At 57.9% G+C, this 115,343-nt stretch carries 111 protein-coding genes and 1 tRNA gene (1 of these 112 running past the window's edge); 81 read left to right on the top strand and 31 right to left on the bottom strand.

The window, feature by feature from the left end:
* A protein-coding gene (serC, locus tag NFR47_RS00560) for a 3-phosphoserine/phosphohydroxythreonine transaminase (RefSeq protein WP_251213632.1) crosses the window boundary here: on the bottom strand, positions 1–363 show its 5' end (the start). 711 nt of this gene lie to the left of the window's left edge; only the first 363 of its 1,074 coding nucleotides appear in the window; its start codon is at positions 361–363; its stop codon lies beyond the left edge, outside the window.
* A gap of 240 nt (positions 364–603) precedes the next feature.
* Here serC and NFR47_RS00555 point away from each other — a divergent pair, with 240 nt between their 5' ends.
* The 6 genes from NFR47_RS00555 (at position 604) to NFR47_RS00530 (ending at position 5,562) form a co-directional block, all read left to right on the top strand.
* Entirely contained in the window at positions 604–1,464 is an 861-nt protein-coding gene (locus NFR47_RS00555; protein WP_251213798.1) for a YicC/YloC family endoribonuclease, read from the top strand.
* Between the two features lie 124 nt (positions 1,465–1,588).
* Positions 1,589–2,152, top strand: a complete 564-nt coding sequence (gmk, locus tag NFR47_RS00550) for a guanylate kinase (protein ID WP_251213631.1) — start codon at positions 1,589–1,591, stop codon at positions 2,150–2,152.
* A gap of 2 nt (positions 2,153–2,154) precedes the next feature.
* Positions 2,155–2,964 carry a nicotinate-nicotinamide nucleotide adenylyltransferase gene (locus NFR47_RS00545; protein WP_251213630.1) on the top strand — a complete coding sequence of 270 codons (810 nt, stop codon included), beginning with the start codon at positions 2,155–2,157 and terminating at the stop codon, positions 2,962–2,964.
* The gene (locus NFR47_RS00540; protein WP_251213629.1) at positions 2,961–3,953 is read left to right on the top strand and encodes a D-alanine--D-alanine ligase; all 993 of its coding nucleotides are present in this window, start codon (positions 2,961–2,963) and stop codon (positions 3,951–3,953) included. The genes NFR47_RS00545 and NFR47_RS00540 overlap by 4 nt, the downstream gene beginning before the upstream one ends.
* Positions 3,950–4,522, top strand: coding sequence for a DUF3109 family protein (locus NFR47_RS00535; RefSeq protein WP_251213628.1), 573 nt, complete (start codon positions 3,950–3,952; stop codon positions 4,520–4,522). The genes NFR47_RS00540 and NFR47_RS00535 overlap by 4 nt, the downstream gene beginning before the upstream one ends.
* Positions 4,523–4,524: 2 nt before the next feature.
* Entirely contained in the window at positions 4,525–5,562 is a 1,038-nt protein-coding gene (locus tag NFR47_RS00530) for a peptidoglycan DD-metalloendopeptidase family protein (RefSeq protein ID WP_251213797.1), read from the top strand.
* Between the two features lie 164 nt (positions 5,563–5,726).
* Here NFR47_RS00530 and NFR47_RS00525 read toward each other — a convergent pair whose 3' ends face one another.
* Positions 5,727–6,398, bottom strand: a complete 672-nt coding sequence (locus NFR47_RS00525) for a YggS family pyridoxal phosphate-dependent enzyme (protein WP_251213627.1) — start codon at positions 6,396–6,398, stop codon at positions 5,727–5,729.
* 280 nt (positions 6,399–6,678) lie between these two features.
* On the opposite strand from NFR47_RS00525, the gene NFR47_RS00520 reads away from it, so the two are divergent.
* The 4 genes from NFR47_RS00520 to NFR47_RS00505 all read left to right on the top strand — a co-directional run bounded on the left by NFR47_RS00520 (position 6,679) and on the right by NFR47_RS00505 (position 13,278).
* Positions 6,679–8,373 carry a C69 family dipeptidase gene (locus NFR47_RS00520; protein WP_251213626.1) on the top strand — a complete coding sequence of 565 codons (1,695 nt, stop codon included), beginning with the start codon at positions 6,679–6,681 and terminating at the stop codon, positions 8,371–8,373.
* 7 nt (positions 8,374–8,380) lie between these two features.
* Positions 8,381–9,754, top strand: coding sequence for a dihydrolipoyl dehydrogenase (gene lpdA, locus NFR47_RS00515; protein ID WP_251213625.1), 1,374 nt, complete (start codon positions 8,381–8,383; stop codon positions 9,752–9,754).
* 272 nt (positions 9,755–10,026) lie between these two features.
* Entirely contained in the window at positions 10,027–12,096 is a 2,070-nt protein-coding gene (locus tag NFR47_RS00510; protein WP_251213624.1) for an NHL repeat-containing protein, read from the top strand.
* A gap of 15 nt (positions 12,097–12,111) precedes the next feature.
* Complete coding sequence (locus tag NFR47_RS00505; protein ID WP_251213623.1) at positions 12,112–13,278, top strand: NHL repeat-containing protein; 1,167 nt, start codon at positions 12,112–12,114, stop codon at positions 13,276–13,278.
* Positions 13,279–13,344: 66 nt separating this feature from the next.
* On the opposite strand, the gene truA is transcribed toward NFR47_RS00505, so the two are convergent.
* Positions 13,345–14,124, bottom strand: coding sequence for a tRNA pseudouridine(38-40) synthase TruA (gene truA, locus NFR47_RS00500; RefSeq protein ID WP_251213622.1), 780 nt, complete (start codon positions 14,122–14,124; stop codon positions 13,345–13,347).
* 104 nt (positions 14,125–14,228) lie between these two features.
* Here truA and dapB point away from each other — a divergent pair, with 104 nt between their 5' ends.
* The 8 genes from dapB (at position 14,229) to NFR47_RS00460 (ending at position 22,654) form a co-directional block, all read left to right on the top strand.
* On the top strand, positions 14,229–14,987 hold the full coding sequence (gene dapB, locus NFR47_RS00495; RefSeq protein WP_251213621.1) for a 4-hydroxy-tetrahydrodipicolinate reductase: 759 nt from the start codon (positions 14,229–14,231) through the stop codon (positions 14,985–14,987).
* A gap of 26 nt (positions 14,988–15,013) precedes the next feature.
* Positions 15,014–16,366, top strand: coding sequence for a signal peptidase I (lepB, locus tag NFR47_RS00490; RefSeq protein WP_251213620.1), 1,353 nt, complete (start codon positions 15,014–15,016; stop codon positions 16,364–16,366).
* 3 nt (positions 16,367–16,369) lie between these two features.
* A complete protein-coding gene (locus tag NFR47_RS00485; RefSeq protein WP_251213619.1) occupies positions 16,370–16,969 on the top strand; it encodes an IMPACT family protein in 600 nt (199 codons plus the stop codon).
* Positions 16,970–17,068: 99 nt separating this feature from the next.
* Positions 17,069–19,858, top strand: a complete 2,790-nt coding sequence (gene uvrA, locus NFR47_RS00480) for an excinuclease ABC subunit UvrA (protein ID WP_251213618.1) — start codon at positions 17,069–17,071, stop codon at positions 19,856–19,858.
* A 3-nt stretch (positions 19,859–19,861) separates the two neighbouring features.
* Positions 19,862–21,076 (top strand): M16 family metallopeptidase, encoded by a 1,215-nt coding sequence (locus NFR47_RS00475; RefSeq protein WP_251213617.1) that lies wholly within the window; start codon positions 19,862–19,864, stop codon positions 21,074–21,076.
* A gap of 1 nt (position 21,077) precedes the next feature.
* On the top strand, positions 21,078–21,671 hold the full coding sequence (locus NFR47_RS00470) for a type 1 glutamine amidotransferase family protein (protein ID WP_251213616.1): 594 nt from the start codon (positions 21,078–21,080) through the stop codon (positions 21,669–21,671).
* A 1-nt stretch (position 21,672) separates the two neighbouring features.
* Complete coding sequence (locus NFR47_RS00465) at positions 21,673–22,320, top strand: O-methyltransferase (RefSeq protein ID WP_251213615.1); 648 nt, start codon at positions 21,673–21,675, stop codon at positions 22,318–22,320.
* Between the two features lies 1 nt (position 22,321).
* Positions 22,322–22,654: a nucleotide pyrophosphohydrolase gene (locus tag NFR47_RS00460; protein WP_251213614.1), complete on the top strand. Its 333-nt coding sequence runs from the start codon at positions 22,322–22,324 to the stop codon at positions 22,652–22,654.
* Between the two features lie 82 nt (positions 22,655–22,736).
* Here NFR47_RS00460 and NFR47_RS00455 read toward each other — a convergent pair whose 3' ends face one another.
* The 3 genes from NFR47_RS00455 to NFR47_RS00445 all read right to left on the bottom strand — a co-directional run bounded on the left by NFR47_RS00455 (position 22,737) and on the right by NFR47_RS00445 (position 26,924).
* A complete protein-coding gene (locus tag NFR47_RS00455; RefSeq protein WP_251213613.1) occupies positions 22,737–24,518 on the bottom strand; it encodes a M56 family metallopeptidase in 1,782 nt (593 codons plus the stop codon).
* Between the two features lies 1 nt (position 24,519).
* Positions 24,520–24,909, bottom strand: a complete 390-nt coding sequence (locus tag NFR47_RS00450) for a BlaI/MecI/CopY family transcriptional regulator (protein ID WP_251213612.1) — start codon at positions 24,907–24,909, stop codon at positions 24,520–24,522.
* Between the two features lie 272 nt (positions 24,910–25,181).
* Entirely contained in the window at positions 25,182–26,924 is a 1,743-nt protein-coding gene (locus NFR47_RS00445) for a phospho-sugar mutase (protein ID WP_251213611.1), read from the bottom strand.
* 227 nt (positions 26,925–27,151) lie between these two features.
* Between NFR47_RS00445 and dnaA the strand changes: the two genes are divergently transcribed.
* The 10 genes from dnaA to NFR47_RS00395 all read left to right on the top strand — a co-directional run bounded on the left by dnaA (position 27,152) and on the right by NFR47_RS00395 (position 36,127).
* Positions 27,152–28,561, top strand: a complete 1,410-nt coding sequence (gene dnaA / locus NFR47_RS00440; RefSeq protein WP_251213610.1) for a chromosomal replication initiator protein DnaA — start codon at positions 27,152–27,154, stop codon at positions 28,559–28,561.
* A 65-nt stretch (positions 28,562–28,626) separates the two neighbouring features.
* Entirely contained in the window at positions 28,627–29,520 is an 894-nt protein-coding gene (locus tag NFR47_RS00435; protein WP_251213609.1) for a helix-turn-helix transcriptional regulator, read from the top strand.
* 145 nt (positions 29,521–29,665) lie between these two features.
* Complete coding sequence (locus NFR47_RS00430) at positions 29,666–29,878, top strand: hypothetical protein (protein ID WP_251213608.1); 213 nt, start codon at positions 29,666–29,668, stop codon at positions 29,876–29,878.
* Between the two features lie 151 nt (positions 29,879–30,029).
* Positions 30,030–30,506, top strand: coding sequence for a thioredoxin-dependent thiol peroxidase (gene bcp, locus NFR47_RS00425; protein WP_251213607.1), 477 nt, complete (start codon positions 30,030–30,032; stop codon positions 30,504–30,506).
* 32 nt (positions 30,507–30,538) lie between these two features.
* A complete protein-coding gene (recA, locus tag NFR47_RS00420) occupies positions 30,539–31,552 on the top strand; it encodes a recombinase RecA (protein WP_251213606.1) in 1,014 nt (337 codons plus the stop codon).
* Positions 31,553–31,555: 3 nt separating this feature from the next.
* Positions 31,556–33,766, top strand: a complete 2,211-nt coding sequence (locus NFR47_RS00415; protein WP_251213605.1) for a RelA/SpoT family protein — start codon at positions 31,556–31,558, stop codon at positions 33,764–33,766.
* 5 nt (positions 33,767–33,771) lie between these two features.
* On the top strand, positions 33,772–34,176 hold the full coding sequence (locus NFR47_RS00410) for a hypothetical protein (RefSeq protein WP_251213604.1): 405 nt from the start codon (positions 33,772–33,774) through the stop codon (positions 34,174–34,176).
* On the top strand, positions 34,176–34,445 hold the full coding sequence (locus tag NFR47_RS00405) for a hypothetical protein (RefSeq protein WP_251213603.1): 270 nt from the start codon (positions 34,176–34,178) through the stop codon (positions 34,443–34,445). Before NFR47_RS00410 ends, NFR47_RS00405 begins: the two co-directional genes overlap by 1 nt.
* Positions 34,446–34,609: 164 nt before the next feature.
* A complete protein-coding gene (locus NFR47_RS00400) occupies positions 34,610–34,996 on the top strand; it encodes an HIT family protein (protein ID WP_251213602.1) in 387 nt (128 codons plus the stop codon).
* 657 nt (positions 34,997–35,653) lie between these two features.
* Positions 35,654–36,127, top strand: a complete 474-nt coding sequence (locus NFR47_RS00395; RefSeq protein ID WP_251213601.1) for a helix-turn-helix domain-containing protein — start codon at positions 35,654–35,656, stop codon at positions 36,125–36,127.
* 1,635 nt (positions 36,128–37,762) lie between these two features.
* Here NFR47_RS00395 and NFR47_RS00390 read toward each other — a convergent pair.
* Positions 37,763–39,022 carry a fimbrillin family protein gene (locus NFR47_RS00390; RefSeq protein ID WP_251213600.1) on the bottom strand — a complete coding sequence of 420 codons (1,260 nt, stop codon included), beginning with the start codon at positions 39,020–39,022 and terminating at the stop codon, positions 37,763–37,765.
* Positions 39,023–39,309: 287 nt separating this feature from the next.
* Between NFR47_RS00390 and NFR47_RS00385 the strand changes: the two genes are divergently transcribed.
* Together NFR47_RS00385 and NFR47_RS00380 are read left to right on the top strand one after the other, a co-directional pair.
* Positions 39,310–40,155, top strand: a complete 846-nt coding sequence (locus tag NFR47_RS00385; protein WP_251213796.1) for a metal ABC transporter solute-binding protein, Zn/Mn family — start codon at positions 39,310–39,312, stop codon at positions 40,153–40,155.
* The gene (locus NFR47_RS00380) at positions 40,152–40,922 is read left to right on the top strand and encodes a metal ABC transporter ATP-binding protein (RefSeq protein WP_251213599.1); all 771 of its coding nucleotides are present in this window, start codon (positions 40,152–40,154) and stop codon (positions 40,920–40,922) included. Before NFR47_RS00385 ends, NFR47_RS00380 begins: the two co-directional genes overlap by 4 nt.
* Positions 40,923–40,971: 49 nt before the next feature.
* Here the strand turns inward: NFR47_RS00380 and NFR47_RS00375 are convergent, their stop codons facing one another.
* The 3 genes from NFR47_RS00375 to argS form a co-directional block, all read right to left on the bottom strand.
* The gene (locus NFR47_RS00375; protein ID WP_251213598.1) at positions 40,972–41,262 is read right to left on the bottom strand and encodes a hypothetical protein; all 291 of its coding nucleotides are present in this window, start codon (positions 41,260–41,262) and stop codon (positions 40,972–40,974) included.
* A 130-nt stretch (positions 41,263–41,392) separates the two neighbouring features.
* Entirely contained in the window at positions 41,393–42,427 is a 1,035-nt protein-coding gene (locus NFR47_RS00370; protein WP_251213597.1) for a hypothetical protein, read from the bottom strand.
* A gap of 124 nt (positions 42,428–42,551) precedes the next feature.
* Entirely contained in the window at positions 42,552–44,333 is a 1,782-nt protein-coding gene (gene argS, locus NFR47_RS00365; RefSeq protein ID WP_251213596.1) for an arginine--tRNA ligase, read from the bottom strand.
* Positions 44,334–44,414: 81 nt separating this feature from the next.
* Between argS and dusB the strand changes: the two genes are divergently transcribed.
* Both dusB and NFR47_RS00355 read left to right on the top strand, forming a co-directional pair.
* Positions 44,415–45,437 carry a tRNA dihydrouridine synthase DusB gene (gene dusB, locus NFR47_RS00360; RefSeq protein WP_251213795.1) on the top strand — a complete coding sequence of 341 codons (1,023 nt, stop codon included), beginning with the start codon at positions 44,415–44,417 and terminating at the stop codon, positions 45,435–45,437.
* A 99-nt stretch (positions 45,438–45,536) separates the two neighbouring features.
* Positions 45,537–46,970: a S41 family peptidase gene (locus NFR47_RS00355; protein WP_251213595.1), complete on the top strand. Its 1,434-nt coding sequence runs from the start codon at positions 45,537–45,539 to the stop codon at positions 46,968–46,970.
* Positions 46,971–47,001: 31 nt separating this feature from the next.
* On the opposite strand, the gene NFR47_RS00350 is transcribed toward NFR47_RS00355, so the two are convergent.
* From NFR47_RS00350 to NFR47_RS00340, 3 genes are all read right to left on the bottom strand, one after another.
* Complete coding sequence (locus NFR47_RS00350; protein ID WP_251213594.1) at positions 47,002–47,475, bottom strand: methylglyoxal synthase; 474 nt, start codon at positions 47,473–47,475, stop codon at positions 47,002–47,004.
* 333 nt (positions 47,476–47,808) lie between these two features.
* Positions 47,809–48,216, bottom strand: a complete 408-nt coding sequence (locus tag NFR47_RS00345; RefSeq protein WP_251213593.1) for a DUF5606 family protein — start codon at positions 48,214–48,216, stop codon at positions 47,809–47,811.
* A gap of 27 nt (positions 48,217–48,243) precedes the next feature.
* Positions 48,244–49,161 (bottom strand): mechanosensitive ion channel family protein, encoded by a 918-nt coding sequence (locus tag NFR47_RS00340; RefSeq protein ID WP_251213592.1) that lies wholly within the window; start codon positions 49,159–49,161, stop codon positions 48,244–48,246.
* A gap of 152 nt (positions 49,162–49,313) precedes the next feature.
* Between NFR47_RS00340 and serB the strand changes: the two genes are divergently transcribed.
* The 3 genes from serB to NFR47_RS00325 are packed head-to-tail and all read left to right on the top strand — an operon-like array spanning position 49,314 to position 52,068.
* Positions 49,314–50,537, top strand: coding sequence for a phosphoserine phosphatase SerB (gene serB / locus NFR47_RS00335; RefSeq protein ID WP_251213794.1), 1,224 nt, complete (start codon positions 49,314–49,316; stop codon positions 50,535–50,537).
* Between the two features lie 3 nt (positions 50,538–50,540).
* A complete protein-coding gene (locus NFR47_RS00330) occupies positions 50,541–51,293 on the top strand; it encodes a DUF5689 domain-containing protein (RefSeq protein WP_251213591.1) in 753 nt (250 codons plus the stop codon).
* On the top strand, positions 51,268–52,068 hold the full coding sequence (locus NFR47_RS00325; protein ID WP_251213590.1) for a DUF5689 domain-containing protein: 801 nt from the start codon (positions 51,268–51,270) through the stop codon (positions 52,066–52,068). The genes NFR47_RS00330 and NFR47_RS00325 overlap by 26 nt, the downstream gene beginning before the upstream one ends.
* Here the strand turns inward: NFR47_RS00325 and obgE are convergent.
* The 3 genes from obgE to NFR47_RS00310 form a co-directional block, all read right to left on the bottom strand.
* Positions 52,031–53,047 (bottom strand): GTPase ObgE, encoded by a 1,017-nt coding sequence (obgE, locus tag NFR47_RS00320; RefSeq protein WP_251213589.1) that lies wholly within the window; start codon positions 53,045–53,047, stop codon positions 52,031–52,033. The two genes, NFR47_RS00325 and obgE, sit on opposite strands and share 38 nt — an antisense overlap.
* A gap of 85 nt (positions 53,048–53,132) precedes the next feature.
* The gene (locus NFR47_RS00315) at positions 53,133–55,553 is read right to left on the bottom strand and encodes a TonB-dependent receptor (protein WP_251213588.1); all 2,421 of its coding nucleotides are present in this window, start codon (positions 55,551–55,553) and stop codon (positions 53,133–53,135) included.
* A gap of 86 nt (positions 55,554–55,639) precedes the next feature.
* Entirely contained in the window at positions 55,640–57,091 is a 1,452-nt protein-coding gene (locus tag NFR47_RS00310; RefSeq protein WP_251213587.1) for an aminoacyl-histidine dipeptidase, read from the bottom strand.
* Positions 57,092–57,518: 427 nt separating this feature from the next.
* Between NFR47_RS00310 and NFR47_RS00305 the strand changes: the two genes are divergently transcribed.
* The 19 genes from NFR47_RS00305 (at position 57,519) to ispF (ending at position 76,748) form a co-directional block, all read left to right on the top strand.
* The gene (locus NFR47_RS00305; protein ID WP_251213586.1) at positions 57,519–58,583 is read left to right on the top strand and encodes a hypothetical protein; all 1,065 of its coding nucleotides are present in this window, start codon (positions 57,519–57,521) and stop codon (positions 58,581–58,583) included.
* 15 nt (positions 58,584–58,598) lie between these two features.
* Positions 58,599–59,507, top strand: a complete 909-nt coding sequence (locus NFR47_RS00300; RefSeq protein WP_251213585.1) for a hypothetical protein — start codon at positions 58,599–58,601, stop codon at positions 59,505–59,507.
* Positions 59,508–60,986: a lipopolysaccharide biosynthesis protein gene (locus tag NFR47_RS00295; RefSeq protein ID WP_251213584.1), complete on the top strand. Its 1,479-nt coding sequence runs from the start codon at positions 59,508–59,510 to the stop codon at positions 60,984–60,986.
* A 1-nt stretch (position 60,987) separates the two neighbouring features.
* Complete coding sequence (locus tag NFR47_RS00290; protein ID WP_251213583.1) at positions 60,988–61,629, top strand: acyltransferase family protein; 642 nt, start codon at positions 60,988–60,990, stop codon at positions 61,627–61,629.
* Positions 61,611–62,039, top strand: coding sequence for a hypothetical protein (locus NFR47_RS00285; RefSeq protein ID WP_251213582.1), 429 nt, complete (start codon positions 61,611–61,613; stop codon positions 62,037–62,039). The genes NFR47_RS00290 and NFR47_RS00285 overlap by 19 nt, the downstream gene beginning before the upstream one ends.
* Before the next feature lie 19 nt (positions 62,040–62,058).
* A complete protein-coding gene (locus NFR47_RS00280; protein ID WP_251213581.1) occupies positions 62,059–63,375 on the top strand; it encodes a UDP-glucose dehydrogenase family protein in 1,317 nt (438 codons plus the stop codon).
* 105 nt (positions 63,376–63,480) lie between these two features.
* Positions 63,481–65,013, top strand: coding sequence for a lipopolysaccharide biosynthesis protein (locus NFR47_RS00275; protein WP_420838541.1), 1,533 nt, complete (start codon positions 63,481–63,483; stop codon positions 65,011–65,013).
* 10 nt (positions 65,014–65,023) lie between these two features.
* Complete coding sequence (locus NFR47_RS00270) at positions 65,024–65,986, top strand: glycosyltransferase family 8 protein (protein ID WP_251213579.1); 963 nt, start codon at positions 65,024–65,026, stop codon at positions 65,984–65,986.
* 322 nt (positions 65,987–66,308) lie between these two features.
* Positions 66,309–66,989, top strand: a complete 681-nt coding sequence (locus NFR47_RS00265; protein ID WP_251213578.1) for a glycosyltransferase — start codon at positions 66,309–66,311, stop codon at positions 66,987–66,989.
* Between the two features lie 8 nt (positions 66,990–66,997).
* Positions 66,998–68,083, top strand: coding sequence for a glycosyltransferase (locus NFR47_RS00260; protein ID WP_251213577.1), 1,086 nt, complete (start codon positions 66,998–67,000; stop codon positions 68,081–68,083).
* Between the two features lies 1 nt (position 68,084).
* Positions 68,085–69,188 (top strand): EpsG family protein, encoded by a 1,104-nt coding sequence (locus NFR47_RS00255; RefSeq protein WP_251213576.1) that lies wholly within the window; start codon positions 68,085–68,087, stop codon positions 69,186–69,188.
* Positions 69,189–69,200: 12 nt separating this feature from the next.
* Positions 69,201–70,304, top strand: coding sequence for a glycosyltransferase (locus tag NFR47_RS00250; protein ID WP_251213575.1), 1,104 nt, complete (start codon positions 69,201–69,203; stop codon positions 70,302–70,304).
* Positions 70,305–70,484: 180 nt separating this feature from the next.
* Positions 70,485–71,624: an NAD-dependent epimerase/dehydratase family protein gene (locus NFR47_RS00245; protein WP_251213574.1), complete on the top strand. Its 1,140-nt coding sequence runs from the start codon at positions 70,485–70,487 to the stop codon at positions 71,622–71,624.
* 6 nt (positions 71,625–71,630) lie between these two features.
* A complete protein-coding gene (locus NFR47_RS00240) occupies positions 71,631–72,629 on the top strand; it encodes a WaaS/CpsH family glycosyltransferase (RefSeq protein WP_251213573.1) in 999 nt (332 codons plus the stop codon).
* A gap of 58 nt (positions 72,630–72,687) precedes the next feature.
* Positions 72,688–73,593 carry a glucose-1-phosphate thymidylyltransferase RfbA gene (rfbA, locus tag NFR47_RS00235; RefSeq protein WP_251213572.1) on the top strand — a complete coding sequence of 302 codons (906 nt, stop codon included), beginning with the start codon at positions 72,688–72,690 and terminating at the stop codon, positions 73,591–73,593.
* Positions 73,594–73,595: 2 nt separating this feature from the next.
* Complete coding sequence (rfbC, locus tag NFR47_RS00230; RefSeq protein WP_251213571.1) at positions 73,596–74,168, top strand: dTDP-4-dehydrorhamnose 3,5-epimerase; 573 nt, start codon at positions 73,596–73,598, stop codon at positions 74,166–74,168.
* Positions 74,165–75,037 (top strand): dTDP-4-dehydrorhamnose reductase, encoded by an 873-nt coding sequence (rfbD, locus tag NFR47_RS00225; protein ID WP_251213570.1) that lies wholly within the window; start codon positions 74,165–74,167, stop codon positions 75,035–75,037. Before rfbC ends, rfbD begins: the two co-directional genes overlap by 4 nt.
* 2 nt (positions 75,038–75,039) lie before the next feature.
* Entirely contained in the window at positions 75,040–76,152 is a 1,113-nt protein-coding gene (gene rfbB, locus NFR47_RS00220; protein ID WP_251213569.1) for a dTDP-glucose 4,6-dehydratase, read from the top strand.
* Between the two features lie 116 nt (positions 76,153–76,268).
* Complete coding sequence (gene ispF / locus NFR47_RS00215; protein ID WP_251213568.1) at positions 76,269–76,748, top strand: 2-C-methyl-D-erythritol 2,4-cyclodiphosphate synthase; 480 nt, start codon at positions 76,269–76,271, stop codon at positions 76,746–76,748.
* Here the strand turns inward: ispF and NFR47_RS00210 are convergent.
* The 6 genes from NFR47_RS00210 to NFR47_RS00185 all read right to left on the bottom strand — a co-directional run bounded on the left by NFR47_RS00210 (position 76,745) and on the right by NFR47_RS00185 (position 84,000).
* A complete protein-coding gene (locus NFR47_RS00210; RefSeq protein ID WP_251213567.1) occupies positions 76,745–76,900 on the bottom strand; it encodes a hypothetical protein in 156 nt (51 codons plus the stop codon). The genes ispF and NFR47_RS00210 overlap by 4 nt on opposite strands.
* A 12-nt stretch (positions 76,901–76,912) precedes the next feature.
* Positions 76,913–77,455 (bottom strand): DUF4251 domain-containing protein, encoded by a 543-nt coding sequence (locus NFR47_RS00205; RefSeq protein ID WP_251213566.1) that lies wholly within the window; start codon positions 77,453–77,455, stop codon positions 76,913–76,915.
* Between the two features lie 118 nt (positions 77,456–77,573).
* Positions 77,574–78,377 (bottom strand): hypothetical protein, encoded by an 804-nt coding sequence (locus NFR47_RS00200; RefSeq protein ID WP_251213565.1) that lies wholly within the window; start codon positions 78,375–78,377, stop codon positions 77,574–77,576.
* A 43-nt stretch (positions 78,378–78,420) separates the two neighbouring features.
* Positions 78,421–80,001, bottom strand: coding sequence for a BACON domain-containing protein (locus NFR47_RS00195; protein ID WP_251213564.1), 1,581 nt, complete (start codon positions 79,999–80,001; stop codon positions 78,421–78,423).
* A gap of 329 nt (positions 80,002–80,330) precedes the next feature.
* Positions 80,331–83,153 (bottom strand): excinuclease ABC subunit UvrA, encoded by a 2,823-nt coding sequence (gene uvrA / locus NFR47_RS00190; RefSeq protein WP_251213563.1) that lies wholly within the window; start codon positions 83,151–83,153, stop codon positions 80,331–80,333.
* 82 nt (positions 83,154–83,235) lie between these two features.
* A complete protein-coding gene (locus NFR47_RS00185) occupies positions 83,236–84,000 on the bottom strand; it encodes a nitrilase-related carbon-nitrogen hydrolase (protein ID WP_251213562.1) in 765 nt (254 codons plus the stop codon).
* 128 nt (positions 84,001–84,128) lie between these two features.
* On the opposite strand from NFR47_RS00185, the gene NFR47_RS00180 reads away from it, so the two are divergent.
* Together NFR47_RS00180 and NFR47_RS00175 are read left to right on the top strand one after the other, a co-directional pair.
* A complete protein-coding gene (locus NFR47_RS00180) occupies positions 84,129–84,965 on the top strand; it encodes a CvfB family protein (RefSeq protein WP_251213561.1) in 837 nt (278 codons plus the stop codon).
* Entirely contained in the window at positions 84,965–85,726 is a 762-nt protein-coding gene (locus tag NFR47_RS00175; RefSeq protein WP_251213560.1) for a class I SAM-dependent methyltransferase, read from the top strand. The genes NFR47_RS00180 and NFR47_RS00175 overlap by 1 nt, the downstream gene beginning before the upstream one ends.
* A 70-nt stretch (positions 85,727–85,796) precedes the next feature.
* Here the strand turns inward: NFR47_RS00175 and crcB are convergent, their stop codons facing one another.
* Complete coding sequence (crcB, locus tag NFR47_RS00170) at positions 85,797–86,174, bottom strand: fluoride efflux transporter CrcB (protein ID WP_251213559.1); 378 nt, start codon at positions 86,172–86,174, stop codon at positions 85,797–85,799.
* A 157-nt stretch (positions 86,175–86,331) separates the two neighbouring features.
* On the opposite strand from crcB, the gene NFR47_RS00165 reads away from it, so the two are divergent.
* From NFR47_RS00165 to NFR47_RS00115, 11 genes are all read left to right on the top strand, one after another.
* Positions 86,332–86,634 (top strand): urease subunit gamma, encoded by a 303-nt coding sequence (locus NFR47_RS00165; RefSeq protein WP_251213558.1) that lies wholly within the window; start codon positions 86,332–86,334, stop codon positions 86,632–86,634.
* Positions 86,635–86,651: 17 nt separating this feature from the next.
* Positions 86,652–87,206 (top strand): urease subunit beta, encoded by a 555-nt coding sequence (locus tag NFR47_RS08545; protein WP_275556991.1) that lies wholly within the window; start codon positions 86,652–86,654, stop codon positions 87,204–87,206.
* 4 nt (positions 87,207–87,210) lie between these two features.
* Positions 87,211–88,929 carry an urease subunit alpha gene (locus tag NFR47_RS00155; protein WP_251213557.1) on the top strand — a complete coding sequence of 573 codons (1,719 nt, stop codon included), beginning with the start codon at positions 87,211–87,213 and terminating at the stop codon, positions 88,927–88,929.
* A gap of 76 nt (positions 88,930–89,005) precedes the next feature.
* Entirely contained in the window at positions 89,006–89,578 is a 573-nt protein-coding gene (locus tag NFR47_RS00150) for an urease accessory protein UreE (protein ID WP_251213556.1), read from the top strand.
* Positions 89,526–90,263 carry an urease accessory protein UreF gene (locus tag NFR47_RS00145; protein WP_251213555.1) on the top strand — a complete coding sequence of 246 codons (738 nt, stop codon included), beginning with the start codon at positions 89,526–89,528 and terminating at the stop codon, positions 90,261–90,263. The genes NFR47_RS00150 and NFR47_RS00145 overlap by 53 nt, the downstream gene beginning before the upstream one ends.
* A 16-nt stretch (positions 90,264–90,279) precedes the next feature.
* On the top strand, positions 90,280–90,936 hold the full coding sequence (ureG, locus tag NFR47_RS00140) for an urease accessory protein UreG (RefSeq protein ID WP_251213554.1): 657 nt from the start codon (positions 90,280–90,282) through the stop codon (positions 90,934–90,936).
* A gap of 4 nt (positions 90,937–90,940) precedes the next feature.
* Positions 90,941–91,855, top strand: a complete 915-nt coding sequence (locus tag NFR47_RS00135) for an urease accessory protein UreD (RefSeq protein ID WP_251213553.1) — start codon at positions 90,941–90,943, stop codon at positions 91,853–91,855.
* Between the two features lie 22 nt (positions 91,856–91,877).
* Positions 91,878–92,927: an urea transporter gene (gene yut, locus NFR47_RS00130; RefSeq protein WP_251213552.1), complete on the top strand. Its 1,050-nt coding sequence runs from the start codon at positions 91,878–91,880 to the stop codon at positions 92,925–92,927.
* A 6-nt stretch (positions 92,928–92,933) separates the two neighbouring features.
* Positions 92,934–93,926, top strand: coding sequence for an energy-coupling factor ABC transporter permease (locus NFR47_RS00125; protein ID WP_251213551.1), 993 nt, complete (start codon positions 92,934–92,936; stop codon positions 93,924–93,926).
* On the top strand, positions 93,923–94,732 hold the full coding sequence (gene cbiQ, locus NFR47_RS00120) for a cobalt ECF transporter T component CbiQ (protein ID WP_251213550.1): 810 nt from the start codon (positions 93,923–93,925) through the stop codon (positions 94,730–94,732). The genes NFR47_RS00125 and cbiQ overlap by 4 nt, the downstream gene beginning before the upstream one ends.
* The gene (locus NFR47_RS00115) at positions 94,729–95,457 is read left to right on the top strand and encodes an energy-coupling factor ABC transporter ATP-binding protein (RefSeq protein WP_251213549.1); all 729 of its coding nucleotides are present in this window, start codon (positions 94,729–94,731) and stop codon (positions 95,455–95,457) included. Before cbiQ ends, NFR47_RS00115 begins: the two co-directional genes overlap by 4 nt.
* Positions 95,458–95,501: 44 nt before the next feature.
* On the opposite strand, the gene NFR47_RS00110 is transcribed toward NFR47_RS00115, so the two are convergent.
* On the bottom strand, positions 95,502–96,689 hold the full coding sequence (locus tag NFR47_RS00110; RefSeq protein ID WP_251213548.1) for a glycosyltransferase family 4 protein: 1,188 nt from the start codon (positions 96,687–96,689) through the stop codon (positions 95,502–95,504).
* Between the two features lie 452 nt (positions 96,690–97,141).
* On the opposite strand from NFR47_RS00110, the gene yajC reads away from it, so the two are divergent.
* The 4 genes from yajC to NFR47_RS00090 all read left to right on the top strand — a co-directional run bounded on the left by yajC (position 97,142) and on the right by NFR47_RS00090 (position 98,467).
* The gene (gene yajC / locus NFR47_RS00105; RefSeq protein ID WP_251213547.1) at positions 97,142–97,459 is read left to right on the top strand and encodes a preprotein translocase subunit YajC; all 318 of its coding nucleotides are present in this window, start codon (positions 97,142–97,144) and stop codon (positions 97,457–97,459) included.
* 19 nt (positions 97,460–97,478) lie between these two features.
* Positions 97,479–97,736, top strand: coding sequence for a TIGR03905 family TSCPD domain-containing protein (locus NFR47_RS00100; protein WP_251213546.1), 258 nt, complete (start codon positions 97,479–97,481; stop codon positions 97,734–97,736).
* A gap of 191 nt (positions 97,737–97,927) precedes the next feature.
* Positions 97,928–98,188: a GlsB/YeaQ/YmgE family stress response membrane protein gene (locus NFR47_RS00095; protein ID WP_251213545.1), complete on the top strand. Its 261-nt coding sequence runs from the start codon at positions 97,928–97,930 to the stop codon at positions 98,186–98,188.
* 12 nt (positions 98,189–98,200) lie between these two features.
* Positions 98,201–98,467, top strand: a complete 267-nt coding sequence (locus tag NFR47_RS00090) for a hypothetical protein (protein ID WP_251213544.1) — start codon at positions 98,201–98,203, stop codon at positions 98,465–98,467.
* 62 nt (positions 98,468–98,529) lie between these two features.
* Here NFR47_RS00090 and NFR47_RS00085 read toward each other — a convergent pair.
* Positions 98,530–98,600, bottom strand: a tRNA-Gln gene (locus NFR47_RS00085).
* 92 nt (positions 98,601–98,692) lie between these two features.
* On the opposite strand from NFR47_RS00085, the gene nhaD reads away from it, so the two are divergent.
* Positions 98,693–100,024: a sodium:proton antiporter NhaD gene (nhaD, locus tag NFR47_RS00080; RefSeq protein WP_251213543.1), complete on the top strand. Its 1,332-nt coding sequence runs from the start codon at positions 98,693–98,695 to the stop codon at positions 100,022–100,024.
* A 1-nt stretch (position 100,025) separates the two neighbouring features.
* Here nhaD and NFR47_RS00075 read toward each other — a convergent pair whose 3' ends face one another.
* The gene (locus NFR47_RS00075; protein ID WP_251213542.1) at positions 100,026–100,400 is read right to left on the bottom strand and encodes a thioesterase family protein; all 375 of its coding nucleotides are present in this window, start codon (positions 100,398–100,400) and stop codon (positions 100,026–100,028) included.
* A 108-nt stretch (positions 100,401–100,508) separates the two neighbouring features.
* Between NFR47_RS00075 and NFR47_RS00070 the strand changes: the two genes are divergently transcribed.
* Positions 100,509–101,081 (top strand): DUF4294 domain-containing protein, encoded by a 573-nt coding sequence (locus NFR47_RS00070; RefSeq protein ID WP_251213541.1) that lies wholly within the window; start codon positions 100,509–100,511, stop codon positions 101,079–101,081.
* A gap of 64 nt (positions 101,082–101,145) precedes the next feature.
* Positions 101,146–102,477, top strand: coding sequence for a signal recognition particle protein (ffh, locus tag NFR47_RS00065; protein WP_251213540.1), 1,332 nt, complete (start codon positions 101,146–101,148; stop codon positions 102,475–102,477).
* A 95-nt stretch (positions 102,478–102,572) separates the two neighbouring features.
* Here the strand turns inward: ffh and NFR47_RS00060 are convergent, their stop codons facing one another.
* A complete protein-coding gene (locus tag NFR47_RS00060; RefSeq protein WP_251213539.1) occupies positions 102,573–102,818 on the bottom strand; it encodes a hypothetical protein in 246 nt (81 codons plus the stop codon).
* 3 nt (positions 102,819–102,821) lie between these two features.
* Positions 102,822–103,190: a hypothetical protein gene (locus NFR47_RS00055; protein WP_251213538.1), complete on the bottom strand. Its 369-nt coding sequence runs from the start codon at positions 103,188–103,190 to the stop codon at positions 102,822–102,824.
* Positions 103,191–103,588: 398 nt separating this feature from the next.
* Between NFR47_RS00055 and era the strand changes: the two genes are divergently transcribed.
* From era to NFR47_RS00040, 3 genes are all read left to right on the top strand, one after another.
* Positions 103,589–104,470, top strand: a complete 882-nt coding sequence (gene era / locus NFR47_RS00050; RefSeq protein ID WP_251213537.1) for a GTPase Era — start codon at positions 103,589–103,591, stop codon at positions 104,468–104,470.
* 70 nt (positions 104,471–104,540) lie between these two features.
* Complete coding sequence (locus NFR47_RS00045) at positions 104,541–106,532, top strand: tetratricopeptide repeat protein (RefSeq protein WP_251213536.1); 1,992 nt, start codon at positions 104,541–104,543, stop codon at positions 106,530–106,532.
* Positions 106,533–106,550: 18 nt separating this feature from the next.
* Positions 106,551–107,921: an MFS transporter gene (locus NFR47_RS00040; protein WP_251213535.1), complete on the top strand. Its 1,371-nt coding sequence runs from the start codon at positions 106,551–106,553 to the stop codon at positions 107,919–107,921.
* 73 nt (positions 107,922–107,994) lie between these two features.
* Here the strand turns inward: NFR47_RS00040 and NFR47_RS00035 are convergent, their stop codons facing one another.
* The 3 genes from NFR47_RS00035 to NFR47_RS00025 all read right to left on the bottom strand — a co-directional run bounded on the left by NFR47_RS00035 (position 107,995) and on the right by NFR47_RS00025 (position 110,595).
* A complete protein-coding gene (locus NFR47_RS00035) occupies positions 107,995–109,131 on the bottom strand; it encodes a glycosyltransferase (RefSeq protein ID WP_251213534.1) in 1,137 nt (378 codons plus the stop codon).
* Positions 109,132–109,265: 134 nt separating this feature from the next.
* A complete protein-coding gene (locus NFR47_RS00030; RefSeq protein ID WP_251213533.1) occupies positions 109,266–109,799 on the bottom strand; it encodes a ferritin-like domain-containing protein in 534 nt (177 codons plus the stop codon).
* A 64-nt stretch (positions 109,800–109,863) separates the two neighbouring features.
* The gene (locus NFR47_RS00025; protein ID WP_251213532.1) at positions 109,864–110,595 is read right to left on the bottom strand and encodes an acyl-[acyl-carrier-protein] thioesterase; all 732 of its coding nucleotides are present in this window, start codon (positions 110,593–110,595) and stop codon (positions 109,864–109,866) included.
* 82 nt (positions 110,596–110,677) lie between these two features.
* Here NFR47_RS00025 and NFR47_RS00020 point away from each other — a divergent pair, with 82 nt between their 5' ends.
* The 4 genes from NFR47_RS00020 (at position 110,678) to NFR47_RS00005 (ending at position 115,295) form a co-directional block, all read left to right on the top strand.
* A complete protein-coding gene (locus tag NFR47_RS00020; RefSeq protein ID WP_251213531.1) occupies positions 110,678–111,298 on the top strand; it encodes a hypothetical protein in 621 nt (206 codons plus the stop codon).
* A 168-nt stretch (positions 111,299–111,466) separates the two neighbouring features.
* Positions 111,467–112,180, top strand: coding sequence for a DUF2975 domain-containing protein (locus tag NFR47_RS00015; RefSeq protein ID WP_251213530.1), 714 nt, complete (start codon positions 111,467–111,469; stop codon positions 112,178–112,180).
* 41 nt (positions 112,181–112,221) lie between these two features.
* Entirely contained in the window at positions 112,222–112,452 is a 231-nt protein-coding gene (locus NFR47_RS00010; protein WP_251213529.1) for a helix-turn-helix domain-containing protein, read from the top strand.
* 14 nt (positions 112,453–112,466) lie between these two features.
* A complete protein-coding gene (locus tag NFR47_RS00005; RefSeq protein ID WP_251213528.1) occupies positions 112,467–115,295 on the top strand; it encodes a M16 family metallopeptidase in 2,829 nt (942 codons plus the stop codon).
* Positions 115,296–115,343 lie beyond the last annotated feature (48 nt).

The following is a 115,343-nucleotide window of genomic DNA, read 5'->3' as shown; positions in this document are numbered from 1 at the left end:
GTCCTCGGACGAAGCGACGACCTCGACCTCGCCGTAACGCTTGGCCTCCTTGATAGCCTTCTTGGCCCAGACGCCGGTATTGACGTAACCGGCCTTGCGGCCGAGGAAGTTGGCGGCGACCTCGTAGAAGAGGGTGCTGGCACCGCCGCCGAGGTAGAAAATCTTGTAGTTGTCGGGGATGGCAAGCAGCTCGCGGAAGAGCCTGTCGGCCTCGGCCATGACGTCGTCGAAATCCTTGGTGCGGTGCGAAATCGAGAGCACCGAAAGGCCCGAACCGTTGAAATCGAGGATGGCCCTGGCGGCGTTCCCGATGACCTCCTCCGGCAAAATGGAGGGTCCCGCGTTGAAATTGTGCTTTTTCATAGATGGGTTTGTGTGAGAGAATTCATGGCTGTTAGTAAGCTAACACAAAGATACGAAAAGCAGAATACAAAACAAATTAATTTCCGGGAAAACGAACCACCGCCCGAATAATTTTCAATCGACCTGCGGGGAATAGGGCTTTTTGAATAGTTTTTATTACTTTTGCGTCGGCCAAAGGGCCCTGCGGAACACCTCCGGCCCCCTGCGGCGACCAAAAGCAAGAAGATGATGACCAAATCCATGACGGGCTTCGGCAAAGGCGAAGCCACGCTGAAGAACAAGAAGATAACGGTGGAAATCCGCTCGCTGAACTCCAAACAGCTGGACCTGAACCTGCGGCTGCCGTCGCTCTACCGCCAATCGGAATACGAAATCCGCACGCTGGCGGCCCGCCGACTGGTACGCGGCAAGGTGGACATATTCGTGACGGTGGAAAACCAGAAGACCGAGACCCCGGCCCGGATAGACCGCGAACTGTACCGCGAATACATGCGGCAGGCGACCGAAGCAGTGGAATATGCGGGCATCGGCGTGAACTACGACGCGCTGGCGGCGGCGGTACTGCGGCTTCCGGAAGTAGTGGCGACGGAGACGGAAGCCATATCGGAAGAAGAACACGCGGCGCTGATGGCGGCGACGGAAGCGGCGGCGGCCCAACTGGACGAATTCCGCACGCAGGAAGGGGCGATACTGATTGCCGACCTGCTGCGCCGGGTAGAACTGATCGAACAATACAAGGAAGAAGTAATCCCCTACGAAAAAAACCGCACGGAAAACATCCGCAGCCGGATAGAGGAAAACCTGGCGAAACTCAACGCCGAAGTAGACCGCAACCGACTGGAACAAGAGATGATTTTCTACCTGGAGAAACTGGACATCACCGAAGAGAAAGTCCGGCTGACGAACCACTGCAACTACTTCCGCGAAGTGGCGCGCGGCGAAGAAGCCGCAGGCCGCAAATTAGGATTCATCGCCCAGGAAATGGGCCGCGAAATCAACACGCTGGGCTCGAAAGCCAACGAATCGAACATCCAGATACTGGTGGTCAAGATGAAAGACGAGCTGGAGAAAATCAAGGAACAGGTACTCAATATCTTGTGATTGTGCGAAATCACAAGATATTGCAATTAAAAATGAAAAATGAAGAATTAAAAATCGAACACAGGCGCCCCGAAACACCGAACCGATAATTTTTCATTTTTAATTCTTAATTTTTAATTCCCCAATGGGTAAGATCATCATATTCTCCGCCCCGAGCGGCTCGGGCAAGACGACCATCGTCCGGCAACTGCTGGCACGCTATCCGCAACTGGAATTCTCGGTGTCGGCGACGAGCCGTGCACCCCGGGGAACGGAACGCGACGGTGCAGACTACTACTTTCTGACGCACGAAGCGTTCATGCAGGCGGTGGCCGAAGACAAGTTCGTGGAATGGGAAGAAGTATATGCCGGGACGTGCTACGGCACGCTGCGGAGCGAAATGGACCGCATCTGGCAAAAAGGCCACACGATAGCGTTCGACGTAGATGTAATCGGCGGGCTGAACCTCAAACGCCTGTTCGGCGGCGACGCCTGCGCGATATTCGTCATGCCGCCCTCGGTCGAAGAACTGCGCCGCAGGCTGGAAGGACGCGGGACCGACGCTCCGGAAGTGATAGACCGCCGCGTGGCGAAAGCGGAGTTCGAGCTGACGAAAGCCCCGGAATTCGACCATGTGGTGGTGAACGACCGGCTGGAAGAAGCCGTGGCGGAAGTCTGCGCGCTGGTGGAGGAATTCATAAACTGCTGACGATGAAACGGATGATGCTCTACTTCGGGTCGTTCAACCCGGTACACAACGGCCACATCGCGCTGGCCGAATATGTGGCGGAGCATGATCTGGCCGACGAAACGGCGCTGGTCATCTCGCCGCAGAGCCCCTACAAACGACAAGCGGCGCTGGTGGCGGAAACCGACCGGCTGGAGATGGCGGAAATCGCCTGCGCGGCGTCGCGCTATCCGAAACGCATACGCCCCTCGGTAGTCGAATTCCTGCTGCCGCGACCCTCGTACACGATCGACACGCTGCGCTTTCTGGAGGAGACGTGCGGCCACGAAATGCGCTTCTCGATACTGATGGGCAGCGACCAGATAACGGGGCTCGACGGCTGGAAAGAATACGAAAGAATCCTCGAATACCCGATATACGTCTACCCGCGGCGGGGCGAACGGCCGGAGAAACACCTGGACCGCGTCACGCTGCTGGAAGATGCGCCGCTGCAAGACTACTCGTCGACCGAAGTGCGGGCGGCCATCGAACGGGGCGACGACACGTCGCGGATGCTGGCGCCGGGCGTAACGGAATACATCCGCCGCAAAGGACTGTGGAGCCCCGCGAACCGCATGACGGCGCTGCACACGGCCCTCGACGCCGACCCGGAAAACACGGCGCTGCTGCTCGAACGCGGCCAACTGCACTACCGGATGAACCAATGGGGCGCGGCCCTCAACGACTTCAACGCGATACTGCGACTGAACCCCGGGCACGAAGAAGCCCGGCAATTCGTCGAAATGGTGGAGGAAATACTGGCATTCAGATACAAAGACATCTACAACCCATGACCGAGAAACTCAGCATAGCGCTCCTGGCGGGCGGCGATTCGTCGGAACGGGAAATCGCACTGCAAAGCGCAGCCCAGATTGCGGCGGCGCTCGACCCGGAAAAATACGACGTGACGATGATAGACCTGCACGGCCGCGACTGGCACTACACGGCGCCGGACGGCCGGGAATGGCAGGTCGACAAGAACGACTTCTCGCTGACGGTGGCGGGCGAACGCAGGGAATTCGACTACGCCCTGATTCTGATACACGGCACGCCGGGCGAAGACGGACGTCTGCAAGGCTATTTAGACATGATGGGGATTCCGTACTCGTCGTGCGGGATGACCTCGTCGGTACTGACGTTCGACAAGGTAACGACGAAACGCACGCTGGCGGGCCGGGGAATCAACCTTGCGCGCGAACGCTTCCTGCGCCGCGGCGAAACGTGGGACGCGACGGAGATAGCGGACGACCTGGGACTGCCGCTTTTCGTGAAACCCAACGCGAGCGGCTCGTCGTTCGGAGTGACGAAAGTCCGCACGGCCGACGAACTGCCCGCAGCCGTCGAAAAAGCGTTCTCGGAAAGCGACGAAGTACTGATCGAAGAATGTATTGCGGGCCGCGAAATGGGCTGCGGAGTGATGATAGCGGGGGGCAGGGAATACCTGTTCCCGATTACGGAAATCGTATCGAAAAAGGAATTCTTCGACTACGAAGCCAAATACACGGCGGGATTCTCGGACGAAATAACCCCGGCCGACATCGCCCCGGAAGTGAAAGCCGAACTGAACCGCATGACGCTGGAAGCCTACCGCACGTGCCGCTGCCGGGGCGTGGTACGCGTAGACTTCATTGTGACGCCGGAGGGGAAACCCTACTTCATCGAACTGAACTCGATACCGGGAATGAGCGGCGGAAGCATTGTCCCGAAACAAGCGAAGGCCGCGGGGATGACCCTGGGCGAACTCTACGACATAGTGATAGCCGACACATGCACCTGCAAATGATCGAAATCGAAGACAAGATCGTGAGCGCCGACCTGCTGCGCGAATGCTTTGCCTGCGACCTGGAACGATGCAAGGGCCTCTGCTGTGTGGAAGGCAACGCGGGAGCGCCGCTGGAAGACGACGAACCGGACATTCTTGAACGGGAATACCCCGCCTACAAACCCTACATGACGGCGGCGGGGATAGCGGCGGTGGAACGGCAGGGCTTCATGGTAGTGGACAGCGACGGCGACTACACGACGCCGCTGGTGGACGATGCGGAATGCGCCTACGCCTACGAAGAAAACGGTGTGACGCTCTGCGCCATCGAAAAAGCGTGGGCCGAAGGCCGCACGGCCTACCGCAAACCCATCTCGTGCCACCTCTATCCGATCCGGCTGGTGCGGTTCTCAAACGGCACGGTAGGGCTGAACTACCACCGCTGGTCGGTCTGTGCGGGTGCGCGCGAATGCGGCCGAAAACTGGGACTGCCGGTCTACAAGGCGCTGCGCGAACCGATTGTACGCCGCTTCGGCGAAGAATTCTACGAAGCGCTCGAAGCGGCGGCGGAACTGCTGAAAAACCGATGACCATGAAGAAATACTGCCTTACACTGACGGCCGCGCTGGCGGTACTGACGACCGCGGCGCAGGAAGAACCGCCGCGGCTTGCGGCGCTGACCCCGGCCGAAGCCGCGGCCGCCGACTCGCTGGCGACCCTGCGCCTGCGCCTGGAACCCAAACAAATACAATCGACGTTCGACACGAACGAACTGATTGTGGTGGACACGCTTCCGTCGGAAAACGACGCGCTGCTGGTAGTGCTTTACAGCAACAACACGTGGAAATACATCCGCAACCGCGAAGTGGTGAAAGACAAGACCGTCTTCGAGAAATTCTGGGACGTGCGCGACCTGTTTCCCTACTCGGACGTAGACATGTCGGCGATGCCCAACTCGGTGGTCATCGACCTGGTGGACTCGACCAAGAGCTACCACTGCCCCTACAAAGGCGGAGTACACCCGCACGGCCGATACGGCCCGCGGGGAAGACGCCAACACCAAGGAGTGGACCTGCCGCTGAAGACGGGCGACCCGATTTATGCGACGTTCTGCGGGAGAGTGCGCATGTCGACCTACAACAACGGCGGCTACGGCAATCTGGTAATCATCCGCCACGACAACGGCCTGGAAACCTACTACGGCCACTTGGCGGAACGCTTGGTACAGGCGAACCAATGGGTCGAAGCGGGGCAGATCATCGGACTGGGCGGCTCGACGGGCCGCTCGTCGGGACCCCATCTGCATTTCGAGACCCGCTACTACGGCCAGGCATTCGACCCGGAACGCCTGATAGACTTCAAGAACGGAATGCTGTGCCGCGAAACGTTCCTGCTGAAGAAATCGTTCTTCAACATCCACTCGAACGCGGGGCAGGACTTCGATGACGAAGAAGACACGGGCACGCCGGTGCCGGACAAGAAAGAAGCCCAATACTACCGAATCCGTCCGGGCGACACGCTGAGCGCCATAGCGGCACGCCACGGAACGACCGTGAAGACGATATGCCGGCTGAACGGCATCGAATCGCCGAGCAACATCCGCTCGGGCAAGACGATTCGGGTGAAATAAAAGACAAGGACGGGACATGGTTCCGTCCTTGTTATATATAAGGGCAGATTCTTTGCTGACGTTCAGAATGACAGAACAATTCTGCGCGGAGCCCGGCTCGCGCTTACAGCGCGACCGCCCCAGCCGGGCCCGCGAATGGCTGCTTTGGACGAGTGAAAAGATTCTTACTGCCCGGAATAATCGCGCTCGCCGAAGATGGACGACCCGACACGGACCATGGTGGAACCGCACTCGACGGCCAAGAGATAATCGTGGGACATACCCATCGAAAGGGTATCGAAACGGGCGCCGAAATAAGGCTGCAACAACTCGAAACAACGCTTCAACTCCGAGAAATCGCGCCGGATGACCGACCGGTCGTCGGTATGGGTGGCGATACCCATAATGCCGCGGACCCGCACGTTGGGCATGGACGCGAAAGCGGCCGAATCGACGTAACGCTTCAACTCGCCCAACTCCCAACCGCTTTTGGTCTCCTCCTGCGCGACGTGGATTTCCAACAGGATGTCGATGATGCGGCCGCACTTGGCGGCTTCGCGCTGGATGGTCTCAGCGAGCCGGGCGCTGTCGACCGACTGAATCATACGCACGAACGGCGCGATGTACTTGACCTTGTTGGTCTGCAAATGACCTATCATGTGCCACTCGATCTGCTTGGGCAGCACCTCGTACTTGGCGCACAACTCCTGCGGACGGCTCTCGCCGAAGATACGGTGCCCGGCGTCGAACGCCTGGCGAATGGCCTCGGCGGGGTGGGTCTTGGAGACGGCGACGAGCGTCACCGATTCGGGCAATGACGCCCTGATACGCGAAAGATTGCAGGCGATTTCCAACATGGCGAACAGAATTTATCCGTGTAAAATTAGGCAAAAATCGGGCAAGTCGATATATACTTTACACAAAAATATTGAAACAAACCTCGGATAGGCAGCTCCTTCGCTACGCTCAGGATGACAACCGCACGGCAACGCTCAAAATTTTTGCGGTATTTCACGATTTGTTTTTTATATTTGCGTTAATGAAACAATGCGAAGACCGACAGCAACGAGAGGGCAAAAAGAAAACTGCGTCTGTACTTGCTGTGCGCTGTCTTTACAGGAAATCAATCTGCGAAACATGAAAAAACTCATCGTACTGCTGGCGGCAGCCATGCTTGTGCACGGAACGGCGGATGCCTGCACCAACTTTATTGTGACGAAAGGAGCGTCGAGCGACGGCTCGGTGATGGTGTCCTATGCGGCCGACTCGCACGGCCTGTATGGCGCCCTGTACCACACGCCGGGCGGAAAACACAAGGCGGGAGCGCTGCTTCCGGTCTACGAATGGGACACGGGCCGCTATCTGACCGACATACCGCAGGCGGCAGAGACGTGGTCGACGATAGGCAACATGAACGAACACTCGCTCGTCATAGCCGAAACGACCTACGGCGGACGCCCGGAACTGGCCGACCCGACGGGCCGCATGGACTACGGCTCGCTGATATACATTACGCTGCAACGGGCCAAGACGGCGCGCGAAGCGATAGGCGTCATCGCCGAACTGGCCGGCACCTACGGCTACGCGTCGTCGGGCGAATCGTTCTCGATAGCCGACCCGGACGAAGCGTGGATCATGGAACTGATAGGCAAGGGCTTCGAGGACGACGGCCGAGGAGGCAACGCCCGCAAAGGAATCGTGTGGGTGGCGCGCCGGATACCGGACGGCTATGTATCGGCCCACGCCAACCAAGCCCGCATCACGACCTTTCCGAAAGACGACCCGGAAAACTGTCTCTATGCCCCGGACGTGGTGGAGTTCGCCCGTGAAATGGGCTACTACGAGGGACCGGACGAGACGTTCAGCTTCTCGGATGCCTACGCCCCGGCCGACTTCGGAGCGCTGCGCGGCTGCGAAGCCCGCGTATGGGCCTTTTTCCGGACGGTAGCCGACGGGATGGACGCCTACACGGACTATGCGATGGGTCACAACCCGGCGAACAAGATGCCGCTGTGGGTGGAACCCCGCGCGAAAGTAACGCCCAAAACGATCTTCGACTGCATGCGCGACCACTACGAAGGCACGCCGATGGACATGACGGCCGACTTAGGAGCCGGAGGACACGGGTGTCCCTACCGCTGGCGCCCGATGTATTTCGAGGTGGACGGGGTAGAATACTGCAACGAACGCGCGACGGCGACGCAACAGACGGGATTTTGGTTCGTGGCGCAGGCCCGGCCGAACGTACCGCGCGACATGGGCATCCTGTGGTTCGGCGTGGACGATGCGGCGACCTCGTGTCTGACCCCGATATACTGCTCGGCGACGGAAGTGCCGGAGTGCTTCGACGAACAGAACGGCTCGATGCTGGACTACTCGCCGACCTCGGCGTTCTGGCTGTTCAACCGGGTGACGAACTTTGCGTACATGCGCTATGACATGATAGCGGCCGACATCCGCAAGGCGGTGGACGCGTGGGAAAACAACAAGGCGGAAGTGCAGATACCGCTCGCAGACATGGAAGCGGCGAAACTCCCGGCCAAGAAACGCGTGCGCTATCTGACCGACTACTCAGTGAAGACGGCGCAGGAGTTGTTCGACCGCTGGTCGAAGCTGGACAAATACCTGCTGATAAAGTACATGGACGGCAACGTGAAAAGCGAACACGCCGACGTACTGGAATATCTGGACGGCCCGGGCACGGCGGCACACTTTGTGGACAACGGCAACGGCCGCGAAATCCCGGACGACATCCGGTTCCCGGGCTACAACGAAAAGTGGAAACGCGCCGTGGCGGCCGACAACGGCGAGACGCTGAAAGTAATCAAGTGACGAAACGATGAAGTACGACATACTGGTGGTGGGCAGCGGCCCGGGCGGCTATGTGGCGGCGATACGCGCGGCGCAGCTGGGCAAAAGGGTAGGGCTCGTGGAACGGGCCGAAGCGGGCGGCGTATGCCTGAACTGGGGCTGCATACCGACCAAGGCGCTGCTCAAGAGCGCGCAGATATATGCCCACTGCAAGGCGGCGGGACAATACGGCGTAGAGATAGCGGGCGAAGTACGCCCGGCGCTGGACAAGATGGTGGCCCGCTCGCGCGGAGTGGCGGAGACGATGAACAAAGGGGTGCTGTTCCTGCTGAAGAAGAACAACATAGACCTGATAACGGGATTCGGCCGCCTGACGGCCCCGGGCCACATAGATGTGGACGGCACCGACTACGAAGCGGACCATATCGTCCTGGCGACGGGAGCCCGGCCGCGCGAAATGCCGTTCATGCCGGTGGACGGCAAACGGATAATCACGTCGCGCGAAGCGCTGACGCTGAACGAACTGCCTGAGACGATGATTGTAGTAGGCTCGGGCGCCATAGGCAGCGAATTCGCATGCTTCTATGCGACGCTCGGGGTGAAAGTCACCGTCGTCGAATACCTGCCGCGGATGATGCCGCTCGAAGACGAAGAAGTGTCGAAGACGATGGAACGCGCGTTCCGCAAACTGCGGGCGACGGTGCTGACCTCGACGACGGTCAAGGGAGTGAAAATCGCGGGCGACCGCTGCGAAGTGGAAATCGAAGGCAAGAAAGGCCCGGAGACGCTGACGGCGGACGTAGTGCTGTCGGCCGTGGGCGTACAAGCCAACATCGAAGGCATCGGGCTCGAAGAACTCGGAATAGCAGTCGAACGGGGCAAGGTAGCGGTGGACGAATACTACCGGACCAACGTGGCAGGCGTATATGCCATCGGCGACATAGTGAAAGGCCCGGCGCTGGCCCATGCGGCGTCGGCCGAAGCGGTCTGCTGCGTGGAAGCCATCTGCGGACTGAACCCCGCGCCGGTAGACTACGCGAACATCCCGTCGTGCATATTCACGACGCCGGAAGTGGCGTCGGTGGGGATGACGGAACAAGAAGCCGCGGAAAAGGGAATGGCGGTGAAAATCGGCCGCTTCCCGTTCACGGCCTCGGGCAAGGCGACGGCGGCGGGCGACCGCGACGGCTTTGTGAAACTGCTGTTCGACGCAGACGACAAACTCGTAGGCGCCCACATGGTAGGGGCGAACGTGACGGAGATGCTGGCGGAACCGACGCTGGCCCGGACCCTGGGCGCGACGGCCGAAGCCATTGTCCGCACGGTACACGCCCATCCGACGCTGAACGAAGGAGTGGCCGAAGCGGCGGAAGCGGCGCTGGGCCACGCGATACACCTATAAATAAAAAGAACAATACTCTTGTACCGCCGGGCTGACCTGTTTGCAGGCAGTCCGGCGGAATTGTATAGGCTATCGGGAGGAGGTACCCAGCGGGGGGCTCGGCAAAAGCAAGCTCGCTTGCTTTTGTGTTCGGCTTATTCGTATTTTGGCTGTGCCGAAGATACTCACGCTCGGCAAAAAGCAAGCGAGCTTGCTTTTGCCCTCGCTTATTCGTATCTTTGCGGCGTTTTGACCGAAAACCGTTTTTTGAACAATCGAAAACAACAAGAACGATGAAGAAATTTTTCGCCCTAAACCTCGGGGGGGGGCTGATTGTCAGTCTGTTACTGCTGTACGGATGTACGACTGAGACCATCGGAAGCGACCCGACGGAACAATTCCCCGACGGACTTCCGATCCGCCTGTCGACGGCCGACTACAACAATCTGAACACCTACTACATGCTGAACGACGATGAACCGTCGGAAGTATTCTTCAACACGAGCGAACGCTGGTTCTACACCGACCAACCGCTCCAAGTGACCGTCGACGACGATCTGCAATTCCAACTGAAATTTTACAGCCCGCGGGCGCTGCCGAACGTGACAATTTGGGCCACGATGGAAGGATACGACGAAGCGTTCAAGCTGTTCGTATTCGAGAAAGTCATGCCGTTCCACCTGTTCCAGATGCAGCTGCCCTTTGCGACGGAAGACATAACGGCGACGACGCGGAGCGGCAAACTGATTCAAATCATGGCCAATCCGCACCTCTCGAAAGAGAACATCGCGCTGGAAATCGAATGCGACGCCCCCTACTGGAAGACGCTTCAGGCAATCAACTGCCACTGGCACATCCGCTTCGGCCGCTACAACCCCAACCAGACCAGCTGGGCCTATCCGCTGCACGCGTGCCATGCCCGCGAAGGCGTGGCGATGGCGCTGAACATGACCTACATGTACTCCAGCCCTGAATTCGCCGCCGAACTCAACGCCTGGGGCCCGCTTCACTCGAACAACGACAAAAACCTTGTCAACAAAGAGACCGTACTCAAACAAGCAATCGGCCACCGGGGCCTGGTCTTCGGCTACACCACCGGAGTGATGGGGCTTGGCGGCGGCGAGACGTTCGGCATGCACGAATCGGTCTATTTCGAGCAATATCCGGACGATTCGAGCATCACGGAGACGATGTTCCACGAATACGCCCACTGCCTGGGCTACGGCCATGAAGGCAACATGACCTACGAACAAACGGGGCCGGGCTGGACGTCGCTGTGCGGCAAGGTGTACGAAGAACTGGCGCTGGCCAAGAAACTGCCCGTCTACTCGCGCCGCTTCCTGCACAGCCGCCGCTCCAAGACCGCCTATCTGCCCGGCGGCGGATACTACCGGCCGTCGAAATACGTAATCGAAGACCCCGAACTTGACGAAATGGACGGCGGTCTGGCCCGCGGCAACGACTTCCTGGATACGGACTGGGGCGAGACGGAGGACGCACCCGCACTCTCGTTCAGACTTGACTACAACGACGCAGGCGTAGGAGAACGGAACTACATGCCGCGCAGCGTCTATGTATACGGCGACAAGATGTACGTGACGAACGACATCCGTGCCGCCAACTTCACGTGGGACGTCTACGACCTCTCGACGGGAAAACCCGTACACGAGAAGCAGTTCACCAAATGGACGCTTCCGAACGGCAACGAACAGACCATCGGAACGCCGGCCGACATCATCCGCACGCACGACAAAATTTACCTGGCGGGAAGCCACAACACGCTTTTCATATTCGACGCCGAAACCTACGAATGCACCGCCACGCTGGGGCTGGGATTCGACGCCGTAGGCCTGGCCGCAACCAACGGCACGCTCTACGCATACCGGGGCATTGTGCGGGCTTTCCCGGAACACGACCTTGCCCACGGCGCCATAGCGTCGAGCGACAACCTGGGAGCGCACAGCAGCAACACCATGACCGCCGACTACGCAGGCAACGTCTACGCAGTCGACTACTATGCGAAAAGGCTGGTTCGGATGAACCCCGAACACATGATGGCCTGCAAACTGACCGCGGGCAAGGAACTGGCCTTCGACTACAGCCCGACGGGTGCGGCATGGAGCTCCGACGGCCGTCTGTTCGTCTCGTTCGACGGGAAGCAGACGGAGCAGAAATTCTGCGAAGTGGACCCCGAAACCGGAAAGGTCATCAAGGACTACACGACCATCGGCGACATCACGCTGAACAACCCGGCCAAGTGTCTGATCCGCCGCAACACGCTTTTCATCATCGACCGTGTGGGCGGGCTGTGCCTCTATGCCATCCCGCTGAGCCAACTGGGCGGCGAAGAGACCAACAACTAAAAAACGGCAAAGAACATGAAACGCATACTTATATATATACTGCTGCTTGCATGCGCCGCAACGACCGTGCGGTGCACCGAACAAACGGCCGCTCCCGAATGGAGCTCCGAACTGGAGGAGATGACCTACACCAGCTACTGGTACTACACCTACGAAGCGGTGGAGACGCTCGGCCATGAAGCGATGGGACTGGCGGCGACCGCCGACTTCAACCCCTATACGGTAGCCGAACGCGGCGACACGCTGTTCGTAGCCAACAGCGCAGCGGCCGGAAACAGCCTGATTCTCTACTCGAAGAAAGACAAACGGCCGCTCGGAACCATCAGCACCTGGACGGTCAACGACGCGGAAAAGAACTTCACGAGCAAAATCAACGCGATAACGGTGACGGACGAACGGGTCTATGTAGCCGAACAACAATCGCTTATCCATGTATTCTCGCTGCCCGGCATGGAATACTGCTCCTGCATCGGCAACGGCAACTGGAGCGGACCGGTGTTCCAGGCGCAGGCGATGACCGTGAAAGACGGACTGATTTTCGCCCGCGACAAGAACGGCAAAGTCAGCGTCTACAAGGAATCGGACGTCACGCCGGAAAACTACCAGAAAATCAACCGCTACAAACAAACGGGACCCGGTGAGGGCAGCTCGGGGAACAATGGTTTCGCGGCCCACTACATGGAAGCCGACGAAGAAGGACACATCCTGCTGACGGCCTACGAAGCGCAGTCGATCCGGGTGCTGGACCCCTCGCTAATCAACGACGATTTCACGAACGGCACCAATATCGACGTCAACGAACTGACCTGGGCCCTGGCGTTCAAACCCAAAACGTTCGCGACGAGCCCGGAACGCATGTACGCCACGGGCAGCAACGACGCCATCAACGTTTATGACTACGCACAGAAAGAGTGGGTCAAGACGCTCAAAAGCATCAAAGGATTCGCATTCGGCCGCCCGGAACGCATCTGCAAAGGCAGCAACGGCACGTTCTGGATTTCGGACATCACCAAAAACAAGCTGGTGCGGATGGGAGTTTTCAAAGGCGAAATCCGCGAATACGAACCCATCAACAAAAACGTGGTCAAAGTCAGAACGGCGCTGACGCGCAGTGGCGAAGACAACGCGGAATTCTATGTCGACCTGCGGACCCACGAAATCATCGACCCGGAGGAAGAATAACCCACGGGGCACACAAAGAGAAAGGCGGAAGCACGAGCTTCTGCCTTTTTTATGGCCGCTGGGAGGCTATCGGAGCGGATGTTTCGCTGCGCACACCCTTGAAAAAACCTCGGGAGGGTAGCGGACGTCGCTGAGGAACAACCCCTGCGCGGGAGCCCCGGCACTCGACCGCGAGAGGTCGCGGCTTTCGACGATGGCCCGGAACCCGTGGGGCGAATAACGCCCGCGGCCGACGTCGACCAACGTCCCGACGATGGCGCGGACCATGTTGCGGAGGAACCGGTCGGCACGAATCGTAAAACACAACACGCCGCTGTCGTCGACCGTCCATGCGGCGTGCATGATACGGCAACGGTTGGTCTTGTTGTTGGAATTGAGCTTGGCGAACGAAGTGAAATCGTCGAATTCCGCCAGCATGGCCGCCGCTTCGTTCATGCGACCGACGTCCAACGGCACGTAATATTGCCACGAGAGGTGCCGCGTGAAAGGATTCTTGTGCGGCTCGATGAAATAACGATACTCCCGCTCGCGGGCGTCGAAACGGGCATGGGCGCCGTCGGCGACGGGCGTGAGCGAATCGGCCGCAATGTCGCCCGGCAACATGAAATTGAGCTTGCGGAGCAACTGCTGCGGCTCGGCGACGGGCTGCGAAACGTCGAAGTGCGCCACATAATAAGAAGCGTTGACACCCGTGTCGGTGCGCCCGGCCCCGGTCACCTCGACGGGCTCGCGCAGCAGGGTAGCGAGCGCCTGCTCCAAGGTCTGCTGGACGGTGGGCATGGCTGGCTGCCGCTGCCAACCGAAGTAAGCACCGCCGTTGTAACGGAGTTCGAGGAAATAACGCATGGGCGAAGTATCTACAACGAAGTAAAGATACGAATAAAACCGGGTTTGCAAACCCGATATTCGGAGAAAAATTCGTAATTTTGTCAGAATAATTACGCGCAGGCATGAAAGCAGCAATCATAGGCTACGGCAAAATGGGCCGCGAAATCGAACAGATACTCAAGGAGCGCGGTCACGAAACGGCCCTTATCATCGACACGGACAACGCGGCAGAACTGGATGCAGCGCATCTGGCGGAGACAGACGTGGCGATAGAATTCACCACGCCGCAGACGGCCTACGACAACATCCGCACCTGCCTGGAAGCGGGCACGGCCGTGGTGAGCGGCACGACGGGCTGGACCGACCGCCTGCCGGAACTGCAAGCCCTCTGCCGCGAACGGGGCGGCGCGATGTTCTACGCCTCGAACTACTGCCTGGGCGTCAACCTGCTGTTCCGCCTGAACCGCGAACTGGCGGCGATGATCGAACGACTGCACGCGACCTACGAGGTGCGGATAGAAGAGATCCACCACACGCAGAAGAAAGACGCCCCGAGCGGCACGGCCATCACGCTGGCCGAAGGGGTTATCGGAAATCTGACGACGAAACGAACGTGGGTGAACTACGCCCCCGGCATCGAATGTGCAGCCAACCGCACGGAAGACCCGGCCGCGGCGGCACCGGAACAACTTGTCATCAGCTCGGTACGCGAAGGGACGGAACCGGGCACGCACACGGTGAGCTACGAATCGGAAGATGACGTACTGGAACTGCGCCACACCATCAAGAACCGCCGCACGCTGGCCCTCGGAGCCGTTGTGGCGGCCGAATTCCTGTGCGGCCGCAAAGGCGTTTTCGGCATGGAGGACCTGATGCAATAAAACTGCGCGCAACGCGTTGGAACGATATGGAAAAACTCAGAGAGATACTACGCAACAAATGGGTGGGCTTCGGGCTCACGGCCACGCTCTACGTACTTTGGTTCGTGGTGTGGACGGGCAACCTCTGGCTGCTGCTGGGGCTGCCGCTGATCTACGACTTCTACATATCGCGGCTGTTCTACCGCCATGTGTGGAGCCGCAACGCGAAGCTGTGCGAACGGAGCAAACTCTACAAGACGGCCTACGAATGGGTGAACGCCGTGATTTTCGCCACGATTGTGGCGACGCTGGTCCACCTGTTCGTATTCCAGATGTACGTGATTCCCACCTCGTCGATGGAACGCTCGCTGCTGGTGGGCGACTACCTCTACGTGAGCAAGGTGACCTACGGACCGCAGATGCCCAACACGCCGCTGTCGTTCCCGTTCGTACACCACACGATGCCGTTCTCGCAAACCAAGAAATCGTTTTCCGAAGCGATCCGCTGGGACTATCACCGGCTCAAGGGACTGCGCAAGATAAAACGCAACGACGTAGTAGTCTTCAACTTCCCGGCGGGCGACACGGTACTGCTTGAAAACCAAGCGGTAACCTACTACGACGTACTGCGCAGCTACGAAGCGTCGTTCGGCAAGGAAGAGGGACGACGCAAACTCAACGACGCCTACACGGTCATCAGCCGCCCGGTGGACAAACGCGAAAACTACATCAAACGCTGCGTGGCCATCCCGGGCGACACGCTGGCAGTACGCAACGGCGACGTATGGGTGAACGGCGAACCGCAGGAAAAGGTGCCGGGCACCCAACACCAATATCTCGTACAGACGACCTCGCCGCTGACGCCCTATGCCATCGAACGTCTCGGCATCCGCGAATATTCGGGCAACCGGGTGGGCTACGACATGTTCCTGACCGAAGAGACGGCCGAGAAACTCCGCAACATGGACAACGTGACGATGGTACGCCGCTACATCTGTCCGCCCAACAACGACGTATTCCCGCAATGGGAAACCCCGCGCTGGAGCCAGGACAACTACGGCCCGATATGGATACCGCAGAAAGGAACGACGGTGGCGCTGACGACGAAGAACCTGCCGCTCTATCGCCGCATCATCGAAGTCTACGAAGGCCACACGCTGGAAGTGGACGGAGAGACGATACGCATAGACGGCGCCCCGGCGACGGAATACACGTTCGGAATGGACTACTACTGGATGATGGGCGACAACCGCCACAACTCGGCCGACTCGCGCTTCTGGGGCTTCGTACCCGAAGACCACATCGTGGGCAAGGCCTCGTTCGTATGGCTGTCGCTGGAAGCGAACAAATCGTTCCCGGCGAACATCCGCTGGCGGCGGCTTTTCCGAAAAGTGAGGTAGGAAGTGGCCGAAGACACCTATCTGACCCTCGAAGCGGCGGCCGAAGCGGCGTCGCGCGAACGGAGCAGCAAATTCCTGGCCTACGCATACCCGGTACGGACCGAAGAAGAAATCCGCGAACACCTGGACGCCCTGCGCAAACGCCATTTCGATGCGACGCACCACTGCTATGCGTGGCGGCTGGGACCGCGGGGCGAACGCTACCGGACCAACGATGACGGCGAACCCTCGGGCACGGCGGGAAAACCGATACTGGGACAACTGCTGTCGGCCGAAGTGACGGACTGCCTGATAGTAGTGGTGCGCTATTTCGGGGGCACGAAACTGGGGGTGCCGGGACTGATAGCCGCCTACCGTGAAGCGGCGGCCGAAGCGCTTGCAGCGGCGACGGTGGTGGAACGCACGGTAGACCGCGAAATCCGGGTGGACTTCCCCTACATGGCGATGAACGACGTCATGCGCGCAATCAAGGAATGCCGACCGACCGTCCGCGCCCAACGCTTCGACAACCTCTGCACGATGGAACTGACGATCCGCGAAAGCCGGGCCGAAGAACTGGAAGAACGGCTGAAGAAAGCGGGAGGAAGCATTGCTGAGAATTAAAAATTAAAAATTAAAAATTGAGAATCGGCCTTTTTCCTGACAATCCATGAAAAGGGCTTGATTCAAAATTCACGATTATTTGTTTTCCGGTCATTCCCCATGCGACACGAAAACTGCATATATATAAAAGGAGCCCGGGTCCACAACCTGAAGAACATCGACGTCGAAATACCGCACGACAAATTAGTGGTGGTGACGGGACTTTCGGGCTCGGGAAAATCGACGCTGGCTTTCGACACGATATTCGCCGAGGGACAACGCCGCTATGTGGAGAGCCTTTCGGCCTACGCGCGGCAATTCCTGGGCAAGGTGGGCAAACCCGACGTAGACTTGATAACGGGCATCGCCCCGGCCATTGCCATCGAACAGAAAGTCAACACGCGCAACCCCCGCTCGACGGTCGGGACGACGACCGAAATCTACGACTATCTGAAACTGCTGTTCGCCCGCATCGGCCGCACCTACTCGCCCGTATCGGGGCAGGAAGTGCGCTGCTACAGCGTGGACGACGTGGCGGCCCGCATTCTTGCCGAAAAGGAGGGGAGCCGAATCATCATAGCGGCACCCATCCGGCTGGCGGCGGGGCAGGGGCTCATCGAGAAGATGACGCTGCTGCTCTCGGACGGCCTGATGCGCGTGCGGACCGGGGGCGAAACGCGACTGATCGAAGAAGTACTGCCCACCATAGGACCCGACACGAAAGCCGAAGCATTCGAGGTCGTCATAGACCGCCTGCGGCTGACGGCCGACGACGACACGGCGACCCGGGTCCGCGATTCGGTGGCCCGCGCATTCTCCTACGGCAACGGCATCTGCATAGTGGCGGGCGAAAACGGCGAGGAAAGCTACTCGTCGCGCTTCGAGGCCGACGGCATCGAATTCGAGCCGCCGACCGAACACCTGTTCAGCTTCAACAACCCGCTGGGAGCCTGCCCCCGCTGCGAAGGCTACGGCAAGGTGGTGGGCATCGACGAAGACCTGGTCATTCCGGACAAGAGCAAGACCGTCTACGAAGACGCCATCGCCTGCTGGCGCGGCGAGACGATGCGCCGCTGGAAAGAGAAACTGGTGGAGAACGCTGCGAAGTTCGGATTCCCGATTCACACGCCGTTCCATGCGCTGACACCGGAACAGAAACGCGTGCTGTGGCGCGGCAACGAACATTTCCACGGACTGGACGAATTTTTCGACTACATAGATTCCGAACGGCGGAAAATCCAGTTCCGGGTGATGAAAGCCCGCTACACGGGCAAGACCCTCTGTCCGGAATGCGGGGGCTCGCGCCTGCGCAAGGAAGCGCTCTATGTACGGGTCGGAGGACGCAACATAGCGGAACTGGTGAAGATGCCTGTGGACGAACTGACAGCGTTCTTCGGAGCGCTGGAACTCGACAGCCACGACGAAAAGACGGCGGCGCGCATCCTTGTGGAAATCCGCAACCGCCTGCAATACCTTGCCGACGTAGGGCTGGGCTACCTGACGCTGGACCGCCTGTCGTCGACCCTCTCGGGCGGCGAAAGCCAGCGCATCAACCTCTCGACCTCGCTGGGCAGCAACCTGACGGGCTCGCTCTACATCCTGGACGAACCCTCGATAGGCCTGCACCCGCGCGACACGAACCGCCTTATCAAAGTACTGAAACAGTTGCGCGACCTGGGCAACACGGTCATCGTGGTGGAACACGAAGAAGAAGTCATCCGTGCGGCCGACTGGATTGTGGACATCGGCCCGCGGGCAGGCTACAACGGCGGCGAAGTGGTCTTCAGCGGCACGCTGCCGCAACTGCTCAAGGACGAAAAGAGCCTGACGGCCGACTATCTGACAGGCCGCCGGACCATCGCCCCGCCGCCGGCAGTCCGCGGCTGGAGCCGCTCGATAACGGTCAAGGGAGCCCGCGAAAACAACCTGCGAAACATCGACGTCCGCATCCCGCTGGGCGTGATGACCTGCATCACGGGAGTGAGCGGCAGCGGCAAATCGTCGCTGGCGAAAGGAATCCTCTACCCGGCGCTGCGGCGCCTGCTGTTCGACACGGGAGCCAAACCGGGCGACTTCGACGGGCTGGAAGGCGACACGGGCCTGCTGCGTACGGTGGAGATGGTGGACCAGAACCCCATCGGCCGCTCGTCGCGCTCGAACCCGGTGACCTACATCAAGGCCTACGACGAAATACGCAAGCTCTATGCGGACCAACCCTACTCGAAACACAACTCGCTGAGCCCGGCCCACTTCTCGTTCAACACGGCGGGCGGCCGCTGCGAAGAATGCCAGGGCGAGGGGGTCATCAAGGTGTCGATGCAATTCATGGCCGACGTGGAACTGCTGTGCGAAGCGTGCGGCGGCCGCCGCTTCCGCGACGAAGTGCTGGAAGTGAAATACCGCGGCAAAGCGATCTGCGACGTGCTGGAAATGACCGTGGACGAAGCGATTGCGTTCTTTGGCGAAGACGACAAGAACGCGACCTGCCGCCGCATAGTGGAACGCCTGCAACCCTTGCAGGACGTAGGACTGGGCTACGTCAAACTGGGGCAGTCGTCGTCGACCCTCTCGGGCGGCGAGAGCCAACGGGTGAAACTGGCGTCGTTCCTGACCAAGGAACAGAGCGGCGGAAACATCATGTTCATCTTCGACGAACCGACCACGGGGCTCCACTTCCACGACATCTCGAAACTGCTGGCGGCGTTCAACGCCCTGATAACCAAAGGACACACGATTGTGGTGGTGGAACACAACATGGACGTCATCAAATGCGCCGACTGGGTGGTGGACCTGGGACCCGAAGCGGGAACGGCGGGCGGACGGCTGGTATTCGAGGGCACGCCCCGCGACCTGGAACGCTGCACGGAGAGCCGCACGGGCGAATACCTGCGCCTGCGCACCAAACTGTAAGAAATGGAGTTCTACACCTACACGCTGCCCAACGGCATCCGCGGAATCCACCGGCAGGTACGGAGCACGGTGGCCCACTGCGCGCTGGTCATCGGAGCGGGCAGCCGCGACGAACACCCCGGCCAATACGGACTGGCCCATCTGACCGAACACGCCTTTTTCAAGGGCACCGAACGCCGTCGGGCCTGGCAGGTCAACTGCCGGCTGGAAAACCTGGGCGGCGAACTGAACGCCTTCACGACCAAGGAAGAGACGACCATACACGCCACGACGCTACGGGGCGACTTTGCGAAAGCGGCCGAACTGATTGCCGACATCGCGTTCCGCTCGACCTTTCCGGAACGCGAAATCGAACGAGAAAAGGAAGTCATCGCCGACGAAATCAACACCTACAAGGATTCGCCTGCGGAGATGCTCTACGACACGTTCGAGGATATGCTGTTCGAGGGGTCGGAACTGGGCCACAACATACTGGGCCGCAAGGCGGCGCTGATGCGCTACGACGGCGCTGCGATCCGCGCGTTCACGGCCCGGACCCACACGACCGACCGGATGGTCTTCTCGTCGATAGGCAACTTCTCGCCCAAGACGGCCGAAGCGACGGCCCTGCGCTACTTCGGCGAACAGGCGGCCACGACACGCGGATTCGAGAGGGCGGCGCCCCCGGCGGTAAAACCGTTCGAGAAGACGGTGACCAAACACACCCACCAGACCCACTGCATCATCGGCAACCGGGCCTGCGGCATCGAAGAGACGAAACGCCTGCCGCTGGCGCTGCTGGTCAATGTGCTGGGCGGCCCGTCGGCGAACTCGCTGCTGAACGTGGAAGTACGCGAAAAACACGGTCTGTCGTACAACATCGAAGCGAACTACATACCCTACGGCGACAGCGGCCTGGTGGCCATCTACTTCAGCTCGGAACACACCAACGAAGCGCAGTGCGCCGAACTGGTCGAACGCCAGCTGCAACGCCTGCGGACCACGCCGCTGACGGGGCGCCAACTCTCGATGGCCAAGAAACAATTCATCGCCCAACTGGCCATTTCGGGCGAGAGCAACGAAAACTACATGCTGAGCGCGGGCAAGAGCCTGCTGACGCACGACGAAATAGACACGATGGAAGAAGTCTACGCCAAAATCGGAGCCCTGACCGCGGCGCAACTGACCGAAGCGGCCGAAGAAGTCTTCACGAAGATGTCCAGACTAACCTACAAATAAGATGAAAGAAATCGTTATCGTACTGCTCGACCGGTTCGCCGACTGGGAAGCGGCGTTCCTGGCCCCGGCGCTGCGCGGGGGCGTGATGCCGGGACACCCGGGATACTGCGAAGTGAAATACATGACACCCGACGGCGGCCCGGCGACCTCGCTGGGCGGACTGCGCATGACGCCGGACTATGCGGCGGACCGACTGCCTGCGCAGTGCGCCGGAGTGGTGCTGGCGGGCGGCATGGACTGGGACAAGCCCGAAGCCGAAAAGATTGCAGGGATAGTAGAGGAAGCGCGCCGTCGCGGCCTGCCGGTCGGAGCAATCTGCAATGCAGTCTCGTTCCTGGCGGTCCACGGCTTTCTGAACGAAGTGCGCCACACGGGCAACACGGTGGAGATGCTGCAAAAATGGGGCGGCGACCGCTACACGGGAGCGGCCCGCTACGAAGAACGGCAAGCCGTGCGCGACGGCGGCATGGTGACGGCCAACGGCACGGGCTACCTGGAATTCTCGCGCGAATACCTGCTGGCCTTGGGCGCCGACGAACCGGAAGCCATCGCGGCATGGTACGAATTCCACAAGCAAGGCTTTTACAGAGCATAGGATGGACGCGCTGGAACGCTACATACACGACCACACCGAACCCGAAGAAGAACTGCTGCGGGAACTGGACCGCGAAACGCACCAACGGATGATTGCGCCGCGGATGCTGTCGGGACACGTGCAGGGACGGCTCTTAGAGATGATTGTACGGATGGTCCGGCCGCAGCGCGTGCTGGAAATCGGCACTTTCACGGGCTACTCGGCGCTCTCGATGGCGGCGGGGCTGGAAGCGGATGCGCGGCTCGACACGGTGGAAGCGGACGATGAACTGGAAGAGATGGCCCAAAGCTATTTCGACCGCTCGCCCCACGGCGCGAAAATCCGCCTGCACATCGGCTCGGCGCTGGAGATAGCACCGACGCTGGGCGGACCGTTCGACCTGGCGTTCATCGACGGCGACAAACGCGAATACCCGGACTACTACCGGATGCTGATGGGCGACGGTGGCGGCAAAGCGCTGGTACACAGCGGCACGATACTGATAGCGGACAACATCCTGTGGTCGGGCAAAGTGGCCGAACCCGTGGCGCACAACGACCGCCACACGCAGGCGCTGGTGGAATTCAACCGCATGATAGTGGAAGACCCGCGGGTGGAAAACGTCATTGTCCCGATACGCGACGGACTGAACTTGATAAGGGTGAAATAATATGGAAATCAAGGAACTGCAAGAGAGGGTAGACGCATGGATCAAGGAATACGGGGTCCGCTACTTCTCGGAACTGACCAACATGGCGTGTCTGACCGAAGAAGTGGGGGAACTGGCTCGCGTAATGGCCCGCCGCTACGGCGACCAATCGTTCAAGGCGGGCGAAAACACCGACCCGGCCGACGAAATGGCCGACGTGCTGTGGGTGCTGGTGTGTCTGGCCAATCAGACGGGCGTGGACCTCACGGCCGCCCTGGAAGCCAACTTCGCCAAGAAAACCGCCCGCGACAAAGACCGCCACAAGGCGAACGGGAAACTGCGGACCGAAGATTGAGCGCCGCGTCCCCGGCGAAAGAAAGCCCCTGCACCGAAGTCGTTGCTCCGATGCAGGGGCTTGCATTTACGTCTCGTAACCGTCAATCGCGGTCGAGAACCGCTATCGGCAGAGCCTGCCAAACCAACTGCCGCTCGGCATCGGTCAATGCCGCGGCATGCTTGCCGAACCACTCCCGGGCCAACGCATCGCGCGCAGTCCCGAATCCGGCTGTCACGGCCTGCTGCACGGATACATATTTATCGTAGGGTGTATAGCGCGAATGAACCACCCACACGACGCCCCGGCTAACAGGATAATCGACGGTCCGGCCGTCGGGCAGCCCGAACGATTTCACTTTACGTTCGGCATGGCCGATTCGGCCCTCGACGAAATCGGAAATCCGGTCCGACAACTCCGCCAACGGAACGATTTCGGAAGAACCGGACAACTCGACCATCACCCGCCCCTTTTCATTGATCCATACCACCAAATCGTTTTGCTGATCGGGCACGGGCTCGATAACCCTGACCTTTCCGCTGCCGCCCGGGGCAGGCGCCAATATCCGCGATGCGGAACTTCCGCCGCAACGATAATGCAATTTCAGAAGCGGAACACGGCGCAAAACCTCTTGCACATCGGTCACGACCGCCATCGGCGCAGAGGAAGCGCCTGAAACTTCGGCATACACATCGGCCAACTCGGCGGCCGACAGCCCGGCACGGAATGTCTTGAGGTTCGTTTCGAGTTCAGCGAGCGTCACGGCATCACCGTTAAGCGAAACAGCGCCGTCCGCACCGATGAAAATCTGCGGATTCACCGCTTTCGCAGGCCCGGAATTTCGGTCCGCCGCCGCGAGTTTTTCCCGCTCGGCGGCAACGAAACCGAACAGCTGACTTTCGGTCACCTCACGGCCGTTGAATGTCATCGAACCGTCCGCCGCAATACGAACGACAGCAGGCATATCGTCCGCAATCGCGGTCTCGCGGGCCGTAAAACCGCACAGGCAAAGCAACCCGCCCACGAAAGGGAGAGCGGCGGCGAGCCGCCATCCAGCGAACCGCCCCCATTTGTTACGTGTCATCATAAGAAACCGTTTTTTAGTGAATGAATGGCTCAGCCCGCAGGTCATATCCGGATTACAACCGAAAAGCTGAGAGAACAGGGTCGTCCGATAATCCGTCAGATCGCAGCCGGCATCCAGCACATCACGGTCCGCTTCCCACTCCTGCACCTCGCGCAGCCGACGTGCGGCAACCCAAGCGAACGGATTGAACCACAGCACGCAAAGCATCGCTTCCATGGCGACGCGCTCGACCGAATGGCGGTGACACACGTGGCTCGTCTCGTGCCGCAGGACAATCGACCGACGGGACCCGTCGAACCCCTCGCCGAGATAAACCGTCCGCAGAAAGGAAAACGGAGTGCGGACGGCGGCATGCTCGGCCAGCACGAAATCGCGAAAACGCGTCAGCCGGGCCTGCCGACGCAAGCGTGCGATAGCCGCCAAGCGCATGGCAAACAACACGACGAGCACAAAAACCGCAACGGCATAGGCGACCAGTAACGCATCGGACAACATATCCGGCCAGCCTGGCGTCCGAATCGGTTCGGCAGCGGAAACGGTCGCAGCGGATTCAAAGAAGCCGGCAATCCCTTCCCACTGAGGTCCGGCCTGCCCGGCAACGGACGGGAACACAACCGGAGCGGCAGGGTAGACCGGAATATGCAACGCCGGAATCAAGGCCGAAACCGCCACGGCAGCAAGCAAATAAATCCGGCATGCCCGAAACGGGACGCGGCACTCGAACAGCCACCGATACAAACCGAGCAGCACGCCGCAGCACAGGCAAACTTCGAAAGCATATAATAAAGGTGTTTTCATCTTAACGGCGCTCCCGGAGCATTTTCAGAATTTCATCCGTTTCCTCGACCGTGATGGACTTGTGTTCGGAAAAAAACGAGACCAGCCTGCTCAACGACCCGCTGAAAAAATTATCGAGCACGGTATCCATATAACGGCTTGCATAAGTCTCTTTCGAGACGACTGGATAATATTCGTAGGTCTTGCCGTAGGCCTTGTGGCCGACGAACCCTTTCTTTTCGAGGATACGGACCACAGTCGAAACCGTGTTGTAGGCAGGCTTCGGTTCGGGCATCGCATCCAGCAGGCCGTTGACCATCGACGGCCCCTGGGCCCAGAACAGCTGCATGATTTCCAATTCGGCCCGCGTCAGCTCCTGCGGCCGGGATTTGGTATTTTCCGGGATTTTCATAACTATATTTTTAGTTGACACAATGCAAACATAAAACTAAAATATTAATTTTACAACTATTTTTATAGTTTATTTAACGGAAAAAGTATTTTTAGGCTCGGGAAACCATTCCGACGCCGTTTTGTGGAGGAGAGGGCAATGTCTGCGGTGCAATTTACAGCCGAATGGCAAGGCAACAGCATCCAGCAAGCACCCCAAAAACGGGATGACGACACCACACAAAGAAAAAGGCACTCCATCCGGAATGCCTTTTTCCTTTAGCTGCTGGAAAACTATTCCAACTTGAGGTCCTTTTTGATGCCCTCGATTTTAGCGTCGAGCTGCTCCAAGGTGGCATCGAAATCGGCGACGGAAGCCAAGGGAGCCTTGACGCCGAAGTAAAACTTGATTTTAGGCTCGGTACCGGAAGGACGGACGGAGACGATGGTACCGTCCTCGGTGAACCACTGGAGAACGTTGCTCTTGTCCTGCTCGATAGGGGTCTTGGCACCCGTGCGGACGTCGGTCTGCTCCAAAGAAAGGAAGTCATTGATTTTAACGACGGGCGAACCGAGAATCGTACGGGGCGGGGTAGCGCGGAAATCGACCATCATCTTCTGGATGAGCTCGGCACCCTCCTTACCCTTGCGAACGACCGAAACAAGCCCCTCGCGATAGAAACCGTACTTGACGTAGAGCTCCTGCAACCACTCGTAGAGCGTGAGGCCCATGGTATCCATGGCCCAGGCGGCAGCCTCGGCCGCGAGCGAACAAGCCGACACGGCGTCCTTGTCGCGCACGTAGTCGCCGGCCAGGTAGCCGAACGACTCCTCGCCGCCGCCGATATACTTGGCCTTGCCCTCGTTCTCGCGGATGATTTTGGCGATGTACTTGAACCCGGTGAGACAATCGTAGCACTTGACGCCGAAATGGTCGGCGACGGCGTTAGCCATGAGCGAAGTGACGATAGTCTTGACGACATACTGGTTGCCGTCGAGCTTGCCCAACTCGGCCCAACGGGTAAGCTGGTAACTCATCAACAACACCAAGGTCTGATTGCCGTTCAAGAGAACGTATTCACCCTTCTTGTTGCGCAGAGCGACGCCGATACGGTCGGAATCGGGGTCGGTGGCCAAGACGAGGTCGGCACCCTCGCGGGCGGCGAGGTCGATGGCCATCGACATGGTTTTGCGCTCCTCGGGGTTGGGCGACTCGACGGTGGGGAAGTTGCCGTCGATGACGGACTGCTCCTTGACCATGATGACGTTGGAGAACCCGAACTTCTTGAGAGAAGCGGGCACGAGACGCACGCCGGCGCCGTGCATGGGGGAGTAGACGATCTTCATGTCGTGGTGCTTGCGGACGGCCTCGGGCGAGAGGGACAACTCGTGCACCTTATTGAGATAGATCTCGTCGAACTTCTCGTCGAGGATGGTGATGTTGCCGGGATTCTTACCGGTGAGAATCATATCGACGTCGGTAATCTTGGCGACCTCGGCGATGATGTTCTTGTCGTGGGGCGCGGTGACCTGCGAACCGTCGGTCCAATAAGCCTTGTAACCGTTGTACTCCTTGGGATTGTGCGACGCGGTGACGACGACGCCCGAATGGCACTTCAACTCGCGGATGGCGAAACTCAACTCGGGCGTGGGACGCAAGGCGTCGAAGAGGAAGACATCGAAACCGTTGGACGCGAAGATGTCGGCGACGCGCTCGGCGAACATGCGCGAATTGTTGCGGCTGTCGTGGCCGATGGCGACGCGGATACGCTCGCCCGCGAAATTCTTCTTGAGATAATTGGCCAGGCCCTGCGTAGCGGCGCCGACGGTATAGACGTTCATGCGGTTGGAACCCACGCCCATGATGCCGCGCAGACCGCCCGTACCGAACTCGAGGTCCTTGTAGAAACTCTCGATGAGCTCCTTCATGTCGTTGTCCAACAAGTACTTGACCTGCTTCTTGGTCGCCTCGTCGTAATGCCCGTCGAGCCAAGCCTGCGCCTTGCTCCGCACCAATTGTTCTACATCGTTTGCCATAAGATTCATTAGTTTTATTTATAATTAAAAATCGAACCGTACCAAAAAATTTATATGCAAATATAACGAATAAAATTCGATTATTCAATATCAGCGAGTTAAAATTTCGGGGCCGGAAACCGTTGCGTTTCTATATATAAAAAAAGATTATTTGCAACCGATTTCGGAAGATTTTTCTGCGAATTTATTCACAACTTTGTCGCATCAAAAACAGTGCAACCCCCGTCATGCTCAACAACCCGCAGACATATAGCGACATGTGGCAGAACTGCCTGGACCGCATCAAGGCCCAGACTACGGCCGAAGAGTTCCGGAAATGGTTCCAGCCCATCGTACCGCTCGAATTCGACGGCACGACCCTGCGCCTGCGGGTACCCAACGAGAGCTACGTGCATCAGATCGAAAAGAACTACATCCCGTTTCTGAAGCCCATCATCTCGCAGCTCTACGGTCAGCAAACGCGGCTGCACTATGCCGTACCGCGTGCGACGGCGCCTGTGAGCGTAGCGGCCGACGCCGACACGACGAACATCGCGCGCTTCAACACGCAGACCAACACGGCAAATATAAAAAATCCTTTTGTAATTCCGGGTCTCAAGAAGATCATCATCGACCCGCAGCTCAACCCGGGTCTGACGTTCGGCTCCTTCATCGAGGGCGAATGCAACCGGCTGGCGCGCTCGGCGGGCATGTCGGTGGCGGTCAATCCGGGCAACACGCCGTTCAACCCCCTATATATATATGGTGATTCGGGGCTGGGCAAAACCCACGTGGCCCAAGCCATCGGCCACGAAGTACGGCAGCGGCACCCCGAACTGCAAGTGCTCTACGTGTCGATGAACAAGTTCCAGGCGCAGTTCCAGACGGCCTACAAAAACGGCGAAATCCCCGACTTCATCCATTTCTACCAGATGATCGACGTGCTGATTATCGACGACATCCAGGAACTGACGGGCAAGACGGGCACGCAGAACGCGTTCTTCAACATCTTCAACCACCTGCAACTGGCCGGAAAGCAGCTCGTGCTGACCTCGGACAAACCGCCCGTGGAGCTGAAGGACATCGAACAGCGCCTGCTGACCCGCTTCAAATGGGGGCTGTCGGCGCAGATCGCCACGCCGGACTACGAAACGAAACTGAAGATCATTCACGCCAAGGCCCGGCACCTCGGTGCGGAGATTTCGGACGAAGTGGCGGCCTACCTGGCGGACAACATTTCGGCCAACGTCCGCGAAATCGAAGGCGCGCTGTCGTCGCTGGTGGCCAACGCCTCGTTCCTCGGCCGCAAGATTACGACCACGCTGGCCAAGGAAATACTGAAGGTCTATGTGAAACTCTATCAGAAAGAGATTACCATCGACCATATCATCGACGTGGTGTGCAAGCACCAGAACCTCGACTTCGCCCGGTTCAACTCCTCGGAGCGCACCCGCGAAATCGCACAGGCCCGGCAGATTGCCATGTACTTGGCCAAACAGCACACCAAGGCGCCGCTGACGACCATCGGCTCGGCCATCGGCGGCCGCAACCACGCCACGGTACTCCATTCGTGCAAGGCGGTGGCGAACCTGATGGAAACCGACAAGAATTTCCGTCTCCAAGTCGAGGAAATCGAAAAGAAAGTATTGGCGCACTAACGGCCAGGAGGAAAATCCATAAAGCCGCGACAAATTATGCCGCGGCTTTTTCGTACCTTAGCGTCATGGACCAACCCAAACTCGAACGCCTGCTGCGGCTGATGAAACTGCTGACGGCCAACACGACCTACAACGTCGACCAACTGGCCGAGAGGCTCTCGATGTCGCGCCGCACGGTCTACCGCTACATCGACACCTTCCGCGAAGCGGGGTTCGTAATCAAGAAGACGGGCGACTGCATCCGTCTGGACAAGGAATCGCCCCATTTCCGCGACATCTCGCAACTGGTCCACTTCACCGAAGAAGAAGCCGTCATACTGAAAAACGCCATCGAAAATATCGACGACACGAACCTGCTGAAACAGAATCTGAAACGCAAGCTCTACTCGGTCTACAACAACAAGACGCTGGCCGACACGGTGGTACGCGGCAAGAACGCCCCGAACATCCGCAACCTGATAGAAGCCATCGAAGAACGGCGGCAGGCGACCCTGCACGGCTACCAATCGGCCCACGGCGGCGAAGTACGCGACCGCAGGGTAGAACCGTTCGCTTTCACGACGAACTACGTACAGGTGTGGTGCTACGACCCGGAAGACGGCGCGAACAAACTGTTCAAGACCTCGCGCATAGGCTCGGTGACGCTGGGCGACGAATGGCAGCACACCGCAGCCCACCGCGAGGGCTTCATCGACGCATTCCGCCTGCATGGCGAACGCCGCTGCCGCGTACAACTCGAACTGGGCATGCTGGCCTACAACCTGCTGTGCGAGGAATATCCGCTGGCCGAACGCGACGTCCGGCCGCTGGGGGAGGGCCGCTGGCTGCTGGACACCGAAGTGGCAGGCATGGCAGGCGTCGGCCGCTTTGTAGTGGGGCTGCTCGACGACATCCGGATTGTCGAGGGGCCGGAACTGACGAACTACCTGCATCGGTATCTTAGCACCAACATGCTCTGAAACAACACCTTTCAACGTATTCGGCCAGTCAGTCGCTTCGTAGACGGGCCGATTTTCATATTTATTTTCCACTTTTCAAATAAGTGTCACAACCTGACACAAAACTGCCGTTCCTTTGTATCGTGAAACCAAAACACGAAGAACGATGGGAACAGCCTACAAAATCAGATGCCGCCACTGCGGCGCGCGATTCGACCACTACCTGCAACCGGGCTACGGCCTGCTGGCGCCCTGCGTAGGATGCGGAGAATACGTGGAAACCGAAACAGCAATCCGCTGCCCGGCCTGCCACAAGAAACTGAACGCCACGCAGGAAGAATTCCACGAACAAGTCGAAGTGACCTACGAATGGGACTGAGGCACGAAAAAATGGCCCATAGGGCGGCGGACGAAACGAAATTTTTCCTATCTTTGACTTTGTCAAAGGTACTCCCGCCGCAGCAATGCACGAACGAATTCGGCATTGCGTCCGGCCTGTCCGTATCTTTACAAAAAAAGTATTCTATAAGATGACCAGACTGCAACCGGGACAAACGGCGCCCGACTTCCGCTCGACGACCCAGGACGGGGAACCGCTGACGCTGGCGGACCTGCGCGGCCAACGCGTGATCCTCTACTTCTACCCGAAAGACAACACGTCGGGCTGCACGCTCGAAGCGCAGAGCCTGCGCGACGGCAAGGAAGAACTGGCGCGGCAGGGATTTCGCATCGTAGGGGTGAGCCCCGACAGCGAAAAGTCGCACCAGAACTTCTGCGCGAAACACGGACTGAACTTCACGCTGCTGGCCGACACCGACCACTCGGCAGCCGAAGCCTACGGCGTATGGGCCGAGAAGTCGATGTACGGGCGCAAGTACATGGGCATCCTGCGCACGACGTTCGTCATCGACGCGGAAGGCCGCATCGAAAAGATATTCGACAAGGTAGACACGAAGAACCACTACGAACAAATCTTGGAGTGGCACCTACAGCAAAACAAGAAATAACCACAAGCAAATAATTAAAAACCAAAACCATAATGGCAGAGAAAGTACAAGCGAATGCGGACAAGCTGAAGGTCTTGAACGCAGTGATGGAAAAGATAGAGAAGGACTTCGGCAAGGGGTCGATCATGCGGATGAACAGCACGGAAGTGAACGACATCCCGGTCATCCCGACGGGCTCGATCACGCTGGACATAGCCCTGGGCGTGGGCGGATACCCCAAAGGCCGCGTCATCGAAATCTACGGTCCCGAATCGTCGGGCAAGACGACGCTGGCGATTCATGCGATTGCCGAAGCGCAAAAGGCGGGCGGCATAGCGGCGTTCATCGACGCGGAACACGCATTCGACAGCTTCTATGCCCAGAAACTGGGCGTCGATGTGGACAACCTGCTGATTTCGCAGCCGGACAACGGCGAACAAGCGCTCGAAATCGCCGATTCGCTGATTCGCTCGAGCGCCATCGACATCATTGTCATCGACTCGGTAGCGGCGCTGACGCCGAAAGCCGAAATCGAAGGCGAAATGGGCGACTCGAAGATGGGTCTGCAAGCCCGCCTGATGTCGCAGGCCCTGCGCAAACTGACGTCGAGCATCGCCAAGACCAAGACGGTCTGCATCTTCATCAACCAGCTGCGCGACAAAATCGGCATCGTCTACGGCAATCCGGAGACGACGACGGGCGGCAACGCACTGAAATTCTATGCGAGCGTCCGCATCGACATCCGCCGCATGTCGGTCATCAAGGACGGCGAAGAACAACTGGGCACGCGCACCAAGGTGAAGATTGTGAAGAACAAGGTGGCACCCCCGTTCAAACGGGCGGAATTCGACATCATGTTCGGCGAGGGAATCTCGAAAATCGGCGAAATCATCGACCTGGGCGTCGACTACGGCGTAATCAAGAAAGCGGGCTCGTGGTTCTCCTACGGCGACAAGAAGATAGGCCAGGGCCGCGATGCGGTCAAGGAACTGCTGCGAAACGACGAAGCGCTGGCGGCAGAAATCGAAGAAAAGGTCCGCGACGCGACGAAGAACGCAAAGGAATAAAGTATGGGATACACTGCCGAGGATGAAGCCCTGATCAAGGAAAAATGGGACGCCCTGCTCTTCTCCTGCACGAAAATCTGCAAGAACGACGAAGACTGGGATTTCATCAAACGAGCCTTTTTCCTTGCCAAGGAAGCACACGAGGGGGTACGGCGCCGCAGCGGCGAACCGTATCTCCTGCATCCTATTGCAGTGGCCCGGATTGTGGCGGACGAAATAGGCCTGGGCGTCAAATCGGTGGTGGCAGCCTTGCTGCACGACGTGGTGGAAGACACGGAATACACCGTGGAAGACATGGAACGCATCTTCGGGCCGAAAATCGCCTCGATGGTCGACGGACTGACGAAGATGTCGGGCGTATTCAACGCCGACACCTCGGAACAGGCGGAATACTTCCGCAAAGTGCTGCTGACCCTCTCGGACGACGTCCGTGTAATCTTGATAAAAATCGCAGACCGCCTGCACAACATGCGCACGCTGGGCTCGATGCCGATGAACAAGCAAATCAAGATTACGGGAGAGACGATTTACCTGTTTGCGCCGCTGGCCTACCGGCTGGGGCTCTACTCCATCAAGAGCGAACTGGAAGACCTCTGCATGAAATACCGGTTTCCGCAGCAATACGCCGAAATCACACAGAAACTCCAGGAGAGCGAAGCCTCGCGCAAGGAATTCATCGACAAATTCAACGCCCCGATTATCGAAGCGCTCGACCGCGACCACTTCAACTACGAAATATCGGGCCGGCTGAAGAGCGTCTACTCCATCTGGAGCAAGATGCAGCGCAAACAAATCCCGTTCGAGGAAATCTACGACCTGTTCGCCATCCGGGTCGTATTCAAACCGCTGCCGTTCCCGTCGGAAAAGACCCAGTGCTGGCAAATCTACTCGACCATCACGGACATCTACACCCCCAAGCCCGACCGCCTGCGCGACTGGATTTCGATGCCCAAGGCCAACGGCTACGAAGCGCTCCACTCGACGGTCATGGGACCCGACGGGGTATGGGTCGAAGTACAGATCCGCACCCAACGCATGGAAGACATCGCCGAACGCGGATTCGCGGCCCACTGGAAATACAAACACGCGACGATTTCGCAGGACGAAGACGAATTCGACAAGTGGCTGAAACAAATCCGGACGGCGCTGAACAGCCCGACGGAAAGCGCGGTCGACTTCCTGGACAACTTCAAGTTATCGCTATATACATCTGAAATCGCAGTATTTACACCGAAAGGAGAATCGCGGAAAATGCCATACGGAGCGACCGCGCTGGACTTCGCCTACGACATCCACTCCAAGATAGGGAACAGCGCCATCAGCGCCAAAATCAACCACAAGCTCGAACCCATCACCACGCAGATAAACAACGGCGACCAGATAGAAATCATCACGGCCGACAATGCACGCCCCAAAGCCGAATGGCTGGAAGCGGTGACGACGGGCAAAGCCAAACAAGCCATCAAGAGCTTTCTGAAACGCGAACGGCAGAACAACATCGAACGAGGGATGCAGCTGCTCGGCGAGAAGATGAAAGCGCTGAATATCAACCTCAGCGGCCGGGTACTGCAAAAGATAGTCCCCATCTACCGCTGCAACAACAAGGAAGAACTTTACAGCAAAATCGGCGCGGGAATCATCTCGCTCGACGACCTGGAAAAAGTACTCAAGATAAACTCCAAAAGCAAGAAACTCAAGTTCTGGACCCTGTTCATCCCGTCGAAAACCGAAGACGAGGGGGACGAAACCGACCCGAACGAACCCAATCCGGAACCGGCGGCGCCGGAACCGCAGTTCAAGATAGCGGAGTGCTGCAAACCGATTCCGGGCGACAAGGTGGTAGGGTACCGCGACCCGGCGACGGGCGACATCATCGTACACAAAGCCACGTGCGACGAACTGAACCGCCTGGCATCGCAATACGGCAAGAACATCGTCAAGGAAGAAATCAAGTGGTCGCAGCACAAGGCCGATTCCTACCTGGTGACGACGCAGCTGCGCGGCATCGACCGCATGGGGCTGCTGCTCGACCTGGCCAACGTGGTGAGCAACGATTTCAACATCAACATCCGCGAAGTGAACATCCACAGCCACGACGGGATTTTCGAGGGCGACATCAGCCTGTATGTCAGGGACGCCGAAAGTCTCTCCGCCGTAATGGACAAACTTCGGAAAATCAAAGGAATAGAGAGCGTAAAACGAACGATAAACTGACCCCGATGGAGGATTTCGGCTTTCTGAAATGGATCGCAGTCATTGCCGTGATAGCCTACAACGGCGTCCGACAAGTCCGCAAAAACACCCAAAAAGGCGAAAAACGCCGCCAGACGGCGCCGGGCGAAGCATGGCCGGCACAGAGGCAGGCCTTTCCGCCGCAACCCGAGCCTTTCGGAGAAACAGCCAAAGTTCAGCCGCAACGCCTTGCCGAAGCGCCCTCGCCCGGAAAATACGCGGATTTCATAGCGAAAAAGGCCCAGAAAGAAAGCCGGGAACGCAAGGCAAGTTCAGCCCCGGAAACCCCGAAACAAGCCGAAATACAGCCCGAAAATGCCCGTAACACAGATTTCGACCTGCGGCAGGCTGTAATCATGTCCGAAATTCTCAAGCCCAAATTCGACGAATAATGGCCCGGACACCCCGCAAACCAACGCCCGAAGAACTCCGGTGGCGGCGCTCCGCCCATGACCCGGAAAAAGCGAAGCGCAATTTACGGCGGCAATACGGTCTGCTGGGGCTGTGGAGCGCCCTGACGCTCGGCTGGATAATCTCGGTCGCAACGAAATACCTGTCGTTCAGCTGGGTAAACGTCATCATACTGATTTTCGGGTACCTGAATCTTGCACTCGGAATCCTCCGCAACAGACGGATAACCGCAAGCAAGAAGCAGTTCTAAAAGAGTTCTTGAGCCCATTATCTTGTTTTTTAAGGGGAGGGGCTTATTCGGCCGCGGCTTGCCGGATTATTCCCAGCCTGGCAACCACAACATATTCGGTTCTAAATAGGCCAGAAAACCCCTTTGCCGCAAAAATGCAGAATCACATCAAACCAATCAAAAATATGGCATCCATCTTTTCACGAATCATCGCAGGGGAAATTCCCTCGTACAAAGTCGCCGAAGACGACAGCTACTACGCATTTCTTGACATCAATCCGCTGACGAAAGGGCACACGCTGGTAGTCCCCAAGCAAGAGGTAGACTACATTTTCGACCTCGACGACCGCACGCTTTCGGGCATGATGCTTTTTGCCAAACGGGTAGCGGCACAAATCCAGCGTGAAATAGCGTGCAAAAAGGTAGCAATCGTGGTTTTAGGGCTGGAAGTACCCCATGCGCACATCCATCTGATTCCCATCCAAAGCGAAAACGACGTCGATTTCCACCGCGAAAAGCTCCATTTGACGCCGGAAGAGTTCCAAGAAATAGCCGCCAAAATCGCCGGATAAAGGGCTGTTTACAAATTTATATTACGCTGTAATACAGAGTTTAGGGTGGAAAATTCCACCCTACACTTTTTATTTATTTAACATAATATAAAGGTGATTAGAAAACGGCAGAAAAAACAATGTCCGATAGGCGACAATACCGAAAAATTGCTGAAAAATTCACCGAATAGGGGATGTTGATTACATTTGTAAATAATAAAATTCTCTTGACTTTCCATTTGTAATTACATTTGTAAACAAATCATATCGCGGCACGGTGTTTATAGTTACAAATATCAAATATCCACAAAGTGGCCATAAAGCCCGTTTTAAGGCGCACAGGAAGCAAATTAAATCATTAAACAACGAAATATATAAATACTGAATACCAGTATTTTACAAAAATCATCTAAATAACATTCTATCATATTAAGTGGGTAACACTGGTATAATGGGCTCAATCATAGTATACGCATGTATTACTCAATATTTGCATTGAAAACCAAATTTATATGCGATTTATCTAATATGAAATCCGTCTGAATAAGCATGATTAAAGTTAACGATAACTCGCTATTTACAATTGTAAACATTGCTCCACGTTATTAACATTTTGCAAATGTAAATTTTATTTGTTTTACAAAAGAAAACTATTTATATTTGTAAAAAATTACGCCGATGAGGGAAAAATTGCTCGATTTGATGAAAAGCGAAGGTTTGAAGTCAAGCCAGCTTGCCGACATGCTCGGAATCAATCCGGCGGGAATCTCCCATATTTTGGCCGGACGCAACAAACCCGGATTCGATTTGCTCCAGAAAATACTCCGACGCTTCCCCCGAATCAGTCCGGACTGGCTGCTGCTCGACAGCGGCCCGATGTACCGCGACGCGGAAGAATCGGCCCCGGCATCTTACGAAAAACCGGAGACCTCGCAGGCAACCGCGGATCGTCCGGCCCAACTCGGCGGACTATTCGCTCCGGACCGGACAACCGGTTCGACCGCCAGTCCGAAGACAATAGCAACTCCCGAAAATCCGCAGCCACCGAAACCCGAAATTCCGAAACCCGGAAACCGGACAGCCGAAGTAAGGCGTATTGTCATCTTTTACGAAGACGGTGCTTTTGAATCGTACTTCCCGACAATGCGCTGAATTATTCCACACGAGGAAATAGGCCGGAATAATCCATTCTCCGGCACTTAAAAAAATCAATCCGAACTCTGCCGAATTAAATTCGGTAAGTTCGGATTTGCTTTTATTGCGAGCACCTCGAAATCGTGGCGGTGACAAAAGGCTGTCTTACAGGATATTTCGAGCTGTTCCCCATTTCGGAAACGCTGTCTTTGCCTAAAGGGCGAGCCGCTCATCGGTTGCGCCGGATAAATCTCCATTCTGTATAATGCAAAAACGGTTAGGTGCCGAAATTCCACATAATAATATAAGGTATATCGAATCTGACGCGGGGCAAAGATTCGCCGGATGGCAGAGACATGACCCGGTGTTTGCTCTATGCCGTACCGTAGATTGTCTCGGTGTAGTAGAGAGGTCGTGATTGAAAATCCGCCCTGCACGCCCTGAATGAGGAACGAAAAGTCGAAATCGCCGATGCGAAACATGTTGGTCATGCCGTAGGTGAACGACGGTGTTGTCCGATGTCTTTGGAACATGCTTTTTTATAACTCGAATCGTTAAGGAACGTGTTTTGTAAAGAAACACGAGATTGTTCGGGTTACTACAACAAAAGGCTTTGGAATTCTGTTCGCACTTGGACGAACGTTTTTATTCCGGTGCATTTTAATCAAGCTGCCCAATCAAACTGACTGCACTGACTGCTCCCCTAACCACTTATTGAATGGAATAATATTGTTATTATGTTAAATTATTGGGGGGGGGAGGCTGAACACCATAAAAAACACGGGGTATTGGGATATTAACGGGTTCTGTTTCACCCATGATAATATTCGCTTGTCGCACAGCAACGGGATATGCCCTTGCTGGTGGCGGCACCACACCGAAAAATCGCCCGCAGCCGCTGCGTTATATTCAGTATCAAAAAGATGCTTTGGGTAACGGGATATACTCTTGCGCAAAATATTCAATTCCAACCGAACGGCCTGCAACGATATAGCCGATGATGCTACAATCCAGATACAAAAAAGAACTGCGCTAACAAAAGAAAGACGCAGAACAAAAAAACATTCCTAACGCCCGTGGATAACCTGTATCGGAAAGGCTGTCTCAAAATAATATTCCGAATAACCGAACAGACCAACTGCAAATCTATCGCGCTGTAATACAGAATATAATAACGCAGAGATTTTTCACTTCGTTCAGAATGACATATTGAAAAAAAGCCGGGCAAAAAACGCTCATCGGCTGTCGAAGCGAAAGCTGTATTTCAACGTGGGCTTTTATGGCATTCAACCTACGCTTTTTGTTGGTCCCCTACTCCCGAACACAGGCTGATGACAAATTCCGGAGAAAACGAGAACAATCACCAAAAACGACATGTAAACTCACCCGGCGGGAAGACTATGAAATTTACAACGGCAACCGTGACGAACGCCGCAATGATTGGTTTACTACCCGCAAGCCGAACCGGGCTGGACGTCGCTGTGCGGCAAAGTGCATGAAGAACTGGCGCTGGCCAAGAAACGGCCCATATCTACTCGCGCCGCTGGACATAAGACGAACCCGAATTTACGCCCAACAACCTACTCGAAAAAAATAAGTATTCTGGCGCAGAACGAATCTGGGCGGCAAAATTAGCGTCCGGATTATAATAATCTATTCGTCTTTCACGCACCGGAGCGAGACGCCGTACTGCACGGGAACGGAAACGAACGAATGGGCCCCCTCGGCGGAAATCTTGAGACAAGCCATTTTAGTATTCTGCGCGGAGAGCGAAGCACTCATCAAATAACTGGCGGAACCGTACTTAGAAGTGGTATGAATCCAACAACCCGACAAAACGAAAAATCCGGGGTCGCAACCGCTATCGACCAACGCTTCCAACTCCTCGCGCACGGGAATATGCCAACCGGGAGGACAGACACCCCGCACAGATGCGGCCTGCCCGTCGAACGTCTCGCCGCCAAACGCGGTCGTCCAATCGTAGAGCAACCCTTTTGCCGCCACGCCCGAAGCACCCTCCTCGGGATACCAGATTCCGGCCTTCCATGCCGCCGAAGCGGGCTTGTAACGCAGATTCTCAGCCATCCAAAGCCGTCCGCCGACAAGGGCCGTGGCATACGTTTCGCCCTCGTAAACCAATACGCCGGGGTCTTCCTCGTGGCCCGGGTCATCCTTTCCGGAACCGATGGACCCGCCGTCGATCCAATCGCGAATCTCGCCGCTCAACTGCATTTTCAACCCGCTCCCGGTCACCTCGACCGTCAGGTCATAGCAATGCCCGCTCTCCAATGCCACGGCGTCGATGGTTTTGCGGTGGACAACCCCGTCGGAGGTAATCACCGAAACCGTCAAATCGGCCTGCTGGGGAACCAGCACCGCCCGGTAAGAAAGTCCTGGCTGCACCTCGCAAGCCTTCACTTCGGAAGCAGCCGCATCGGCCATGACCGAGACTTCGAGCGCTTCCAAATCGACCGCAGCGGCCGTCGCGAAACCCTCCAACACAACCTCCAGCACCGAACCTGCCGTGCGGTTGTCGACCAGTACCGTCAGCTGGGCCATCAGGTGCTGGAAAACCATGCTCACGGGTGCCGCGCCCGGCACAACGCCGGTCCTCACCGCACCCAACAAATCCGACGCTTCGCAACCGTCGCGCTGGTCGGCAGCGACCGAAAATTGGGCAGGCACCCCGCCCTCGGAATAAGGATAATAAGCTACCAGCGTCGAAGGCTCCGTCTGCTCGGCATACCACTCCAGACCGCCCGCGAACACCGTTCCGTCGTAGGTCATCGGCCGGTTCCGGACGCCGGGCTCCGACGCCCGGACGATGGAAAGACCGATGCGGTCGCCCGGCTCGAAAGCCAGCGCAGTGACCCGCGCCCGCACCGTCGGAGCGATAGTGACATAGCAACTCATCGGTCCGGATTCGGAACATCCGGCTGCACAAAACAACGCGAGCATATACCCCGCTACTTTCATCTTCGGCTTCATAGACAAATTCGATTTACGACCTTTTGACACAAAATTAAGACTTTTTATGTCATTTTAATACCCGAATCCCGAGAAAAAACAGCGCCGATTCGAGATTTTATGGCCCGTTTCCGTCGCACGGTTTCTGCAAAAAAGAGTATCTTTGTAATTTATACGGAACCTGCGGGGAGCACTCCCCCGCTTTTATGGACAAACAGATGAAAAACAGACGAATAAGAACGGTGATACTGTCTCTGCTATGGCTTGCGGCATCGTGCGCGGCACAGCAAAAACCGGACGAAGCAACGCTGTACGTCTCCATTCCGCCGCTGAAAGAAGTGGTCGGCGGAATTGTCGGCGACGACTTCCGGACGGAGGTGCTGGTACCGCCCGGAGCAAGCCCGGAGACCTACGAACCGACACCCCGCCAATTCATCGGACTGAACCGCGCACAACTGATTTTCAATGTGGGACTGCTCGATTTCGAGACGGCGCTGCTCCGGAAAATCGACGACCGGCAAAAAATCGTGAATCTGAGCCGCGGAATCGAACCGATAGCCGGGAGCTGCGCGCACGGAGACCATGGCGGGCATCACGCGCACGGCGTAGACCCGCATGTATGGACCTCGCCCCGTGCGCTGCAACGGATGGCGGCAAATGCCTACGAAGCGATTCACGCACGCTATCCGGATTCGGCGAAATACACGAAGAACTACGAATCGCTGCAACGGCGGTTGCAAGAACTCGACGAACGAACGGCGGAGCGAATCGAACGGAGCGGAACGGAATACTTCATCATCTACCACCCCGCCCTCACCTACTACGCCCGCGACTACGGTCTGCGGCAGGAAGCCATCGAAACCGACGGCAAGGAACCCTCGGCCCGGCATCTGAGCGGAATCATCCGCGAAGCCCGCGCCAAAGGGATACGCAAGATATTGTACCAAAGCCAGTTCCCGGCCTCGGCGGTGGAGACCGTGGCCCGCGACATCGGCGCGGAAGCCGTGCGGATCGACCCGCTGCGGGAGGACGTGACGGCCAACATCGACGAGATAACCGAACAACTGACTTCCCGATGAATCTGGTAGAACTGCACGACGTAGGGGTTGCCTACGACGGCTACGAAGCGCTCCGCCATGCGGACCTGGAAATTGCGTCCGACGACTTTCTGGGCGTCATCGGACCGAACGGCGGCGGCAAGACGACCCTTGTGAAAGCGATTCTGGGAACGGTGGCCCACACGGGCCGAATCGACTATGCCCCCGAACTCTACCGGGGCAAGGAACGGCTGATCGGCTACATGCCCCAACAAAGCGACTTCGACCGGGCGTTCCCCATTTCGGTGGAAGAAGTAGTGCTGTCGGGGCTGCAAGGACGACGCGGATTCGGCAAACGCTACACGGGCGAAGACCGCAAAAAAGCATCGGAACTGCTTGAAAAAGCGGGAATTGCCGAAGCGGCCCGCCACCCTATCGGCGAAGTATCGGGCGGTCAGATGCAACGGGCGCTGCTATGCCGGGCGGTCATTGCGGAACCGCGCCTGCTGATACTCGACGAACCGGCCAACTTCGTGGACAACAGATTCGAGAACGAACTCTACAACCTGCTGCGCGAACTGAACGAACGGATGGCCATTGTCATGGTTTCGCACGACGTCGGCACGATAACGAGCGTAGTGAAAGAAATAGTCTGCGTCAACCGCCAGGTCCACCGCCACCGCTCGAACCGGCTGACGGAAGAACAACTGCGCAACTACGACTGCCCGATACAGGTAGTATCGCACGGCCACATCCCCCACACGGTGCTGGAACACCACCCGGGCGACTGCTGCTGCGAACATGAATGAAAAATCCCCGCCTTAAGGGCGGGGATTTTCGATTGGAAAAAGGAACGGCCTACTTCTGCTCGCCGTTGATTTTGCTCAACTTCTCGAAAAGCCCGTTGAACGCGGCGATCATCTCGGCACGCAGAGCGGCGTAGTGCTTGCGGACGAGCGACCTGTTGTGCGGCTCGGCGGGATTCATAGCCTTGGCGAACAACGCGTTGCGCACGCCGACAGCCTCCTGCATGACGGCGAAAATCTCCTGCTCCTTGGAGGGCTGGAAACACATAGCCATATCGCAGTCGAAAACGACCTCTTCGAGACGGTAGTCGATCTCCTTTTTCAGATTTCGTAAATTAGCCATAACGGAAATTTTAGATTTTGCTGAGACAAAGGTAGTAAAACTTTCGGATTATGCAATACGGCCGTCCCCGCCGACGAACAAGCGGGGCCCGGAAGAACCGGACCCCGCCTGCGATAACGGAGGGAGAACCCTATTTCCCCAACTCACGGGCGATTTTGCGGGAAGCTTTTTCGGCCTTCTTGGCAGCCTTGGCCTCCTTTTTAGCGATTTTCTTGGCGGCCCGGGCCTCCTCGTCGGCGATACGCTCGGCCTCGCGCGAATTGTAGGCAGCGGCCTCACGACCGTTGCGGACGTCGCGGCGGGCAGCCTTACGCACACCCTGTGCGCTGTTGCGGTAAATCCCGGCATCGGGATCGGGCATCTCGACGATGATACCGTTGGCGACCTCGTCGATCTCCCAGCAACGGCACGGCTGTGCGGGCGGGCACGGCTCAGCCACGGGCTGAGGAACGGGCGCGGGAGCAGGCTTGGGCTTGCAGATACGGGTCCGCTGCTCGACAAGGCTGCCCTCGTCGTAATAAATAGTCATGGCGACGCGGCGAATGGGCGGCAAGATATGCTTGACCATGTAATCCCATGCAGCGGACATCCGCTTGAGAGCGGCCTCCTTGGCCTCGGGCGACTGCGTACCGTCGATCACGCGCAACACGGCCTGCTTCTCGGGCATGGCCGACTTCTCGACGAGGGTACGGCACATCTCCCAATCCTCGGCGACGGAAGAAGTCTTGACGTTGAACTTCTTGGAAAAACCGTACTTCGTATCGACGTAATTACGGAAATCGCGGGCGCGGCTGCGGGCAAGCCGCTCGTTGAGCGCCACGGGACCGTCGGGCGAAGCGTAACCGGTGATGACGACCGAATTGACCCTGACGAGCGAATCCCTCATCATCCCGGAGACGAACGAATTGAGCTCGTTGAGCTGACGCGAATTGCCGTCGAGGGCGGCATCGAGCGTCGCCAGGTTGATCAGGTAACGCACGGAATAATCGGAATCGGCCTTGCGCTCGACAAGGGCCTGCCGCACGATATAATCGCCGTCGGCTCTCTCCGACAGCATCACCGTATCGGCCGCAGAAGCCGACACGGCCCTCCGCGACTGAGCCGAAGCTCCGGCAACGGCGCACAACGCGAAGGAAAGGGCGAATGTGGTAAAGGTTGTTTTCACGCTGATATAGTGTTAATCATTGCTGCCTACCCCGCTCGCAAGATTCGTACCACTATTCGCACCGCCCTGCAAACAAAAAAACGGACCGGATTCCCCGGCCCGAATAAAAACGCTGGCTGCAAAACTACATCCGCTCGGGGACGTCGATGCCGAGCAGGCGCATGCCGGAACGGATGACGCGGGCGACCTGCGCGGCCAACTGCAACCGCATGCACCGCACGGCGGCGTTCTCCTCCTTGAGAATGGAATGGTCGTGGTAATAGCCGTTGAACTGCTTGGCGAGCTCGTAGACGTAAGCCCCGATAATCGAGGGGGCGAAGTTATCGCCTGCGGCCTTGACCGCAGCGGGATAGTCGGTGAGCATCTTGACCAACCCGATTTCCTCAGGCAGGAACTCTGCCTGCGCAGGCTGCCGGAAGTCGATACCGGCTTCGGCGGCCTTGCGGAGCACCGAACGGATACGCGCGTGCGTATATTGGATGAAAGGCCCCGTATTGCCGTTGAAGTCGATGGATTCGCGCGGGTCGAAAAGCATGGTCTTCTTGGGGTCGACCTTGAGGATGAAATACTTCAAGGCCCCGAGCCCGACCATCGTCGAAACGGCATCGGCTTCCTCGTCGGAACAGCCGTCGAGCTTGCCCAACTCGGCAGACATTTCGCGGGCCGTGGCCACCATGTCGGCAATCAGGTCGTCGGCGTCGACGACCGTGCCCTCGCGCGACTTCATCTTGCCCTCGGGCAACTCGACCATGCCGTAGGAAAGGTGGGTGATGTGGTCGCTCCAATCGGCATAACCCAACTTTTTGAGCACGAGCTTGAGCACCTGGAAGTGGTAGTTCTGCTCGTTGCCGACGACGTAGATCATGTCGTCGAGCTTGTTGTCCTCGAAACGGCGGAACGCGGTGCCGAGGTCCTGCGTCATATATACGGAGGTGCCGTCGCCACGCAGCAGCAATTTCTCGTCGAGCCCGTCGGCCGTGAGGTCGATCCACACCGAATTGTCGTCGCGACGGTAGAAGACGCCTTTCTTGAGTCCCTCCTCGACGAGCGACTTGCCCAACAGATAAGTCTGCGACTCGTAGTAGACCTTGTCGAAATCGACGCCCAGCGCCTTGTAAGTGACGTCGAAACCCTCGTAGACCCAACCGTTCATGGTCTCCCACAACGAATAGACTTCGGGGTCCTTGGCCTCCCACTTGCGCAGCATCTCCTGCGCTTCGAGCATGACAGGCGCCTGCTTCTTGGCCTCGTCTTCGGACAAACCCTGCGCCATAAGCTCCTTGATCTGGGCCTTGTAGTGCTTGTCGAACTCGACGTAATATTTACCCACGAGGTGGTCGCCCTTCATGCCCGACGACGCGGGCGTCTCGCCGTTGCCGTAGAGCTTCCAAGCCAGCATCGACTTGCAGATATGGATGCCGCGGTCGTTGACCAGATTGGCCTTGATGACCTTATGACCGTTGGCGGCGAGAATCTGCGCGACGGAATATCCCAGGAGGTTATTGCGGATATGACCCAGGTGGAGCGGCTTGTTGGTATTGGGCGACGAATATTCGATCATGACCGTGCGGCCCGTAGGTGCGGCCTCGCCGAAGCGCTCGTCGGCGGCGACCTCGGCGAAACGCGCCGCCCAGAACGAACCGCCGAACGAAAGGTTCAGAAAACCCTTGATGACGTTGAACGCCTCGATTTCGGGGACGTTAGCCGTGAGCCACTCGCCTATCTCGGCAGCCGTGGCTTCGGGCGACTTGCGGCTTCGTCGCAGCAAGGGAAACACGACGAGGGTATAGTCGCCCTCGAACTCCCTGCGGGTCTTCTGAATCTGCAGCGGCTCGCCCTCCGACGGCCCGTAGAGCGCTTCCGCCGCCCGGCGGACCGCCTCCGAAAGAAAGGTCTCGATATTCATGGATGGATGGAATTTCGACTGCAAATTTAACGTTTTATTGCCAAATAACAACTACCTTTGCAACCGAATCCGCCCACCGACATGAAGATAGCCGACATAGACCTCGGAGACCGCCCGCTGCTGCTGGCCCCGATGGAAGACGTGACCGACCCCTCGTTCCGCTACATGTGCAAGCGGTTCGGGGCCGACATGGTCTACACGGAATTCATCTCGTCGGACGGACTGATCCGCGATGCGGCCAAGTCGCTGAAGAAACTGGAAATCGACGAGGGCGAACGCCCCGTAGGCATTCAGATCTACGGTCATCTGATCGAACCGATGGTCGAAGCGGCCCGGATGGCCGAAGCGGCGAATCCGGATGTGATAGACATCAATTTCGGCTGCCCGGTGAAGAAAATCGCGGGCCGCGGCGCAGGTTCGGGGATGATGCGCGACGTGCCGACGATGGTCGAAATGACGCGCCGCATTGTGCAGGCGGTGCGCAAACCCGTGACCGTGAAGACCCGGCTGGGCTGGGACGACGAACACAAGAACATCGAAGAAATCGCCCTGCGGCTGCAGGACGTGGGAATTGCGGCACTAACGATTCATGGCCGCACGCGGGCACAGATGTACCGCGGCGAAGCGGACTGGACGCTTATCGGCAAGGTGAAGAACAACCCGCAGATACGCATCCCGATTATCGGCAACGGCGATGTGGATTCGGGCCCTCGGGCGGCGGAGATGTTCGACCGCTACGGAGTGGACGGCGTGATGATAGGCCGCGCGACCTACGGACGCCCGTGGATATTCCGCGAAGCGAAACACTACCTTGCGACGGGCGAAGTACTGCCGCAGCCGACGGTGACGGAACGGGTGGCCATCGCCAAGGAACATCTGCGCAAATCGCTCGAAATCAAAGGCGACCACGTAGGAATCCTGGAAATGCGGCGCCATCTGACCAACTATTTCAAAGGGCTGCCCAACTTCAAGGAGACGCGGCTGAAACTGGTGACCTCGCTCGACATCGACGAACTCTTCGCCACGCTCGACCTTATTGCCGAACGCTGGGGCGACTTCGACGCCAGCACCGCCGTACCTGCCCCGCTGTCGCACAACCTCTGACACGAAAAATTCCGAACGATTGCCGCAAACAAATCGGGTGCCGTCTGCAATAAATCCGGGAAAAGCGCGTTAACAAGACGAACAGAATCCCGGAACATCATGAAAATCATCCTCCTTTCGCTGCTGCTTGCGGCAAGCACCCTCAGCGCCCGGGCCGAAGAACCCGATGCACCCAAAGGACGCAATGTCCGCATCCCCGGCCGCTGCTTCGCCATGCTGGACTACAAACTCCCCCGCACGCGCGTCGGTTTGGAAAGAAACCTCCACCGAGTGCCGCGCCACCCGGGGCTCGATTCGTTGCTCTCCCCCGCCGAAAAAGCCGAGGTGCTGGCCGAGATAAACGCCCGCTGCGATGCGCTGGGCAAGGATTCGCTGCTGACCTCCGACCTGTTCTGGGTCATGCGCCCCTATTTCGACCGACTGCACCACGAAGACCCGCACTACCGGATTACTCCGGTACCGTACGGCGACACCGAAGTCTACACGAAAAAGAGCGACCAACGCAGGCTGAGCCGCGAACTGCGGATGCCGGCTTTCTCGCTGCTGCAAATCAACGACACGCTTATCGTCGACCGCTCGCTCGACCCGCAGTTCCGGCGCGGCGACCGCGTAGCAACCATCAACGGAGTGGCGGCGTCCGACTATCTGAAATACGGCTACGGCGACCGCCACACGATACCGACCGCGCTGATGAACCGCTGCTATTACAGCCAGGCCGTCGAGCGGTTCCGCATCGGCCTGGAACGCGACGGCCAACAGCTGACGGTGGAGACGGCGGGACAACCGGCCCGGCAAGCCATCTTCGCACTGAACAAGGCCGAGGAAACCGACGCCAACATACGCACCTATGCCGACGCCGGAGCGGGCTACATAGCCATCCCTGCGTTTTTCCCCAACAACAGCCGCCTGATCCGCATCATACGCAAGGCAATCACGGATTTCAAGAAACAAGGGCTGCGAAACGTGATTCTCGACCTGCGGCGCAATCCGGGCGGCAACGGCCACGCATTCGACGAACTGCTCTCGATATTCATCGACAAACCGGTGGTCGACTACTGCACGGGGCAGCGGGTCAAGGTATCGAAAGAAGCGATGCGATATTATGATTTTCTGACCGAAGAACAAAGCGGCCAAGTGGTGGAACTGCCCGAAACGGAATATGTCCGCTCGTTCGAGACGAATCCGAAGATGTACGTCGGCGGCATGAACTGCTACGTGCTGGTGAGCCGCGACACGGGCTCGATAGCCGCATCGTTCGTCAACATGCTGCAATACCACGGTGCGGCGCAGCTGGTCGGCGAACCGCTGCTGCACAACGCACTGAAATACGGCGAAGTGCTGGAGGGGCGGACGCTGCATCCGTCGCAACTGGCCGAGAGCTGCGTTTCGATGGTCGAAATAGACGAATGCACACGCCGCGACGACGGCTACATAGTGCCCGACATCGCGATACCTTACGTAGCGGCGGAATACCTGACAGGCCGCGACGCCGTGCTGGAAAAGCTGCTGGAAACAATAAAAGGAGCCTGCTGACAGGCTCCTTTATCATGAAAGGCGCGGGCGTCTATTTCAACACGCGCTCGACGTAATCGCGGTAATCCTTGACCACGGGCTCGTAAGTCTCGTCCTTGAAAAGGGGCGACGAAATCAGAAAATCGGCCGTAGCGCGGTTGATGGCCGTCGGCACGTTGTAGAGCGAAGCGAGACGCAGCAAAGCCTTGACGTCGACGTCGTGGGGCTGTGCGGCCATCGGGTCGCAGAAGAAAATCAAGGCGCTGACCTTGCCCGAGACGATGAGCGACCCCAGTTGCTGGTCGCCGCCCAGCGGACCCGACTTGAGAAGGGTAATATCGAGGTCGTCGACGTTGCAGCTGCCGTCGGTGCGCGCAGTCAGCGTTTTCTCGACCATTTTGCCCGTCGTACCGGTACACACCAGCGGATGGGTCGCAAGCACATTGCAGTTCCAGTCGACCCATTCGGCCAGGTCGCGCTTCATGTTGTCGTGCGCCACGAGGGCCACCATTTTCTTTTTGTTCATAATTCTGCGTCTGTGGAAACCGCGTATCGGTTTCCGAATTCAACTTATAATATAATGTTCGAGGGACAAAGATAGTGCAAGCCGAAAGCAGTACCAAATTTATTTGAGGACTGCTGAGGCGCCGCCTATCTAAACCGGAGCGCAGCTTCGGTAAAGTGCGGGCCGAAAGCAAAAACAAACTTGTTTGATTTTTGCCGAGGCACCGCTGACATCAGACAAAGATAGTGCAAAAATCGCTATTTATTAAAAATATTTACAAAATAATCCGTCGCGTCCGCAGAACAAAAAAGTCCCGGCCAAAACCGGGACTGCAACCGAATGGGCACGGCAGGGCTACTCCTGCGGCTCCTCGGGGAGCTTGAACTCGGTGAAGCCTGCGGCCACGAGCGTATTGTACCACGCGAAGCACTTCTTGATGTCGGAAACGTGCACACGCTCGCGGTCGTACTCGGGCAGCGCCTCGGCGAAAGCGGCCTTCAGCTTCTCGGGCGTCTCCTTGGGGCTGACGGCCTGCTTGCCGCCCGTATGAGCGTAGATTCGGGTGAAGACCTCGGCCAGCGGAATGTCGTCGCCCTCGGTGTAAACCGAAATCTCGGTCAGCGAGCTGACCCTCGACGATGCGGGCGCGTTGAACCGCCGTCCGTCGGCCAACGATTCGACGATAATCCCGCGCGCCGACTGCGCTACATACTTGTACAAACCGGGCTGGCCCGAAATAGCCAGAATTTCTCGTAATTCCATAGTGAATATACCTTGATGAATAGAGTGTTATTCTTGTTTCAGATGCAGGTCCACCTGCGGGAACGGGAAGTTGATGCCGTGCTCGGGCAGACGCTTGTAGAACCGCTCGTTGTTCTGGAAGAAGACGTCCCAATAATCGGCGTTGCGCGTCCAGGCCCGCACGGTAAGATTCACCGCCGAATCGGCCAGCTCGGCGACCCACACCACGGGGGCGGGCTGTGCCAGAATACGGGTATCGGAAGCGAGGATTTCGAGCAGCGCCTTGCGGGCCGCGTCGACGTCGTCGCCGTAGGAAATGCCTATCGTCCAGTCGACACGCCGCAGGTCGGCCGTCGAATAGTTGTCGATGATGGCCGTGGCGATGGCGTTGTTGGGGATGTAGATAGTCTGGTTGTCGCCCGTGGTGATGACCGTGGAAAAGAGCTTGATTTCCCGCACGGTGCCCGACTGCCCCTGCGCCGAAATGAAGTCGCCGACACGGTAGGGCTTCATGACGAGAATCATCACGCCGCCCGCGAAATTCTGGGCCGTACCGCTCAGCGCCATACCGATGGCCAGCGTAGCGGCGGAGAAGAGGGCGATGACCGAAGTGACGTTGACGCCCAGCGTCTGCACGACGATGAGTATCAGCAGCAGCGTGAAGACCACCTTGACGGCGTTACGCACGAACATGCGCAACGAAATGTCGACCTTGCGCCGCTCGAAAGCCACGTCGAGCAGCTGGACGATGCGCCGGACGATCCAGCGTCCGATCATGTAGATGGCTACGGCCAGCAACAGTTTCAGCAGAATCCACACCGCATCGTTGAGAATGCCCGTGAAGAATTCGCGGTAATCCATATTGACCACCTTGTCGATGGTCTGCGCAAGGTTGGCTTTCTGCACGCTGTCGGGTACCAGCAGCGGCTCATCGGCGGGAAGCGCCTGCAAGAAAAAATTCCACATACGTCTCTCTGCTTAGGTTTGCATGCAAAAATAGACAAATTCCGCCGAATACGGAAATAATCGGCCGACCCGCCGCAAAAAACAGCGGATAATTTGCAGGGAAGAAAAGAACTTTTCTAACTTTGTATAAAATTGTACGGACGCAACACACCATGCAGAACGACATCGAAATCATACAGATAAACATTTCGGGCGCCGACAAGCCGGGCATGACTTCGTCGCTGACGGCCATCCTGGCGCGCTACGACGCCTGCATCCTCGACATCGGTCAGGCCAACATCCACCAGTCGCTGACCCTGGGCATCCTGATCATGACCACCCCCGACAAGTCGGGCGGCATCATGAAAGAACTGCTGTTCAAGGCGTCGGAACTGGGCGTGATGATACGCTTCACCCCGATTTCGGAGGAGGACTACGAAGCCTGGGTGGGCCGCCAGGGCAAGAACCGCTACATCATCACGCTGCTGGGCCGTACGGTCTCGGCGCGCCACATAGCCGAAGTGACGGCCGTGGTGGCCGAACACGGGCTCAACATCGACGCCATCAAGCGTCTGACGGGCCGCATGCCGCTGCACGAGGACGACCGCGCGGCCAAGGCCTGCATCGAACTTTCGGTGCGCGGCTCGCTGACGGACGAGAGTCGCAGCGCCATGCAGGAACGCTTCATGAACCTGTCGGAACTGGGGCTCGACGTCTCGTTCCAGAAAGACGACATCTACCGCCGCAGCCGCCGTCTGATATGTTTCGACATGGATTCGACGCTCATCGAAACCGAGGTGATCGACGAACTGGCCGAACGGGCGGGCGTGGGCGACGAGGTGCGGGCCATTACGGCGAGCGCCATGCGCGGCGAAATCGACTTCCGCGAGAGCTTCACGCGGCGCGTAGCCCTGCTGAAAGGGCTGGACGTCTCGGTCATGGACGAAATAGCCCGCAATCTCCCCATTACCGAGGGGCTGGAACGCATGATGACCATCCTCAAGCGCGTGGGCTACAAGACGGCCATCCTCTCGGGCGGCTTCACCTACTTCGGCAACTACCTGCGCCAGAAATACGGCTTCGACTACGTCTATGCCAACGAGCTGGAAATCGAGGACGGCAAACTGACGGGCCGCTATGCGGGCGAGGTGGTCGACGGACGCCGCAAGGCCGAGCTGCTGCGGCTGCTGTGCCAGTTCGAGGAGATCAACATCGCCCAGTCGGTGGCCGTGGGCGACGGCGCCAACGACCTGCCGATGCTCAACCTCGCGGGCCTGGGCATTGCGTTCCACGCCAAACCCAAGGTCAAGGCCACGGCCCGGCAGTCGATTTCGACCATCGGGCTCGACGGCATTCTCTACTTCCTCGGACTGAAAGATTCCCGCATCGAGGGATAGGCTATGCGACCATGGGCGGCTATCGGGGCTCTGCTGCTGAGCGGCTGTTACGATTCGTCGTTCGGCGAACGGCACGGAGAGACGACGCCCCCGCCGGCCACGACAACGATAGGCGAACTGCGCACACGATTCGAGGGAACCACCGTTGCCGTCGAAAGCGAAACGACGGTCTGCGGCCGGGTGACGACCTGCGACCGCAGCGCCAATTTCTACCGCACGCTCTGCATCGAATCCGACGGCGCGGGGCTCGAAATCATGGCGGGGCTCGACCACCTGCACAACGACTATCCGGAGGGCTGCCTGCTCACGGTCCGGCTGCAAGGCTGGGCGCTGGGCGAAAGCCGCGGAGTGTTGCAGGCAGGCCGCCTGCCCTCGGCATCGGACGGCTACCCGACCGACTACATCGCTTCGCGCCCGGCCCTCGCCCGCACGATTATCCGCCACGACATCCCGCCGCAGCCCCCTGCACCGACCGTTCGGACCATCGGCGAACTGACGCCTGCCCTATGCGGCACGCTGGTGCGCATCGAACGCGTGCGATATGCCCCCGACGGGCTGGCGGAAGGTACCTGGGCCGGAAACAAACGCTTCACAGACCAGGAGGGCGCCGCCGTCTACACCTATGTCCGCCCCTACGCCGATTTCGCCGGAAACGAAGTTCCGGCAGGGCCCTGCTCGCTGACGGGGATTCTCCAACACGACGGCGGCCGCTATCTGCTCAAACTGCGCGATGAAACCGACTGCTCGCCGCTGTAAGGCATGGCTGCTGACGGCCCTGCTGCTCGCAGGCTGCGACCGGGCCACGACCCTCGAATTCGGGGAGGCCGAACAGCCCCGCCCGACCTGCACCATCGCCCGGCTGAAATCGCGCTGCGAGGGAGCCTCCTACCCTGTCACCGACCAGACCGTCATCCGCGGCATCGTCACGGGAAACAACCGCTACGGCGAATTCTACAACCAACTCGTCATCGAAGATGCGAGCGGCGGCCTTGCGATTGCGGCCGAATACGACGCGTCGGAGAACGCCTACCCACTGGGCGAAGAGCTGGTCGTCTACTGCAACGGACTGACACTCTACGACTACGGCGGCAAAATCGAATTGGGAAAGGCAGCGGACGGGAATCTTTGCATCCCGCGCGACGAAGCGGACAAACACCTGAGGCTCAGCGGGCTACCGGCGGCGCGGATAACAGCCCGGCCCGTCCGAATCGGCGAACTGACCCCGGCGGATGCCGACACCTACGTGCGCATCGACGGTGTACGCTTCGCCCAACGCGCCGCGTGGTGCGACTTCGACCCCGAAACGGGACGCTACGTCACCACCGAACGGACCCTCGCGGATGCCGACGGCAACACGCTGGCAGTCCGGACCCTGGGCGGCTGTCTCTATGCAGGCGAACCGCTGCCCGAAGGCAACGGTTCGCTATGCGGAATCATCGGCTATTTCAACGGCAGCTTTTCGCTCCGCATCACCGGAATCGAAACGTCGTTCGTCACTCCTCCTGCAACGCCTGCCACAGCATATCCTTGAGCTGCTGGATATTGAGCCCCGAAACCGACGAAATGAAGACCGCCGGAATGCCCTCGGGCAGGTGGGGCCGCATCTGGCCGATCAGCTCGTCGTCGAGCATGTCGCACTTGGTCACGGCCAGCAGCCGCCGCTTGTCGAGCAGCTCGGGATTGTACTGCGTCAGCTCGCCCAGCAGAATTTCGTAATCGCGCCGCACGTCGTCGCTGTCGGCCGGAATCATGAACAGCAGCACCGAATTGCGCTCGATATGCCGCAGGAACCGCGTGCCGAGCCCGCGCCCCTCGTGCGCCCCCTCGATGATACCCGGAATGTCGGCCATGACGAACGACTTGTGGTCGCGCACCTCCACGATTCCGAGATTGGGTTCGAGCGTGGTGAACGCGTAGTTGGCGATTTTGGGCTTGGCCGCCGAAACGACCGACAGCAAAGTCGACTTCCCGGCATTGGGAAAGCCTACCAGCCCCACGTCGGCCAGCACTTTCAGTTCGAGGATGAAAGCCCCCTCGTCGCCCTCCTCGCCGGGTTGGGCATAGCGCGGGGTCTGGTTGGTAGCACTCTTGAAATGCCAGTTGCCCAACCCGCCGCGGCCGCCTTTGAGCAGAACCAGCTGCTCGCCGTGCTCGGTCACCTCGCCCACGGTTTCGACCGAAGTCGTGCCGTCCTCCTGCTCCACAAGCCGTTTAGCCACCGTACCCAGCGGCACAGGAATGACGATGTTGGGCGCATCCTTGCCCGACGACCGGGCCCCCGAACCGCACTGGCCGTCCTCGGCGAACTGGTGGCGCTGGTACTTGAGGTGGATGAGCGTCCAGTACTGCCTGTCGCCCTGCAAAACGATGCTGCCGCCTTTGCCGCCATCGCCGCCGTCGGGACCGCCGAACGCCACGAACTTCTCGCGGCGAAAATGGGCCGAGCCGGCACCTCCGTGGCCCGAGCGGGCGAATATCTTGACGTAGTCTACGAAATTGGAACCTGCCATAACTTTGGGGTGTTTTCGTGGCAAAGGTAATAAATAAATTGCATTTACCTTATGTATATGCGCCGGGAGCCCCTGCCCGCGACGCCTAAAAACTATAACTGACCGACAGATAAAACGTGCGCGGATAGGAGTGGGTGTAGCGCGTGGCATGGGGCCACCAGCTGACGGCATCGCCCGCCGTGACGCGCCGCACGCGCATGGATTCATAGCCGTTGTAAACCGTATTGCGGCTTCCGGGCAGGTTGCGCACGACGAGCGAAGCGACCAGCCGGGAACGGCCTATCATGAACGACTTGTAAACCGACGCATCGGCCGTGAAAGCGTCCGGCAGCCGCTCCTGCCGCGTGAAAGCATCGAAAGCCTCGGGAACACTGCCGCCCTGCCGGGCCATGCGGAGGGTCCGCCGCACGGGCATGGGTTCGACATGGCGGATTCCCGCATATCCGGCCGACAGCCGGGCGCCCCACCCTTTCGGCCCGAAGTAGCAGACTTCGGCGCAGGCCGTCAGAGCGGGCGCACCGCCCACGACGCAGTCGCCCATGTAGCTCTCGGCCCGCGTGTCGACCGCGCTGTTGGCGGTGTCCGAAACGACCGTCACGCGCGGATTGCGGAGATAGCGGTACGACCCTGCCGACGCGGCGAGCGACAGCCGCCACCGATAGGAGAGCCGCAGCGAAGCGGCCGCTTCCAACCCGCAGGCCAGCCGCCCGATACCCATCACCGAAAGGTCGCAGTAGAGGCCCGCCAAGTCGTCGAAATAACGCCGCGTATCCATCCCGTCGAAAGAAGCGGTAAGAAACGCCGAGGCCTGCCATTCGAGCGTCCGTCCTGTCGAACGGTAGTTCAGCTCGGCGGCGAACAGCTGTTCGGGAACGATCCGCTCCACGCTCAGATTGTTGTAAAGCGGCTGAAAGAACATCGCGTCGGCATCGGGCGGCGAAGCACTGGCCGCGGCCGAAAAACCGAGGTAACTGCGCGGCGAAAATGCCCACCCGGCCGACGCCTTGAACGCATAGGTCGCCATACGCATCCGGCGCGAACGGCCGAAAGAGCGGCTGCCGGGAAAAAGCTCCTTTTCCATCAGTCCCCGCCGATAAGTCGATGCCGCGCCCAACTCGGCCGCCGCATCGGCCCGAAACCTGTCGGCGCGGTAAACCGCCCGCAGATACGCCGCCGCCCGGAACCGCACCAGCCGATAGTCGTAGCCGAAACGGTTGCCCTGCCCGATGACCCGCCCCGGATGGCGCAGGTCGTTTTCGGACAGACGGCCGTAGGTGTCGTCGTCCACCAGGTACTGGTCCCTGTCGACCACATACCCGGCCCCCAGCAGGTCGCGCATCCGCTTGAAGCTGCGGGTCGCTTCGCGGCCGAGCGAAATCCCGCCGTCGAGCGTCAGCCGCGGACTTACCTGCGCCGAAACCGCCGCATCGAGACGCAGGTTGCAGAGCCTTTCGACACGGTCTTCCAACGCATAGACCGCATGCCCGCCGGCCAGCCGGTTGACGGCCATCATGCCGTCCCAGTCGATTTGCGTATAGCGAGGGTCGGCTGCCCGCCACGCCTGCCCGGTATCGGGGTCGAGGGCGAAAGAGGGCAGGTAACGATAATTGTCGGGCATGGGCGTGCGGGCGTCGTACCACCCTAACGCACTATAACTCCGGCTTCCGGTCTCGGCGCTCAGCACAGCCGAAAGCGATGTGTTCGCCGACAGCCAGCCGCGATACGAAACCGCTGTCCACGGCACCGTCTCGCGCCGCACCCGCGAATTGCGCACCTTGCCGTTCTGAAAACCCCACGCCGGATTGTAGAGCGCGTCGCCCGTGAGCGAGAACGCCTCCCCGACCGACGAAAGGCGCGTGCCCCGCACCGACGGCGGGACTACGGCCAGCAACGCCACCCGATGATTCGGCCCGAAATGCTTCTCCAGCCGGAACACCGCTGTCAGGGCATTGGTGAAAACCCCGTCGGCATAGAGGTCGCGCCCGGTCCGAAAATCGAGCGCCGCCGCGAAACGCCAGTCGTGCGGCAGCTCGCCGACGGCCGAGACCTTGGCCCCGACCAAGTGATTCCGCCCCGAAAACGATACCGAAGCCCGGTAAGGCAGCAGCGGCATCCCGTCCGCGAATCCGAACGTCCGCACACCGCCTGCACCCCCGAGGTGCTCCGCCGTCATGGCCAGGCCCGGCTCCGCGCGTTCCTCGGCTCCCAGTCCGCGCAGCGCCTGAAAACAGCGGTACGGCACCTGCGCCCCGTCGGCCGTGGCGACCTCCGCACCGAACGGCTGTCCGCGCCGCTGCAAAGCCACCTGCGGCAGGATGAACGCCGAGACGGAACCGTACAGGTCGGGAGCCGCCTGCACGGCGCGATAGAACAGCGCCGAATCGGGCACCAGCATGGGCCGGGGCTCCTCGTACTCGGCAAAAGGGTAATATTCGTCGTCGAAAGTCTGGGCCGCCGCCGGGCATGCGCAAAGGGCAAAGAGAAGACAAAGGCGGCTTTTCAGCATACGAAAAAGACTTAACGGAATATGCGAAGATACGAAAAAATCCGGGAGCTGCACCCTGCAACTCCCGGAATTCCAAGCGCCGGCGGCTACAACGTCCGCAGCACTTCGTTGAGCAGCTCCCAGAACTTGGGAACGGTGGCGATTTCGAGGCGCTCGTCGGGCGAATGGACGCCCCGCAGCGTAGGCCCGAACGACACCATTTCCAGGTCGGGATACTTTTCGAGGAACAGCCCGCACTCCAATCCGGCATGGATGGCCCGCACCTTGGGTTCGGTACCGAACAGCCGACGGTAGGCGTCGGCCGTCACGGCCAGCAGGCGCGACTGCGGGTCGGGCGTCCAGCCCGGGTAACCGTCGGAATAGACCACGTCGGCGCCCGCCAGCGCGAAGACCGACTCGACCATCTGCATCACGTAGGTCTTGGCGCTTTCGACCGACGAGCGCTGCGACGAGGTGACGACGATTTTGTTTTCTCCGGCGAACTTCACCGACGCGAGGTTGGTAGAGGTCTCCACGAGCCCCGGCACGGCGGCCGACATGGCCACGACGCCGTTGGGCACCCCCACGAGCGAGTAAATCAGCGCGAACTGCGACCGGGCATCGAGCACCTCGGCCACCTGCGGCATCTCGTTGAGCGTAATGCGGAAATTGGGTTCGCGCAGGCGGAACTCGGCTTCGAGGTCGGCGGCGAAGAGCTCGTAACGTTTCTCGAAATCCTTCTTGAGCCGGGTCGGAACGCCGAAAATGGCGTACGCCTCGCGCGGAATGGCATTGCGCAGATTGCCGCCCGAGAAATAGCTCAGACGCAGCTCGCACGACTGCATCCCGCCCCACAGAAGCCGCGCCACGGTCTTGTTGGAATTGACGCGCCCTTTGTCGATGTCGTCGCCCGAATGGCCGCCCAGCAGGTCGGAGACGTCGACCCGGAAAAACGAATAATTCTTGGGCGCCTCCTCCATCGAACAGGTAAAGGTGGCGATGGTGTCGATGCCCCCGGCACAGCCGATGAACAACTCGCCCTCGTCCTCCGAATCGAGGTTGAGCAGGTATTTGCCCTGCAACATCCCCTCGCCCAGCTCGAAAGCCCCGGTAAGGCCGGTCTCCTCGTCGACCGTAAAGAGCGCTTCCAGCGGCCCGTGCTGGGCCTGCGGGTCGATCAGCACGGCCAGCGCGGCGGCCATGCCGATGCCGCAGTCGGCCCCGAGCGTGGTCCCCTCGGCCCGCACCCACCCGTCGGCGATGTAGGCGCGGATGGGGTCGTTGTCGAAATCGAACTCCACGTCGGAATTCTTCTCGCAGACCATATCCATATGCGACTGTAGGATGACAGCCGGACGCTCCTCGAAACCGGGCGTGGCGGGTTTGCGGATGACGACGTTGCCCACACCGTCCTTTTTATATTCGAGCTGGTGTTGCTTGGCGAAAGCTACCAGAAAGTCGATGATCCGGCCCTCCTTTTTCGAGGGTCGCGGCACCTGCGTGATGGCGTCGAACTGCTCCCACACCAAGCGGGGCTCCAATCCTGCAATTTCAGACATGACGTAACAATTATTGATTCGGACAAAAATACGAATAAGCGAGCGCAAAAGCAAGTTTACTTGCATTTTGCCGAGCGGGAGTATACGAAGTTTTCGGAAATTCCGGGAGGATATGCGGCGACAAATTTTCGCACAGCAATACAACGAACTGATTACCAACCCACAGCATAAACCGGGGCCTCCATTGTCCTGCTCTGCGAATCCGCCAACCTGCCCACCGCAAAAAATCGACGGGGGCGATGTTGCTAATTCAGCAAAAAATACTAACTTTGTCCCACTAAGAACCCCCTTTCCGGATGCAGGAAACGCGCTTTTTCAAGCGACGGAATTTTCCACGGAAAGGAACGAAGTTTTCGGAAGTTTCCGGCTTAACCGACATAACCTGTTAAGGACAAGCCGTTTATACAAACTCCGAAGAGGAGAAGGTATGTCCGCAACCGAACCGAAGCCCTGCAACCGAACCGAGGAAACGCCGCATTGGTACGTACTGACCGTGCTCCGGTCGAGCCTGCAAGCCTGCGAACAACTAGCGGCCCATGCGGACGAGTTCAACGCCCGCTCCGCCGCCCGGCTGGAATGCTTCGCACCGACGTTCGTCGATGTGACCGCACGCGACAACGGCCGGGGACGCATCCGCAAACCCCTGCTGTACAACTACATATTCATCAGAGGAACCCTGCCGCAACTTCGCAGGTTCCACAACGCCTACCCCGCCTACAACCTGATTCCGACGGGCGAAAAACGGGAGGAACCGACCGACTACCGCTATGTCCCGGACGACGAAATGACGCAGTTCATGCGCATCGCCCAAGCCTACGAACATGCGGTTCCCTGCTTCTCGCCGTCGGAAATCGACCTTGAGCAGGGCGACCGGGTCCGAATCGTCGGCGGCCAGTTCTCGGGAGTGGAGGGGGTGCTGCTCAGCCAGCAGGGCCGCGACGGCGGCAGGGTAATCGTCCGAATCACCGACATGCTGGCGGTCGAAACGCTCGACATCGCGCCGCAATACCTCCAAATCGTGGAATTCGCCAAAGGCGGCAAACACATTTACGACAAAATCGAAAGCTACCTGCCCAAGGCCCGCCGGGCGCTGGCCAACAGCCTGCTGCGGAAAGGTCCCGATGCCAGCGACCTGGCGGCCGTGAACTATTTTCTGACGCGCTACGGCCAGGTGTCGCTGCCCCCGGCGTCCAAAATCCGCGGAAAATACACAGCCCTGCTGATGCTCAGCCACCGCATCCTGGGCCACACGAACGAATACGAACGCTGCAAGCAGGAATATCTGGAATTTCTGCCGCAGATCACCAACCCCGAAACCCGGGCGATGACTTTGGGCATGCTCTACGCCTGCACGGCCGAGCCCCGGTGGCTGCACGAGGCGCGCGCCCTCGCCGACCAATGGCTCGGCTCCGAGGAGCAGCCGAACGCCGCCCGCCGGGCCATCCTCGAAGATTTGGCCTTATACGAAAAAGCAATCGCTGCACAACGCTGAAAACACACGCCTATCATGAAAATACTCTCTTCTCTCAAAAGAAAACGCCGCCAGCTAAACGAAATACATGCCAACGTACAGAACATCAAGTTCTTCATGCGGCGGCTCCAGCTGGAGGACAAAATCCTGCACAGCACCGAGCCCGGCGTCAGCTCCGAAAGATATTGCGACCACGACATCGTCCTTTCGCTGACCACCTACGGCCGTCGTCTGGAAGACGTCTGCTTCACCATCGAAAGCCTGATGCAGCAGACTAAGAAAGCCAACCGGATCATTCTGTGGCTCGACCCGCCATGCTCCGCGCAGCCGCTCCCCGACACCCTGGTCCGGCTACAGGCCCGGGGGCTGGAAGTAAAGATAACCGAGGAGTACATCCGAAGCTACAAGAAACTCATCCCGGCGCTCGAAGCCTGCCCCGACGACGTCATCATCACGGTCGACGACGACGCGCTGTACGACTTCGACATCGTCGAACGGCTCGTCAACGCCTATCTGGCCGAACCGCAGGCCATCCACGCCTGCCGCATTCATACGATGCTGCCGGACGGCAAAGGCAAGTTGAAATCCTACAACCGCTGGAAACTGTGTTTCTGCGACCCGAACACCCCCTCGCGGAATTTCTTCACGGGTGTCGGAGGAGTGCTCTATCCGCCCCGCTCGCTGGACGCCGAAGTGCTGAACCGCGAGGTCTTCACCTCCATCTGTCCCACGGCGGACGACGTCTGGTTCAATGCCATGGCCATCAAAAAAGGCACCCCCATCCGCAAAGTCGTCACCCGTAATACCGCGGGCAATGATTATCTGTCGAACGACGAAGTGCAGGACATGGCCCTCTGCAACATCAACACGGGCCGGCAGTGCCAGAACAATCCGCAAATCGAAGCCGTCTTCACCAAATACGGCATCTACCGGCTGATCAAGTAAATGACCTCCGTCAAGAAAGAAATCGCACAGGGCATCTTCTGGATTGCGCTGGCCAAATATTCCGGCATCGTCATTTCGCTCGGCATAACGGCCATCCTCGCGCGCAACGTTTCGCCCGAAGCATTCGGCACCATGGCCATCGCCACGGTGCTCATGGTCTTTCTCGACATCTTCACCGACATGGGAATCGGTGCGGCCATCGTCCAGTTCAAAACCCTCTCCAAGAAACAAATCAATACGCTGTTCACGGCCGGGCTGTGCGCCGGAGGGGTACTGAGCCTCGTGCTGTTCCTTTCGGCCGATACCATCGCCCGTTACTACGGCGACCCCACCCTTTCCGACGTCTGCCGCTATCTGTGCATCTGTCTTTTCTTCAATGCGCTTAACATCGTTCCGAACGGGCTGATGCTCCGCGAGAAGCGTTTCCGGACCATTGCCCTGCGGACCTTGTCCGTCCAGATTGTCTGCGGGTCCATCGCCGTGGCCGGAGCCTTGCACGGATGGGGCATCTATGCGCTGTTGGTCACCCCGGTCCTTTCCTCGGTAGGCGTTTTCGCCGTCAACTACTGCAATTATCCGCAGTCCGTCGTGTTCCGGCCCGACCTCAGCGCCATCCGCACGGTCTGGTCCTACTCCGCGTTCCAGTTTCTGTTCTGCGTCTGCAACTATTTCTCCCGCAACGCAGACAAGCTCGTAATCGGGAAATACTTCACCATGGCCGACCTGGGCTACTACGACAAATCCTATCGGCTGATGCAGCTGCCGCTGCAGAACATTACGTTCGTCATCTCTCCGGTTCTGCACCCTATCCTCTCCACCTTGCAGTCCGACAAGCAGGAGCTGGCCCGGAAAAATACCACGCTCGTCAGATACATCGCCTCTCTGAGTTTCCCTATCGGCCTAAGTCTCTTTTTCGGGGCGCACGACATCGTCAACATTCTCTTCGGCGCCGCGTGGGAGCCGGCAGTTCCTGTCTTCCGGATTCTGGCGCTGTCGTTGCCGCTCCAAATGATTCTGTCCACGTCGGGAGCTCTTTTCCAGGCCGCAGGGAAAACCGACCACATGTTTTATGTCGGCGTCATGAACACCGCGGTCACGGTCACGGGGTTCCTGGTCGCCGCGCTCGGATTCGGCACCCTCACGGCCATGGCATGGGCATGGGACATCACGCTGTTCATCAACTTCGTGAATTCCTATGCCGTCATGTATCGCCGTACTTTCCACAGCCGTTGGACCGAGGTCTACCGGGCCATCCTGCCGCAAACAATCAATACGGCGTTCGTCGCCACTGCCACAATAATATTGTATCGCTACGTCTCGTTTCAGAACATCTTCGGGTCGTTGGCGTGGATCGTCGGCACCGTCTCCCTGCTGACTTTCATCATGGCCGCTTTGTTGAGGCAATACAATATTCTGCTGACGGCAAAAAAGCTATTGTTCAAATCCCCGAATATCACCTTTTCGGAAACCGAACATTAAAATGAGCAGTTCCGCATCTTCCGCAGTGCAGCCGCCACGGCAGTCCAATTTTGAACTGCTGAGAATCATCGCCATGTTCATGATTCTTGTGGTTCATGCCGATTTCTGGCTGCTGGGACTTCCGACGCTGGCCGAGTTCCATGCGGCACCCGCCGGAACGTGGACACGAATCCTCATCGAATCGGCGTCCATCGGCTGCGTGAATATTTTCATCCTTATTTCCGGATGGTTTTCGATTCGGGTTTCGGTCAGGGGTTTTTGCAGTTTTCTGTTTCAATGCGCCTTTTTTCTGCTGGGATTCTACCTTTTGATGATAATCGCCGGACAGGAGCAGCCGGGTCTGCGACAGCTTGCACCCTACCTATGTTTTACGAAAGCCAACTGGTTCATCAAGGCGTACATCGGGCTGTACATTCTTGCCCCGATGCTGAATTTGTTCGCTGAAAAGGCAACCAAACGGCAGCTGGCTTTGACGCTCCTTGCTTTTTATTCGTTCCAGACACTCTACGGCTGGACCAATTCCGCCGTTTTCGTAGAACAGGGATATTCCACATTTTCCTTTATCGGACTGTACCTGCTCGCCCGGTATCTGAAATTGCACGGCAACCCATTGAGGGGGGGGGAATGGGGTTCTTTGCAGTAGCTGTCATTCTCAATTCGGCGCTGACCGTCGGATTGGTCTGCAACAACGGCGAACGCTTCGTTGCCTTGCTTTATTCCTACGCCAACCCGCTGGTCATCGTTTTGTCAGTTATGTTGATACTGAAATTCGCCAAACTTCGGATACCATACAGTCCTGTAATAAACCGCATAGGCAAATCAAGTTTCGCCGTGTTTCTGTTCCATGCCAATCTGACGGTTTTCAACTTCACATTCCGCAAGTTGATTGCCGGCATCTATGCAAGTTACAGCGGAATCGCCTGTCTGTTCCTGATTTTTTGCATATTGGCGGCCTTGTTCTTCGTGGCCGTTCTGATCGACCAGTTCAGAATATACTGCTGGAACAAGCTGGAAAACAGCGGATGCTGGAAAAAATTGCTTCCGCAAAGTTAAACCGAGAATATTTGCTCACATGAATATCGCAATCGTAGGTACCGGATACGTCGGCTTGGTGTCGGGAACATGCTTCGCCGAAATGGGCGCGAACGTCACCTGCATCGACAAGGACAAGCACAAAATCGCCGCCCTGCTCGCCGGAGAGGTCCCCATTTACGAGCCCGGGCTGGACCGGATGGTCCGCAGCAACGTCGAGGCCGGGCGGCTCCGTTTCGCCACCGACCTGACCCAATGTATCGACCAGGTCGACATCGTCTTCTCGGCCGTGGGCACCCCGCCCGACGAAGACGGTTCGGCCGACCTGCAATATGTCCTCGAAGTTGCCCGCACGTTCGGCCGCGCAATCAACAAATACACGCTCCTGGTCACCAAGTCGACCGTGCCCGTAGGCACCGCCGCCAAGGTCAAGGCGGCCATCCGCGAAGAGCTCGGCAAACGGGGCGCCGACATCGAATTCGACGTGGCGTCCAACCCCGAATTCTTGAAAGAGGGGGCCGCCGTCAAGGATTTTCTGAGCCCCGACCGGGTCGTCATCGGCGTCGAGAGCGAACGGGCCCGGGAACTCATGGAAAAGCTCTACCGGCCGTTCGTACTCAACAACTACCGAATCATCTTCATGGACATTCCGTCGGCCGAAATGACCAAATACGCGGCGAACGCCATGCTTGCGACCCGCATTTCGTTCATGAACGACATCGCCAACCTCTGCGAGCTGGTGGGTGCCGACGTCAACATGGTCCGCCGCGGAATCGGTTCCGATGCGCGTATCGGAACCAAGTTCCTCTATCCGGGCTGCGGATACGGCGGCTCGTGTTTCCCCAAGGACGTCAAGGCTCTGATTCGCACCGGGCGCGAACACGGTTACGAAATGCGGGTAATCAGCGCCGTCGAGGAAGTCAACGAAGCGCAGAAATCGCTGCTTTTCGAGAAGCTCGTGGCCCGAATCGGGCCCGACCTGCGGGGGAAGCGCATCGCGCTGTGGGGGCTGGCATTCAAGCCGGAAACGGACGACATGCGCGAAGCCACGTCGCTCGTGCTGATCGACCGGCTGACCCAGGCAGGGGCCGAAGTCGTCGTTTTCGACCCGGTGGCGATGGACGAATGCCGCCGCCGCATCGGCGACCGGGTCCGCTACGCCAAAGAGATGTACGAAGCCACGGTCGACGCCGACGCGCTGATGGTCGTGACCGAATGGAAGCAGTTCCGCATCCCCTCGTGGCGCGTCGTAGCGCGGGCCATGCGCGGCAAATTGGTGCTCGACGGCCGCAATCTCTACGACCCCGCCGACCTGACCGATGCCGGGCTCGTCTATTCGGCCATCGGGGTCCGGTAGCGGCTTGCCCGAAATTCAAACTTCCTCCAACATACTGAAAACACAAAACTTTGCACCGCCGGTCCTGGCTGCATAAGTCAGCCCCCGAGTGCAACGTCGGTTTCCATGGAATGTAACTCGAGAACAACCCGCAGTCTGAGAAATTCGGTCGTGGCTCTGTCATTTTTCGGAATAGAATTCTTGCTGAAATTCTATTCCCGGAAAATCTTTCTCGACTACCTCGGAACGGAAATTCTGGGTCTCAACACCACCGCCACCAACCTGCTGCAATTCCTCAACCTCGCCGAACTGGGCATCGGTGCAGCCGTCGGGTTCACGCTCTACAAGCCGATTTGCGACAAGGACAAGGAGTGCATCAACGAAATCATCTCTCTCCAAGGACATCTGTACCGCCGGATCGCGTTCGCCGTCATGCTCGGTGCGCTCGCGCTCATGGTATTCTTCCCGTGGATTTTCGCCAAGACCGACCTGCCGCTATGGTATGCCTACGGATCGTTTTCGGTGATGCTGTTCAGTGCCCTGCTGAGTTACTTCATCACCTACAAACAGGTCATTCTCACGGCGTCGCAGCTGGACTACAAGGTTCAGTTCGGGTATCGTTCCTGGATGATTCTGAAAATCGTATGCCAAACGGTCGCCATCGCCCGTCTTCCCGACCCTTATGTGTGGTGGCTCGTGCTCGAAGCCGTTTTCGCCATCCTGGCAACCGTTTCGCTCGAACGGGTCACCCGCCGGACTTTTCCCGAACTCAAAACCGACGCGGCGACATTCAGCGAACTGAAGCAGAAATATGCGTGCGTCATCGTAAAGGTCAAGCAGATATTCTTCCACAAGATGAGCGGGTACATTCTCGCACAGACAAGCCCCATCATCATTTATGCCTATCTGTCCTTGTCCGCCGTCGCCCTTTACGGCAATTATCTCATGATAGTTTCGGGCGTGACGCTCTTGTTCGAGGCTGCATTCAACAGCATGACTGCCGGCATTGGAAACCTGGTGGCCGAGGGCAACAAAAAAACGATACTTTCCGTTTTCGACGAGCTTTTCAGCCTCAAATTCCTGCTTATCGCCATCATCTGTTTCTGCACCGTCATACTCACCCGGCCGTTCGTCACCCTCTGGATCGGGACCCAATACCTGCTCCCCCCGTCGACATTGATGCTCATGGTCGGAATCATGTACATAGGAATGAGCCGCACGACCGTCGAATCCTACCTCAACGCGTTCGGGCTGTATCAGGACATCTGGGCACCCATCTGCGAAGCCGTCCTCAACATCGGGCTGTCGGTTCTGCTGGGCTATTATTGGGGACTGAACGGCATCCTCACGGGTGTACTCATCAGTCTGACCCTGTTCGCTTTCATCTGGAAACCGATATTTCTGTTCAGATGCGGACTGCAAACAAGCATCAAAAGCTATGTAGTCTTGTATGCCAAGCACATAGTCTTGGGTGTATGGGCCGTCCTGCTATGGTATGCGTGCCGCAGATGGATAACGGCCGACCCCTACGAAAACTGGGGCGGATTCATCGGATATGCCCTGTGCAATGCCGCGGTTTTCGGAACGGTTCTCGCCTCCTCCATGTTGTTGACAAGATGCGGAATCGTCAAGTTCCTCCATCGGTTGAAAAACAATTGAAATCTGAAATATGGAAATTCTTGTGTGTCCGGACGACGGCTATGCAATGCCCACCGGCATCATGCTGATCTCCTTGTTCGAGAACAATCCCCATGCTACTATCAACCTCCACGTAATTTACACGGCATTGTCGGATGAAAACAAGGGCCTGTTGACCCGAATCGCCGAACAATACGGGCATAAAATAGCTTTTTATCATACGGTCCCCGATTCATCCATCAAATTCGACGGGCTCCATCAGCAAAAAATATCCGTCTCTACCTACCTCCGGTTATCCGCCCATACGGTACTGCCGGAAGAAATCGACAAGGTTCTGTATCTCGACGGCGACATAATCGTTCGTAGCTGCCTACAAGAACTATGGGAAACCGAACTCCTCAAAAACCCGAGGGGGGGGGAATTTCCGCTGGCTGCCGTCGCCGACCAGAAAGACCACTCGGGTTCCACTTTGTCCTATAACCGTCTGAAAATAAAACCGCAGTACGGTTACTTCAATGCCGGAGTGCTCCTGCTCAATCTGAAATATTGGAGAAAGCACCATGTCGACGAAACTTTCGGACGGATACTGGCCCGGTTTCCCGAGGGCCTGGCGTTCCACGACCAGGACATTCTGAATGTGGCATTCAACAACAACATCCGGTGGCTCGAACTCACCTATAATTTCATGACCGAATTTTTCATGAAGCCTGCCTGCCGCAACATCTCCTGGGAATTCGACGGGCAGATCGACCGATACCGAAACAACCCTGCCATCGTCCATTTTCTGGGCATCAAGCCTTGGTTCCGGGAATGCAGCCACCCGATGTTGCAGGAGTTTCTGAAATACAAGTCCATGTCTCCATGGGCGGGTGTCAGAATACCCCGGCTGCCGATACCCCGCAAAACCCGCATCATAGGCGGCATCAAAAAAATTCTCGCCGAAACCGGCATTCTCCAAAAGCCGCTCACGGACAACGACAAATGGGATGTCTGATTCCCTGGTTACAGAACGCTTCATGAAGAAAAGAAGCATATTATACCTCAACGATTATTCGTGCAGCGAAAGGGAATTGCGTTTCCACCTGGACCGCAACGCCCCGCTCCACCACATGTGGGGTGTCGATGCTCTCGCAGGGGGGGGGAAACGGTTGATATTCTGCGCCATCCATCAAACCCACAAGGGGGGGGGAATCCTGTGCCGTCTGAATCTCCTATATGAAAACCTCCGGATATTTTTGCGGCATTGCCGCTGCAAAACGGTTTTTTCCGCCCTGCCCGGATATGAAAAAGGGTTTCTGTTAGCCAATAAAATAGGATTGGGACACTACAAAATAGTCACCGTAGTCCACCACCCGGCAACAAGATTACATCTCATCGAGCAATACGACAAGCTCCTGTTCTTCTCGCCCACGGTGCGCGAGGCGTTCGGCAATCCGTCGAATTCCGAGTACCTCTTTTGGGGCCCGGACCTCGAATTTTACGCCCGGCATGCGTTACCGGCTTCGGCCCCGGCTTGTTACGAATACGATTTCGTTTCGGCGGGCAAAGTCTACCGGGACTACGATTTGTTCTTCCGCGTAATCCCCGGGCTGACTTCCAGGTACAAGGTCTTCGGAGCAGGCAGCTCGGTCCGCAACGAAATCGGTTATACGGATTTGATGAAAGTCTGTTCGCGCACCCGGTTCATCTGCCTCCCCGTCGCGAAATTCCAACAGGAGGGCCGGATTCTTGTCGGACTCACCGCGTTTCTCGACGCCATCGCGCTCGGCAAACCGATTCTGATGTCCGACAACACATTGATCGGCATCGACGTCGAAGCCCAAGGTTTGGGTTTGCTGTACAAGGCCGGGGACGAAAGCGATTTCCGGGAAAAGGCGGCCCGGCTGCTCGCGCTGGACAACGCTCAATACGCCGCCATGGCAGCCCGTTGCAGGGCTTTCGCCGCAGCGCACGATTACAGAAAATGGAGCGCGCGACTTGCGCGGCTTTTAGCATAGATACACCCATGAGAAAGTTTCTGTTCGTAAGATTTACCAGCGAAAGCCGGTATTCCGGCGGGCTGCAATGCAGCGACCGCAACCAAGAGAGTATCGAAACGATTTTCGGGCCGGAACACGTAACGACATATATCATCGAACCTTACAAAAACCGCTCTTCGCTCCGCAGCATACTGACCCGCGCAGGGGATATTCTCAAAGGGTATATGGGAGGGCTGAATTCGGACAAGGAAAAGGAAATCCTTTCGATAATCGCCGACAAGCAGATTACCGATGTCTTTCTCGACAGTTCTCTGCTGGGGCGGCTGGCAAAAAAAATCCGCAGAAGATTCCCCGAAGTTCGGACTTACACGTTCTTCCATAATCTCGAATACAAGTTCATGAAAGATTACGTTCGGGTAAAGCACGATTTCCTGAGAATCTATTGGCCGATCCTGAGTTTTCAGAATGAAAAGAACTCCATCAAATATTCCCACAAGATAATCGCACTGAACAGCCGCGATTCCCAGGCCATCGAAAAGCAGTACGGCAGAAAGGCGGATGCCCTCATACCCATTACTTTCAAGGCATCGCCGCTCCGGGCATCCGATACGCCCGCCGGTCCCGTCAAAGAGGCTCTGTTCATAGGCAGTTATTTCTACCCCAACGTCGAAGGTATCCGATGGCTCGTCAGACACGTCTTTCCGCATGTCGACATGCAGTTGACCATCGTCGGTGCGGGCATGGACAAACTCGCCGCAGAATTCGGGCACTACGATAACATCAAAATATACAGCAACGTCCCCGATCTGGCGTTGTATTTCGCGCAAGCAGACTTCGTCGTACTGCCCATTTTTTCGGGAAGCGGCATGAAGGTCAAAACGGCCGAATCGCTCATGAACGGCAAATTCATCATCGGCAGTACGGAAGCGCTGCAAGGATACGAATTCGACGATTCGGTCGCCCGAGAATGCAATACGGCCGACGAATTTATTACCGCCATCAGCAACTTCGACCGCCCCACCAAGTACAATGAGCCCTCAAGGCGTTTGTTCGAGAAAAAATACTCCTTCGAGGCTTCCTTGAAATCGTTCCGGAGCGTATTGACCGATTGAGATGATTTACCATCTTCTTTTCTTCCTCCTCGCCGCCTGTTGCGTCGTCGGGCTCTATACCAGGCCGTCGCAGAGGAATTTCCTGCTTTTCGCCAGCGCGTGCCTGATCGTTCTGTTCCAGGCGTTGAGATGGCGCACCGGAACCGACTGGCTTCCCTACGAAGAGTTCTTCAGGTCGTGCATATCCCATCCCGATTCTTTTGAGTTCGAGTTCGGCTATGCGTTCTTGAACCGGGCCGTCAGAAGCGTCACCGATTCCTATACGGTTTTCCTTTTCGTCGAATGCGGGTTGACGGTCTTTTTCTGGTCCTTGTTCGCCCGAGAAATGAACACGCAGTCGCCATGCGTCATTCTCCTTTCGCTGTTCGTCGCAGGTGTCTTTCCGATTCGTTATACGCTTGCTGCCGCTATCATTCTGTGCAGTTATATCTACATCCTGCAACGGCGCTTGGTGCCGTTTCTGCTGATGGTCTTCCTCGCGTTCTCGATTCATCGTACCGCCATCGTTTTTGTCCCCGTATACTTTGTCGCCACCCGGCATTATTCGTTCAAGAGCCTCTTGTTGCTCTACGCCGTGGCGGTTTCGTTGGGATTCTTCATCGACTTCGTATTCGGCAACCTCCTCCAAATGGCGTCCCTGGCCTACGAACACATGAATTCCACGGTCCAGGGAAAAATGAACGCCTACATGTCGCAGGAAGTCAGCGATGCCCATCAGATGACGCCTCTGCGCATCGCACTTTCGTTATTGAACAGCACGCTCTTCCTCTTCTTTTTCGGTTATTTCCGCAAAAAGTTCTTCGCTTCGGACGCCTTGTTCAACATGCTGTTCAACCTCTACGTATTGGGATTGTGTTTCAACCGATTGTTCATTCAGGCGCTCCCCGAGTTGAACCGGCTCACCGCCTTGTTCGCCGGAGGTTTCACAGTCATGCTGGTCATGATTATCGCCCGCTACAAACAGCAGACACGTTTGGTACTGACTATGCTGCTACTGGTCTATACCTATACCATATATTGCCGTGTCATATACGGCACCTACGAAGACCTGTTCATTCCATACATGAGCGTCTTCGACGGTTCCCAAAGAATCTGCGTCTATTAATATCTCCTTGAAATGGCCACTATCGTCGTTACAGCCACATCGCTCCGAATCAGCGGAGGGCTTACCATTCTTAGGCAGTTCGTCAGCAATCTACCCCTTTCGGACGACAAATATTATATATTCGTCGACCCCGGCCATACATGCGTTCCGCAGGACAACATCGAATATATCCCCGTCGCGACACGTTCGCAATGGGCAAGACTGAAGTTCGACTTCTGCGGCTTCGCCAAGGAACTCAAGCGCAGAGCCATCCGGCCAGACCTTATCATATCGTTGCAAAACAACGGGCTGAGATTCGACAAACGGGTGCCCCAGATCGTATATTTTCATCAGCCGATACCCCTGCATGCCAAACGGTGGAACCTGTTCAAGGCCTCGGAACGCAAGATGTCTGTGTATAAGAACATTTATTCATGGGTCATCCGATTCTTTGACAATCCCAACATCCATTACATCGCCCAGATTCCATCCATCAAAAAGGGAATTCAGCAGAAATTCGGAATCTCCGCCCAAAGAATCCATATCATCACACCCCATTTGCCGGATACACCGTCCCTGCAAAACTATTCCGAACAGCAAGCGGGTTCCGACAAAAAGATATTCCTCTATCCTGCTACGCCGATCCCCTATAAAAACCACTCGTTGCTCATAGAAGCCCTGTCAGTCCTGTTCCGGAAAAATCCGGAACTCAAAAACGAAGTCGAACTGGTATTCACTTTCCGCCAAGAAGAGTTTCCGGAAGCCATCCGGCTTGCCGAAAAACTCGGTGTCCGGAACAACATCACTGCCAACGGACCGGTTCCGTTCGACAATTTGCAGCTCCTCTATCGGAACGCTCTCGCCCTGCTGTTTCCGAGCTATATCGAAAGTTTCGGACTGCCGCTCTTTGAAGCGGCGGCCGCGGGACTTCCCATTCTGGCCGCTGATACCGACTATGCTCACGATGTGGTCGGAAAATACGAAGGTACCAGTTTCCTGAATTACCGGGACCCCGATTCTTGGGCCGATAAGATTTTGGAAATCATCCGAGCACCGATTCGTTTCCAGCCTTATCGTCCTACGGAAACAACCGGTTGGAAAGATTTTTTCGCACTTGTCGGCCATCTTAAAAAATAAGGCCCGGCAGCATTCCGATTCTTACGCCAACAAATTATGACGATTTTGTTGCACATCAATCAAAAACTCCGTACATTCATCTATTGATTATCTTTCGATTGATCTGCATGTTGTTTTCTCTGCAGCAGAGCAAAGGAACGACGGATACAATCGAAATTTCAATACTAAAAATTTATCCGAATGTCAAAAATACTCATCACCGGCGGAGCCGGCTTCATCGGCTCCAATACTGCACTCAAACTTGTTTCGCAAGGACATGAGGTTGTGGTTCTCGACAATCTGTCGCCGCAGATTCATGGACAGACCCCCGAAACGACATCTCCTTTGTACCAAAACATCCGGGAAAAAGTCCGGTTCATCAAAGGTTCTGTTACCAGCCGGCAGGATTGGCAAACAGCGCTCGAAGGAGTAGACCTCGTCCTGCATCTGGCAGCCGAAACCGGAACCGGACAATCCATGTATGAAATTCAGAAATATGTGGAAGTCAACATCGGAGGTACCGCCCTATTATTGGACATTCTCGCCAACGAGCCCCACTCGGTAAAACGGGTCGTCGTTGCGGAATCGCGGGCCATATACGGCGAGGGACGTTATTGGAGCGACGAGTTGGGTACGTTCGTCTATCCGGAAGAGCGGCCGGAAGAAACCATGGCAAACGGTGATTTCGAGGTAAAATATCCGGGATGCAGCCAGCCTCTCAAGCTCGTAGGAACCACCGAAGATTCTGCAATCCATCCAGGGTCCGTCTACGGCATCACCAAGCAGGTGCAGGGGCAGTTGGTGCACATGGTCTGCAAAAGTCTCGGCATCGAATCCGTCTCGTTCCGTTATCAGAATGTCTATGGCCCCGGGCAATCGCTTTCCAACCCCTACACAGGCATACTCTCCATCTTCTCCACCCGCATCAAGAACGGAAACGGAATCAATATTTTCGAGGACGGAAAAGAATCCCGGGATTTCGTCTATATCGACGACGTCGTCGATGCTACGATTCTCGGGTTGACCGTCCCGGGAATATCCGGCCATGCGTTCAACATCGGGACAGGTGTCGCTACGGATGTGCTTACGGTCGCCAATACTTTGAAAAAGTGTTACGGTGTGGACGTCCCCGTTACCGTCAGCGGCAATTACCGTCTGGGAGATATACGCCATAATTATGCGGATATTTCCCTTGCCAGAAAGATGCTCGGCTTCGAGCCCAAGTGGTCGTTCGATGCCGGCATACAGCAATTTACCCGCTGGGTCGACCGTCAGCCCGTCCAGCAGGACAATTACGAGCTTTCTATCCGGGAAATGAAGGACAAAGGGTTATATAAATAACGGAATATGCCGCTGAAGAACAAAAGAATTCTGTTCCTGTCCGCCCGTACTTTCGGGATTCCCGAGAACATCACCCAGACTATGGAGGCCCTCGGTGCGACCGTCGATTTCTACGACGAACGCCCTGCAAACAGCTTCATCGTCAAGGCGCTCATCCGTATTAACCGCAATCTAATCGCCGGATATATCAACCGTTACCACAAAAAAATAATCGAGGCGACCAAGGACAAGAAATACGATTATATCTTTTTCATCAAGGGGGAATCTTTCTCCCGGCACAATCTCGACTTTCTGTTCCGATTGCATCCGGAAGCCCGAACCATCATGTATTATTGGGATTCCATCGCCAACAATCCCAATGCCGTCAATCTGTCGGGGCGGTTCGACCGTGTTTTTTCGTTCGACCGTTCGGATTGCGAAAAAATGGGATTTTCGTTTCTGCCGCTCTTTTATTTCGACGAATACAAGGAGGTCGGAACATACCCCGGTCCGTACGACTACGATTGTCTGTTCGTCGGCACTACCCACAGCGACCGTTTCCGGTTCGTCACTTCCATAACAGAACAAATAAAAGCCTTCGGAGGAAAATGCTTCACTTATTTTTTCTTTCAAGGGAAAATCATGTTCTACAAATACAAATTTCAGAACCGGGAAATGCGAGGGATTTCATCCAAGGCGGTACATTTCGTGCCTTTGTCAAAAAAGTCCTTGCTCGATTTGTATCGAAGAAGCCGGATCGTCATGGACGTTCAGCATCCTAAGCAAATAGGGCTGACCTTGCGGTGTCTGGAAACTTTGGGGGCGAAAAGAAAATTAATAACAACCAACCAGGACATCAGAAACTACGATTTTTACAATCCCAACAATATCCTGGTCGTAGACCGAAACAATCCGGTTGTTCCGAACGGCTTCTTAAATACGCCCTATACGGAGGTGAACAAGGATATTTATGATAAGTATTCTATCACATCCTGGGTCAAACATATATTGAAAGAATCCGAATAGGAATCATTTCTATTATTATCCGTACCGACAACATCACATTCAAAACGGCATAAGTTCTATGAAAGGAATCGTTCTGGCCGGAGGGTCGGGGACGCGGCTCTACCCCATCACCAAGGGCGTGAGCAAGCAGATGCTCCCCATCTACGACAAGCCGATGGTCTACTACCCCATTTCGACGCTGATGCTGGCCGGCATCCGCGACATCCTCATCATCTCCACGCCCCACGACCTGCCCGCGTTCCGGCGGCTCCTGGGCGACGGGAGCGATTACGGCGTGCGCTTCTCCTATGCCGAACAGCCCTCGCCCGACGGCCTGGCCCAGGCATTCATCATCGGCCGGGAGTTCATCGGCAGCGATTCGGTCTGCCTGGTCCTCGGCGACAACATCTTCCACGGCGCCGGGTTCTCGCAGATTCTCCGCGAAGCGGTCGACGCCGTCGAAAAGGAGAATAAGGCTACGGTCTTCGGTTATTGGGTCGACGACCCCGAGCGTTACGGCGTCGCCGAGTTCGACGCGGCCGGCAACTGCCTTTCCATCGAGGAGAAGCCCCGGCAGCCCAAGTCCAATTATGCCGTCGTAGGTCTTTATTTCTACCCCAACAAGGTCGTCGACGTCGCGGCTTGCATCAAGCCCTCCGCGCGCGGCGAGCTCGAAATCACCACCGTCAACCAGCAGTTCCTCCAAGCCGGGCAGCTCAAGGTCCGGACCCTCCCGCGCGGCTTCGCCTGGCTCGATACGGGCACCCACGATTCACTCGCCGAGGCTTCGATCTACGTCGAGGTGCTCGAAAAGCGGCAGGGGCTGAAAATCGGCTGCCTGGAGGGCATCGCCTACCGGCAGGGCTGGATTTCGCGCGAGCGGATGATTGAGCTCGCACAGCCCATGCTCAAGAACGAATACGGCAAATATCTGTTGAAGGTGGTCGACGAGCTCGACCGGACCCAATATACCAATCTTGATTGACCATGGAAGTCATCCGCACCGACATCGAGGGCGTTGTCATCCTCGAACCCCGTATCTTCCGCGACACCCGCGGTTATTTCTTCGAGAGTTATTCGGAGCGCGAGTTCTGCGACAAGGTCCGCACCGTCCGTTTCGTGCAGGACAACGAAAGCTGTTCGTCCTACGGCGTTCTGCGCGGCCTGCATTTCCAGAAACCGCCCCACGCCCAGTCCAAGTTGGTCCGCGTCATCGAAGGGGCCGTGCTCGACGTCGCCGTCGACATCCGCCGGGGGTCGCCCACGTTCGGCAAGTACGTCGCCGTCGAGCTCACGGCCGACAACCACCGTCAGTTCTTCATTCCCCGCGGGTTCGCCCACGGTTTTTCCGTGCTTTCGCCGCGGGCCGTGTTCCAGTACAAGTGCGACAATTTCTACGCCCCGCAGTCCGAGGGAGCCATCGCCTGGGACGACCCCGCCTTGGGCATCGACTGGCGCATTCCCGCCGCCGATGCGGTTCTCTCCGACAAGGACGCCTGCCATCCCCGGCTCGCCGACATCGAGCCGCCGTTCGATTACGCTGAAAACCTCTACCTATGAATATCCTGGTCACCGGAGCCAACGGCCAGTTGGGCAGCGAGCTCCGTCTCGTCGCACAGCATTCCAAGGACCGTTACGTCTTCACCGACGTCGCCGAGCTCGACATCACCGACGCCGACGCCGTGCTGCAAACCGTGCAGAACGAGCATATCGAGGCCATCATCAATTGCGCCGCCTATACCAACGTCGACAAGGCCGAAGACGATGCCGCCCTCGCCGAGCTGCTCAACGCTTCGGCCGTCAGAAATCTTGCTGTCGCCATGAACAAGGTCGGCGGGCTCCTCGTCCACATTTCGACCGACTACGTTTTCGGCGGCAACCTCAACAACACCCCCTGTACCGAGCAGCAGCCGACCAACCCCACCGGGGTCTATGGCCGCACCAAGTTACTCGGCGAGCAGGCCGTCATCGAATCGGGGTGCCGGCACCTTATCATCCGCACCGCCTGGCTTTACAGCGAATTCGGCAAAAACTTCGTCAAAACCATGCTCGCCCTCACCGCCGACAAGCCCGAGCTGAAAGTCGTCTTCGACCAGACCGGAACCCCCACCTACGCCTACGACCTCGCGGCGGCCATCTTCGACATCATGGAAAACCGCAAGTTCGAGGGCCGTACAGGCGTCTACCACTATTCCAACGAGGGTGTCTGTTCGTGGTACGACTTCACCCGCATGATTGCCGAAATCGCCGGGCATACCGCGTGCGACATCCAGCCGTGCCATTCCTCGGAGTTTCCCTCCAAGGTCGTCCGGCCCTCCTACTCGGTTCTCGACAAAACCCTTTTCAAGCAGACTTTCGGCGTGCGGATTCCCTATTGGACCGATTCGCTCCGAGTGTGTATCAGCAACTTAACCGAACAGAATTCATAACCATGAATTTCAAGCGCAATATCATCGTCACCGGGGGTGCCGGGTTCATCGGCTCGCACGTCGTCCGGCTTTTCGTCCGGAAATATCCCGACTATCGCATCATCAACGTCGACAAACTCACCTACGCCGGCAACCTGGCCAACCTGGCCGACATCGAGGCGTGCCCCAACTACCTCTTCGTCAAGGCCGACATCGTCGATTTCGACCGCATGCTCGCCCTCATGCAGGAATACTCCGTCGACGGGGTCATCCACCTCGCCGCCGAGAGCCACGTGGACCGTTCCATCAAGGACCCGTTCACGTTCGCCCGTACCAACGTCATGGGGACCCTTTCGCTGCTCCAGGCCGCCAAGGTCCATTGGGAATCGTCGCCCGCAAAGTACGAGGACAAGCTGTTTTACCATATTTCGACCGACGAGGTCTACGGCGCGCTGGAGCTCACCCGCCCCGAGGGCGACGCCGACGGCCGGGGTCCCTACGGCGAAGAATTCTTCGTCGAGACCACCAAGTACAATCCCCATTCGCCCTACTCGGCGTCCAAGGCTTCGTCCGACCACTTCGTGCGGGCGTTCCACGACACCTACGGCATGCCGACCATCGTCACCAACTGCTCCAACAATTACGGACCCTATCAGTTTCCCGAGAAGCTGATACCCCTGTTCATCAACAACATCCGCCACCGCCGTCCGCTTCCCGTCTACGGCCGCGGCGAGAACGTCCGCGACTGGCTCTACGTCGAAGACCACGCCCGCGCCATCGACACCATTTTCCACCGCGGCAAGGTTGCCGAGACCTACAACATCGGCGGGTTCAACGAGTGGAAGAACATCGACATCGTCAAGGTCCTTATCCGCACCGTCGACCGTCTGCTGGGCAATCCCGAGGGGGCGTCGCTCGACTTGATTACCTACGTCACCGACCGTGCCGGACACGACATGCGCTACGCCATCGACTCCCGCAAGCTCCAGCGCGAACTGGGTTGGGAACCCTCGCTCCAATTCGAGGAGGGCATCGAGAAGACCGTGCGGTGGTACCTCGACAACCAGCCGTGGCTCGACAACATCACTTCGGGTGCCTACGAAAACTATTACAACGACATGTACGCCAACCGATAGGCTGTCCTCTCGCTTACGCAAAACGCCGTGCTCCCTTGCGGGGCACGGCGTTTTCGTTGGCGGACGGTTGGCGGACCGGGAATTTTTCGTAACTTCGGGCATCAAAAACTCCGGATATGGATTTCAGAATAGGACACGGCTACGACGTGCACGCGCTGGCCGACGGCTTGAAGCTGGTGTTGGGAGGGGTCGAAATTCCTTTCGCCAAAGGGTTCGTCGCCCATTCGGACGGCGACGTGGCGATTCACGCCATCTGCGACGCCTTGCTGGGTGCCGCCGCCCTGGGCGACATCGGCGAGCATTTTCCCGACACCTCCGCCGATTACGCGGGCATAGATTCCAAGATTCTGTTGCAGCGCGTCGCCGCGCTTCTCCGTCGAAAGGGGTTTGAAATCGGCAACGTCGACTGCACCGTCCGCATGCAGCGGCCCAAGCTGCGGCCCTTCATCGGCGCCATGCGCAGCGCGCTCGCCGGTGCTATGGGTGTAGACGATGACCGGGTTTCGGTCAAAGCTACGACCACAGAGCATCTCGGTTTCGAGGGGCGCGAAGAGGGTGTTTCCGTTTCGGCCGTCGCGCTGATTTACAAAGTTTAGTCCCACAGCCAGACTACGTAGCGCATCGTCGCATCGGGCGTCGTGAGCAGCAGAATCGTCTCTCCCGTCACGGTCGACACGGCCAGTTCGGCCTGGTAGGCGTCTGCGCAAAAACGGCACCGGCTGCAAGCAGCACGGCGCCGGGCAGGCAAAGAAACTTCATGTCAGTAGAGCTGCGAAATCGAACCCGTATACTGCACCGGGTTGTACCACGGGTTGCTGATCGTCAGATTGGCACCGCCCGTGCGGGAGAATATCTCGAACGTGAAGGTGTAGGTCCCCGCCGAATAGAGCGACGTGTTGAACGTCACCATCCACCCTTCGTGGGTCTGTTCGGTCGTGTAGCCTTGCAGGTCCGATACCGTATAGTTGATTACCGTCGTGTAGTAAGGCGGTACGTAGCCTTTGATATAGGGCAGACAGATGTCGGCCGTGCCGTCCCAGATGCCTACGTTGAACGAGGGGTTGACAATCTGGCGCATGGGGCCCGCCGGCTGGCGCTGCATCGTCTGGGGATTGAACTGGAAGTTGCGCGAGAGAACCAGCGAGTCCATCATCTTCTCGTAGTTCGCAATGCGTTCCGCACGGCGTTTTTCGCGGACTTCGCGGCGTTCTTCCTTGGGCGAAAGCATCTTCTTCTGGCCGATCACCGTCGCCGCGGCGGCGCACAGCAGCAGGCCGCTCAGGATTATCACTGCTTTTTTCATGGCACGTAATGGTTTGGTTTTGCGGCCATGATTGCAATTTCGGTGCCGAAGAGCAGACAAAAAAAGACCTCGCAGTTTTTGCGAGATCTTTTCACTTTTACACACCAAAAACCTGTAATTATTTGGATTTAATAATCTTAGGCAAAGACGTATTGATAAAAATCTTAGCAATCGCATTTCCCGTATCGGTAAAGAAATAACGAGCATCGGATTTATAAATCAAACCATGCTTGATTCCGTATTTCACGATCGGCTCATCGTCGTAAATATCTTCATTCGATTGTATTTTACGAATTAAAGCCTCGAAATCCTCATTCAAATTTTGAGCCCGAATATCCTCCAGAATTCGATAATAAGACTTATTTTTCCTATCGTTAATTACCTCCTTAACATTCGATTTCTGTTCTTGCTGGCTGTTTACAGATGCCAACACTTGTTCATTTTGCAGTTTCATAAGTTTTTTATTTAATTCATCCAGTTCTGTCTCCGTTTCCAAACGTTTTTTCCGTTCTTCGTCTAATTTCACATGCAAAGTCTCTATTCGAGAAACTAATTTATTGTATTTTGCTTTCTCGACGACCGATCCCTTGTCGACCAGTTTCAGAAGCCACGGTTTTATGCATAACTCAGACAAGTTTGAAATATATCCCGATAGATGCAACAATACATAATAAATTACGAACGGGATGAATGCAATCAGTGCGCATTTGAAGAACAAACACGATAATCCACCGGCTTGGTTTATATAATCCGTTATGATAGCGATTCTCTCCACTCTCGTATCGGACGAATTAAAGGTAAATAACGTGTAGAGCAGCTTCCAATTATCGATCAAAAGGACGGCAATATATGTCCCGAAATACGGATTGCTGACACGTTGAACGATGCTCTCCTCGCAGGATTCAAAAATTTTCTTGAACATAATAAAAAACTTTTTAATAATTATTTCTCTCAATCACAATTTACTAAGCTTTACGATAGTTGATTGTAACGGTGTGACCATCATAAGTCCAGTTCCAAGACGTGAAGAAATAATAAACATTATTATCATATCCAGAGGGTATGGAATTATTATCGAACCATGCTGTAACAGGAAAAACCGCCCCATCTCCGGGATTATCGTTACAAATCAAATAATGCAATGCCGTATTAGAAGAAATTTCCAAAGAGGGTAGCTTATTAGAATCGCATTTCAACTGCTCCAATGCCGAACAATCCGTAACATTCAATGATAACAATTCATTAGAGCTGCAATCCAATATAGTCAGCAACATACAATTAGAAACGTCCAAAGAAGTCAGCTTATTAGCATTACAATCCAATTCTACCAACCTGTTCGCAACATTCAAAGCTGTTAATCGATTGGAGTAACATTTCAATTTCGCCAATACTGCATTGCTTGAAACATCCAACAACGACAATTCATTGGAAGAACAATTCAATTCAGTCAGCATAGTATTGTTCGATACATCCAACACGGTCAATTGATTAGAATCACAATTCAATTTCTCCAATGACCTACATCCTGAAATATCCAGCACTGTTAATTTATTAGAACTGCAAGCCAAACTTTCCAATGCTGTACAACCAGAAAGCTTCAAAAAAGCCAGCTGATTGACACCACATGCCAAATCTCTCAAAGCTGCACAACCTGAAACATCCAATGAGGGCAACTGATTGCCCATGCACCACAAATACGTCAATGTTGTACAATCGGAAACATCCAACAATAACAATTCATTGAAATCACAAAACAAATATTTCATAGCTGAACATCCGGAAATATCCAGCGCTGTTAATTTATTACTCTGGCAGCTCAACCATTCCAATGCCGTACAGCCGGAAACATTCAACGATGCCAATTGATTGGAATTGCAGCTTAAATTTTTCAATGCCGTACATCCCGAAACATCCAATGAGGTTAGCAGATTAGAGGAACAATCCAAACGTTCTAATGCTGTAAAATATTCAATGCCCTGCAAAGAGGTCAGATTGCGAGAACCAACAGATAGCCACGTGATACTTTTCAATTCCTCCGTCGTGATATGAGCCGCATCAGCAATATACCCACCCGTTTGTAGCACATGAGCGAAAAGAGGATCGAATTTACCGGTAACATCAATATTTTCAACCTTCTTCATCTGGTCAACTGCCAATTCACAGGATTGTTCTCCATAAAGAACATGAACGGCAGCACTCCGCTGCTCGGTAGCGGAATTGGATTCGGCCGTTATGGTCAATACGACATTTCCGGCCTCGCCGCTTTCGGGCGTCAAGGTCAGCCATCCGGAATCCTCCGTGCGGTACTCGATCGAAGTTTTCCAGTCGACATTTACCTCAAATGGTATCTGCACAGAACCGCCCTCGGCAGGAAACGTGTATTTTGTAGTCCCGATTGTCAAAGCAGGAGTCTCTCCCGGTGTTTCGGAAGGTTGTCCCGGAGTTTCTCCGGGCCGGTTCGGATTTTCAGCTATCGCATCATCTTTTTCACTGCACCCTGCGAAGATCATAGCTGCAAGAAAAAACAGCGCACAAAATTTCTTCATACAATTCGATTGTAGTTTAGAAAAATACTCGGTTTGTCCTTTTCGAGGTCGAGGCACGCACATAAAAAAAGCGCGGACAAAACTCTTTATCTGTTCTTGAGGTCTTAGGATACCATGCAACCAAATAAATGAGTAAAGCCCACGCCGTGAGGGCGTGAGCGTCACCGCTTTACTCTTGGTTGCTCTGTGAAGTTTCCTAAGTTTCAAGAACAAGAATAAAAGCTAACGCTTTTTCCGAATATGTCTACAATGTGCGCACAGGCACCACTATTTCATAGGCAACAGAATTGAATACTATGCAAATATAATCATTTTTAAGACAAAACAATTTACAGCCCCATCTTTTTCAAGAACTGCCCGGTGTGGCTGCGGGGGCATTGCGCCACTTCGTGCGGGGTTCCCGCCGCTACGATTTCCCCGCCGCCGACACCGCCCTCGGGGCCGATGTCGATGATGTGGTCGGCAACCTTGACCACGTCGAGGTTGTGCTCGATGACGATGACCGTATTGCCCCGGTCCACCAGCTTGTTGAGCACCTCCAGCAACAGGCGGATGTCCTCGAAATGCAGGCCCGTCGTCGGTTCGTCCAGAATGTAGAGCGTGCGGCCCGTGTCGCGTTTGGAGAGTTCCGACGCCAGTTTGATGCGCTGGCTCTCGCCGCCCGAGAGGGTCGTGCAGGGCTGCCCGAGCGTCAGATAGCCCAGCCCCACTTCCTGTATGGCGCGCAGTTTCTGGTAGATGTTCGGTATGTTCTCGAAGAATTCCACCGCCATGTTGACCGTCATGTTCAGCACGTCGTCTATCGACTTGCCCTTGTACTTCACCTCCAAGGTCTCGCGGTTGTAGCGGTGGCCGCCGCACGCCTTGCAGGTCACATAGACGTCCGGCAGGAAGTTCATTTCGATGGTCTGCACCCCCGCTCCGCGGCATTCTTCGCAGCGGCCGCCCTTGACGTTGAACGAAAAGCGTCCCGCCTTGAAGCCGCGTATCTGCGCATCGGGCGTCAGCTCGAACAGCTTGCGGATGTCGGTGAACACGTTGGAGTAGGTCGCCGGATTCGAGCGCGGCGTGCGGCCGATGGGCGACTGGTCGACCACCACCAATTTGTCCACATGTTCGATGCCCTCGATGGTGTCGTATTCCAGCGGGCGGTCCAACGCTCTATAAAACGTTTTAGCAAGAATCGGGCGCAGCGTTTCGTTCACAAGGGTCGACTTGCCCGAACCGCTCACTCCCGTCACGCAAATCAGTTTGCCCAGCGGGAATTCGGCGTCTATGTTTTTCAGGTTGTTGCCCCGTGCGCCCCGGATTACGATGCTTTCGCCCGTGCCCTCGCGCAGTTTTTCGGGGATTTCGATGCGGCGGCGGCCCGTCAGATAGTCGGCCGTCACCGAATCGGACTTCAAGATGTCGTCCGGCGTGCCCGCCGCTACGATGTGGCCGCCCCGACGCCCGGCCTTGGGACCCACGTCCACAATGAAGTCGGCCGCGCGCATCATCTCCTCGTCGTGCTCCACCACGATGACCGAGTTGCCCGCGTCGCGCAGTTCTTCCAGGCTGCGGATAAGCCGCTGGTTGTCGCGCTGGTGCAGACCGATGGAGGGTTCGTCCAGAATATAGAGCACGTTCACCAGCTTCGAGCCTATCTGCGTCGCCAGCCGGATGCGCTGGCTTTCGCCGCCCGACAGCGACCGCGACGAGCGGGCCAGCGACAGATAGCCCAGCCCCACTTCGCGCAGGAAGCGCAGCCGCTCGCGGATTTCCTTGACCACTTCCTGCGCTATGCGCCACTCGCGTTCGGACATCATCTCTTCCATGCGGTCCACCCACCCGGCGAATTCGTCGATCGACATGGCCGACACTTCGGCTATGTTCTTGCCGCCGATGCGGAATTGCAACGCTTCGGACCTCAACCGCGAGCCGCCGCACGCCGAGCAGGTCTTATAGACCAGGAATTGTTCGCGCCACTTGCGGCCGCGGGCCGTCTCGTCGTCTTCGCTGCGGCCGATGAATTCGGCCACCCCCTCCCACGACAGGAACTGCCGCCCGCCCGAGGGCGCGCTGAACTGCGAAAGGTCCACGGTCAGCGGCTCCGAATCGCCGTACAGCAGGGCATGAAGCGCTGCGTCGGAGAGGGCCTCCATCGGGTCGTCGAGAGTGAAATCGTAGCGGCGCCCCAGCATTTCGAGCGTCGCGAAAAGCATGTTGTTGTGGTACTTGCCCAGCGGTTCGACCGCCCCCTCGCGAATCGAAAGGCGTTTGTCGGGGATGATTTTCGCCAGGTCGAAGACCGCTTCCTCGCCCAGTCCGTTGCAGTGGGGGCAGGCCCCCTTGGGCGAGTTGAACGAAAAGGTGTGCGGCGCCGGGTCCTCGAATGCCACCCCTGTCGAGGGGCACATCAGGTGGCGCGAATAGAAGCGCTGTTCGTCGGTGCCGTAGTCGTACAGCGCCATCGTTCCCTTGCCTTGGCGAAGCGCTTCCTTAAGCGAGGTCATGATGCGGTCTCGCGCGTCGTCGCTCACGGTCATCCGGTCCACCACCAGGTCGATGGTGTGGATTTTATAGCGGTCCAGCCGCATTCCCGCCGATATTTCGCGGATTTCGCCGTCGATGCGGGCATAGAGGTAGCCTTTCTTGGCCAGCGTCTCGAAAAGTTCGCGGTAGTGGCCCTTGCGGCCTTTGACCACGGGTGCCAGCAGGGCTATTTTCCGCCCCGCGAAATCCTTGCTTATCAGGCCGGCTATCTGGTCGTCCGAATAGTGGACCATCTCCTCGCCCGTGACCGGCGAATAGGCACGCGAGGCGCGCGCATAGAGCAGACGCAGAAAGTCGTTGATTTCGGTCACCGTGCCCACCGTCGAGCGGGGGTTCTTGTTGGTGGTCTTCTGTTCGATGGCCACCACCGGGCTCAGTCCCGTAATCTTGTCCACGTCGGGCCGCTCCATCGTCCCCACGAACTGCCGCGCATAGGTCGACAGCGTCTCCATGTAGCGGCGCTGGCCCTCGGCATAGATGGTGTCGAACGCCAGCGACGACTTGCCCGAACCGCTCAGTCCCGTCACCACCACCAGCTTGCGCCGCGGAATTTCGAGGTCGACATTCTTGAGGTTGTGGACCCGGGCACCCAGTATTTTGATCGTATCTTCTTTCATCGGCAGAGAAACGTACCGCAGCCCCGGTTTATTGGCTCCGGAGCCGCCGAGCGGCAAAGATAGCACAATCCGGCCGAACTTCTCAAGGTTCCAGCCGGAAATCGTCGGCATCCTGCCATGCCGGGAACGATTCGCGGAACGCGCGCTGCTGCTCCAGGTCGAGCGTCACGGACATCGTCCATTCGCCGCTGTCGGCACCCGCTATCGTGCGGCCCAGGTAGTCCAGCGCCTGCGAGTCGCCGATATACACCGCGTCGGGGTCGGTCCCCACCCGGTTCACGCCGATTACGTAGCATTGGTTCTCGATGGCCCGCGCCCGCAGCAGGGCGCACCACGCATCGCGCCGTTTGTTGTCCCACGAGGCGCAGTAGATGATGGCATCGTAGTCACCCCGGCTGCGGCTCCACACCGGGAAGCGCAGGTCGTAGCAGATTTGCAGCAGGAAGCGGAATCCCATGTACTCCACCACCACGCGTTTGTCGCCCGGCGTGTAGTCGCGGCCCTCGCCGCCCGGACGGAACAAGTGGCGCTTGTCGTACCATTGGATTTCGCCCGAGGGCTTCACAAAAAACATGCGGTTACGGTAGGTGCCCTCCTCCGCGATGACGGCGCTCCCCACCACCGCTTTCTTATAGGTCGCGGCCCAGCGGCGCATCGTTGTGACCACCAGCCCGTCCTGCGGTTCGGCCACCACGGCGGGCCGCAGCTTGAACCCCGTCGCAAACATCTCGGGCAGCACCACCACGTCGGCTTCGGCCGCCGCGACGACGGATTCCAGCCGTTCCAGATTGCGGGCCGTATGTTCCCACTCCATGTCTACCTGGCAAAGGGCTATGCGTATTTTCATAAAATGCTTTTTTGTCATCCAAAGGTAATTATTTTTCCCCATCCGCCAACTTTCCGCCGCAGCGAATTCGCCGGAAAGTTGCGCCGCAACGAAATAAAGCGTACTTTTGCCGGCAAACCGACTCCACCATGCTCAAAGCAGGCCGCACCCACACCCTCACCGTCAGCCGCATCTCCGACTACGGGCTTTACCTCGAAAACGAAGAGCACGACGAAGTGCTGCTTCCCAACCGCTACGTCTCGCTCACCGACAAGCCCGGCGACCGCAAGGAAGTCTTCGTCTACCACGATTCGGAAGACCGTCTCGTAGCTACGACCGAGACACCCCTTCTGCGCGTCGGCGAGGCCGGGTTCCTGAAGGTCGTCGACAAGACGGTACACGGCGCGTTCCTCGATTGGGGGCTCGTGGGCAAGGACCTTTTCCTGCCCAACCGCAACCAGCAGGGCGGCATTCTCGCGGGCCACAGTTACGTGGTCTACCTTTACGAAGACAGCGTCACGGGGCGCTGCGTGGCCACCAACAAGCTCAAGGCTTTCATCGACAACGACCAGATTACGGTCCGTCCGCGCGAGGAGGTCGGTCTGCTCGTCGCTTCCGAAAGCCCCATCGGCTACCGGGTCATCGTCAACAGCCGCCATTGGGGCATGATATACCGCGACCAGATTTTCCGGCCCGTCGCCGTCGGCGACCGCCTGCGGGGTTTCGTGCGCCGCATCACCGAGGACAACCGTATCGACGTCACGCTCCAGCAGCAGGGATTCGCACAAGTCAGGGATTCGGCCCAAACGCTGCTCGAACTGCTCCGGCAGAACGGCGGTCACCTGCCGCTCAACGACGACAGCGACCCCGAGGAGGTCCGGCGGCTCACGGCCATGAGCAAGAAAACATTCAAGCGGTCGGTCGGCATGCTGCTCAAGCAAGGCACCGTCGAGATGAACGACCGGGGCATCCAAATCCGCAAATGATGGCAAAGGTCCAGACCGCCGAACGCGTGTCGCGCGAGGCTTCCGACAATTTTGTGTTCCAGCGCTCGCTGCTGGCCTACCATGCCGCCGCCGAACGCATCGGGGGCGACGTGCTCGAAATCGGCACCGGGTCGGGCTACGGCATCGAAGCCGTGGCGCCCAAGGCCGCACGTTTCGTCACCGTCGACAAGCACCTTCCGCCCGTCGACTTCGGCCGCTTTCCCGGCGTCGTGTTCCGGCAAGCCGCCGTACCGCCGCTGTCTTTCGCCGACGGGGAGTTCGACTGCGTGATTTCGTTCCAGGTCATCGAACACATCAAGCAGGATGCGGAGTTCGTCCGCGAAATATACCGGGTGCTGCGTCCCGGCGGTCGGTTCATCGTCACCACGCCCAACGCCCCCATGTCGCTCACGCGCAATCCGTGGCACGTGCGCGAATATACGGCCTGTCAGCTGCGCGAACTGCTCGGCATCTTCGCAGAGGTCGAAATGCTGGGCGTCTCCGGCAACGACAAGGTCATGGCCTACTACGAGCAGAACCGCCGGAGCGTGGAGCGGATGGCCCGCCTGGATATTTTCGACCTCCAGCACCGTCTGCCGCGGCGCCTGCTCCAGATTCCCTATGACATCCTCAACCGCATCAACCGCCGCAAGCTGCTCAAGGAGAACACCGAACTGACCACCTCCATCCTTATGGACGACTATCGGCTCGGACCCGTCAGCGACGAGAGCTTCGACCTTTTCTATATAGCGCGCAAATAACGGTACGCATACGGCAAAACGGGCTATTCGGCACATACCGAATAGCCCGTTTTCGTTTTGGTACTGCTTGCTAAATCGTTTTAATCAACGATCTGCCGAGCCATACGAGCAGCAGACCCAGCACGAAACTGAGCCCCACGTAGAGCCCGAACCCGAGCCACTGCTTGTGCTGCAAAAGCAGGTACATGTCGTCGGAGAACGACGAAAAGGTGGTGAAGCCGCCGCAGAATCCCGTGATGAGGAACACGTTCATCGACGGCGAAATCAAGTGCGTCTTCTCGGCCATCCCGAAGAAGATGCCGATGACGAAGCTGCCGATCAGGTTGACCGTGAAGGTTCCCCACGGAAAGGCTTCGGCCCCCGCGAAGTGGAAGATTTTTCCAGTCAGAAAACGCAGGCAGGTGCCGACGAAGCCTCCTAATCCTGCAATAAGCATTGCTCGAAACATAATTCTGAGAAAATTTGCCGCAAAGTTAGCAAATTCCGGGCCGCAGCCGCATTCGCCGTCCTGGCATATTCTTTGAACTGAGCGCGAAGACGTGCCGTCGGTCTCCCCGCGAACGCAGGGCGGCGGGTGCCGTAATCCTCAAAAAAACACAACAACTATGCACTTATCACCGAAAGAGATCGACAAACTGATGCTCCTTTCGTTGGGCATGATTGCCGAACGACGCATGAAGAAAGGGCTCAAGCTCAACTATCCGGAAGCCGTGGCCTACATCACCTCCACGGCGCTCGAAGAAGCGCGGGCGGGCAAGACCGTCGAGGAAGTGATGACCGCCGCAGCCAGCGTCCTGCGCAAGAGCGACGTCATGGACGGTGTGGCCGACATGGTCGACCTGCTGCAGGTCGAAGCCGTCTTCACCGACGGATCGCGCCTGGTGAGCATCCACCACCCCATCAAATAACCTAAAAAAGCCGAATCATGGACAATACCGCAAAATCCGCCCCGGCTGCCGACCAGCGGCAGGCCGCAGGGCTCTATCCGAACCAACCGGGGTTCAAGCCCGCGCAGCCCGTCCCTGTGGGCGGAGTGCTGCTGGCTACAGACCCTATCGAATACAACACAGGACGCAAAACCGTCAAACTCGTGGTCCGCAATACGGGCGACCGTCCCATTCAGGTGGGTTCGCACTTCCATTTCTTCGAGGTCAACCGCTACCTGGAATTCGACCGCGACGCCGCGTTCGGCTGCCATCTGAACATCCCCGCCACCACGGCCATCCGCTTCGAGCCGGGCGACCAGAAAGAAGTCGAGGCAGTCGCCTACGCCGGCAAGCGCCGCATCATCGGCTTCAACGGGCTGGTCATGGGCTACACGGGCGACGAAGACGCCCCGACCTACTTCCCGGCGCGGCTCAAGGCCGTGCGCAAGGTCCGTCTGGCCGGATTCAAGGAAATCGCCGAAAAGGAAGCCGAAGCCGCCTACAAGAAACAGCAGGCCGCAGCTCCGCACAACGACAACAACGCAAAAAAATAGCAACATGGCAACAATTTCACGTCAGGAATACAACAACCTGTTCGGTCCGACCGTCGGCGACAAAATCCGGCTGGGCGACACCGACCTCTACGTGGAGATCGAGAAGGACCTCCGCGAATACGGCGACGAAGTGGTCTACGGCGGCGGCAAGACCCTGCGCGACGGCATGGGGCTGGCCAACACGATGACCGCCAAGGAAGGGGCGCTCGACATCGTCATCACGAACGTCACGATCATCGACCCGATTCTGGGCGTGGTCAAAGCCGACGTCGGCATCAAGGACGGCAGAATCGCGGGCATCGGCAAATCGGGCAACCCCAACACCATGCACGGCGTGCACCCCGACCTGATTACGGGAGCGGCCACCGACGCCATTTCGGGCGAACACCTCATCCTCACGGCCGGAGGTATCGACGGCCATGTCCACCTGATTTCGCCCCAGCAGGCCTACGCGTCGCTGAGCAACGGCATCACCACCCTCTTCGGCGGCGGCATCGGCCCCACCGACGGAACCAACGGCACGACCATCACCTCGGGCAAGTGGAACACCGAACGCATGCTCGAATCGCTCGAAACGCTGCCTGTCAACGTGGGCATGCTCGGCAAGGGCAACTGCTCGGTGGCCCAGTCCATCGAAGAACAAATCGAAGCGGGCGTCTGCGGACTGAAGGTCCACGAAGACTGGGGCTCGACCCCGGCGGCCATCCGCGCAGCGCTCGACGTGGCCGACCGCTACGACGTGCAGGTGGCCATCCACACCGACACCCTCAACGAAGGCGGCTACGTCGAGGACACCATCGCCGCCATGGACGGACGCACGATCCACACCTACCACACCGAAGGTGCGGGCGGCGGTCATGCGCCCGACCTGCTGAAGGTCGCTTCGATGCCCTACGTACTGCCGTCGTCGACCAACCCCACGCTGCCGTTCGGCATCAACTCGCAGGCCGAGCTCTTCGACATGATCATGGTGTGCCACAACCTCAACCCCAAAATCCCGTCGGACGTGGCGTTCGCCGAAAGCCGCGTACGCCCCGAGACGCAGGCCGCCGAAAACGTGCTCCACGACCTGGGCGTGCTCTCCATGGTGTCGTCCGACTCGCAGGCCATGGGCCGCATCGGCGAATCGTTCATGCGCACGTTCCAGACCGCGTCGTTCATGAAAAACGCCTGCGGCAAACTGGCCGAAGACGCCGAGGGCAACGACAACTTCCGCGTGCTGCGCTACCTGGCCAAGATCACGATCAACCCGGCCATCACGTTCGGCGTGTCGGACTATTTAGGCTCGGTCGAGAAAGGCAAAATCGCCGACCTGGTGCTGTGGGAACCCCACTTCTTCGGCGCCAAGCCCAAGATGGTCATCAAGGGCGGGGTCATCAACTGGGCCAACATGGGCGACCCCAACGCATCGCTGCCCACGCCGCAGCCGTGCTACTATCGGCCGATGTTCGGCGCCTGGGGCCGTGCGCTGCCCAAGACCTGCATTTCGTTCGTCTCGAACGCCGCCTGCGAAAGCGGCATCAAGCAACGGCTTTCGCTCGACCGCATGGTGCTGCCTGTGCGCCGCACGCGCCAGATCACCAAGTTCGACATGGTCCGCAACGGCGGCATGCCGCAAATCGACGTCAATCCCGAAACGTTCGACGTGCTGGTCAACGGCGTCCGCGCCTATGTCAAGCCCGCCCGCGAATTCCCGCTGAGCCAGCTTTACTGGTTCAGCTGACGTTGCGCCCGGTTCCGGAAACGCATGGTTCCGGAACCGGACTTTTTCTCCACCTCTCAACAAAACACTCCTGCCCATGAAAATCTACTCCGCAATCGTCGGCAACCTGCACGCGCCCGAGTGGGCCGAACGTGCCGCCGAAGCCGACATCGAAACCGTCGAACTCGACCAATGGACGGCCCAGAAAAGCCGTTTCGTGGCGCCCGGCGACCGCGGCAGCGAATATGCCGTGGCCCTCGAACGCCATTCCCAGCTGCTCGACGGCGACATCCTGGAATACGACGCCGACGCCAACCGCATGGTGGCGCTCCGCATCCGGCTCAACGATGTGCTGGTGGCCGACCTCGGCGAACTCGCGTCCGAACGGCCCGAGGAAATCATCCACATCGCCCTCGAACTGGGCCACGCCATCGGCAACCAGCATTGGCCCGCCGTCGTCAAAGGCACGAAAGTCTATGTTCCGCTGACGGTCGACAAGAAAGTGATGGACAGCGTCATGCGCACCCACCGCATCGAACACGTCTACTGCTCGTTCCAGCCGGGCTCGGAAGTGATCCCCTACCTCGCGCCCCACGAAATCCGCCGGCTGTTCGGCGGTGCCAACCACGAAAACGAAACGGAACACCACCACCATCATGCCCACGCCTGACCGCGCCGCGCTGCTGATGCGGCTGATGGCACTCACCGACTCGGCCTTTCCGGTCGGCACCTTCTCGTTTTCCAACGGACTGGAGACGGCCGCCGACACGGGGCTCGTGCACGATGCGCCCACGCTCGAAGCCTACACCCGCTGCATCGCCCGGCAGGCGGCCCTGACCGACGGTGTGGCGGCACTGCACGCCCATCGCAGCTACCTGCGCAAGGATTTCGAGGGCATCGTCGAAGCCGACACGCAGGCCATCCTCTGCAAGCTGAACGCCGAAGCCCGCCAGATGACCTGCCGCATGGGCAAGAAACTGGCCGAGCTTTTCACCCGCATCGCCGACGACCCGACCGCGGCCCGCTGGCTGGCCGAAATCGAAGCCGGACGCACGCCCGGCAGCTACCCTGCGGCCCAAGGCATCGTCTTCGCGGCCAACGGCATAGGCGAACGCGAACTTTTCTGCTCGCACCAATACGGCGCCATCGGCACGGTGCTGAACGCCGCGCTGCGCTGCGTCCGCGTGTCGCACTACGACACGCAGCGCATTCTGTTCCGGCTTTCGGCCGAAACCGAAGCGCTCTATGCCGAAGCGGCCGGAGCGGACTACTGCGACATGAACGCTTTCGCGCCGCAGACCGACATCCTGGCCTCGCTGCACGAAAAAGGAACCAAACGACTTTTCATGAACTGACAAAACACCTGAACCAATGAACAACACATGCAGAATCGGAATCGGCGGACCCGTCGGCTCCGGCAAAACGGCCCTCATCGAAGCCATCACGCCCCGCCTGCTGGGAATGGGCTACAAAGTGCTGGTCATCACGAACGACATCGTGACGACCGAAGACGCCAAACACGTGCGCAAGATGCTCAAGGGCATCCTGGTCGAGGAACGCATCATCGGCGTGGAGACAGGCGCCTGCCCCCACACGGCCGTGCGCGAAGACCCCTCGATGAACATCGCGGCCGTCGAGGAGATGGAAGCCCGCTTCCCGGACGGCGACGTGGTGCTCATCGAATCGGGCGGCGACAACCTGACCCTCACATTCAGCCCGGCGCTGGTGGACTTCTTCATCTACGTCATCGACGTGGCCGCGGGCGACAAAATCCCCCGCAAGGACGGCCCGGGCATTTCGCAGTCGGACATCCTGGTCATCAACAAGACCGACCTGGCGCCCTACGTACATGCCGACCTGGAGGTCATGCGCGTCGATTCGGAGCGGATGCGCCCCGGCAAACCGTTCGTCTTCACGAACTGCATGACGGGCGAGGGCATCGAGGAACTGGTGGAACTCATCCGCCGCATGGCCCTGTTCGACGTCGAACGCCACGAGGAACCCGAACTCGAAACCGCAATGGTCTGAAGCGATGGACTTCTCCGCCGCCAAAGAAATGGCCCCCTACCTGGCCGAGCCGAAAGCCATGCCGGTAGGGACCCCCGGGAAGACGGGCTACCTCTATTTAGGTTTCGAGCTCGACGGCCAGGGGCGCTCCATCATGCGCGACCTCGACCGCCGGGCACCGCTCATCGTCCAGCAGGAACTCTACTTCGACGAGGGGATGCCCGAAATGCCGTGCGTCTACATCCTTTCGTCGGGAGGTCCCAATGTCGACGGCGACCGCTACCGCCAACATTTCGCAGTCCGCAAGGGCGCCTATGCCCACCTCTCGACGGGAGCGGCCACCAAGCTGGCCGAAATGCGCTACAACTATTCGGGGCTCCGGCAGTGCTTCGAGCTGGAAACGGACGCCTATCTGGAATACCTGCCCGAGCCGACGATTCCGTGCCGCCACACGCGTTTCATCGCCGACACGACGATCCGCATAGACCCCACGGCGACGCTTTTCTATGCCGAAATCTACATGAGCGGCCGCAAATACTTCGACCGCGGCGAACGCTTCGCCTACGACGTGCTTTCCGTGACGACGCAGGCCGAACGCCCCGACGGCGAACGGCTGTTCCGCGAAAAGTTCGTCATCCGCCCGGCGTCTGAGCCGCCGGCGGCCTTGGGCGTGATGGGCAGCTACGACGTCTTCGCCAACGCCATTGTGCTGACGCCGCCCGACGAGGCCGAACGCATCTACGCCCGCACGGAAGCCTTCGTCGACGACGCAACCCGCACGGCGGCCGGAATCACCCGCCTGCCCAACGGCTGCGGACTGCTCTACAAGGCGCTGGGCGACGAAACGGGCCCGGTCAAGAGACTGGTCCGCCGGTTCTGCTCGACGGTGCGCGAAGAAGTCAAACACCGCCCGCTGCCGGAAGAATTTCCGTGGCGATAACCGATTAAACGACTTATAAACTATGGCAACAACTCTCTCTGCGCCGACGGCCCACGCCGGAGTCGGCCTTCTCAAGAAAATGCTGCGCGGCATGGGGCAGGTCATGTTCCAGCCCAGCGCATGGACCGGCCTGCTGTTTCTGGCAGGCATCATCTGGGGCTCGTGCGCCAACCGCACGGGCATCGTAGCGTGGGGCGCACTCGTCGCGGTGGCGGTCTCCACGCTGACGGGCAGGCTGCTGCGGCTCCCGGAAGACGACGGCACGCAAGGGCTGTGGGGCTTCAACGGAGTGCTCGTAGGCTGCGCCTTCCCCACGTTCCTGGGCAACACCTTCTGGATGTGGCTGGCGCTGATACTCTGTGCGGCGATGACGACCTGGGTACGCACGGGATTCAACAACGTGATGGCCCCGTGGAAAGTCAACTCGCTGACTTTCCCGTTCGTATTCTGCACGTGGCTCTTTCTGCTGGCGGCGCGCGCCATGCACGGGATGCCGCCCACCCACCTGAGCGACCCGACGCTGCCGACGCTTTTCGCGTCGGGCGAAAACCTGCGGCTGGGCCACCTGATCGTCTACTGGCTCAAAGGCGTCGGACAGGTGTTCCTGGTCGATTCGTGGGTGACGGGGCTGCTCTTTCTGGTCGGACTGCTGCTGAGCAGCGCTCGCGCTGCGCTGTGGGCAGCCGTCGGTTCGGCCGTGGCGCTGCTGGTAGCCATCCTGTTCGAGGCTTCGGGCAGCGGAATCGCGGGCGGGCTCTACGGATTCAGCCCCGTGCTGACGGCCATAGCTTTGGGCACGGTCTTCTACAAGCCCAACCGCCGTTCGGCCGTGTGGGCCCTGCTGGGAATCGTCGTGACGGTATTCGTGCAGGCGGGCATGAACGTCATGCTCGCGCCGCTGGGCATCCCGACGCTGACCGCGCCTTTCTGCCTGACGACATGGCTGTTCCTGCTGCCGCTGATCCGCTTCGACGAGACCGAACGCCCCGACCACACCGACTGGGACCCGGCCCGCAAGACCCACCTGGCACCCCGGCCGCTTTTCGAGCCGCGCCGCACACCCAAAAAATAGGACACCATGCACATGTCCGACGCTTTGGTCTCGCCGACGGTGGCTGCCGTCGCGGGAGCCGCTTCGCTGGTGCTGCTGGGCACGGCGGTCCGCAAACTGCGCCCGGCGCGGAGCGGACTGCACACCGACGTGCTGCACAGCGAACGCATCGTGCCGCTGATGGGGGTCATGGGAGCCTTCGTCTTTGCGGCGCAGATGATTAACTTCGCCGTTCCGGGCACCGGGTCGAGCGGCCATATCGTGGGCGGCATCCTGCTCTCGGCGATATTGGGACCGTGGGCGGCGCTGCTCGCCCTCTCGTCGGTGCTGATTCTGCAATGCCTGCTCTTCGCCGACGGCGGATTTCTGGCCTTGGGCTGCAACATATTCAACATGGCGGTGCTCTCGTGTCTGGTGGCCTATCCGCTTGTATTCAGGCCCCTGATGCGGCCGGACGCAACGCCGGGCCGGATTTTCGCAGCGTCGGTACTGGCATCGGTGGCGGGGCTCGAACTGGGCGCGCTGGCCGTGACGCTGGAGACCGAGGCCTCGGCCATCACGGCGCTGCCCATCGGGAAATTCCTGCTTTTCATGCTTCCCATCCACTTAGCCATCGGTATCGGCGAGGGGCTCGCTACGGGAGCCCTGCTCTGCGCGGTGAGACGCTACCGCCCGGAACTGCTGGCCGGAACCGAACCGCAGGAGCAGCCGGCCAAGCGCCGTTTCGTCCGAACGCTGGCGGCCATCGCCGTGGCAGCGCTGCTCGTGGGCGGTTCGTTCTCGTGGCTCGCTTCGTCGCAGCCCGACGGGCTGGAATGGTCGCTAAGCCGAACGGCCGGAACCGCCGAAATGGCCCCGGCGCCCGACGGCCTGCACCGCACGGCCGCCGCCATTCAGGAGACCACCGCCGCCCTGCCCGACTACGGCACCACGACGGCCGGGCTGGTGGGCTGCGGCGTGCTGCTGCTGGCTGCATGGGGCGGCACGCAGCTGCTGCGCACGCGACGCAAAGGGGCATGAAAAACAGCCTGCAAAATGCCCTCTGCGCACTCGACGCGCTGGAACGGAACGCCCGGGCGGAGAGCCCGATGCACCGGCTCGACGCCCGGGCGAAACTGCTTGCGACGACGGTCTATTTGGTGACGATGCTGTCGGTGCCGCTCCCGCAGCTGTCGGAAATCCTGCTCTATGCGCTCTTTCCGATGGCGACGGCGACGCTGGGCGGCATGCGGCTCGGGCCGCTCCTGCGCCGCTCGCTGGCGGTACTGCCGTTCGTGGCGCTGATAGGCATCTTCAACCTGCTCTACGACCGCACCCCGGCTCTGCGGATAGGAACGCTGACCGTAACGGAGGGCGGCATCGAATTCGCCGCGATTCTGCTGCGGGGCATCCTCTCGATGGCGGCGCTGCTGGTGCTGATAGGCACCACGGGATTCTACGCCCTCTGCCGGGCCTTGCAGCAATCAGGAATCCCCCGCTTTCTGACGGTACAGCTGCTGTTCGTCTACCGCTACCTGCGGGTCCTGCTCGAAGAAGCGCTGGCCATGTCGCGGGCCTGCGACGCCCGCAGCTTCGGCCGCAAACACCCCGCCCTGCGGGTGTGGGGCACGCTGGTGGGGCAACTGCTGCTGCGCACCTTCGACCGGGCCGAACAGATACACCGGGCGATGCTGGCCCGCGGCTTCACGGGACGCATACCCGACTGCACGGCCGGGAAGCCGCGCTGGCGACGCGCCGACACCGCCTTTCTGACGGGCTGGAGCCTTGCACTGATCGCCGCGCGCTGGAGCTATCCGGTAGAAACCCTGACACGTCTTTTCCGATGAGCCACCACTACCTGCAATTCGACCGCGTCGGCTACCGCTATCCGGGCGGCCGCGAAGCGCTACGCGACGTTTCGCTGCGCATTACGCACGGCGAAAAAGTCGCCCTCGTGGGCGCAAACGGCACAGGGAAATCGACCCTGCTGCTGCTTGCGGCGGGACTGCTGCTGCCCACCGAGGGCGAAGTGTCGGTCGGCGGAATCGGCCTGACGCCCCGCACGCTGCCGATAGTGCGGCAGACGGTGGGACTGGTCTTTCAAAACCCCGACCACCAGCTGTTCATGCCGACCGTGGAAGAAGACGTGGCGTTCGGCCCGGCGAACATGGGACTGACGCCGGAAGAAATCGAAGCCCGCGTCACGGCGGCGCTCGAATCCGTGGGGGCCCTGCACCTGCGCAAGGAATCGCCCTGCCGCCTCTCGGGCGGGCAGAAACGCAGCGCGGCAATCGCCACGGTGCTGGCCATGGAACCCTCGGTGCTGGTGCTGGACGAACCCACCTCGGACCTCGACCCGCGGGCCCGGCGGCAGACGCTCGAACTGCTAAAACGTTTTAGCCACACGATGCTGGCAGCCACCCACGACATGGAAATGGCAAGGGAACTCTGCCCCCGGATGATTGTCCTGCGCGACGGAGAAATCGCAGCCGACGGAGCGGCCGAAACCCTGTTCCGCGACACGGACCTGCTGGACGCCTGCGGCCTGGAACCGCCCTGCCGGATGCGCTGACGGCCAACAAAAAAGCAGGCGCCGAAGCAACCTGCCTGAAACTGTCATATCCGGTCGAGAAGATGCTGGAACCAAAGGAAGACGCCCCGCCGCTCGAACTGCGAGACCCGGCCCAACCGCAACAGGAAGCGGTAGAAACGATTCCTGCGCCGCTCGTTCCATCGCACGAAATAATAGAGCCCGAAAGTGACCAGGAAACTCAGCGCGACGACGGCATAGAGCTGCACCTCGACCGAAGCCCCCACGGCATACAAGGCCCAAAGGCACACGACGACCGCGGCGTTGAGCGAAAGGATGCAGAACGTGGTGCCGATATGCGAAAACCCGAGGTCGATGAACAAATGATGGAGGTGCGTCTTGTCGGGATGGAACGGCGAAACATGCCGCCGCACGCGCGCCGACATGACGCGCAGGGTATCGAACACGGGCACCGACAACACGGCGAGCGTGAACGGGATGAGCCCGAATCCCCTGGCGGCGAAAACCGCACCCAACGACCGGGCGTCCAGAGTATGGATGACGAAAATCGACATGACCAACCCCATGACGAGCGTACCGCCGTCGCCGATGAACATCCGCGAACTCTTGCCGAAAACGTTGTGGAAGAAGAACGGAATCAAAGCCCCGACGCAGACGATGGCGAGCAGGACCATGACCAGATCGCCTGCGAAGAAGAAAAAGGTGCCGAAAATCAGACACGCCATGATGCAATAACCCGACGAAAGGCCGTTAACCCCGTCGATGAGGTTGATGGCGTTGATGATGCCGACGGCGGCGAAGACCGTGAGCAGCGCGCTGCACCACCAGCACGGGATGGCGCCGATACCCCAAAGCCCATGGAAATGGCTGATGCTGAAACCGCCTGCGACGACGAGCAGCACCAAACAAAGCACCTCGACGAAGAAACGGAACCCCGGCGACAGATTCAGAATATCGTCCATGGTCCCGATATAAAGCATCAGGGTCATAGCCGCCATGATGATCGGCAGCTGCGAAGAATCGAAAAACGGGCTGACGATGCCCAACCCCAGCGAAATGCCGAAGAAGACGGCGCAACCGCCCAGCACGGGAACGGGACTGCGCTGCAACTTGCGGAAATCGGGATTGTCGACAATTCCCTTGAGGTAAGCCAGCTTGACCAGCCGCGGGTGAATCCAGCACACCGACAGAAACGCCACGACGAACGGAATCAAAGGCAAAAATCCCTTGTATGTCAGAAAAATCTGGCTCATAGGCCGCAGCACGGTATACGGTTCGACTTCGGTAACCTGCAACTATTCCGCCAACCGGACGGCTCCGCGGCGGAATCCGGCCCGAAACACCCGCTTCAGACCTTCCGCACGGACCCGCCCCGGAGAGCGGCGGAAAGTGCAATTTGTCAACAAATGTAACGCATTTCAAGCAAGTTACCAAAAAAATTCCGCCGGGGAACCGCGAACGCAGAAGCCGAAACCAAGCAAACAACTGACAAACAAACGATTACAAACCGAATATATTTTTAGCGGCAGGCCACACTTGAGAAACGAGCCGCTTGCACCCGTAGCCGGCAAAGGGATGCCGACTGTTCCGAACGGGTGAATCTGTACCCGGAATCGCCGATGAGGGGGTGCGGATTTCGGGAAATCCCGAAAATATTGTTATATTTGCCCAAGCAAAACCAGAAACAACAAAACAAAAAAGAGTTATGATGAATTTCCTCCAGGCGATGCCCGCCGAACCCCAACCCGGATTTTTCCAGCAATACAGCTTCCTGATCATGATCGGCCTGATGGTGCTGGTGCTGTGGCTCTTCATGTGGCGCCCCGAAGCCAAACGCCGCAAACAGATGCAGGCGTTCCGCGACGGACTGAAAAAAGGCGACAAGGTAATCACGGCAGGCGGAATCTATGGCACGGTCAAGGAAGTGAAAGAGACCTCGCTGCTTATCGAAGTGGACAGCGATGTGACCCTGCGCATCGACAAGAACATGGTGGTGGCCGACAACAGCAACCAACAGAAATAAGCCATCCGCACGGCACGACATGAACAAGAAAATAAGTTATGCCTGCGCAGGCACCTGCTCGAAACAAGTGGACATCGAACTTGAAGACGGCGTAATCCGCCACGTAGCTTTCACGGGCGGCTGTCACGGCAACACACAGGGCATTGCGGCGCTGGTGCGCGGAATGCGCGCCGAAGAAGCCGTCGCCCGCCTCAAAGGCATCGACTGCCGCGGCCGAGGCACCTCGTGTCCCGACCAACTGGCCAAAGCATTGGAAGAAGCAGGCCACGAAGAATAAACACCTCTGATAATAGGGCCGCCCGCTGGGCGGCCCTGTCTGTTCCGCAAGGTATCAACACGTTCACCCGCCCCGATGGATTCATTCTCCATCGGGGCGGGGTACGTATTGCCCCTGTATTTTTACCCGTCCGGCGAATTGGGGAACGGAATTTGCAACGAAGCAGACGTTAAGTCAAAAAAACGAAAACTATGTATTTTCTGTGGTATCTCTTAATCGGTCTGGCGGCCGGATGGATCGCCAACCTGATCGTCAAGGGCGACGGCTCGGGCCTCGTCATCAATCTGATCGTAGGTCTGATCGGCGGTGTGCTGGGAGGCTGGATCTTCTCGTGGTTCGGGTGGGTACCCGTAGGCACGCTGGGCAGCTTCCTGACCTCGATTGCCGGAGCTGTCGTTCTGCTGTGGATCGTCTCGATGATCACCCGACGAAGAAAACATGTTGAACGGTAAAAAATCAAGACAATGAACGACACGAAGAACAGCTGGGAAAACCGGCAAACCGAAAAACAGTTCGGCGACAAACTCAACCAGGCCACCGACTGCAAGAACAAGACCGAACAGACCGCCGACAAGATGAAAAACGGCGTGGAAAACGCTGCCGACCGCATGGGCAACACGGCCCGCAAGGTAGGCGACAACATCAAGCAGGGCGCGGAAAAGACCGCCGACAAAATCGGCCAGGCTGTCGACAAGACCGCCGACCGCCTGCAGGGCAAAAAGAACTATTGACAGTTCCGGCCCGAAAACGAAGCGGAGACCCGACGCCGGGTCCCCGCTTCTGCTGAAAGGAGTTGAGCTGCCAGGACTCGAACCTGGAACGACAGAACCAAAATCTGCTGTGTTACCATTACACCACAGCTCAATCGCTGCTCGAAAGCAGTTGCAAAGGTAATCAAAAAAACGCAATATCCAAGAAACGCATCCGATAATCACGCACCCCCGAAATCCTGAACCATGCTTGCAACCCTCATCGCGATTTTCTGCGCGGGCTACCTGCTCATCGCGCTGGAACACAAAATCGGAATCAACAAATCGGCCGTGGCGCTGCTGATGTGCGGCGCACTGTGGGCCATATTCAGCCTGGCGGGCCACGACCCGCAAATCGGCGCGCAGCTGACCGCCCAGCTGGGCAGCACGTGCGAAATACTGGTCTATCTTATCGGCGCGATGACCATCGTGGACCTGATAGACACCCACGGCGGATTCAACGTCATCACGTCGCGCATCCGGACCCGCAGCAAACGACGGCTGCTGTGGCTGCTGGTGGTCATCACGTTCTTCATGTCGGCCGTGCTGGACAACATGACCACGGCCATCATCATGATCATGCTTCTGCGCCGGATTATCGACGACCGCCGCGAAAGGTGGATATTCGCCGCACTGATTGTGGCGGCGGCCAACAGCGGCGGCGCGTGGTCGCCCATCGGCGACGTGACGACGATCATGCTGTGGATGCGGGGCAACGTCACGGCCGGACCGCTGATGTACGGACTGCTGCTGCCGTCGCTGGTCTCGGTGGCGGTGCCGACGGCGATAGCGATGCGCTACGTAAGCCGGGGCGAAACGGCGGCGACGACGGAACCCGCAGCGGCGCCCCTGCCGCAAGGAGTGGACAGCCGCATGAGCCACACGATACTGGTGACGGGAGTAGCGGGACTGCTGTTCGTACCCGTCTTCAAGGAACTGACGGGACTGCCGCCCTACATGGGGATGATTATCGCCCTGGGCGCAAACTGGGCGCTGACCGAAATCCTCTACGACCGCAAACGCGACATGGAGGAATCCATCCAGAACCGCGTGTCGAAAGTAGTCAAGCACATCGACATGCCGACGATTCTGTTTTTCCTGGGAATTCTGATGGCGGTGGGAGTGCTTCAGAGCGCAGGCATCCTGACGGGGATGGCCCAATGGTTCGACAAGCACCTGCATGAACCCTACGCCATTGCAGGACTGATCGGCATCCTGTCGTCGGTCGTCGACAACGTACCGCTGGTAGCGGCCTGCATGGGCATGTACCCGGTGGCGGACGCCGCGACGGCAGCGGCGAGCGCCGACCCGGCATTCATGCAAGGGTTCGTAACCGACGGCCTATTCTGGCACCTGCTTTCGTACTGCGCCGGAGTGGGCGGCAGCCTGCTTATCATCGGCTCGGCGGCAGGCGTGGTGGCGATGGGACTTGAAAAAATCGAATTCGGATGGTACCTGCGCAAAATATCGCCGCTGGTACTGGCGGGCTACTTGGCGGGCATGCTGGCAATCTGGCTCCAGCACCTGGCAGGCCTGTAACCTACCGGACCTTGGCGAGGAAACGCGCGCGGTCGACGACGAAACGCACGTGGGTACCCTCGCCGATAAGCCCCTCGGCATCGCGGGCCCCGACGGTGAAGGTGATTTTCCGCTCGTCGACCTCCGTGACGACGGCCGAAGCGATGACCTCGGTACCGAGACCGGAGGGCTTGATATGGGTAACGTTCATTTCGGCGCCGACGGTGGTGGCCCCCTCGGGCAACGCCCCGGCGACTGCCAACATGGCGGCGTTCTCCATCAGCGCAACCATGGCGGGCGTGGCGAAAACAGGCATGTCGCCCGAACCCAGGGCGGCGGCGGTATTCTGCGGCGTCACCGTCGTGCGGCTGACGGCCGTAAGTCCTTTTTCCAACATGATGATTTCCGTATTGGGAACGAATTGATTATTTTTGCATGGACCGGCCCGCGCCGCCGAAGATGCACGGCGCGGACAGCCCGACAAAGATAACTAAATTTACGGACCATGAAAAAGCTGCTGCTGCTTTTGTGCGTGCTGTGCGCCGCGCAGCCGGAACTCCGGGCGCAAGGGGGCCGCGGCTATCTTTACCAGGAATGGACCGTGGAACAGGGCGACTCGACGCCGCTGATTCATGTGGTGCCCGTCCCCGTTTTCCAACGCCCGGCCGACCTGCGCCGCTACCGCCGGCTGGTCGACGCGGTGAAGAAAGTCTACCCGATAGCGAAAACCGCCCGGGCCAAGATGGCCGAAATGGAAGCCGAACTGCTGCGCCTGCCGACGAAAAAGGAACAGAAAGCCTACATCAAACAAGTCTACGACGAAATCAAGGACGAATACACGCCCGTACTGAAACACATGACCCGCACGCAAGGGCGCGTACTGCTGAAACTTATCGACCGCGAAACCAACCGCACGGCCTACGACGTACTGCGCGAATTCCGCGGCGGATTCGTGGCGGGATTCTGGCAGGGCATCTCGAAAATCTTCGGGCAGGACCTCAAGTCGGCCTACGACAAGGAGGGCGAAGACCGCATCATCGAACAGATCGTAGCCTACTACGAAGCGGGCCTGCTGTAAAGTCCGGAGCGGATTTGCAGGCGTACGATTTTCTGCTTACCTTTGAAGCCAAATTGGGAAAACCATGTTTGAAAACCTGACAGACAAACTCGAACGGTCGTTCAAGATACTCAAAGGCGAAGGCCGCATCACGGAAATCAACGTAGCGGAGACGCTCAAGGAAATCCGCCGTGCGCTCATCGACGCCGACGTGAACTACAAGGTAGCGAAGACCTTCACCGACACGGTGAAGCAAAAAGCGCTGGGTCAGAACGTACTGACGGTGGTGAAGCCGGGGCAGATGATGACCAAGATAGTCCGCGACGAACTGGCCCTGCTGATGGGCGGCACGGCGACGGACGTGAAGCTGGAAGGCACGCCTGCGGTGATACTGATTGCGGGGCTGCAAGGCTCGGGTAAAACGACTTTCTCGGGCAAGCTGGCGGCGTTGCTGAAGAACAAAAAAGGGCGTCAGGTACTGCTGGTTGCAGGCGACGTCTACCGCCCTGCGGCCATCGACCAACTGAAAGTGCTGGGCCAGCAAATCGGTGTGGAAGTCTACACGGAAGAAGGCAACAAAAACCCGGTCGAAATAGCGCAGAACGCCATCAAACACGCTCGGCAGAAAGGCCACAACGCGGTAATCGTCGACACGGCGGGCCGCTTGGCGGTGGACGAGGCGATGATGGAAGAGATAACGGCCATCAAGGCGGCGGTGAACCCCTCGGAGACGCTGTTCGTAGTAGATGCGATGACGGGCCAGGACGCTGTGAACACGGCCAAGGAATTCAACGACCGGCTGGATTTCGACGGCGTGGTACTGACCAAGCTGGACGGCGACACGCGCGGCGGTGCGGCGATTTCGATCCGCTCGGTGGTGGACAAACCGCTGAAATTCATATCGAGCGGCGAGAAGATGGACGCCCTGCAAGTATTCCACCCGGAACGCATGGCCGACCGCATCCTGGGCATGGGCGACGTGGTGTCGCTGGTAGAACGCGCGCAGGAACAATTCGACGAAGAAGAAGCCCGGAGACTGAAGAAGAAAATCGTCAAGAACCAATTCGACTTCAACGACTTCATCGCCCAAATCCAACAGGTGAAGAAGATGGGCAATCTGAAAGACATAGCCTCGATGCTGCCGGGCATGGGCAAGGCACTCAAGGACATAGACATACCGGACGACGTATTCAAACAGACCGAGGCGATCATCGGCTCGATGACCCCGGCCGAACGAGCACAGCCCGAAATCATCAATGCCCGCCGCCGCGAACGCATAGCCAAGGGCAGCGGCACGACGATGGCCGATGTGAACCGGCTGATGAAACAATTCGAGCAGACGCGCAAGATGATGAAGACCGTGGCGGGCGGCAACCTGCGGATGCCCAAATTCCCGGGCGGGATGATGCGGAGGTAAACGACCGGACCGACAAGACGAGCGGCTTTTCCTGTTGCAGGAAAAGCCGCTTATTTACTACTTTATAGAATCTAAAAAAAGTTTCTATAATTGAATTAGTTGTAACCAAAACATTGTCCAGTAGAAGGATACCATTGATATCTCGGATATCCCGCTCTTTTTGCCATTGCTTCTGCTTCCGATTGAGTTGAAGCAATACCAACATAGGTACCACCACTTTGCGATTGCTGGTATGTTTGAGCAGCTTGTCTCACATATGAAAAATTTTCCGGACTAATCGAGCCACAAGAAGTCAGCAAAGCAGATACGGCCAAAATGATTGTTAAGAATAAAGCTTTCATAAATTACCATCTTACGGGTGTTTGTTGAGGAAGCGTTGCATTTTTATCCTCCACACATCGAATATCCTTATAAGATATTTCCTCTCCGCGCGAATTTCCTTGTGAATTGGAACGAGAATGAGAGGCATTTCCTCCTATAGACGCACTTCCGATAGATGCGGACGCAGAACCCGAAAAAGAATTTGAGTTAGAATTACTATAATTATTCTCTCTCGAATCCTTAACATTGACCTCTTTCCATGTCCCCAATTTCCCATTTTGAGTTGTACAGTCTTTGCCTATATCCTCTGCCGTCGGTTTGTACTGAGCATTAGCATCTATAGCACAAAAAATTCCAGCAAGTACGAATACACTAAAAATTACTTTTTTCATCTTTTTCTCTTTTTGCCGTGTCCCACAGCGATTTTTTAAGTTTGAGATAAACATATAAAAAACGTGGGACAAAACTTTATATCTGTCTCTGAGGTTCTCGACAACCTTTGGCACAAATACGAAAGTGAAGCCCACGCTGAACACGTGAGCATCAACTTCACTTCTTGTGCCATGTGAAACTGTCGAGATTTCAGAGACAAGATGCAAAATTAACGCTTTTTATATGTAGGTACCGGCGCTTTTAGTGCGTAGACGGTACGGAAAATTCAAATAGAATTCAAAAAAACAATCCCCGTTATACTACATAGGCAAATTGGTTTGAGGTTAATTTGGTACAAAGATAGGAAAAATCCGCAGAAAATAACTACCTTTGGAAGATAAAAACGCGAGATAAGGAAATGCACAAATCGGGCTTCGTAAACATCATCGGGAATCCGAACGTAGGGAAATCGACACTGATGAACGCGCTGGTGGGCGAAAAACTCTCGATCATCACCTCGAAAGCGCAGACGACGCGCCACCGCATCATGGGCATCGTCTCGGGCGACGACTTCCAAATCGTCTACTCGGACACGCCGGGAATTCTGAAACCGAGCTACAAACTACAGGAGTCGATGATGAAATTCGTGACGGGAGCCCTGACCGACGCCGACGTGATTCTGTATGTGACGGACACGGTGGAACAAGGCGACCGCTCGGAAGAAATCGTAGGCAAAATAGCGCGGAGCGGGATACCGACCATCGTAGTGGTGAACAAGATAGACCTCACGACGCCCGAAGCGCTGGAAGCGCTGGTCGAAAAATGGCACGCGGCACTGCCCGAAGCGCAGATAGTCCCGGCGTCGGCCAAGGAACGATTCAACATCGAAGGACTTTTCAAGACGATATTGGACCGGCTGCCCGAAGGCCTGGCGTTTTATCCGAAAGATACGCTGACGGACAAGACCCTGCGCTTCTTCGCGTCGGAAATAATCCGCGAAAAAATCCTGCGCAACTACGACAAGGAAATCCCCTACTGCTGCGAAATCGAAATCGACAGCTACAAGGAAGAACCGGCCATCGACCGCATAGCGGCGACGATTTATGTGTCGCGCGAATCGCAGAAAGGGATACTTATCGGCCACAAGGGCGAAAAACTCAAGCGCGTAGGGCAGGCGGCGCGCGAAGACCTGGAACAATTCTTAGAGAAGAAAGTATTCCTGCAACTGTTCGTCAAGGTGAACGACGACTGGCGCAACAACCCGCGCCAACTGCGCCGCTTCGGGTACGAACAGGAATAATTCATAATTAAAAATTGGCCGATGACCGGCAGGGAAATAAAACGCCGGAAAAACACGTTGTACGAACAAGATGCGGAAAATCATCACATTCATCATGCTGGGCACGGCGCTGCTGAGCGGCCTGCGGGCCCGGGCGCAGTACAATCGGGAGTATTTTTTCTGGATGGGCCAGCGCTGCATGATGGACAACAACTACCGCGAAGCCATCCGCACGCTCAACACCCTGCTGCGGTTCGATGAAGACGCCTACGAAGGCTACTTCCTGCGCGGAATAGCGAAGTACAACCTGGACGACCTGATAGGCGCCGAAGCGGACTTTACGACGGCCATTGCCAAAAACCCGGTCTACACCCAAGCCTACACCTATCGTGCGGTGACGCGCTCGCGACTGGGCAACTACGACGACGCGCTGCAAGATTTCCGCGAAGCCATCGACCTGCGGCCCGACCTGCCGGGACCCTATTACAGCCGGGGCGTGACGCGCCTGCTGAACCAACAATTCACCGAAGCCATCGAAGACTTCGACAAATTCATCCGCCAGGAAAACAAGGTGGCCGACGCCTTCATCTGCCGGGGACTGAGCTACCTGCATCTGAAAGACACGCTGCGTGCCTACGAAAATTTCGACACGGCGATCCGCACCAACCGCGAAAACCCCAACGGCTACAACCAACGCGGCGACCTCTACATGCACCAACGCCGCTACCGGGAAGCGGAAGCCGACTTCGACAAAGCCATTGCCTGCGACTCGGCCTACCTGCTCTCCTACTTCAACCGTGCGCTGGTCTACTCGTCGACGAACCGTCCGACGCAGGCGCTGGCCGACTTCGACAAAGTAATCGAACTCGACACGCTCAACTCGCTGGCCTACTTCAACCGGGCGATGCTGCGCGCGCAGGTGGGCGACTACAACCGAGCGCTGGAAGACTACGACCGGGTAGCGGCCTACTCGCCGAACAACGTACTGGTCTACTACAACCGTGCGGGGGTCCACACCCAATTGGGCGAAATCGAAAAAGCGGTCGAAGACTACACCTCGGCCATCCGGCTCTACCCGGACTTCGCGAACGCCTACATCTACCGCGGCCGCCTGCGCGAACTGCTGCGCGACCCCAAGGGAGCCCGCGCCGACCGCAACACGGCGCAACGCAAGATAGCGGAATACCGCACGCGCCTGAACGACAGCACCTACTCGATATACGCCGACACGACGCAGCGCTTCGACCGCCTGCTGTCGTTCGACACCCGGCCGGCCGGCGCCGACTTCGACAAGATGGCGGGCCGCACGGGCGTCCGCGACGAAATGCGCCTGCTGCCGCTGTTCAAATTCACGCTGATGCGCCCCGACACGCTGCCCAAACCCGCACGCCACCACCAGCAACGGGTCGAAGACTTCCGCCGCAGCATCGGCAACCCCTATCTGGTGCTCTCGTGCCGTGTGAGCGACCTGCACCCCGACACGCTGCTGCTGCTCGACAAACGCTGCACGGAACGGCTGAAGACGGCCGACCCGACGTGGAAAGACTACTTTGAACGCGGCGTGACCCAATCGCAGATCAAACAATACACCAACTCGGTGAACACCTACTCGTCGGCCATCGAGATGAACCCGACCAACCCGTTCCTCTATCTGAACCGCTCGACGACACGGGCCGAAATGATCGACTTCATATCGTCGATAGACAACTCGTACCAACGCATCACGATAGACGCGGACCCGGCGAACCGGCTGAACAGCAACCCGAAACGCACTTACAGCTACGACGAGGCGATAGCCGACCTGAACAAGGCGGTCAAACTCTACCCCGAATTCGCCCACGCCTACTACAACCGGGCGAACCTGCGGGCCCTGTCGGGCAACCTGCCGGAAGCGTTCGAGGACTACACCAAAGCCATCGGATTGAACCCGTGGTTCGCGGAAGCCTACTACAACCGCGGAATCGTCCAGCTCTACATGAAAGACACGCGCAAAGGGTGTCTGGACCTCTCGAAAGCGGGCGAATTGGGCATCGAAGAAGCCTACGAAATACTCAAACGCCATGCACCCCATGCAAAGAACTAACATCCAAAAAGATAACAAATGACAGCAACAATCCAACGCAAACTCAACGATTCGGCGGCAGCACGCTGGACGGCGCTGATACTGATCGCGTCGATGATGTTCTTCGGCTACATGTTCGTGGACGTGATGTCGCCGCTCAAATCGCTGGTCGAAACGGCCCGCGGCTGGGACAGTTCGACGTTCGGCACCTATGCGGCGTCGGAGTACTTCCTGAACGTATTCGTATTTTTCCTGATATTTGCGGGCATCATCCTCGACAAGATGGGCATCCGCTTCACGGGCCTGCTGTCGGCGGGACTGATGGTGCTGGGCGCGACGGTCAAGTTCGTGGGCATCACGGACTGGTTCCAGACGACGCAGCTCTGCGGCTGGCTCGACAGCTGGTGGACCTCGTTCCCGGGCAGCGCGAAGATGGCCTCGCTGGGCTTCATGATTTTCGGCTGCGGATGCGAAATGGCGGGCACGACCGTCTCGAAAGCCATAGCCAAATGGTTCCAGGGCAAGGAAATGGCGCTGGCGATGGGCCTTGAAATGGCCATCGCGCGGCTGGGCGTCTTTGCGGTGATGTGGCTGGCCCCGATGATCTCGAACAAATTCGACCAATCCATCGTGGCCCCGGTAGGCTTCTGCACGGCGCTGCTTGTCATCGGCATGCTGTGCTACGCAGTATTCGTCGTGATGGACAAGCAACTGGACAAACAGCTGATAGCGGCCGGGGAACTGAAAGAAGAAAAATCGTCGGACGAAGAATTCCACATTTCGGACCTCGGACAGATATTTTCGAGCAAGATGTTCTGGCTGGTGGCCCTGCTGTGCGTACTCTACTACTCGGCGATATTCCCGTTCCAGCGCTATGCCCCGAACTACCTGGAGGTGACGCTGGGCGTGGACGCCGAATCGGCCGCGCGGCTGTTCAGCTGCTTCCCGATACTGGCGATGATTCTGACGCCGTTCCTGGGGGCGCTGCTGGACTTCCGCGGCAAGGGGGCGACGATGCTGATGATAGGCGCCATCATCATGACGGGCTGCCACCTGTGCTTTGCGTTCCTGCTGCCGCTCTTCCCGTCGCAATGGCTGGCGCTGACGCTGGTGGTGACGCTCGGCGTATCGTTCTCGCTGGTACCGGCGGCGCTGTGGCCGAGCGTACCGAAAATCATCGACGAAAAGATACTGGGCTCGGCCTACTGCCTGATATTCTGGATACAGAACATCGGCCTGTGTCTGGTGCCGCTGCTCATCGGCAAGGTACTCGACGCGACGGGCGGCTACACGACGCCGATGATGATTTTCTCGTCGTTCGGGGTACTGGCGTTCATATTCAGCTTCTATCTGAAACTCGAAGACCGGAAGAAAGGCTACGGTCTGGAACTGCCCAACATCAAGAAATAAACGGGGCGGACAAAAACGAGCCGGGAACTTTGCAGAAAGGTTCCCGGCTTTTTCGTAACGGCTTGCTTAGCGGCTACCGCACCATATTATAAAGCTCGGCAATGCGGCTGCACATCTCCTCCCACGAAAAACGGCGCCGCTCCTCGATGCAATTCTCGCGGAACCGCTCCAAGACCCCGGGTGCGTAGATACGCTCGATAGCGTCGGCCACCCCCTCGGCCGAGGGCGGGCAGACGCAGCCCACCCGACCGTCGGGCACGATTTCGGCGAGCCCGCCGACGTTCGTGACAATCATGGGCGTACAGAACTGGTAAGCAATCTGCGTGACGCCGCTCTGCGTAGCAGTCTTGTAAGGCTGGACGACGCAATCGGCCGCCGAAAAATAGTATTTCACCTCGGCGTCGGGAATGAAACGGTCGTGGAGGATGACCTCGTCCTGCAATCCGAGCGCGGCAATCTGCTTCAAATAAGGCTCGGGCGAAGTATAGAACTCTCCGGCGACAATCAGCTTCCTGCCGCCGATGCGCCCCTCGCGCCGAAGCCGGGCCCACGCATCCAACAACAAATCCAACCCCTTGTAATCGCGGATGAGCCCAAAAAAGAGGGCATAACCCACGGCCGGGTCGAGCCCCAACCTCACACAAGCCTCGCGGCGGTCGACGCGGCCGCCGAAATGCTCGAACAACGGATGGGGCGAAAAGAGCGCCGGAGCGTCGGTATAGGCCGCGAGCTCGCGGCGGACCTGCTCGGACATGTAAACGAACCCGTCGACGGACCGGAGGAAGAAGCGGTTGAACGGCTTGTCGACCGCATGATGCTCGTGGGGCTCGACGTTGTCGATCTGACACAAGACTTTCGTATGGCCGTTGCCGCGTGCGATTCGGGCGATGGTACCGAAACACGGCGCCATGAAAGGCGTCCAATACTTCAACAGGACGAAATCGGGCCGCTCGCGCCGCAGCTGCCGCCCGACCCGCCACCAACTGAAAGGACTGACCGTACTGACGCACCGGACGATGGACAAATCGCCGGGCGGCGGAGTGTCGACCGTCTGGCTTTTACCGGGAAAAAGCAGGGAGGGATATTGCAGGGTGAAGGTGCGGACCGACACCTCGTCGCCCCGCCGCCGGAACGTCCGGGCCATGGTCTCCATGATGGAAGCCAACCCGCCCCGGTAAGGATGGGCAGGGCCAAGAATCGTGATTTTCATAGCGAATGCTTGCTTACTCTATGACAAAGATAACGCAAGGCGAGGGCAATGCCAAATAAATTTGGATGCGGCCGCACTGAAAACAAAAACGGAACCTCCCGAAGGAAGCTCCGCGACGAAACGGGCAGCCGGCGCTACTCGTCGTGGGAATGGTGGTGCAGGGCGCGGGCGGTGTGCTTGCTGCCGGCGGCGGACTGGAGCGCCAGGTACTCCTCGCCGTAATCGGTGAGGTTCTGCAACTCGGTGCGGAACGTATCGAGGTGCTGCTCCTCCTCGACGATGATGTCCTGGAACATCTTGTGAGTGACGGCATCGTTGTGCTCGGCGGCGATACGCGAAGCCTGGTTGTAACTGTCGATGGTACTCTCCTCCAACTGCACGGCGAACTGAAGCATCTCCTTGACGTCGGTAATCTGCCGGGTGCGGAACGCAGCGTTCATGTCGACGTCGCCTTCGAGAAAGAGAATACGGTCGGAAAACTCCTCGATATGCCGCATCTCGGCAATCGAAATCTCGCGCATGATACGCGACAGATACCGGTAACGGGCATCCTCGAACCGGGTGTGGAAATACATGTACTGGAGCGACGTGGCGATCTCCTTGCCCACGGCGTCGTTCAACAGGTCGATGCTGACCTTGTACTTGGTCTTGACTTCGGTGGTTTCCATAAGTATGAAAAAGGTTTTGCAGCGACGCTGCAAAACCCGTTCCATGTATCTGACTGAGCGACGACTATTTCCACTCGACGGCGGCCCGCACGGCCACGGCCCCTTCGCCGCTGCCGATCTCGAACAAGGCCCCCTCGTCGCGGAACTCGGCCCCGACGGTCAAAGTCTGCCCGAGACGGCACTCCCTGAGGAAATGGACGTCGAGCCGCACGGGAGCTTCGGAAGTGAGCCTTTCGACGGGCAGCATGTCGAGCATCATCTCGATGTAACGCATGGTATTGACATGGCGGTTGAAGTCGATGTCGCTGTAAACGACCTTGTGCTCGCACACGACCGACGGCTCGACGGCCCGGATTTTACGCGGCATGGCGGCCGGGGGCGGGACGTCGACGATGGCATCGGCATGGGCGTCGCCTACCCACGAAAGGTCGACCGCGGCGCGGGAAGCCAAGTCGATCATGGCCCACTGCGAAACGGCGCGCCCGAACTCGTGCCCCTCGGCGTCGGAGAGAACGAAATTACGCGTGGAAAGCACACGCCCGTAATCGCTGATCCACGTGGCGACGGTGTAATCGGCGTACTGCGCGGGGCGGCTGTCGAACTCGAACGCGATACGCGAAAGGACCCACGAATGGTTGTCGGCATTCAGGGCATCGACGCCGAAACCCTTGCCGTGGGCATCGGTGCCCGCGGTATTGAGCACGGCGGAACCTAACGCGGGAATAGTCGCCCGCAAGGTGAAATCGACCTCCTGCGGCTCGATACGATAAGAATAGAGAGACTTCTGTGCCTGCATGACTTTGCGGGAATAAGGATATACAAAGGTAGTGTTTTTTTCGTAACTTAGCGGCAGAAAACCCTCCCTTAAACAAATGCTTATGGAACTTCTGGAACCCAAGAAACTCAACTTTGCGGAGACACTCAACGATGCGCTGACCATCGGAGTGAAGAACGCCCCGTCGATTATGGCGGCCGTGGCGCTGTGGCTGGTGACGATATGGATACCCTATCTGAACGTAGGCACCACCATCGCCATTACGCTGCTGCCTGCGGAACTAGCCAAAGGCAACGTCATCAACCCGCTGGGAATCTTCGACAGCAAATACCGCCGCTGCATGGGCGAATTTCTGCTGACCTCGATACTGCAAATCATGGGCATCTATGCGGCGATGCTGTTCCTGTTCATCCCGGGCATCGTACTGGCCCTGTCGTGGTCGCTGGCCTACTACTATCTGCTGGAAAAAGGCAAAAACCCCATCGAAGCGCTCCGCGCGTCGAACACAGCGACCTACGGCAGCAAATGGACGATGTTCTTCATCAGTCTGATATTCGGCACAGCGGCGGTGATTGCAACCGGAATATGCGGGGCCGTCTGCGGAGCGATAGGCGTGAAAATCATCACGATTCTTGTGATGCTGGCCGTGGTGATACTGATCGCCTCGATCTCGATGGCGCTGAAAGCCTCGTACTGGCGCCAGCTGAAAGACAACGCCGAATGACGGAACCGGTCTCGGGACTAACGAAGACGGTCGTCCGACCGTCTTTTTTTATGACTGCGAAACCTATTTTATCGAAAAACGATAAATATTATTTGTTTTTCAGAAATAAATCGTATCTTTGCTGTCGAAGGGTCCGCACGCGGACCGCAGAACCAAAACACACGGAACATGCAGAACAAGAAACCGTTCCTGCAACGCCTGCTGGCCATCTACATAGCGTTCTTCATTGCGCTGACGGCGGGGCTTGCGCTGGAATTCCTGCCCGGATTCAACCGGGGCTACGCCGACGGTGACGAAATAGGCATGAACCTGGCCCGCAACTGGGGCTCGGGAACGCCGCGGCTTATCTACATGCTTGAAAACATTACTATTGACGAAAGCCCCGAAAACGTCCTTGCCCTGCCGGAAAACCCGAACGTGAAAATCGACACGAAAATCCGCAAAATCGGGCTTGTAGTGGAACAGGAAGCACCCGGGACGTCGATAATAGGGCTGGCTTTCCGCTCGCTGGGCGGCAGCGGCTGGATTTATGTCTCGGTGATGCTGACCCTGCTGGCCTATCTGACGATAATCGCGCTGATGTTCCTGATTATAAACTCCGTACGCCGCTCGATCCGCGAAGAACGCACGCTGGACAAACGCAACGTATGGTACCTGCGTGCCATCGGCGGACTGGCCATAGCGACGGAACTGATGGACGGACTGGTCGTGTGGACGATGAACCGCCGGGCGGCCGAACTGCTGGCGGGAAGCCAGTACACCGTCGACACGGCGTTCCATCTCTCCTACTCGACGATCATCATCGGCATCCTGATAATCTTCGCGGCGGAAGTGTTCGCCATCGGGCAGAACCTGAGCGAAGAACAGAAACTAACCATCTGAACGACCATGACAATCCGTATGGCTATGAAAGGGGGGGGGAAATGGCTATAATCATCAACATCGACGTGATGATGGCGCGCCGCAAGATTTCGCTCGGCGAACTGGCCGAACGCGTGGAAATCACCCCGGCGAACCTCTCGATTCTCAAGAACGGCAAGGCCAAGGCGATCCGCTTCTCGACCCTCGAAGCGATCTGCCGCGAACTGGACTGCCAACCGGGCGACATCATCGAATACCGCCCGGAAGAACCTGCAACGAAACAATCTTCCTAAAAAAAGAAAAGAGTATGAAGAAAAAACTGATGTTCCTGCTGCTTGCGGTGCTCACCGCGGGAAGCATGGCGGCCCAACCGGGCATGATGGCACCGATTCCGGCCGACGAAGCGGTGCGCACGGGCAAGCTGGAAAACGGCATGACCTACTACATCCGCCACAACGAAAAACCGAAGGGACAGGCAGACTTCTACATTCTGCATGACGTAGGCGCCATTCAGGAAAACGACGACCAGCAAGGTCTGGCCCACTTCCTCGAACACATGGCGTTCAACGGCACGAAGAACCTGCCGGGCAAGATGCTGACGGAATACCTGGAGACCGTGGGTGTGAAATTCGGCTACAACCTGAACGCCGCGACGGGCTGGGACCACACGACCTACCAAATCAAGGACGTGCCGACGGCCCGCGAAGGAGTGATCGACTCGGCACTGCTGATTCTGCACGACTGGTCGCACTTCATTGCACTCGAAGGCGACGAAATCGACGCGGAACGCGGCGTAATCTGCGAAGAACTCCGCACGCGCGACGGTGCCCAATGGCGCTCGATGATGGCGATGATCAAGGCGCTGGGCAAAGGCTCGAAATACGAACACCGCAATCTGATCGGCTATCTGGACTATCTGAAGAGCTTCGACCACCAGGCGCTGCGCGACTTCTACCACCAATGGTACCGCCCGGACTACCAGGCAGTCATCGTAGTGGGCGACGTGGATGTGGACGCCGTCGAAGCCAAGGTGAAGAAACTCATGAGCGACATACCGGCTCCGGAAGCGAACGCTTCGCACAAGGAGAAAATCACGGTACCGGACAACGAAGCACCCATCGTGAGCATCACGACCGACCCGGAAATGCAAGGCTCGCGCATCCAGCTGTTCATCAAGCGCGAAGCCCTGCCCAAGGAACTCAACAACACGGTGCAGGCCGAAATGCTCGACGTAGCGCAGGCCTACATGTCGTCGATGACCAACGCGCGGCTGCAAGAAATCGCGATGAAACCCGACGCGCCGTTCCTTGGCGGCGGCATGAGCGCAGGCGACATCCTGGGCGTAATCCCGACGATGAACGTGACAGTGTTCGTGGTGATGACGCAGGACGGCAAACTGCCCGAAGGCTTCGAGGCCATCTACGGCGAAATGGAGAAAGTGCGCCGCTTCGGCTTCACGCAAGGCGAATTCGAGCGCGCACAGAACAACCTGCTGCGCAGCGCGGAACGCAAGTACACGAACCGCAACGACCGCACGAACGCGGAATATGTGGACGTCTACCTGGACAACTTCAGCAAGAACACGCCGATGCCTGCGGCCGAGACCGAATGGCAGATCGACAGCATGCTGCTGAAATCCATCGACGTAAATGCGGTGAACGCGATAGCACAGCACCTCATAACGCCGGCGAACCAAGTAATCGTCATCACGGCCCCGGAAAAAGAAGGTCTTGAGACCCCGACCGAAGCCGAGATACTGGCCATCCGCGACCGGGTGACGGACTCGGAACTGGAAGCCTACGAAGACACGGCCGTGAAAGAACCGCTGCTGCCCGCAGGCACCAAGCTGAAAGGCTCGCCGGTGAAGAAAACGGTTGAAGACGCGGCCTACGGCACGACGGAATGGACGCTGAAGAACGGAGTGAAGATTGTGGTGAAACCCACGACCTACAAAGCCGACGAAGTACGCATGAACGCGGTATCGGAAGGCGGTCTTTCGCTGCTGACCGACGCAGAACTGCCGATGGCCGAATGGCTGCCCGTCTATGTCTCGATGATGGGAACGGGCAAATTCTCGGCCTCGGACCTGCGCAAACAACTGGCAGGCATCTCGGCGTCGGTGGAACTCGGCGTAGACAACTACCAGACCCAAATCAACGGAGTGTGCTCGCCGAAAGACATCGAGACGATGCTCCAACTGCTCTATCTGAACTTCGTACAACCGCGCTACGACGAGACGGACTACGCGACGCTGATGAAGATGCTGCGCTCGCAGCTGGAAAATGCGGAATCGAACCCCGACTTCGTCATGGAAAAACGCTACTTAGACGCAGCCTACGGCAACAACCCCCGCCGCCGGATGACGACCGTGGAAGTAATGGACGGCTTCGAGTTCGGGATGCTGCCCGTGATTCATGACAAACTCTACGCGGGCGCCAACAACTTCACATTCACGTTTGTGGGCAACATAGACCCTGCGACGCTGAAACCGCTGGCCGAGAAATACATCGGCTCGCTGCCCGTGACGAAGACGAAAGCCGAAGCCATCGACGACCACAGCGCCCCGGTCAAGGGCGAAGTGACCGAAGACTTCCGCGCGCCGATGCAGCAGCCCAAGGTATCGGTACACTACCTCTTCTCGGGCGAGATGCCCTACACGTTCAAGAACCGGCTGGCGCTGACGTTCCTGACGCAGGCGCTCGACGCCCGCTACTTAGTTTCGATCCGCGAGGAAAAGGGCGGCACCTACGGCGTACAAGTCTACGGCGGCACCGAATACCTGCCCAACGAGACCTACAAACTGAACATCGCATTCGACACCAACGAAGAGATGGCGGACGAACTGCTGGGAATCGTGATGGCGGAAATCGAGAAGATAGCGGCCGAAGGCCCGCTGACCGAAGACGTCGAGAAGACCCGCGAATTCATGCTCAAGAGCTGGAAGAACAGCCTTGAACAGAACCACCAATGGATGCGCTACATCCGCGCGAAGTACACTTCGGGCGAAGACTATCTGGCCGGCTACGAAAAGGCGCTGCGCGAACTGACCAACGCCGACATACAAGCCCTGGCGAAGAAGATACTCAGCGATGGCAACCTTGTGAAGGTAGTCATGCGCCCGGAACAGGCCGAATAACGAACATACACGGCTAAAAAGAGACGTGGGGGGGGGGGGGGGGGGGGG

Origin of the sequence: Alistipes muris (assembly GCF_943193205.1) — a bacterium.
Taxonomy (GTDB): domain Bacteria; phylum Bacteroidota; class Bacteroidia; order Bacteroidales; family Rikenellaceae; genus Alistipes; species Alistipes muris.
The sequence above is the reverse complement of the archived record's forward strand: the minus strand, read 5'-3'. Positions and strand labels throughout refer to the sequence as shown.

Coding starts and splice junctions, on each gene's coding strand:
- NFR47_RS00555 (WP_251213798.1), top strand. CDS start 604: ATGACGGGCTTCGGCAAAGGCGAAGCCACGCTGAAGAACAAGAAGATA.
- gmk (WP_251213631.1), top strand. CDS start 1,589: ATGGGTAAGATCATCATATTCTCCGCCCCGAGCGGCTCGGGCAAGACG.
- NFR47_RS00545 (WP_251213630.1), top strand. CDS start 2,155: ATGAAACGGATGATGCTCTACTTCGGGTCGTTCAACCCGGTACACAAC.
- NFR47_RS00540 (WP_251213629.1), top strand. CDS start 2,961: ATGACCGAGAAACTCAGCATAGCGCTCCTGGCGGGCGGCGATTCGTCG.
- NFR47_RS00535 (WP_251213628.1), top strand. CDS start 3,950: ATGATCGAAATCGAAGACAAGATCGTGAGCGCCGACCTGCTGCGCGAA.
- NFR47_RS00530 (WP_251213797.1), top strand. CDS start 4,525: ATGAAGAAATACTGCCTTACACTGACGGCCGCGCTGGCGGTACTGACG.
- NFR47_RS00525 (WP_251213627.1), bottom strand. CDS start 6,398: ATGTTGGAAATCGCCTGCAATCTTTCGCGTATCAGGGCGTCATTGCCC.
- NFR47_RS00520 (WP_251213626.1), top strand. CDS start 6,679: ATGAAAAAACTCATCGTACTGCTGGCGGCAGCCATGCTTGTGCACGGA.
- lpdA (WP_251213625.1), top strand. CDS start 8,381: ATGAAGTACGACATACTGGTGGTGGGCAGCGGCCCGGGCGGCTATGTG.
- NFR47_RS00510 (WP_251213624.1), top strand. CDS start 10,027: ATGAAGAAATTTTTCGCCCTAAACCTCGGGGGGGGGCTGATTGTCAGT.
- NFR47_RS00505 (WP_251213623.1), top strand. CDS start 12,112: ATGAAACGCATACTTATATATATACTGCTGCTTGCATGCGCCGCAACG.
- truA (WP_251213622.1), bottom strand. CDS start 14,124: ATGCGTTATTTCCTCGAACTCCGTTACAACGGCGGTGCTTACTTCGGT.
- dapB (WP_251213621.1), top strand. CDS start 14,229: ATGAAAGCAGCAATCATAGGCTACGGCAAAATGGGCCGCGAAATCGAA.
- lepB (WP_251213620.1), top strand. CDS start 15,014: ATGGAAAAACTCAGAGAGATACTACGCAACAAATGGGTGGGCTTCGGG.
- uvrA (WP_251213618.1), top strand. CDS start 17,069: ATGCGACACGAAAACTGCATATATATAAAAGGAGCCCGGGTCCACAAC.
- NFR47_RS00475 (WP_251213617.1), top strand. CDS start 19,862: ATGGAGTTCTACACCTACACGCTGCCCAACGGCATCCGCGGAATCCAC.
- NFR47_RS00470 (WP_251213616.1), top strand. CDS start 21,078: ATGAAAGAAATCGTTATCGTACTGCTCGACCGGTTCGCCGACTGGGAA.
- NFR47_RS00465 (WP_251213615.1), top strand. CDS start 21,673: ATGGACGCGCTGGAACGCTACATACACGACCACACCGAACCCGAAGAA.
- NFR47_RS00460 (WP_251213614.1), top strand. CDS start 22,322: ATGGAAATCAAGGAACTGCAAGAGAGGGTAGACGCATGGATCAAGGAA.
- NFR47_RS00455 (WP_251213613.1), bottom strand. CDS start 24,518: ATGAAAACACCTTTATTATATGCTTTCGAAGTTTGCCTGTGCTGCGGC.
- NFR47_RS00450 (WP_251213612.1), bottom strand. CDS start 24,909: ATGAAAATCCCGGAAAATACCAAATCCCGGCCGCAGGAGCTGACGCGG.
- NFR47_RS00445 (WP_251213611.1), bottom strand. CDS start 26,924: ATGGCAAACGATGTAGAACAATTGGTGCGGAGCAAGGCGCAGGCTTGG.
- dnaA (WP_251213610.1), top strand. CDS start 27,152: ATGCTCAACAACCCGCAGACATATAGCGACATGTGGCAGAACTGCCTG.
- NFR47_RS00435 (WP_251213609.1), top strand. CDS start 28,627: ATGGACCAACCCAAACTCGAACGCCTGCTGCGGCTGATGAAACTGCTG.
- NFR47_RS00430 (WP_251213608.1), top strand. CDS start 29,666: ATGGGAACAGCCTACAAAATCAGATGCCGCCACTGCGGCGCGCGATTC.
- bcp (WP_251213607.1), top strand. CDS start 30,030: ATGACCAGACTGCAACCGGGACAAACGGCGCCCGACTTCCGCTCGACG.
- recA (WP_251213606.1), top strand. CDS start 30,539: ATGGCAGAGAAAGTACAAGCGAATGCGGACAAGCTGAAGGTCTTGAAC.
- NFR47_RS00415 (WP_251213605.1), top strand. CDS start 31,556: ATGGGATACACTGCCGAGGATGAAGCCCTGATCAAGGAAAAATGGGAC.
- NFR47_RS00410 (WP_251213604.1), top strand. CDS start 33,772: ATGGAGGATTTCGGCTTTCTGAAATGGATCGCAGTCATTGCCGTGATA.
- NFR47_RS00405 (WP_251213603.1), top strand. CDS start 34,176: ATGGCCCGGACACCCCGCAAACCAACGCCCGAAGAACTCCGGTGGCGG.
- NFR47_RS00400 (WP_251213602.1), top strand. CDS start 34,610: ATGGCATCCATCTTTTCACGAATCATCGCAGGGGAAATTCCCTCGTAC.
- NFR47_RS00395 (WP_251213601.1), top strand. CDS start 35,654: ATGAGGGAAAAATTGCTCGATTTGATGAAAAGCGAAGGTTTGAAGTCA.
- NFR47_RS00390 (WP_251213600.1), bottom strand. CDS start 39,022: ATGAGTTGCTATGTCACTATCGCTCCGACGGTGCGGGCGCGGGTCACT.
- NFR47_RS00380 (WP_251213599.1), top strand. CDS start 40,152: ATGAATCTGGTAGAACTGCACGACGTAGGGGTTGCCTACGACGGCTAC.
- NFR47_RS00375 (WP_251213598.1), bottom strand. CDS start 41,262: ATGGCTAATTTACGAAATCTGAAAAAGGAGATCGACTACCGTCTCGAA.
- argS (WP_251213596.1), bottom strand. CDS start 44,333: ATGAATATCGAGACCTTTCTTTCGGAGGCGGTCCGCCGGGCGGCGGAA.
- dusB (WP_251213795.1), top strand. CDS start 44,415: ATGAAGATAGCCGACATAGACCTCGGAGACCGCCCGCTGCTGCTGGCC.
- NFR47_RS00355 (WP_251213595.1), top strand. CDS start 45,537: ATGAAAATCATCCTCCTTTCGCTGCTGCTTGCGGCAAGCACCCTCAGC.
- NFR47_RS00350 (WP_251213594.1), bottom strand. CDS start 47,475: ATGAACAAAAAGAAAATGGTGGCCCTCGTGGCGCACGACAACATGAAG.
- NFR47_RS00345 (WP_251213593.1), bottom strand. CDS start 48,216: ATGGAATTACGAGAAATTCTGGCTATTTCGGGCCAGCCCGGTTTGTAC.
- NFR47_RS00340 (WP_251213592.1), bottom strand. CDS start 49,161: ATGTGGAATTTTTTCTTGCAGGCGCTTCCCGCCGATGAGCCGCTGCTG.
- serB (WP_251213794.1), top strand. CDS start 49,314: ATGCAGAACGACATCGAAATCATACAGATAAACATTTCGGGCGCCGAC.
- NFR47_RS00330 (WP_251213591.1), top strand. CDS start 50,541: ATGCGACCATGGGCGGCTATCGGGGCTCTGCTGCTGAGCGGCTGTTAC.
- NFR47_RS00325 (WP_251213590.1), top strand. CDS start 51,268: ATGAAACCGACTGCTCGCCGCTGTAAGGCATGGCTGCTGACGGCCCTG.
- obgE (WP_251213589.1), bottom strand. CDS start 53,047: ATGGCAGGTTCCAATTTCGTAGACTACGTCAAGATATTCGCCCGCTCG.
- NFR47_RS00315 (WP_251213588.1), bottom strand. CDS start 55,553: ATGCTGAAAAGCCGCCTTTGTCTTCTCTTTGCCCTTTGCGCATGCCCG.
- NFR47_RS00310 (WP_251213587.1), bottom strand. CDS start 57,091: ATGTCTGAAATTGCAGGATTGGAGCCCCGCTTGGTGTGGGAGCAGTTC.
- NFR47_RS00305 (WP_251213586.1), top strand. CDS start 57,519: ATGTCCGCAACCGAACCGAAGCCCTGCAACCGAACCGAGGAAACGCCG.
- NFR47_RS00300 (WP_251213585.1), top strand. CDS start 58,599: ATGAAAATACTCTCTTCTCTCAAAAGAAAACGCCGCCAGCTAAACGAA.
- NFR47_RS00295 (WP_251213584.1), top strand. CDS start 59,508: ATGACCTCCGTCAAGAAAGAAATCGCACAGGGCATCTTCTGGATTGCG.
- NFR47_RS00290 (WP_251213583.1), top strand. CDS start 60,988: ATGAGCAGTTCCGCATCTTCCGCAGTGCAGCCGCCACGGCAGTCCAAT.
- NFR47_RS00285 (WP_251213582.1), top strand. CDS start 61,611: ATGGGGTTCTTTGCAGTAGCTGTCATTCTCAATTCGGCGCTGACCGTC.
- NFR47_RS00280 (WP_251213581.1), top strand. CDS start 62,059: ATGAATATCGCAATCGTAGGTACCGGATACGTCGGCTTGGTGTCGGGA.
- NFR47_RS00275 (WP_420838541.1), top strand. CDS start 63,481: ATGGAATGTAACTCGAGAACAACCCGCAGTCTGAGAAATTCGGTCGTG.
- NFR47_RS00270 (WP_251213579.1), top strand. CDS start 65,024: ATGGAAATTCTTGTGTGTCCGGACGACGGCTATGCAATGCCCACCGGC.
- NFR47_RS00260 (WP_251213577.1), top strand. CDS start 66,998: ATGAGAAAGTTTCTGTTCGTAAGATTTACCAGCGAAAGCCGGTATTCC.
- NFR47_RS00255 (WP_251213576.1), top strand. CDS start 68,085: ATGATTTACCATCTTCTTTTCTTCCTCCTCGCCGCCTGTTGCGTCGTC.
- NFR47_RS00250 (WP_251213575.1), top strand. CDS start 69,201: ATGGCCACTATCGTCGTTACAGCCACATCGCTCCGAATCAGCGGAGGG.
- NFR47_RS00245 (WP_251213574.1), top strand. CDS start 70,485: ATGTCAAAAATACTCATCACCGGCGGAGCCGGCTTCATCGGCTCCAAT.
- NFR47_RS00240 (WP_251213573.1), top strand. CDS start 71,631: ATGCCGCTGAAGAACAAAAGAATTCTGTTCCTGTCCGCCCGTACTTTC.
- rfbA (WP_251213572.1), top strand. CDS start 72,688: ATGAAAGGAATCGTTCTGGCCGGAGGGTCGGGGACGCGGCTCTACCCC.
- rfbC (WP_251213571.1), top strand. CDS start 73,596: ATGGAAGTCATCCGCACCGACATCGAGGGCGTTGTCATCCTCGAACCC.
- rfbD (WP_251213570.1), top strand. CDS start 74,165: ATGAATATCCTGGTCACCGGAGCCAACGGCCAGTTGGGCAGCGAGCTC.
- rfbB (WP_251213569.1), top strand. CDS start 75,040: ATGAATTTCAAGCGCAATATCATCGTCACCGGGGGTGCCGGGTTCATC.
- ispF (WP_251213568.1), top strand. CDS start 76,269: ATGGATTTCAGAATAGGACACGGCTACGACGTGCACGCGCTGGCCGAC.
- NFR47_RS00205 (WP_251213566.1), bottom strand. CDS start 77,455: ATGAAAAAAGCAGTGATAATCCTGAGCGGCCTGCTGCTGTGCGCCGCC.
- NFR47_RS00200 (WP_251213565.1), bottom strand. CDS start 78,377: ATGTTCAAGAAAATTTTTGAATCCTGCGAGGAGAGCATCGTTCAACGT.
- NFR47_RS00195 (WP_251213564.1), bottom strand. CDS start 80,001: ATGAAGAAATTTTGTGCGCTGTTTTTTCTTGCAGCTATGATCTTCGCA.
- uvrA (WP_251213563.1), bottom strand. CDS start 83,153: ATGAAAGAAGATACGATCAAAATACTGGGTGCCCGGGTCCACAACCTC.
- NFR47_RS00185 (WP_251213562.1), bottom strand. CDS start 84,000: ATGAAAATACGCATAGCCCTTTGCCAGGTAGACATGGAGTGGGAACAT.
- NFR47_RS00180 (WP_251213561.1), top strand. CDS start 84,129: ATGCTCAAAGCAGGCCGCACCCACACCCTCACCGTCAGCCGCATCTCC.
- NFR47_RS00175 (WP_251213560.1), top strand. CDS start 84,965: ATGGCAAAGGTCCAGACCGCCGAACGCGTGTCGCGCGAGGCTTCCGAC.
- crcB (WP_251213559.1), bottom strand. CDS start 86,174: ATGTTTCGAGCAATGCTTATTGCAGGATTAGGAGGCTTCGTCGGCACC.
- NFR47_RS00165 (WP_251213558.1), top strand. CDS start 86,332: ATGCACTTATCACCGAAAGAGATCGACAAACTGATGCTCCTTTCGTTG.
- NFR47_RS08545 (WP_275556991.1), top strand. CDS start 86,652: ATGGACAATACCGCAAAATCCGCCCCGGCTGCCGACCAGCGGCAGGCC.
- NFR47_RS00155 (WP_251213557.1), top strand. CDS start 87,211: ATGGCAACAATTTCACGTCAGGAATACAACAACCTGTTCGGTCCGACC.
- NFR47_RS00150 (WP_251213556.1), top strand. CDS start 89,006: ATGAAAATCTACTCCGCAATCGTCGGCAACCTGCACGCGCCCGAGTGG.
- ureG (WP_251213554.1), top strand. CDS start 90,280: ATGAACAACACATGCAGAATCGGAATCGGCGGACCCGTCGGCTCCGGC.
- NFR47_RS00135 (WP_251213553.1), top strand. CDS start 90,941: ATGGACTTCTCCGCCGCCAAAGAAATGGCCCCCTACCTGGCCGAGCCG.
- yut (WP_251213552.1), top strand. CDS start 91,878: ATGGCAACAACTCTCTCTGCGCCGACGGCCCACGCCGGAGTCGGCCTT.
- NFR47_RS00125 (WP_251213551.1), top strand. CDS start 92,934: ATGCACATGTCCGACGCTTTGGTCTCGCCGACGGTGGCTGCCGTCGCG.
- cbiQ (WP_251213550.1), top strand. CDS start 93,923: ATGAAAAACAGCCTGCAAAATGCCCTCTGCGCACTCGACGCGCTGGAA.
- NFR47_RS00115 (WP_251213549.1), top strand. CDS start 94,729: ATGAGCCACCACTACCTGCAATTCGACCGCGTCGGCTACCGCTATCCG.
- NFR47_RS00110 (WP_251213548.1), bottom strand. CDS start 96,689: ATGAGCCAGATTTTTCTGACATACAAGGGATTTTTGCCTTTGATTCCG.
- yajC (WP_251213547.1), top strand. CDS start 97,142: ATGATGAATTTCCTCCAGGCGATGCCCGCCGAACCCCAACCCGGATTT.
- NFR47_RS00100 (WP_251213546.1), top strand. CDS start 97,479: ATGAACAAGAAAATAAGTTATGCCTGCGCAGGCACCTGCTCGAAACAA.
- NFR47_RS00095 (WP_251213545.1), top strand. CDS start 97,928: ATGTATTTTCTGTGGTATCTCTTAATCGGTCTGGCGGCCGGATGGATC.
- NFR47_RS00090 (WP_251213544.1), top strand. CDS start 98,201: ATGAACGACACGAAGAACAGCTGGGAAAACCGGCAAACCGAAAAACAG.
- nhaD (WP_251213543.1), top strand. CDS start 98,693: ATGCTTGCAACCCTCATCGCGATTTTCTGCGCGGGCTACCTGCTCATC.
- NFR47_RS00075 (WP_251213542.1), bottom strand. CDS start 100,400: ATGTTGGAAAAAGGACTTACGGCCGTCAGCCGCACGACGGTGACGCCG.
- NFR47_RS00070 (WP_251213541.1), top strand. CDS start 100,509: ATGAAAAAGCTGCTGCTGCTTTTGTGCGTGCTGTGCGCCGCGCAGCCG.
- ffh (WP_251213540.1), top strand. CDS start 101,146: ATGTTTGAAAACCTGACAGACAAACTCGAACGGTCGTTCAAGATACTC.
- NFR47_RS00060 (WP_251213539.1), bottom strand. CDS start 102,818: ATGAAAGCTTTATTCTTAACAATCATTTTGGCCGTATCTGCTTTGCTG.
- NFR47_RS00055 (WP_251213538.1), bottom strand. CDS start 103,190: ATGAAAAAAGTAATTTTTAGTGTATTCGTACTTGCTGGAATTTTTTGT.
- era (WP_251213537.1), top strand. CDS start 103,589: ATGCACAAATCGGGCTTCGTAAACATCATCGGGAATCCGAACGTAGGG.
- NFR47_RS00045 (WP_251213536.1), top strand. CDS start 104,541: ATGCGGAAAATCATCACATTCATCATGCTGGGCACGGCGCTGCTGAGC.
- NFR47_RS00040 (WP_251213535.1), top strand. CDS start 106,551: ATGACAGCAACAATCCAACGCAAACTCAACGATTCGGCGGCAGCACGC.
- NFR47_RS00035 (WP_251213534.1), bottom strand. CDS start 109,131: ATGAAAATCACGATTCTTGGCCCTGCCCATCCTTACCGGGGCGGGTTG.
- NFR47_RS00030 (WP_251213533.1), bottom strand. CDS start 109,799: ATGGAAACCACCGAAGTCAAGACCAAGTACAAGGTCAGCATCGACCTG.
- NFR47_RS00025 (WP_251213532.1), bottom strand. CDS start 110,595: ATGCAGGCACAGAAGTCTCTCTATTCTTATCGTATCGAGCCGCAGGAG.
- NFR47_RS00020 (WP_251213531.1), top strand. CDS start 110,678: ATGGAACTTCTGGAACCCAAGAAACTCAACTTTGCGGAGACACTCAAC.
- NFR47_RS00015 (WP_251213530.1), top strand. CDS start 111,467: ATGCAGAACAAGAAACCGTTCCTGCAACGCCTGCTGGCCATCTACATA.
- NFR47_RS00010 (WP_251213529.1), top strand. CDS start 112,222: ATGGCTATAATCATCAACATCGACGTGATGATGGCGCGCCGCAAGATT.
- NFR47_RS00005 (WP_251213528.1), top strand. CDS start 112,467: ATGAAGAAAAAACTGATGTTCCTGCTGCTTGCGGTGCTCACCGCGGGA.